Below are 115,343 nucleotides of genomic sequence, written 5' to 3'. Positions count from 1 at the left end.
ATATTCAAGGAACTAAGCATCTACGCTACGAGTTCCTCAATGCGATGCTGGCTGAACAGGGATTTCAAACCAATCCGATTTACGCCATCTTGCACGAGTCGATCTACTGCCAAGGCTTTGCCTCAAACTGGAGCGCGCATCGCGTACGAGATCAACATCCTCACTTTCATTACCAGAAAGGTCAGCCATTCCTGTTTACCGGCGAAATGGTCTTCCCTTGGATGTTTGAGCAATATAAGAACTTACAACCGCTTCAACAGGCGGCAGATATTTTGGCAAACAAAACCGATTGGCAAGCGCTCTACGACCCAATTCAACTTGCGAACAATAAAGTCCCTGTCAGTTGTGCCGTCTACGCGGATGATATGTTTGTCGAAATGGACTTCAGCCGTGAAACTTTAGCAACCATGCCTAATGCCAAAGCATGGATTACCAATGAATATGAGCACAATGGTTTGCGCGCTGATGGCGAGCGTATTCTCGATACCCTCATTGCAATGGGCAATCAAACGGCGGTGAACTTAGTCTAAAGCTCTGCAGAATCAACTCAGTTCGTGTACACTCAGCCACAGCCATGCTGTGGCTTTGTTTTATTATCGATGCAATCACGAGTTATGCTTAAAATATCCAACACTGTTAGCTTAAACGACTGGGAAATCCAGATGACGGCGATTCGCGCTCAAGGTTCGGGCGGACAAAACGTCAACAAAGTCTCCAGTGCGATTCATCTCCAGTTTGATATTAAGCACTCTACCCTCCCTGCGATTTACAAAGAGCGTTTGTTGGCAATCAGCGATTCACGTATTTCCAAAGACGGAGTCATTACCATCAAAGCGCAGCAATATCGAACTCAAGAGCAAAACAAAGAGGATGCGCTAGCGCGTTTAGCCGATATCATTCGCGCAGCGATGGTGGTGCAAAAAGCGCGTCGAGCAACGAAACCCACACGCGCATCAAAAGAGCGCCGTTTAAAAGCCAAAGGAATGAAAGCGCAGACGAAATCCTTACGCGGTCGAGTGCGCGACTAAGCCAAAATCAGCAGACTATTTAATTCCAAGCCGTTTCGCTAAGCGATGTAAGTTGCCGTTATCCAACTCTAGTTGGCGAGCTGTCGCCGCCCAGTTACCTTGATTCTGTTCCAAAACCTCTAGAATGAGGTTGGTTTGAAATAAATCTGTCGCCTCTTTTAGCCCATGCTCACTCAGTTGAAACGCTGAGCTGGGTGCAACCACTTGTTCGCCTTGGACACTGCTTGTCGGGTGCTTTATATCAAAGTCTTGCTCGACTAGTTCAATATCTAAGGCGTGCGTTCTCGCTTTAGCCAGCACTCCTGCACGTTTTATCACATGCTCCAACTCTCGAACGTTACCCGGCCATGCATATTCCCGCAAAGCGTGAATCAAACTCGGCGAAAAGCGGATACTGTTGAGCCCCAACTTACTTCTCAACTGCTCGGCAAAGAAACCCGCCAATAGCACCACATCGCCTTCACGTTCACGCAAAGGCGGGACATGAAGAGGGAAAACACTGAGACGATGGTACAAATCAGCCCGAAAACGCCCCGCGGTCACCTCTTGGTGCAGTATTCGATTCGTTGCAGCCACAATACGCGTGTTGACGCGAATATGTCGATCATCGCCGACACGTTGAATATCACCATACTGCAACGCTCTCAATAACTTAGCTTGAAGCTCTAACGAGAGCTCCCCGACTTCATCGAGAAACAGTGTTCCGCCATCGGCTTGCTCAAATTTGCCTTTTCGGTTACTGATTGCGCCAGTAAACGCCCCTTTGATATGACCAAATAACTCACTCTCTGCGACTGATTCCGGTAATGCTGCGCAATTAAGATAAACCAGGGTTTTGTTCGCACGGCTTGATCGATGATGAATAGCACTGGCAACCAGCTCTTTACCTACCCCTGTCTCCCCCATAACCAGTACTGAGAGCTCGGTATCCGCTACTGCATCAATTTGCTCTTGTAGCGCTTTCATACCACTCGAATTACCAATGATTTCGTTGCTTAGCGTTCGTTTTTCCGCGTAGCTTTCACGGGGCAAACTTGCCTGAGTTTCCAATTGTTCTAGTAGTAACGCCGTATGCAAGCCCCCAGCGGCTAACGCACTAATAAAACGTAACTCTTGATTGCGTAGGCTATCAAACTGGTTGGGATCAAATGCATCAATAGTGATCGCCCCGATTAATTGATCATCAATAAGCAGTGGCAACCCAATACAGGAATGAACGTGGAGTTTATCGTCATGATTTGGAATTAAACCGTCATAGGGATCAGGCAAATCACTATCCGATGGAAAACGAACAATATCACCAGCTCGCGCAATGGCCTCTAGGCGAGGATGTTGTTCTATCGAAAAGCGACGCCCAAGCACTTCTGTTGCCAACCCGTTAATCGCCAATGGCTTAAAGTGCTGATCTTCATATAACAGCAAAGCAGACGAATCGCAGTTAAGTACCTCTCGTATCGTCGTGAGTAATGTATCAAAACGCGCTTGTCGAGTGAGCGCTGAGTTCAAGTCTTGGGTGATATGCAGCCACTGGGCGATCAATGAAGTCATAACAAATACCATTTGTGTCAATACGACAATTGTAGTGTCTTTATAACAACAATCAAGAGTGTTAAATAGACACAACTCTCTCATTATAAATACATAAATTATTGATTTAATTTATAATTAAAACTTGGCACGCCCAGTGCAATAGAGAAGTAAATCACAATGTTTATTTTTCAAACCTTCGCCACTCGACGCTTTAGTAACAATGAGTCAGCAAGGTAAATTTAAGGTAGTAGTCATGACAGTTCACGTAAAAAACAACATTCACTGGGTAGGTCAACGCGATTGGGAGGTCCAAGACTTCCACGGTACAGAATACAAAATGACCAAAGGCACTAGCTACAATAGTTACCTAATTCGCGAAGAGAAAACGGTTCTAATCGATACCGTTGATCATCACTTCAGTCAGCAGTTTATCCAAAACCTTGCAATGGAAATCGACCTGAGCACCATTGACTTAATCGTGATTAACCATGCGGAAGAAGACCACTCAGGCGCACTATCTGCGTTAATGGAAAAGATCCCTAACACTCCCATCTACTGCACTGAAGCCGCGATTGATTCTATTGTGGGGCATCACCACCACCCCGAGTGGAACTTCAATACGGTAAAAACCGGTGACACAATTGATATTGGTAATGGCAAGCAATTAGTCTTCGTTGAAGCCCCAATGCTGCATTGGCCAGACAGCATGATGACTTACCTAACGGGTGATGCGGTACTCTTTAGTAATGATGCTTTTGGGCAGCACTATTGCGATGAAAGACTATTCAACGATGAAGTCGATCAAAATGAGTTAATGGAGCAGTGTTTACGTTATTACTCAAACATCCTTACACCATTTAGCAGCCTAGTGACGGCAAAAATTAAAGAGGTGTTAAGCTTTAACCTACCAGTAGATATGATTGCAACTTCTCATGGTATTGTATGGCGCGATAACCCAGCGCAAATTATTGAGCAATACTTGCAGTGGGCAGATAACTACCAAGAAGATCGTATCACTATTTTCTACGACTCTATGTCTAACAATACCCGTATGATGGCAGATGCGATCGCACAAGGTATTCATGATGTCGACCCTGGCGTGGCAGTCAAAGTATTCAATGTATCGAAGCAAGATAAAAATGAAATTCTAGCGAACGTGTTCCGCTCCAAAGGTATTCTGGTTGGCTCTTCAACCATGAACAATGTCATGATGCCTAAAATTGCAGGCATGCTCGAAGAGATAACGGGCCTAAGATTTAAAGGGAAAAAAGCAGCGGCGTTTGGTAGTTATGGCTGGAATGGCGGCGCCGTAGACCGTATTCATGCCCGCCTGACCGATGCAGGTTTTGAAACCGCACTAAGCCTTAAAACCAAATGGCGACCAGATGGCAAAGCGATGCGTGAATGTCGTGAGCATGGACGAAACATCGCCAAACTATGGGCCAATAAAGCCCTCACTCAACCACTCACCATGGCAACTGGCACAGCGCCGCAACCACAAGCGCAACTCTCTACAACACCCGAAGTTGTAGACACTGCGCAACCGAGCAATGACAACCATCCTGCAGATTGCCAATGCATGGTGTGTACTGTCTGTAACTGGGTGTATGACCCTGCACTCGGAGAACCAAATCAAGGTGTTGAACCGGGCACTCCTTGGACTGATGTACCCGATTATTTCCTCTGTCCTGAATGCCACTTAGGCAAAGACGTTTTCGTTGAATATCAAGCTTGAGGGGAGAGTATGATGCAAGCACCAATCGTAATTATTGGCAGTGGTTTTGCTGCCTATCAACTGGTGAAAACCTTACGTCGTATGGACGCAACCACGCCTATTCAAATCTTTACTGCTGATGATGGTGCGGAGTACAACAAGCCCGATCTCAGTCATGTATTTACCCGCAAACAAACGGCACAAGATTTAGTCGTAAAAACCGCGGCCGAGTTTGCCCAAGAGCATCAAGTCGAACTGTTTACGCACACTCCGGTAGAGAACATCGACATAGATACACAACAAATTACTGCAGGAGGTTGTCACTACTCTTACGCAAAACTGGTTTTCGCCACCGGCGCAAATGCTTTCGTGCCTCCGATGGGAGGCAATGCAACGCAACAAGTGATGACTCTCAACTCGTTGACTGAGTATCAAGACGCCGAGGTTCGGCTAAGCAATGCACAACGTATTCTGGTTATTGGTGGCGGCCTCATTGGCGTCGAAATTGCGATGGATCTCGCCAGTAGTGGCAAAACGGTTACGATCGTTGAGCCTAACTCGCGCTTACTAGCAAGTCTATTGCCTGAATTTATTGCCTTACCACTTGAAAAACAATTGCTAGAGCAAGGTGTTCAACTGGCGTTAGACACGACTATTACCGAAATAAATCACACCACTGATGGGGTAATGGCAAGCTTAAGTAATGGTCAATTCATTGGTGCAGATAGCGTTATCTCGGCAGCTGGGCTGCGAGCAAATACCAAACTGGCACAAGCGGGCGGCATCAAAGTAAACAGAGGTATTTCTGTCGATGGCACGTTGCAAACATCGGCCAACAATGTTTATGCGTTGGGCGATTGCGCTGAAATTCAAGGGCAAATGATGCCTTTTCTTCAACCTATCGTGCTAAGCGCTAATGCACTCGCCAAATCTTTGTTAGGAGAACCTGCAGAGCTTCGATTACCCGCTATGATGGTTAAAGTGAAAACACCAAGTTACCCAATTCAGCTTGCAGGTCAGGTAAACCAAGCGGTGAGTTGGAACGTGCAGTTTTCAACAAACGGAATCATAGCTAAAGCTGAGGATGAACATCAGCACTTGCTCGGTTTTGTTGTCACTGGTGAGCAAGTCACCCAAGCATTTCCGATGCTTCGAGAGCTTTCTTTAGCCTCCCAAGCATAGACCTGATTTACATTCATCATTGACTCAATAAGAGAGGATTATTATGTCACATCTACGTATTGCAAAAGATTGGACAATTCAACGCTCAACCCCTTTCTTCACTAAAGACAACGTGCCCCAAGCGTTACTGACGCATCACAACACAGCAGAGGGTGTATTTGGCCAACTGTGTGTTATGGAAGGACAGGTGACCTATTACGGTTTCCCTGATGAAAATGCCACAGAGCCAGAAATGGTTGTTGTGATTAATGCAGGGCAATTTGCGACCAGTCCACCACAATACTGGCACCGAATTGAAATTAGTGATGACGCTCAGTTCAACATTAACTTCTGGTCAAACCAAGATAAACGCGGTGAAGCGATGTTCCACGCGAAGAAATAGCGCTAATTTGTCGGGAATAAGCGTGAGACAAGAGCAGGCCATCACCTGCTCTTTTATCGATAGCGGTTAAAGATATAAACGACGGAGCTCTTTTTTATCCACTTTACCGACACTGGTTTTAGCAATCGATTCAACAAACTTCACTTTCAATAGCAAAGCTTCTCTTGCCAAGATACCTTTATTGATAAAGTCTTTAGCAAAGCCCAGCAGCTCTTTTTCACTCACTTGAGACTCTTCTTTGAGCGTGACAAGTGCGAGTGGGATTTCACCCCATTTATTATGAGGCATGCCGATCACCGCCACTTCAGACACCGCGCGATGTTGATGCAAAATATCCTCTAGTTCTAAAGAGCTTACCCACTCCCCGGATATTTTAATCATATCTTTGACGCGGTCAGTGATTTTGATAAAGCCCTCACTGTCAACGGTTGCCACATCCCCAGTGTGCAAATAGCCGCCACGCCAAAGGGCTTTGGAGTTCTTATTGTCTTTGTAGTAGTTCGGCGTCAACCATGGCGCACGTACCACTATTTCACCACTAGTTTCTCCATCATGTGGCAGTTTGTTCATTTCCTCATCCACAATATGCGTTTCAACCATGGCGACTTTTTTGCCCGTTTTGGAACGATACTCAGCCTGTTGCTCCGGCTCCATTGCCAAGTGTTCTGGGCTCAACTGCACAATAGAAAGAATTGGCCCAGTCTCGCTCATACCGTAGCCAGCGAAAACATCAATATCACGGTCCAACGCCGCCTGACACAAGGCTTTGGGCAATGCAGCCCCGCCAATAATCACTTTCCAACCAGAAAGGTCCATTGATTTGGATTTTGGCGAGCTCAATAGCAAGTGTAAGATTGTCGGCACGCAGTGAGAAAAAGTGACCTGCTCTTGCTCAATTAAGCCGAGCAGAACATCTGGAATATATTTCCCCGGATACACCTGTTTTACCCCTAACATCGTTGCCATATAAGGCAAACCCCAAGCATGGACGTGAAACATCGGGGTAATCGGCATATAAATATCACCTTGATGCAATCGCCCTTGCACTGCATTGGTACCCAGCGAACTGAGGATACTCAGGGTGTGCAATACCAATTGTCGATGAGTGAAGAAGACCCCTTTGGGCATCCCCGTTGTACCTGTGGTGTAAAATGTGGTCGCGACGGTATTTTCATCAAAATCAGGGAAATCAAACTCAGTTTTTTCTTGAGCCAGCAATTGCTCGTATTCACACCCCTCATCATCCCTTAGCACCACGTATTTTGTCACAGTATCAATACGGCCTTTGATCTGATCCAAAATAGGCTGAAATTCTTCGTGAATCAGTAAGATGTCATCTTCAGCATGATCGATGGTGTATAGAATCTGTTCTGGAGAAAGGCGGACATTGATCATGTGTAACTTGGCACCAATCATTGGTATCGCAAAGTAACATTCTAGGTAACGGTGTGAGTCGTAATCCATCACGGCTACCGTGTCGCCTTTTTTTACTCCCATTTTGGTCAATGCATTGGCGAACTGCTTCACTCGATTATGGAAAGTTTGATAACTGTGACGACGATGGTTGGCGTATACAATCTCTTGGTTAGGGTCAAAAGCAACTGGCGAAAAAAGCAGATTCTTGATCAGTAATTGATAGTTGGAAGGGTCATTCACATATTGGTTCATAATAGCTCTTCGTAGTTCATATTTATTGTTTTAGCCTGTTAGCATCATCATGCCATCATTAGCCCTTTAGAGTGTTCTATTCTACCTCGCGCAGCAACGAGCATCACTTCCAACTGTTAAGCTCGTAAGGTTTTTGTTGTGATAGATAGAAATAGGCCACTTGGACTAAAGGCTAACTGCAGATGCATATCAAAAATGGGAAACTTACCGACATTCAGTAAACGGCTCGCGATAAGCAAGGAACCAACGTGCCAAGCTCAACGCTCTCTTCCCAATCGAATAGTCTATTAAACCGTTTCTCGCTTGCAGGGTTTGCCGCCACTTTGGTTGGCAATGGCGTTGGTCGATTCGCTTACATCGCAATGATGCCTGCTCTTGTCTCCGCAGGATGGTTTACTCAAGCACAAGCCTCTTCTCTTGGCGCTGCAACTCTCATTGGCTATATCCTTGGAGCGCCACTTTGCCACTACCTTACAAAGCGTTTTAGTGTAGTCAGTCTAGTTCGCGTTGCGATGTTGCTCAGTAGCTTGAGTTTTCTTGGTTGTGCGCTGCAAGATATCGCCTTTGGTTACTACTTTTTACTTCGTGCAATAGCGGGACTAACCGGAGCGATGCTAATGATCCTTGCTCCGCCGCTAATCGTGCGTTTACATCCGCCAGAAACCAAAGCTCGCATCAGTGGCATTATTTTCTCTGGTATCGGTTTAGGAGTGATGCTGGCGGGATGCTTACTCCCTATCGTTCTGCAGCAGAGTATCTCCGCAGCGTGGTTGCTGCTTGCCGCCATCACTTTCATTACTACTGTTCTCTCTTGGTCGACATGGCAAAGGTGCGAAACTCCAACCAGTTTTGGCATTTCTTCAGCAAAACTCAACACCCTATCCTCGGCGCAAAAGAGAACTCTCGCTCTATTGGTGTTCGCTTACGGTTTTGATGCCATTGGCTACCTGCCCCATACCTTATTTTGGGTGGATTTTATGGTTAGAGATCTCGACAGATCACTAGCCTTTGGCGGAGCAATGTGGGCGATCTTTGGTGTTGGCGCAGCACTGGGACCAATTCTTGTCGGCTCAATTGGCGACAAACTCAATCTTCGGCGGGCCCTATGTAGCGCACTGTTTTTCAAAGCGGTTGGCGTGTTTTTGCCGACCGTCACCACACACTTTATCGGTCTAGCTTTGTCATCCGTACTGGTAGGCTTGTTCACCACGGGCGTCGTCACTCTTATCTCAGCTTATACACTCGAGTGTGTTGGCTACGAGCTGAATACCAAAGCGTGGGGGATGCTCACCATGGCATTCGCCTTATCACAAGGTGCTTTTGGTTACTTGTATGCTTATCTTGCACCACAGATGCCCCACTACCAACCCCTGTTTGTTGCCAGCGCACTTGCGTTACTTCTCGCTGCGGCTTTGGTTGTTTTCACTCATGCAAAATCTCATCGTATCAAGGAGGCTTAATGAAACTTTACTTAAATGACACATCCCCTTTTTCCCGTGTCGCACTTGCCACTGTATTGCTCAGCAATCAATCCAATGTTGAACTCGTTTGGGTTGACCCATGGGCATCGCCAACGGAGCTTTTACAGGTTAATCCATTTAGCATGATCCCAACTCTTCAATTAGAGAGTGGTACCAACATGATTGAAAGCTTAGCGATCTGCCAGTTTTTGGTCACTAAATATCAGCCGATTGATGTTCAAGCATTAAGGTTAGATGACGAGCATGAATGTGCTCTCATGGGACAGGCAAAAACACTAATGGAGATTAGCTTTAAATCCGTTGCTTTAGGCCGTTTTATTGAACTGCCTAATGAACTTCATCAACGTGCAATTGTGGCAGTGCAACGTGCTCTCATCGAACTTAATCGAGTACTCGAATCCAATCAAACTACAACACATATCAAATCAAGCCTCGCGACGCTCTATCTACACTGTGCTCTAGATTATATTGAGTTTCGACATGGCGAACTGTTTGAGCAATATGCCCAACAGCCTATTCTCGATTTTATGCGCCACTCGCCTTATCACAGCTTACTTAACCAAATTAGCGTCGCTAAGTTAGCCAACCAGCCAAGTTTCACCGAACTTAACAACACCAAAATCTGAGTAACCGGACAAGAGCCAATATTTGCCCACGATGACATCACTTTGTGGTGTCTGTCCTTATAAAAAACGCCATTTAATGGTGTGTGTCCTTATTACAACACTTATTACAGCAATGGTGTGTGTCCCGATAACGATTAGAGCAAACCTTGGCTGCGCATATATCGTCGAACTTTGGTTCGAGTGCTGCGTAGTGGTGAAGAAGTGTTGAACTGGATCATTCGTCCCAGCGTCCATTTTTGATACCAATCATCACCATAAAGCTCGTCATCACTCAGACTGCGGACCAACTGCAGTATCTGTTTGATCACATCAGCATACTCATCCAACAACTCTTGATACGACCAAGTTTGATATTGGTGATAAAAGTGCAGCGCCAGCATTCCTAACTGATTCCATTTAAAACCAGTTTCAGGCATATCGACGGACAAGCCTTGGCGACGGGCGTGATACCATTTTAGCACCAACTTTCCCCACCCAATTAGATAAGCCAAGGTATCGCACACTGAGATTTGAGTGTTTTTGATGTTGCCTTCCACACCGCATTGTCGGGCAAGATCATGTGGCACGAGTTGGTAATCGGTATAGAGTTTAGCGAAACTTTGCTTAATCGCGTGGTATAAATCGGTTTGGTTGGTTGCAATAGTACTCATGGGGCGGCTCTTATCATGTAACGCCGCCACCATAAATCATTGACTAAAAAAGAAAATTGATCGAGTTTGAAAAATTGAGATTACTTTTGTGCACGCTGCCACTGAACTAACCATTTGTCTAACTGGTTAGCAAACTGCTGACGATCCGCTTGATTGAGCGGTGCAGGTCCGCCCGTCTGAATCCCGCTACTGCGCATGGTCTCCATAAAATCACGAATGTTTAGACGAGACTTGATGTTTTCTTTAGTAAACAACTCACCACGAGAACTAAGCGCATGGCCTTCTTTACTAATCACTTCATCAGCCAACGGGATATCGCTGGTTATCACCAAGTCACCTGCTTCGCAGCGTCTTACAATTTCATTGTCAGCAACGTCAAATCCCGCTTGAACTTGCAACATAGTGATGTTTGTTGCCGCCGGTGTACGGATAAACTGATTAGCCACTAATGTCACTTCTACGCCCGTACGTTGTGCTGCACGAAAAAGAATGTCGCGAATCACTACAGGACAAGCATCGGCATCAACCCAAATCTTCATTTATTGTCTCTTATCTTAAACTACAATCTCAGCTTTGCAGATGGACGCCTTCCATACTCACTCCACTAAGATCTCTAATGGTGAATATTGTAGCGAGTTAATGGCTCGACATCTAAGACTATTGACCTTGTGATAATCTATCGATGTCAAACCACAAAATATGCAGCTAAAATCGTTTAATATACGCAAAAATCAGTCATTTTCGGCGAAATTAAAACAAACAAGACCAAGTAAGTAGTCTTCCGGTGCACTTACCGCTCAATGAAAAGTGATGTAGAGCTGATTTTTTTATTGATCCAGCATTAAAAATACACATTAAATATGAAATAAATCACACTTATTTGGTGATTTTGATCACATCTATAACCACAGAGAAACCTTTTTTCTTCTTTATTTACCATTTCCACTGCTAACCTCCTGCACCTCCCCATTGGAGGGGTAAAACAATAAGGAGTGTTCAAAATGAATACCAAGAAACCGATGTCGCTCACCGGCCGCGTAATTTTAGGCATGGTAGCGGGTATCTTGACGGGCTTTGCTATTCGAGCCCTGTTTGCTGACAATGGTTTTGTCGACGAGTACGTAGTAAATGGATTGTTTGAAGTTGGCGGAAAGATTTTTGTCGCTAGCTTAAAAATGTTGGTGGTACCACTAGTGTTCGTTTCTTTGGTCTGCGGCACCAGTTCGCTCAAAGATCTATCAACACTTGGCCGCATGGGCGGAAAAACGCTGGCTTTCTACATTGCCACCACCGCGATTGCAATCACGCTTGCGCTCACTATGGGGACGCTGTTCCAGCCAGGTGCAGGTGCTGATCTCACCGCTGCGAGTACGTTCCAATCGGCGCAGGCCCCATCACTTGGGCAAGTCATCATTGATATGTTCCCAACCAACCCAATTAGTGCGATGGCCGAAGGCAAAACGTTACAAGTGATCGTATTTGCGGTGTTATTTGGTATCGCGATTAGTGCAGCAGGCAAGCCTGGTGAACGCATTGCTGATTTTTTCTCAGATCTCAATGAAGTGATCATGAAGCTAGTAGCAATTTTGATGAATATCGCCCCATTTGGCGTGTTCTTCTTGATGGCTAAACTGTTTAGCGATATTGGTTTGGGCGCAATCATCAACCTTGCCGAGTATTTCTTAGTCCTCGCAGGCACGCTACTGCTGCATGGTCTGGTCACGTATAGTGTGATGCTAAAGAGCTTTACGGGTCTAAGCCCAATTACCTTCTTGCGTAAGATGGAAGATGCCATCATGTTCGCGTTTTCAACTGCATCATCAAACGCGACCATTCCTGTAACCATGGAAACGGCGCAACATCGCATGGGCGTTAAAAACCGCGTCTCATCATTTACCGTTCCGCTAGGTGCAACCGTAAATATGGATGGCACAGCAATCATGCAAGGCGTGGCAACCGCTTTTATTGCCCAAGCATTCAACATTGATCTTACGATGACAGATTACCTAATGGTGATCATGACTGCGACGCTCGCTTCTATTGGTACCGCAGGGGTGCCTGGAGTTGGCTTGGTGATGCTCGCCATGGTGCTCAACCAAGTCGGTCTACCGTTAGAGGGCATTGCCCTAATCATGGGTGTGGACCGCTTACTTGATATGATTCGTACGGCGGTGAACATTACTGGTGATAGTGCAGTCACCATCATTGTTGCTAAATCTGAAGGCGCATTGGACGAAGCACGCTTCAATGATCCTCAGGCCGGGGTCGCAGAAGAAGAAGTGCATTTAAAACGCGTCGAAGCATAAACTGCTGCGAATCTAAATGTAAAAAATCCACCAGAAATGGTGGATTTTTTATTAAAGTTTGCGTCGTTCAGGCAGTCGAGCAACCTCTACTGTTATTGGATCATGACGTGCCACTTATCTCGTGCTTGCTCTTCATGATCCTCAGTGATTGCGCTCCCCACCGAGTTAGCCGCCAGCGTTAACGCCGCCATATCATCGGTAAAGCCGACACCAGTCATCACATCGGGCACCATATCCGTTGGCAAAACAAAGTAAGCTAACGCCCCACCCAACACGGCTTTGTGTCGAACTGACGTATTGCTATCAACAACGGCTAACCATGACTTAATGCACATCACCGCTAACTCTTCGCCAACACGCTTAGCGGAATGACGCATTTTGCTCCAGAACGTTTTTTCATCTGGCGTAGTCGTTTGATCTAAGGGTAAAGCGACACCTTGGGTAAACTCTGTACCCACTGGTGTCACCACCTGGTTCACTATTGATGTCATCTTTTCCTCCGAGAAAATCTTATATAAGACTCGCACTATAGAAAAAGTATAGCGAAGCGAAGATGAACCTAAGATTAATCAAACACAACGCTTATCCGAACAAGAAAAAAACGGCGGTCATAATGATTTACTCTCAATCAATAGAGGCTCAGCAACATGATGGCTTCGATTACGACCCTGAGCTTTTGCTTGGTACAACGCTTTATCCGCTTGCTTAATTCGCTCATAAGTCTCACCGGCATTGTGGTGTAAATAAGTGACAATACCAATACTGAGCGATACTTGGTGGCTAACCTCAGAAGTCGCATGCTCAATCTCTAATACCTTAACGCCATGATGGATCGCTTCTGCGATCGCACAAGCCTCTTGGTCTTTGATATTATTGAGCAGTACAACAAACTCCTCTCCACCATAGCGGGCAACAAAGTCTGCCGAACGGCACTGTTGTCGAATCGCGTTAGCAACCAACTGCAACACTCTATCACCTGCCGCATGACCATAACTGTCGTTATAGTTTTTGAAACTGTCGATATCAATCATAAATATCGCCCGATGCAAAGGTGCGACTGACGGTGCATTCCATTCACTCAAATATTCATCCAAAGCACGTCGATTCGAAATCGATGTCAAACCATCAGTATGGCTCTGAACCTTCAATTGACGGTTCAGTTGAAGGATTTTTTTGTTCTTTGACTTAAGCATCCAAGCGAACAGAAGCACACTTAACAAGATTGCAGCTAATAGGGTTAGCATCCATTTTGAATTCTGTTTGCTGCGTTCTAGATCCGCGATTAGCCCCTCTTTCTTCTTATTTTCAAACAAGCTATAGATGTATTGAGAGTACTGTTCATTTTCATCCATTCGCATTTTTCGCTGCAAGCGGTTCTCAGCTTCTAAATAGCGCAATGCCAAAGGTAAGTTATCTTGCGCCAAGTAATCTTGATAGAGAACTTGGTAGATTCCCGCTTGCAAGTAGTAGAGGTCGCGCGCCACAATCTCTCGTTCAGCGCGAGTGTGGTACTCAATCGCTTGTTCAAAATCACCGCGCAAATAAAAAATATCACCAAAAATGGAGTCCAACGTGACATCAAAGTGATACACCCTAGCGTTAAATTCACCATTATGTCTCTGTTTGGCAATTTCAATCAGTGCTAATGCGCGGTCTGTTTGCCCCACACGACGCTGAAAATCAGCTTGCATGGCATAAAGATAGGTTCGGTAATGCTCGGTACGCTCTGGGGCATCCATCATATTTAACTGCTCTTCTGCCGCGACTAACGTTTCCCCAGCTTTTACGATATCGCCCGCTTCTGCATAGGCGGCGTACAGCTTAACCAAGATGTAATGCAACCGTTCAGGGTTAGCGACCCGACTCTTTTGGTTGAACTCAATTGCGCTTTGAAACTGTTCTATTGCTTGGTGACAGTTACCATTAAATAGATAATCAATGCCAACATCTGTCATCATAAACTGCACTTGGTCATTGTCTTCACGCGCTAAACTGGTCTCTATCGCTTTAACTTTTAGGTTAATCCCTTTAACAAACTGGCGGTCATTCCAGTAAGCCGTACCAAGGTAATAGTAAACATCATCAATACGAAGATAATCGACAGACAAGGCTTTTTGATGGACCTCCTCCCAAAACTGTACCAGTTCACTGCTGGTGCTCTGGTGGTGAGACAGTTCAAAAGCTCGCTTAATATAGTAGGTGACGAAGATTTCATTGTGCGCGCCATCATAATGCTCAAAAGCAGCGGAGACATGCTCAAACATCTCTGAAGACTCGGCAACCTTACCCTGCTTTAGCAAAGCTAAGCTCAAGTCAAAATAGAGTTTAGCTTTTAGTTCGGTGGGTTGCTCTGAACTAAGGAGCGTCAGTGCCTCTCTCGCATAGCGTTCCGCTTGCTCGTTATCACCTTTACGTAATGCCTCGTTTGCCAGTGCCCAGTAACTCACCATACGAACTTGCGCGTTCTCAGCATTCAACCAAGCTTGCAACTTAGCTTCGCTAATATCATCAGGCAGGGCGTCAATCGGTTCAGTCGCTCGCTGGTGTAGCAACTGCGAAGCATGCTGCGCAAGCGGATCAGGTAATACACTCTCTACCTGTGGGGAAAAAAATCGCTCATGATTAATAACAAGAATAGCCAGCAATAGCACAATCATTACAGCGAAAGAAAACCCAATGATTTTCTTGTTTGATTTTACCAATTCTGTCAAAGCTCAAAACACTATTTAGAGTATTACACCTACCCATATATACATGAAATTGCTTATAAAACATCATGAGTTAATGCGATTTGTGATTAAATCCAACCTTAATCATAAACCCTAAGTATTAATGCGAAAAAAATCCCCAAACCGCAGTCTGGGGACTTTGATTGCGTCAGGCAATTCTGACAACCTTATGTGAGTTTATCCCTACAATATCACTCACATTCGTCTTTTCCTTACTACCACAAACCAAGAAGCTTCCACCAAGCGCCACCAACCAAAATAAAGATTGGTATCACAATGAGTGAGAACACAAAACCAATCTTCCACCAGCTCTGCAAACTATGATATCCCGCACCAAACAGAATAGGAGCAGGGCCTGATGAATAGTGGGTCGTCGACATATACAAATTACTAAAGATGCCGAGTACAATCGCCGCCAACATTGGAGGAGCCCCAGCCGCAATAGCTATAGCAAGAAACGCTGAGTACATAGCACTAATGTGTGCCATTGCGCTCGCCATAAGATAGTGACTGTAGTAATACACCAACAGCAATATCACTACCGTCGTCACCCAGCCCATACCAGATAGAGACTCACCAATGCCGCTACTAAACCAACTGATAAAGCCCAGTTTGTTTAACTGTGCAGCCATCATCACCAATACCGCAAACCAAGTAATGGTATGCCATGCTTCTTTTTCACTCAGCACAGCATCCCATGTTATCGTGCGTGTAAACAGCAAGAATACCAGCCCTAACAACGCGGTAACCGTAGAGTGAATGCCCAGAGTTGGTCCCAAAACCCACAGCGTCACCATACCAATGAAGGTGATGCCCACCATGATCTCATCTCGCGTCATACCCCCCATTTCAACTAACTTTTGCTTAGCAATATCACGCATCTCTGGCGTCTTTTTTAGCTCTGGAGGAAAAAAGGTATACATCACCAGCGGAATCAAAAACAGACAAAGCAGCCCAGGTACAATTGCGGCAGTAGCCCAACCCGCCCACGTAATCTCGACACCTAACTCTTGGGCGAAATTTGCTGCCAAAGGGTTACCTGCCATGGAAGTCAAAAACATCGCACAAGTAATGGCATTACATTGGAAGATACACTGAACTAAAAAGGCACCAATGCGATTTTGCGTTCCCTTTTCAGGGTCTGAATCGTAGGCACTCGCCACAGAACGAAATAGCGGAGCAATGATGCCACCACAACGGGCGGTCGTACTCGGTGTTGCTGGTGCGAACAACAAATCGGTCAACACCAGTCCGTATGCTAACCCCAACGAGTTATGACCAAGTTTGGCGATAAACCAGTACCCTACACGCCGACCAAACCCAGTGGTAATAAAGCCACGTGAGATAAAGAACGCCGCTGCAATCATCCAAATCGTCGGATGGGCAAATCCTGTCAGTGCCGTTTTGATTGGCAACACATCAAGTAAGGTTGCGGCTGTCAATCCCAGCAGTGCCATTGCCCCTAAGGGTAAAGGAGCCAAAATTAAACTCAGTACCGTGGTCACAAAGACCACCATCATTTGCCATGCTTGTGGCTCTAATCCATCAGGGACCGGGCTGAACCAAAGTGCTGCACCTAGTATAAACAAGGCTAGCAATTTCAATTGAGTTGCAGACATAGTTTTTCCTCCAGCATTTTTGCTCATCATATGCCGAGGAAAAGTCATAAAAGTGAGTAGAATCAATTTAATAAAAACTCACCTCACTTAGATTTCTAGGATGTAAATCAGTGCAAAGTCCGTTTGAAACGGCATTGAGATTAAGTACGTTAAATCAATAAAAACAATAAAATTCATTCAAGAGATCTTGGTCAAAAATCCCACTCAGTTTCTCTTGGACAGAGTGAACATCGAGTATGCTAAACAAAAGCATCGACAGGAGTCATCGCGTGCAGTTCCCTGCATTTTCGTTCACAAAGCAGATTGCGCTACTGCTAAGTAGTGTATTGGTTCTCTGTATTGCTGGATGGTGGAGCTATAGTGCTCACCAACTTGAAAGTGTGTTAACCAATCAAATTCAACTGCGAGCGCAAGTCCAATCTCAACAACTTTCGCAACTGCCCAGCCTAGTTCAAGCCGTCGCAAACGGTGATAAAGCCGCAGTCAAAGAGATCATCACAACGGTTCAAGTAGGCAGTGATGCCGACTTTATTACGGTCAGCGATGCACAAGGCATCCGTCTCGCTCATCCTGTCGCCCAGCGTATTGGCTTACCTGTGATGGGAGGAGATATTGAGCGAGCTCTCACCAAAGGTGAGTCTTATCTCTCCTATGGCATCGGTTCACTAGGGCCATCTGTGCGATACATTTCGCCTATCCTTGCCAATGATGGTCGCGTTCTAGGCATGATAAAAGTTGGGTATCTGACAGACACATTAGCCGTTTGGTCAAGTGAACACTTACTGCCACTCTTGGTGATTGCACTGTGCGCGTTATCAATCAGCTTTGCACTTGCCGTATGGTTTTCGAACTATGTAAAAACGAAGATGCAGCACTTAGAACCTTGGCAACTGAAACAAGCCTTAGAAACTCACCAAGGGGTTTTGCAAGCGACTTACGAGGGTGTTATTGCGGTCAATACACAACAGAATATCTATCTAGCTAATCACAACGCCCAAGAAATGCTTGGTATTACTATCCAAGGTGAATGCGCCTTGCACGAGTGTATCGATCAGCCCCAAGTTTTTACCCTCGAAGGGGAAGATTTTATTAATCGCCTGATTCGAGTAAACGAACGCGACTTCGTGCTAAACCGTGTCACCTTGGTCGGCCGCAGCGGAAATCAGCATGGCGCAGTCTTTAGCTTACGTGCTCATCAAGAACTGCAAACCTTGTCAGAACGATTGAGCCAAATTGATCGCTATATTGAGCACATGCGAATCACTCGCCACGAGTATCAAAATAAACTGTCAACTATCTCTGGGCTATTGCAAGCTGGCGAAGTCACCAAAGCACTCGATGTGTGCCTTGCGCAAGCCAAGGTCAGCCAAGATCAGATCGATAGCCTTCAGTGTTTAACAAACTTACCACTCCTTTCTGGGCTGATTTTGGCAAAAATCGGCCAAGCAAGTGAAAAACGTGTTCCACTAAAATTCAACTGTGATGCCGATTTGTCGCAACTGGCTCGCACCATCAGTGAAGAGCAACTCTGTTCACTGCTGGGAAATTTAATCGACAACGCCACCGAATCAGTGACAACGTCACAAACTCCCTATATTCATGTTTGGATAAAGCAGTCACAATCCGAGTATATCTTCGTAGTGGCGAACAATGGCCCAATGATCAACTCGTCACTCAACACACTTTGTCAGTTGGGCTTCACCAGCAAAAATCACTCAGCCGATCATGGCCTTGGCCTCTATATTGTTCGCTCAATCATTGAGAGCGTTGATGGGCATATGGAAATGGACAGCGACGAGATAGAAACGGCCTTTACCGTCTATCTACCTAAGGAGTCGTTATGCTAACTGTCGTTATCGTCGAAGACGATCCAAATATCGCACAACTACATCATCACTTTATCAGCCAAGTCGCAGGATATTCAGTGGTGGGTATTGCCACCAATAAAGCGATTGCCCGGCAACTAGTTGAGCAAGCGCAACCAGATTTGGTTCTGGTTGACAATTATTTGCCTGACGGTTTAGGGGTAGAACTGGTTTATGAGTGGCTGAATGCGCATCATCAACCAGAGTGTATTCTGGTCACGGCGGCAAACGACGCCAATACAGTGCAAATGGCCCATCGTTTTGGTGCTTTTGATTATTTGGTCAAGCCAATTGACTATCAACGCTTAATTGAAAGCCTGGAACGTTTTGCGCAGATCAGACAACACCTTCACAAAGGTGAAGCATTTAGACAAACTCAGTTAGATGGGTTATTCCATCGCGCCGCTCAGCCTGAAGTCAGTAGCTCTGGTTCGGACCCCTTTACGCTAAAGCAAGTTGTTGATCTGTTTGGCCACAGCCATATCGAGCACACCGCGCACACCATCGCAACCCAGATTGGCGTGAGTAAGAGCACAGCTCGTCGCTATTTAGACAAAGCCGTCGAGTGTGGTGAACTGGAAGCGTTTCTCGCGCACGGAAAAGTAGGTAGACCGACCCGATTCTATCGACGCAAACAGATCGTCTGCACCTAGTCACCCGCCCAACAAGCAAAAAAATCCCCAAAACGACGTTTGGGGATTTTATATTACGGGGAACGTTGACTAAATTTTTTTGAGCTTACTGAGCGATTTTCTCTAACAGACGCATCAACATACGGATACGCGGTTCGATCGAATCTAACTGTAGGTACTCTTGATCGCTGTGGAAGCCGGCACCAATTGGGCCTAAACCATCTAAAGTTGGCACACCCAAAATCGCTGTGTTGTTGGCATCTGAGCCGCCGCCCACTTCTTGCCAACCAATTGCTATATCAAGCTCTTTGGCGGATTCCTCAACCAATGCCATTAGCGCATGAGTTTTCTCACTCGCCACCATCGATGGCTTGTAAGTTTCACGCTCTAAGGCGATGGTCACACCGTCAACGAACGGGGTTTCAATCATTGCTTTAAGCTTGGCATCGACATCCGCGTACTCTTCGTTGCTCCAGAAACGCACATCAACAAGTGCAGTAGCATGATCCGGCACAATGTTCACACCTGCGCCGCCATTCACTACCCCAACGTTTAACGTTGTGCCTGACTCAAAGTTAGTCATTGCGTTGATAGCTAGAATCCAGTTCGCCATTTCAGTAATCGCACTGCGACCACTTTGTGGATCATTACCCGCATGCGCCGCTTTACCACTAAAAGTTAGCTTATAACCAGCTAAACCCTTACGTGCTTTCACTAAGCTACCGTCAGCACGAGCGGCTTCTGCAACCAGCACATTGTGCGCATTTTTCGCTACAGATTGCAGCCAGTCTACCGAATCTGCCGAGCCCGTTTCTTCATCAGGGTTCATGCAGATGCAGATTGATAGCTTATCCAACACCGCTTGATCTAAGTGACGCATCGCATAAACGATGTTGAGTAGCCCCGATTTCATATCCGACACACCCGGACCATACGCTTTCTCAGCATCCGTTGTCATTGGGCGCGCAGCAGCAGTACCAACAGGGAATACCGTATCCATGTGACCAATTAGCATCACATCAATCTTATCTGCCTCTGGCTGGTTGCGAATTTCTAGGCCAACACCGGCTTTACCACAATCAACACGTTTGACACTCCAACCTGCCATATCAGCAAATTTCGCTTCAAACTGAGTGGCAATAAACTCAATGCCTTCCACCGTGTAAGTGCCGCAATCGACGTTAATCAGCGGACGCAACTCTTCTAAATAGTGTTCAAGAGAGAAATTCATTTGCCACCCTTACACAAATAGATTCATGACTAACATGGCACCAAATGCATTCAGCACTGAAATCGCGATCATAATTGGAATGTAACGACCTTCTGTACCGATTGGTCCCATAATTCGGCCCATGTACTGCACTTGAGAACCCATTAGGTAGATAGCTGGCGCAAGAATCGCAATGTGCGCACCATTTAGGATACCTTGGTCAAACAGTGTGATAACCACACCCACTGCGCCACCCATCGACATCCATGCACCAATCAGAACAGCGGCGGCTTCGCCTGGCAAACCAAATACCGCCATAATTGGCGAAAAGATGGTGCCCATAAGATCTAGCGCACCGGTGATTTGCAGTGCTTTAATGATCACGAATGCCATCAAAACGTTTGGTACCGTTGAGGTGGTGGCGATAACCCAGCCTTTTTTCGCACCTTCGACGAAGATGTCAGTCACCATAGGTTTCTTTGCTTTTACTTCGCTCATTTTGCCGCTTCCTCTTGTAGATCGTCTGCTTGGTTGTTGTCTTCTTTACCTTCGGTGATATTCAAGTAAACGCGGAATAGGTTTGCGCCAATAAACTTAAATAGGAACATCACACCAACAGCTAAACCAATCGAAGAGGATACCGCGAGAGAACCGTCCGCAAGTGTTAACGTAAACAGCACTGCACCTGACGAGAAGAAGTTTACAATCGCTGCACCTGCGGTGAACTGGAACATGGTAAATACGTCGGTTTCACGTTTGGTTAGGCGACCTTCGTCTTTAAGTTGGCGAGTCATTGCGGCACCAGCGTCAGTACTTTGCAGTGAGGCGATAAGCGCTAAGCCTGAGCTACCAGGAATACCCATTAGTGGGCGCAGTAGCGGAGAAAGCAGTTTACGAGCTGCATCAAGTGCGCCGTAATGTTCTAAAACATTAATAACACCTAGAGCGAACATCACTGTTGGGATTAGAGTTAACGCAAAGATAAAACCATCGCGCGCACCGCTACCACCTTTACCGCGGAAAGATGTTGTGGCGGCTTCTACCCCTTCCGCCGTCTCTTGTACGCCGTATGCCACTTTACCAAACGAACCATTTAGCGTTGTAAAATCAAAGACGCCGTACCATTCGTTGGATTGCATTAATCCCGAGAAAAACACGACTGCAAAAGCGAGTGCGACATAGCATCCCCATGTCACCTTTCGCTCAATTGGGTTGGGATTGGACATTTATACACCTTATAAAGTTAAACAGAACATCAGAGCGACAGATCATCCGTTGCAAAATTCGTTCGATAAAAAGCGTTTTACACGCAACGTGTGGTCTGTGGCTGAGGAAGATTTTGCGGAAATTATTGTGCTAGAAATCTGATCCGCATCAATACGGCATTAACTCTATTCACAATCTGCAATCTAGTGTCATATTTTGTGATAGGTAGCAGAAATAGCATTTAATGACACTCAGAGTTAATAACATTGCACATCATAAAGATTCATAAATTTCTTAAAATTTATTAAATACTAAGAGATTCAGTTGAATTCCACATGCCTCACAAACAATTGCGCAAAAGGTCTCTAGAATATGCGCTGTTTCTTAATCCGTGCCGAGTCAGTTAATGCCTGAATAACATAACAATTAAGCCTCCTCCTCTTCGTGCAAAAAACAATCACCTTACTGCGTGGGGTTGAAGTGGCAAACAATAATAAAATGCAGCAAGCTGTGAGACTGCATCAACAATCTTTGATTCGAGCACTGGTTTATAAAGTCAATTTTCAAGGAGTTGAAGTAATGAAGAGCTTGTGGCCATTATTGATTGGCCTAATATTTTTGCCCTACCAAGCATTTGCAGCAAACAGCGATGTCCCCTCTCTCGATCTTACCCAGTCTACCGTCGGCTACGCTGCACTAATCATCTTTGGTATTGCCTATACCCTCGTAATGCTCGAAGAGTATCTACAGTTACGTAAATCCAAACCCGTACTCCTTGCTGCGGGGATCATATGGGCGATGCTGGGCTATGTTTACTCACAGCAAGGGCATATTGATGTTGCCCATATCGCTTTGGAGCACAACCTGCTCGAATATGCTGAGCTGTTGTTGTTCTTGCTGGTTGCAATGACCTATATCAGCGCTATGGAGGAGCGGCGATTATTTGATGCTTTACAAGCTTGGATGGTCGGCAAAGGCTTTAACTTTAAAGCGTTGTTTTGGTTAACCGGTATATTGGCATTCTTCATCTCCCCAATCGCAGACAACTTGACCACAGCACTCTTAATGTGTGCGGTGGTGATGAAAGTCGGAGGCGACAACACTCGCTTTATTAATCTCGCCTGCATCAATATTGTTGTCGCAGCCAACGCTGGCGGTGCTTTCAGCCCATTTGGTGATATCACCACACTAATGGTTTGGCAGGCTGGTCACGTATCCTTTTCTGAGTTTATGCCACTGTTTACACCATCGGTGGTCAGCTATGTCGTGCCTGCGGTGATCATGTCGTGGTTTATTCCTAATGCAAAACCGAATGTCGCTCATGTTCATGTCGAACTTAAGCGCGGCGCTCGCCGCATCGTTGCTCTGTTTATCCTTACTATCGCAACTGCGGTAGCTTTCCATGCGGTGCTGCACTTCCCTCCTGTTATTGGGATGATGATGGGTTTGGCGTACTTACAATTTTTTGGTTTCTTTTTACGCCGCACACTCAAGCGCTCTTTAGCGAGAAAAGCCCAAGTGGCGATAGCCAATCGTGATGACTTAGCGCTTAAGCGATTAGGTTCTGTCGTTCCATTTGATGTTTTTCGTCGTGTCTCCCATGCAGAGTGGGACACACTGCTGTTTTTCTACGGCGTCGTGATGTGTGTTGGAGGCTTAAGCCTAATTGGCTATCTCAATATGGTCTCAGAAATTATGTACTACCAATGGGACCCCATTTGGGCCAACGTGATGGTGGGTATTTTGTCGGCGATCGTCGATAACATTCCGGTCATGTTTGCCGTACTGACAATGGAGCCTGAAATGTCGATGGGGAACTGGCTACTCGTGACACTCACTGCTGGTGTGGGCGGTAGCTTACTCTCAATTGGTTCAGCTGCCGGAGTTGCATTGATGGGCGCTGCACACGGTAAGTACACCTTCTTTGGGCATCTAAAATGGGCTCCGGTGATTGGCCTTGGCTATATTGCCAGTATTGCCACTCACCTGTGGCTCAATGGCGCCTTGTTCTAGCAATGCACACTAAAGCAAGCCAACTTGGCTTGCTTCATGCTAAACTCGCAGCAAATAAGGAGCCAGACTGTTGGCTCCTTCTCCTATCTTCATACAGAGTGAAAGCATGCCATTCTCAAAACTGGGCTTAAGCCAACCTATCACAGACGCAATTCAACAATTGGGTTATAGCAAGCCGACCAATATCCAAACCAAAGCCATTCCGGTAATTCTGCAAGGGCAAGACCTAATAGCTGCTGCGCAGACAGGTACGGGTAAAACCGCCAGCTTTGTGTTACCCATTCTTGAAAAGCTCAGCAAAGGTGAGACACAGCGTAAAAAACGAATTCGTGCGTTAATCTTAACCCCTACTCGAGAACTGGCAGTTCAGGTTGAAGAGAAAGTTCGCCAATATGGTCAACACCTAAATCTCACATCACTGGCGATGTATGGTGGCGTTGATGAGAAAACCCAAAAACAAGCACTGATTGAAGGTGTCGATATTCTCGTCGCAACGCCGGGACGCTTGCTGGATATGTATGCCAAACGTGCCGTCTACTTTGAAGAAGTCGAAATTCTGGTGCTCGATGAAGCAGACCGCATGCTTGATATGGGCTTTATCGACGATATCAATAAAGTGCTTGATCGCCTGCCAACCGATATCCAAAACCTACTGTTCTCAGCCACCCTGTCGAACAAAGTCCGCGATCTTGCCAAAACAGCGGTGCACAATCCGTACGAGATTTCGATTGCCGCTAATCAAGCGTCAAAGAAAAACATCGAACAATGGCTTATCACCGTTGATAAAGATATGAAATCTTCGTTACTGGCGCACCTGATCAAAGAGAACGATTGGGACCAAGCATTAATTTTCATCGAGACCAAACACGGTGCAGCCAAGCTTGCTCAGCAGCTTGAAAAACGCGGTATCATTGCCGAAGCCTTCCACAGTGGTCGCAGCCAAGCAGTACGCAGCCAGCTGTTGGCTGACTTTAAAGCAGGGAAAATTAAGTACATGATCGCAACAGGCGTTGGGGCCCGTGGTATTGATATTCATGGTTTGACTCGCGTAATTAACTACGACTTGCCATTCCCAGCTGACGAATATGTCCACCGTATTGGTCGTACTGGTCGTGCTGATGCGCAAGGGGAAGCGATCTCGTTCGTCTCTAAAGATAACTTCAAGAATCTATGTATGATTGAAAGTCGTCTGGGTCACCTGATTGAACGTCGCGAAGTTGAAGGCTTTGCACCACGCAAACCCGTGCCAATTTCGATTCTTAATTACGTACCAAAAAGCAAACGAGTACAGAAAGACGTCGAATGAGCCAAGAACACTTCAAAGGCAAGTATGAAGTCGAATTGAAGTTCCGAGTCAGAGACAAGGACGCGTTTTATCGCGTCCTTAATTCGATGAATCACCAAGTAATGGTGGATGAAAATCAAGAAACTGACTGGTATTTTGATACGCCCGAGCACAGCCTTAAGCAGCAGGGTAAAACGGTCTCTATCCGAGAAATGGAGCCGTCAGGCATCAAACTATGGATTGTTAAAGGGCCTGAATTTGACCGCTGCGAAGCCACTAATATCACCGATTCTTCCAATGCCCGTAGTATGCTAGAAAATATGGGCTATCAAATCAGAATGATCACGCGAAAGGTACGCAGTATCTACTTTGTTGGAGCGTTCCATATTACGTTTGACCAACTTGCCAATATTGGGCAGTTCGCCGAATTCGCCATCATGACAGATGATGAAAGCGCGCTGGACAACTATCGTAGAGAATTAGAAGCCTTAGCGGCACAGTTTGGCTTAACTGAGCATGATCGTGAACATCAATCCTATTTGACCATGTGGAGTGAACTCGACGAAAAAACGTCCATTTCAAGTGATAGATCAATTCACCCTTAGTTGATGCGCACTAGACTGTCTCTTTAATCACTCAGTTGAAAGGACTCAACGATGTTTAAATGTGGACAGTGCCGTCAGTTTACCCGCACACGCAACAACCAAAAAGACCTCTGTGGAGCTTGGCAACAACCCACCCTAGCCTCACGCGAAGCGTGCGGCTTCTTTATGCCCAAGAAGCCGCTGTTTAACCCTGACAATTCTCATCCAGCAAAAAGCGATTAGTCAGGCTTAAAATCGACGTTTTCTAACTGCAACAACGCCGCTTTGCGCTCAACACCACCCGCATAGCCCGTTAGCTTGCCACTTTTCCCGATCACTCGGTGGCACGGTACAATAATCGATATGGGATTTTTACCATTTGCCAAGCCGACTGCGCGGACGGCTTTTGGGTTGTTGATCGCATCAGCTAATTGTTGATAACTCCATGTTTCACCAAATGGAATCGTCGTTAGCGCCTGCCATACCTGATTTTGAAATGGTGTACCTTGTGCAGCCAATGGCAAGTCAAACTGATTACGGATTCCGGAAAAGTACTCATCTAGCTGAACTTTTGTCTTGCACAGCAAGGTGAAGTTATCATCACGAGTACCCAAATGTTCGGGTTGCGTTGTCTCTGTTTCAAACCAAGCCCCCAGTAATCCCATATCGTTAGCTTGAAGGGTCATCTTACCCAAAGGGGTGTCAATAATCGTAAAACGGTTCATCCTGCATGACTCCATAAATGAAAAGTAGCGTAACTGCCAAATGGCGAAACGGTCTCTTTGTTGACTTGAATAAACTCTTTAAGCGCTTTTTTCACCACCAAGTCACCGTCTAAAAAGCGATCTGGCTCCGAACGTCCTCGTAATGCGGCATAGTTGACCGTCCAAGGTCCAATACCTTTTAGCGCCAACCACTGAGAAAACTCAGCTTCAGGCTCGCAACTAATCAGTTGGGCAAACCGAGACAACGTCTCACGCCGGCTTTGCGGCATTCTCAAAAAACTAAGGTCTGCGTCCACAACCTCTTGAGGAGTCGGGAAATGAGTAACGCCATTTGGCTGCAAAGTGTTGACCAATAAATTGAGCTGACCGATCGCCGCTTTAATCGAGACTTGTTGCCCCAAAATTGCCCGCACGCCCGCTTCCCACGTATCCCACACTCCGGGCATACGAATACCCGAACGAATCACTAGTTCTGGCTCTACTTGCTGCAAATGTTGTTCGACGATGTTGATATCGACATCAAGATCAAACATACGTCGTACATTCGACACCAGCGACTTCAATTGAGTAATGTCTGCTAACTCAAACTCCAACACCACCTTGTTCGGTTTGCGATCAAAATAGATAGCAAACCATGCGTTATCGCCATTGATTCGTACCCACTTTTGATAGGAGTTGTCGCCGACTTTCTCCAAACCTTCAATTGCTCTTAAGCGGTAAAAATCGAGCGTATACTGCCAATCATAAGCGCCACGATAACTCAACTCCAACGACTTGACCGAACTGACATGTCCCGCTTCTCGTTTCAAATCACTTGGTGCAAGTTTGAGTGCTTTTTTAAAAGCATCGTTAAAACGCCGCGTACTATTAAAGCCACTGGCAAATCCAATTTCCGTCATGCTCATATTACTCGAATGGAGCAGTTGCTTGGCAAACATCAATTGATGATACAGCGCGTACTGCTTTGGCGACATACCAAGGTTTTTGGCAAATAGCTGGCGCAGGTAACGATCAGAAATACCCAAACGCTGAGCAAGTTGTTGTAAAGAGCCGTGCTGTAATGCTCCTTGCTCAATTAAATGGGCAGCTCGTTGGTAGGTCGTTTTACTGCCAAGCCACGCCCAAGAATTCGGCGCACTATCGGGTCGACAACGCAAACAAGGTCGATAACCCGCCTGCAAGGCCAGTGCAGCATTGGTAAAATACTCTACATTCTCTTCTTTAGGGAGATTTGCAGGACATATAGGCCGACAGAATATTTTCGTGGTTTTGACCGCGACAAAGAAGCGCCCGTCAAAACGCGCATCACGAGTTTGCCTTGCCCGTTGAAATTGCTCAGTATGATTTAGCATCGCTTACTTACCTCAGCAGATCTTATACCTAGATTGTACCGCGATTCTCGCTTGATACTCGCCATTTTCGGAACTGATACCAACTGCGGACTCATTTACTGATCGCGGCGTTGTGCTTTTCAGTTACAGAATGAGGTAATTAGAACAGATAGTTACAGCGGTTCACGGCTCATTCTAAGCGATTTTTATTGGCAATGTTCTGACCACATGCTCGTCCCAATTGGTATTAATACCAAAGCATGACACCAAGCTTACTTTTCTACATCAGATTGCTTATTGATAAATCATTGACTAATTTTATTTGGTGGAGAAGGAACCTCTACGATATCCCCCTACCACTTAAATTAATTAACGAGGGAGTTGGCTATGAATTTACATTCTTGCACTATCAGGCTTAACGACGATTCAACACTGATTTGTAAAACAGTGGAGCAGTCTCTTGGCGTCATTGAATATCATGGACAAGCAAATATCACGGATATCTGTATTAATGCGACAGATGGAGTTGGCGTGAATTCTTATAATTTGCCATTTGAGGAATCAATTGAAAGCTTGATGAACCTTTAAATCGCATCTATATACTCCAGACTTGAGTATATTCTTTTCTGGTCATATCCAAGTATTGTTGAGTTAGTTTGAGGGGCTACCTTCAAACCAACTCTTTTTGTTTTCTCGCTTACTTTTGCGCCGTCAGCCCAATCTACCTCAATGCAAACAACTCGCCTTCACAAGCTATCATTTAGCTTTAATCAATGGCATTGAACAGAAGTAAACACTCACATTCAACCTATATGGCAATGATTTTTTGAGCAAACTATGCGTTTTATGCATTTAAAAAATGAAATACATTCATTTTACTCATACACACTTCAAGCATAGTATCGAGTCATCGAGTTGAGGGGTGGGGTTTAAACCAAATCACGCCCAAATGAAATCAACCCAACTAGTTTTCATTCAAAGCTAAGTAATTAAATTTATTTAAGTAAGGCAAACATTCTTCACCTAAAAATGAACTCATGGTGCCTGACTGTTTTCACATAATAGCTTTGGATTTTATACAGCATCATAAATCAATAGGTATTACTCATGACTATTCCGACTACTGAAATGCTACAAGCATGGGAAGGCTTTACTTCTGGTCAATGGCAAACCGAAGTAAACACTCGTGATTTTATCCAAACTAACTACACACCGTATGAAGGCGACGAGTCATTCTTAGCGGAAGCGACTTCAGCCACCACCACATTGTGGAACAGTGTACTAGAGGGCATTAAAGAAGAGAGCCGTACTCACGCTCCAATAGATTTCGATACAGATTTGCCTTCTACCATTATCTCTCACGACGCTGGCTACATTAACCAAGAATTAGAGACCATCGTCGGCTTACAAACCGACAAGCCACTAAAGCGCTCAATTATCGCGAATGGCGGTATTCGCATGGTGAAAACCTCTTGTGAGGTGTACGGTCGTGAACTAGACCCAAGTGTAGAGAAAATCTTTACCGAGTATCGTAAAACCCACAACAAAGTCTGCTTTGATCTTTATACCAAAGACATCCTTGCTTGTCGTAAGTCAGGCATTATCACGGGCCTACCGGATGCTTATGGCCGAGGTCGTATCATTGGTGACTACCGCCGTTTGGCTCTATACGGCATTGACTTCCTGATTGCAGATAAGCAAGCGCAAGTAAAATCGACTCAAAGCTTCCTAGAGCAAGGACAAGATCTCGAAAAAACACTCCGTCTACGTGAAGAACTCGCCGATCAAATTCAAGCACTAAAAGACATTCGTACTATGGGTCTTAAATATGGTATCGATATGTCAGCACCAGCGCGCACTGCACAAGAAGCGATTCAGTTTACCTACTTTGGCTATCTAGCGGCGGTAAAATCACAGAACGGCGCAGCGATGTCGCTAGGCCGCACTTCGACTTTCCTCGACGTGTACATTGAGCGTGATATTGCCAATGGCACGCTTAACGAGTCACAAGCTCAAGAGCTGATCGACCACTTTATTATGAAGTTGCGCATGGTGCGTTTCTTACGTACACCTGATTACGACTCACTCTTCTCTGGCGACCCAATTTGGGCAACAGAAGCCATGGCGGGCATGGGTGTCGATGGTCGTACTCTCGTCACCAAAACGACCTTCCGTTACCTTCATACGTTATACAACATGGGGCCAGCTCCAGAGCCAAACATGACGGTACTTTGGTCTGAACAGCTACCTGACGGCTTCAAAAAATACGCGGCAAAAGTGTCAATCGACACCTCATCACTTCAGTATGAAAATGATGATCTGATGCGCCCTGACTTCAACAACGATGATTACGCGATCGCCTGTTGTGTCAGCCCACAAATTGTCGGTAAAGACATGCAATTCTTTGGTGCGCGTGCAAACTTAGCTAAAGCGCTGCTTTACACCATCAATGGTGGTATCGACGAAAAATCTAAAGCTCAAGTAGGCCCAAAACAAGCGCCTATCTCAGATGCTGTACTCGATTTTGACACACTTATGCCACGCTTCGATGCGATGTTGGATTGGCTAGCAACCCAGTATGTGACTGCACTAAACATCATTCACTACTCGCATGACCGTTATAGCTACGAAGCTTCACTAATGGCGCTGATGGACCGTGATGTACGCCGTACTATGGCGTGTGGTATCGCAGGGTTATCTGTCGTTGCCGACTCTCTTGCTGCGATCAAATTTGCCAAAGTTACGCCAATTCGTGATGAAGCGGGTATCGCTGTCGATTTTGAGATTGAAGGTGACTATCCAAAATTTGGTAACAATGACGCTCGCGTCGATGATATCGCTTGCGATTTGGTTGAGCGCTTCATGAAGAAAATTCAGAAGATGTCTATGTACCGCGAAGCGATTCCGACTCAGTCTATTCTGACCATCACCTCAAATGTGGTTTATGGTAAGAAAACCGGCAACACTCCAGATGGTCGTCGTGCAGGCATGCCATTCGGCCCTGGCGCTAACCCTATGCATGGTCGCGATCAAAACGGTGCCGTAGCATCGCTAACTTCCGTATCAAAACTGCCATTCGCGTTTGCTAAAGATGGGATTTCTTACACTTTTTCTATCGTACCGAATGCGCTAGGTAAAGATGCTGAGATGCAAAAACAAAACCTTGCAGCATTAATGGATGGTTATTTCCACCACGAATCGGGCGACAACGGTCAAATGATCGAAGGCGGTCAGCACCTGAATGTCAATGTTATGAATCGTGAGATGCTACTTGATGCCGTTGAGCATCCGGAGAAATACCCTCAACTGACTATTCGTGTTTCCGGTTATGCGGTTCGTTTTAACTCATTGACCAAAGAGCAACAACAAGACGTTATTACACGCACATTCACTGAGAAAATGTAGCGTTAATCAGTAACGGAAAATAACAAGCTTTATACCAAGCCACCTTAAGGTGCTTGGGGATATCAATAAAGCACTACCTGTTTTGGCCTGCCGTGGTACGCGGGCCTTTTTTCTTTTCATTCCACACCATGCTTCCAATCGACAATCTCTGCTTGTCCTCTCGACAACTCGTTCGATTTTTTTGAACAGCTTCATCTAACCGCATGGATTTTTAACGGAGTGCTGCTCACTTAAACTTATCGCTCTATCGAAAGTTATCTCAGCACAATGCTTGGTTTTATTGGGATGGCCGATAGGTCACATGTTTATGAAAAGCGCTAAACATGTGTGAGGAATCCGCTCAAACGAGCCGTGCGCAAGCGATAAAGGCGCTTGCAGATAGTATCTAATTTCGACTATAGACCGTTTTCAATTTCAAATCCTAAGTCCTTAGCCTTTGCGGAACACGACACTCTCGTGTTCCGTTTTTTTATTTCGCTAACCTTTTAACGAAAAAAAACCACCTCATGGTGAGGTGGTTTGCGTTGATTTATGCATCTGCAGCTTGCTTGATGCTGTATGCGGTCACTGGGTCGATACCTTTCACCAGCTCTTCTACTTGCTTAATCGCCTCAACCGCGCTGCTGGCCTTGCGATAACTTAAATAGATTGGACGGCACCAATCTTCAACATCTTCGACTTTGTGTAATTGACCAGAAGCAACAAAGGGTTCCACTAAAGAAGCAGGTAAATATGCGCTGCCACCTTTCTCTAAGATGAAATCCAGTGCGATACGTGCCGTGGATGTTCTGAGATAAGGTGCAGGAATTTTGGCATGACGATCAGCGTGCTCAGAGACAAACTTTGTGCCCCAATCCACGTATACATATTTATCGACAAACACATCTTCTGCGCTTCTTGGTTCAGTAGACACAAGCATCAACACTACATCCGCAACCTTCTTGCAATGCAACTCATCCGCTTTAATTTGGTCGAATGCAAATGCCATGTCGAGTGTGCGCTCTTGTAGGCTACGTATTAACGCTTCGCGTCCCATCACTTCGGCAATAAAACCATAGCCATCAAATGCTTCCGTAGTAGTACTCAAGCAGTTTTGCAGATAGGCATCCCACACATTCGGTGTACCGCCCATGGTCAACTGTAGTTTCTTACCACTCTCAAGTGACAACTCTAACTTCGCTTGTTGGAGTGTCGTCACCATCACTTCTGCATAACTGACTAATCGCTCTCCCGCCGAGGTGAGTTTGATATTGTTGCGATCACGGATAAATAACTGGGTATCAAAATAACCTTCCAGTTGTTTGATACGGGCACTTACCGCCGCTTGGGTTATATATAAATTTTCAGCAGCGCGACCAAAGTGACGCACTTTTGCCAACTCTAAAAATGTTCTAAAGACTTTTACGTCCATTGTTATACCTCAGAAAAAAGCGCTGCAAGATTAACAGGGAAATCTGTAAAAAATAAAGCAAGAATACGCAAAGTGTTACATGGATTTAACAATTTAATTTAATCACGACGATAGAAATATTTTGTTTTTCTTTTTCCAACTTTACGCCTAATTTTCGCCATATACCAATGCTGATTAGGGCGAAATGACATTTAGTGCTCAATAGCAGTGGTCTTTCGTCCAATAAATACCATTTGAGGTTAATCGAAATGTCTGACACTGAATTTCGTCATGGCAAAAAGCGTTTTTACGACAACACCAAATTCCCACGTGGTTTTGCCAAATCTGGTGACTTTACTCTAACTGAAGAAGAAATCCTGATCACTTTCGGCGATACTATGCTTGGTCTTGAGACTGGTGAGTTGTCGCCACAAAATGCTGAAGAGCAGCACTTTGTTAAAGTGATAGAAAACCCAGGCAAAGCAAAAACCAAGCTTGAGCGTGTATGGTTAAAGTACATTCAACTGGCGCGTGGACGTAAACGCTTCCATACCTTAAACGGTCGCAACAAGCCTGAAGCTACCGACGATTACTCTGAAGATACCAGTTTAGTTGAAGAAGATTAATCATGAAAAACGCCTCTTATCGCTAGAGGCGTTTTTTTTATCTCATTTTTCTGCTGACAGAAACGTAGATAGCTATTTCACGTTGCAGTTTTCCTTGCACTCGACCCAGTGACAACGCGCTAAATCCTGCTGCTTAAAATCACTGAAGTATACCGCTTGCATATCCAGCAATAAAACCCTGCGCTAAGCATTGAAATGCTTGATTTCTTTGTACAAGTTTTCAGCCAATTGCGCTCAGTTTTTAATCAATTATTTTTAATCGATACGATAATTTATATTTGTTTTACTCTGTTCGCTTTTTGTCCGTTAATGCGCGCGGACACGATAAATCTGCAATGCCGTGTCAGGTGTGATATCAGCCAAAACTGATTCATTTTCTTCTCTCTATTTTCGTGAGAATAGATGTGGAAAAAACATCCAAATTAGACCGCGTGCGTGCGGATTACAACGTTCATTACTGGAGCCAAGGTTTTTACGGTATCGACAACCAAGGTGAAGTGTACGTATCTCCAACTCAAGATAAAGCGCACCAAATCCCATTAAGTCATATTGTGACTCAGCTTGAACAGCAGCAACTTAACCTGCCTGTCCTTGTGCGCTTCCCGCAAATCTTGCACCAACGTGTGCATGGTATTTGTCATGCGTTCAACCAAGCGATTGAAGAGTACCAATACCCGAATAAATATCTGTTGGTTTACCCAATCAAAGTGAACCAGCAGAAAGAAGTGGTCGATGAAATCCTCGCAAGCCAAGCAAGCTTAGAAACCAAGCAACTTGGTTTAGAAGCTGGCAGTAAACCAGAGCTGCTTGCAGTGCTGGGCTTAGCGCAAAAAGCCAGTTCAGTGATTGTATGTAATGGCTACAAAGACCGTGAATACATTCGTCTAGCATTGATTGGCGAAAAACTCGGTCATAAAGTTTTTATCGTTCTAGAAAAGCTATCTGAACTTGATCTTGTCTTAAAAGAAGCGAAAAGTTTGGGCGTAAAACCACGCTTGGGTATCCGTATCCGTCTCGCTTCTCAAGGCGCAGGTAAATGGCAAGCCAGTGGCGGCGAGAAATCTAAGTTTGGTTTGTCCGCATCTCAAGTTCTAACCGTTATCGATCGCCTAAAGCGTGAAGATCAACTTGATGCGATGCAGTTGGTGCATTTCCACCTTGGCTCGCAAATGGCGAATATTCGCGATATCCGTAACGGGGTGAATGAATCGGCACGTTTCTACTGTGAACTGCGTGAAATGGGCGCGAAAATCGATTTCTTTGATATCGGCGGCGGTTTAGCGGTGGACTATGATGGCACTCGCAGCCAGTCATCTAACTCAATGAACTATGGATTGATTGAGTACGCCCGCAACATCGTCAGCACCGTAGGTGACGTATGTCAGGCGTATGGTCAGCCAATGCCTGTGATCATCTCAGAGTCTGGTCGCTCTCTGACAGCGCACCATGCCGTGTTGATCACCAACGTGATTGGTACTGAGACCTATAAACCTGAGCAAATTGAAGCTTTAGAAGATGATGCACCAACGCTGCTACAAAATATGTGGCGTAACTGGCACAACTTGCAAGATGGCAGCGATGCCCGTGCTCTGATTGAGATCTATAACGATACACAAGCAGACCTTGCAGAAGTGCATTCTCAGTTCGCAACTGGCGTATTGAACTTGCAGCAACGTGCGTGGGCAGAACAAATGTCTCTGCGCATTTACTTCGAGTTAAGCCGAGCAATGAGCAACAAGAACCGTTTCCACCGTCCAATTTTGGATGAGCTAAACGAACGTTTGGCGGATAAGTTCTTTGTTAACTTCTCACTGTTTCAATCACTGCCAGATGCATGGGGTATTGATCAAGTATTCCCAGTATTACCCATCTCTGGGCTGGATGAACTCGAAGATCGTCGCGCCGTTATGTTAGATATAACCTGCGACTCGGACGGTGCGATTGAGCAGTATGTCGAGGGTCAAGGTATTGAAACGACCTTGCCTGTCCCGGCATGGAATGACGACAAACCGTACTTGATGGCATTCTTCCTTGTTGGGGCATATCAAGAGATTTTAGGGGATATGCACAACCTATTTGGTGACACACACAGTGCTGTTGTTTCTGTAAACGATCAGGGTGAAGCAATCATTGATCGTATTGACGTTGGTGACTCCGTTGAAGACATGTTGCGCTACGTACACATTGACGTGAACGACATTCGGGAGCATTATCGCGAGCTCGTCAACAAACGCGTTGACCAAAAAGAACAACAACAAGTACTGCAAGAACTGGAACAAGGTCTCTGTGGATACACCTACTTAGAGGATTTCTAAATGAATGATTTGTTTAATAAAACTGATTATTCACTCTACTCAAACTCAATGAGTTTTATGCGTCGTCCATACCTACGTAACCCGATTGGTAGCGATGCAGATGTAGTCGTACTCGGTGTGCCATTAGATATGGCAACTTCAGGTCGCCCTGGTGCCCGTATGGGCCCAGACGCGATTCGTCGCGCTTCGGTAAACCTAGCTTGGGAAGGCAAAAAATTCCCTTGGGACTTCAACGTATTCGACCGCGCGAAAGTGATCGATGCGGGTGATTTAGTGTTTGACTGTGGTGATGCGGAAGACTTCACTTACCGTCTAGAAAAAGCCGCTGGCGAGATTCTAAAAAATGGTAAAACGCTGATGGCACTTGGCGGTGATCACTTCATCACATTGCCAATTCTACGCGCATACGCAAAACACCATGGCGAAATGGCATTAATTCATTTTGATGCACATACCGATACTTATGCTAACGGCAGCGCCTATGACCACGGCACCATGTTCTATCATGCGCCAAATGAAGGGCTAATTTCACCTAAGCATTCGGTGCAAATTGGTATTCGTACTGAGTACGAACAGCAAGATCACGGTTTTAACGTCATCAACGCGATGCAAGCGAACGATATGGCTGCGGATGAGATCGTCGAAAAAGTACGTGCCATCGTCGGCGATAAGCCCGTGTATGTCACGTTCGATATCGACTGTCTGGATCCGGCGTTTGCTCCAGGTACTGGTACTCCAGTATGTGGCGGTTTGAACTCAGACAAAGTGCTGAAGATTCTGCGCGGCTTCGCGGGCATGAACATTGTGGGCATGGATGTGGTGGAAGTTTCTCCAGCCTATGACCATGCAGACATGACAGCGCTTGCTGGTGCGACCATTGCTCTAGAATTGCTCTACGTTTGGGCATCGAAAAAGTCAGCTGAGTAATATAGCGACTGCAAGTAACGAGACTAAGCCCGTTGGTAACCGATGTTCCAGCGGGCTTTTTTAATTAAAGGCCGCGATAAAAGCATCCACACTGTTTGCGCATCTTGTCTCGCCCCTGTCAATGTCTTTTACCGATTAAGAGTCATTTACAACGCTGAGATCACCTCTTCACTATCTGACACTCGAACAACGGCTTCAAATTCACTAACCTACGCGCAACTATTACCGTAAAGAAGTAGAGTAATCATGATTGAACGCCAAGAAACCAACCAACGTATGAGCCGCATTGTCAAACACAACGGTACTATCTACTTGTGTGGTCAAGTGTGTGCCGACGCAACGAAAGGCATTACTGAGCAAACGCAAACTATGCTTGATAAAGTTGACGCACTGCTTGAACAAGCAGGTAGCTCACGTGAGCACATGCTATCAGCAACGGTATACATTAAAGATATGCAAGACTTCGCGGAAATGAACGCGGTGTGGGATGCATGGGTTCCAGCAGGTCACGCTCCTGCACGAGCGTGTGTACAAGCCAGCATGGCTCGTGAAGAGTTGTTGGTAGAAATTTCAGTGGTTGCCGCTGAAAAGTAAGCTTCTCGCCTACTTTAGTAGTGTCAGTCAAGGGCTGACGCTACTACCTTCTTTGACAGGTGGTACACCCACGACATGCTTGTCGCGTATGTTTATCCAATCGAGAACGCTGAATCTTACAATAGGCATTTTTTAATGCTCGCCGCGCAGCAAACCAATCCTCAGGTTTCTCCAAGATCAAATATCCATTAAAGCGCTTTACCAACTCAACGCGATTCTCATTGATAAACTGACTCGTGTAGCCAATGTCAAAGTAGTCCAACGCCTCTTCTATCGAGGTAAAACTGGCAATTTTGGCTTGAATATCGTTACTCATGGCGACTTTTGGTGGTAGATGCAAACATAAACAAAGCGCAAAGTTAACACACCCACTTCCTCTCTTCTTTGATTTTGCTATAGCCAACAAAACAAAACGCCTCACTCTCAGAGCAAGGCGTTACAATCGTGTTGAGCTAATTATTTATTATTGTTGTGCTTATGCCCAGAACGTCATTGCGATAAACGTGAGAGCCACGATACAAGCAACGTTTAGAATCAAACCTACTCGCATCATCTCACTCTGTTTGACGTGCCCCGAACCAAACACAATCGCGTTAGGCGGGGTCGCGACTGGCAACATAAACGCACATGACGCTGCTACCGCAATCAGTACTGATAGGATCACCGGTGACATACCAAACGCTTCGGCTACCGTAGCAAAAACAGGGATCAGTAGCGCTGCACTGGCGGTGTTACTGGCAAATTCCGTCAGGAATACCACAAACACCGCTATCACAGCGATGATAAAGAAGATGCCAAGGTGAGCAATCATCTCACTCAATGCATTGGCTAAGAACACACTGGTGCCGGTCGCTTTAAGCACATTACTTAAACAGATACCACCACCAAACAGCAGCAATACGCCCCAGTCAGCAGTTTTCTCAATGTCTTTCCAGTGCACCACGCGCGCAAAGTTCACCGCAACAATCGCACCTAACGCGACGATAGTATCGAATTTGGCATAGCCGCCTAACATCGCATTAATAGGCTTACTGAAAATCCAGAAAAATACCGTAGTGGCAAAAATGGCTAGTGTCACCACCTTACCTTTATCCCAATCAACTGGGTCATGGTTTAACTCAAACTCGCCACGCAAATCGGGCTTAAGCACACTGTAGAGCACCACAATTGAAAGAGGTAGTAAGATTGCCGCCGTTGGCAAACCAAACGCCATCCATTCGGTAAAGGTTAAGCCGACTTCCGCTGCGGCAATCGCATTCGGTGGACTGCCAACAATAGTAGCGATACCACCAAGGCTGGCGCTATACGCAATGCCTAGCAGCACAAACACGTAGGTTTTATGGCCACTCTCTTCGTTCACTTTACTCAAAACACCAAGGACCAACGGCAGCATCATTGCCGTTGTCGCCGTATTACTGATCCACATCGAGAGCAAAGCCGTCACACCGAACAGCATAAATACTGCGACGCTCATTTTTCCTTTCGCGACGATTAAGACTTTATCGGCAATGACCTTATCTAGCCCTTGTCTGTGCATTGCCGCGGCGAGGGCAAAGCCACCAAGGAAGAGAAAGATAATTGAGTTGGCGAAGTTGTTCAGTGCCGTCTGGGTGTTAAACACTCCAAATAACACCGCCATTATTGGGACTAATATTGCCGTTACGGTGACATGCAGCGCTTCTGTTAGCCACAAGATGGCAACAAAAATCAGCATGCTAAGTCCGAGAACGACTTGAGGTTCAAAAGGTAGGGTAAAGTAGAGAACCGCAAACAAGACAATATCTGCGAGGATGATGAGACTATTGCGGTTGATCAACCACTCCCGTGTGTTGTTGGGCAAAGGGACACTATCATTTCTATTCATTGTTATTTTCCTTATGAGGGCCAAGAGGCATTGCAAATGATCCCACATAACCCTCTAAGGAAATATTTTATTTTGCGAATTTGTTAACCACATCAACATAATGGTTATAGATGTTAAGGTTATGATTTATCTATTAACTTATCAAAACTCGCCAACACCTGCTCACACTTCATCACGCGACCATGTCCTTGACCTTGTGTCGCGACTAAGCTGACATTCTCCATCTCTTGCGCTGCACGCTGAGAAACCGAAAACTTGGTAAACTTATCGGCTTCGTCGTGAACGATAATGGTTGGGGAGCGACGAAGGTTCAACTTGCTGTAAGGGTCTATTGACTGAATAGGATAGCGGTATGACTCTTGTACCTCTTCCACCACAGCATGAAACAAACGCATCGAGTAGCCGGAACGCGCCACACTGCCAAATAAGTTGTCGAGATAATCAAGCACTGGCGCGATAAGCAACAAGGGTTTATCAACTAATTTTTGATGATGGCACTCAATGGCAGATGCGGTACCCATGCTGTGCCCCACTAATCCAGCTACATCATCAACACTATCTAAAATTGCCTCTAGTCCACCAACAAACGCCGGAATATGCCCATAGACACCGCCACTTTCACCATGACCGGGATGATCGTACGCTAACGCGGTGTAGCCTCTACTCGCAATATGCTCCATGAGCGGAAAGTACTGACTGGCTGTGCCAGACCAGCCATGGGTAAGCACCCAAACGGGGCCACTGCCTAATGAGTAGGTGATCAATGTCCCTTCTTTCGATTCCACCTTCCCTTTCACCATTCCCGCTGGCACCGCATTTTTAGGCTTAGTACGCACTGGGGTTAACAACAACTTGCGCGCTGTATTCTCTGCATGTCTCGGGGCAAGGCGGTGATGCAGCCGAGTCGACATATTGACTAGACTTCGTTTGAAGCTGAACTTACTTGAAGTATTAAAATAAATCTTCTCACTCATGTTACCTCTCCTTGAGGTATCGTATCGCGTAATCGAACCAAAAGAGAACGACCGTGCTTTTTATCAATGTAAAATAAGGCGAGTAGCTCGACACGCCTCCCGCCTATACTGTTTTTTGCTTTGACCAGTCAGCAATTAACCGATCAATGCCTTGCCAGAAATGGGCTTGACTTGCTTCTTCTCCTCGCAGGGAATAAAACAAATGCGCGCTCAGATAAAGCCCATAAAGCTCGAAAGTTGCCTGCTGACAATCCAGATCCTCTCTAAACTGGCCGTTATCTCGCCCTTTGCGCAGTTGGATGGTTAAGTAGTCAATCCATCTCAAAATGGTCGCTTTGAGCTGTTGCTGAATCGGTGTCTCTTTGCTTCCGGTCTCTTTCCATGCATCCAAAAACATGCAACTCCCTTGGAAGGAGTGGTTCCAACCTAACCAAAGATCCAATAAAGCTTTTAGCTTGTGAATAATGTCCTCGTCCCCCAAGCTACGCGCTGGCTCAATCACTCGAGCGGCAAACACGGAGTTGGCGTGCTCCAGCACAGACAGTTGCATGTTCTCTTTCGAGTTAAAATGAGCAAACAAGCCGCTTTTAGACATTCCACACTGCTTTGCCAACTCACCAACCGTCAGGCTTTCTAGGCCATTCTTACTCGCCAGTTCAAATGCCGTGGTTAATATTGCTTCACGAGTCAATCGACCTTTATTCATAGCATTACCAAATAGGTTCAATCCTTTATTTTTAGCACGAGTGTTCTATTTTGCAAGCTACTCAGGCAACATCAGACCAGTGAGCAAACTTGATTTGCGTCTCGAATTATAAATTTTCCCTATAGAATCACTGTCAGAGTTGACGTACATCCATTGAATATCAATCGCATCCTGATAGCTTGAGCCCACTTTACTTACTTTGAGTTGGCGTTATGGAAGCTAAAAAAATCACCAGCATTGAACTTGGGCGTTTAGTGGCAATTTTCGTTGTTGTCGCGATGCACTGTCAGATGTTCCTCAGTTACTTTCTTTATCAAGATACGCCTTGGTTTGGGTTTATTTTTAATCAATCGACTCGTTTTGCGGTGCCACTCTTTTTCCTAATTTCTGGCTTCTTAATTCAGCCAAAATTAACCGCTACGCCAATGACAACATTAAAACGTTATTGCACCCCATTGATGCGAGTGTTCATTGTTTGGAGCGTCATTTGTCTGTTGATGCCTTTTAACTTACAAACGGTTCTGACCGACGGTTATCTCGCCGAGCGTAGTGGGTACTGGGGCTACCTTATGCAAGCGCCCGTTAACACACTACTCGAAGGTGGTTTAGTGCATCTGTGGTTTATTCCAGCACTGATGATTGCCGCTCTAATCACCGCACTACTACTCAACGCAGGGAAAGGGGCTTGGTTACTTCCTATCGCGGTTGTACTTTATGTTTACGGCGTATTAGCCGGTAGTTATGTCAACCTAACCGAGCTTTGGTCACCCTTCTTTACCCGCAATGGCCCATTTTTCAGTACGCTAATGTTTGCGATTGGCTTTGTCATTCGCGAGAAAAACATCCGAACCTCTTCAGCACAAGCTATCATGTTAGCGCTTGTGGGCATGGCTTTGCATTTTAGCGAAGCTTACTGGCTCACCAGTTTTGACCAACCATTTAATGGCAATGATTTTCTGTTTGGCACCCTCTTATGGGGAACAGGTACCTTTTTGTTTTTACTGGCAAAACCTAATTTAGGTAATACTCCATGGGTACTGAGCTTATCCAAATCTGTACTCGCGATTTATGTATCGCACTTGCCAATCATCATTTTGATGATGAATGTTGCTGGCGGCTTGCAGCTTAATGGTCCACTCAAAGATGCCGTAGTCTTCTCTGGCACCATCATATTGACGCTGCTACTGGTCAAAGGCGTAGAGAAAACACCGCTTAACCAATGGTTATTTCGATAAGTTTTCAGCCATGAACCAGACTCGGCAAAACGCTATCATTATCATGCGATAACCATGCAATCTGCCCCTCATTACGCAATGTGGTCAGGGGCAGATTAACGCGCTAAATCTCTCGCTAAAATTAACGCCAAGCCAAATACCTGCAAAAATAAGCCAATACTCCGATACCAAGCGATGCGCTTATCTAGAGACACCAAGCCTTCATTGATGGTCAAGTTTTGCAGGTAAACTTCATCAATATATTCCCGCTGCTCTTTCTGTGCCTGTTCAATTAGCGACATGATCTGGTGAAGGTGAGTCACCTGCAGCTCAGGTAACTCATCGCCAACCCAGTCACTAAGCTGGCGGCTGAGCTCTCGCTCTAAAGCCTCAAATAATGGTGTCTGTCCTGATAACGGCGATGGTGTCTGTCCTGATAACGGCGAGTTAAGTTCTGGTGCCTGTCCTCGTAAGTCGTTGGAGAAATAGAGGGTAAGCAGCTCTTTTTTTCGCTCCAACGTTTCGACTCGATTCCATGCAAGCTGGATTGAGTAGCGGTTTTCTTGCTTTTGCTCATCCAAATCACTCATTTGGCTGCCCAGATCTTCAAGCACAATGCTCGACAATAAAATAGCCAATATATTGAGCACTAATCCTATCAGCACCAAAAGCCAAGCTGGCGGCCAGTGTATCTTCATCGCTACCAAAGCTTATCAAACGGTAAATAGACTAAGTTGAGCACCACCAGCGCGAACATCACGGCGAATGTCAGCTTCATACCATTAATGCGCCCTTTAAGCTCTTGGGCAAGAATCGCTCGAGCATGCAACACTCGGCCGACAAGAAATATAATCCCTAAGCCATGAATCAGTAAGACGTTGGCGCCGTTATACTCGATTAAAGCCAGCAGAATCACTGTGATTGGTATGTAGTCGACGGCATTGCCTTGCGCACTACGTGCGACTTGCAAGCCCTCGATACCGCCATCAGCATAAGCAATGCGATTTTTGCGTCGTTGTTTGATCACCTGAACCGCTAACCAGATCATCAGTAGTGCGAGTAAAGAGGCGTAAAGTGCTGTAATCATCGTATTTTCTCCTTTTCAACAGTGTAGGAGAAAATACGAAACTTGATAAAAAAAGCCCCACTTAAACAAGTAGGGCTCAATCGAGAGAGGGTTTACTTAACCAGTTTGTAAAACAGCGTTGAGAGTGGCGGTAAGCTCAACGCCAGTGACTGAGCCAAACCTTGGCAACTCTTACTCACCGTCTCTATCTGCTCCACAACCGGATAATCACTACCATGGTACTTAGCGCTGTCAGTATTGAGCAGCAGTTGGTAGCACCCAGCAACTGGTACACCCAGTAAAAACTCATTGTGTGGCACTGGAGTGAAGTTGGAGATCACCAAAATACGCTCGCCTGTTTCGCTCATCCGCTCATGGGCGAGAATACTGTCATCTGCTGCGTCTTGTAACCGCCACTCAAAACCACTCGGTTCACAGTCAAGCTGATGCAGAGCCGCCTCTTGACGGTATAGGGCATTGAGATCTCGGGTAAGATCTTGAACCCCTTTATGTCGTTCAAACTCCAGCAGGAACCATTGCAGTTGGTCATCATGGTTCCATTCGGCAGTTTGCCCAAGCTCAGCGCCCATAAAGTTGAGCTTCTTACCCGGCTGACCATACATATATCCGTAATAGGCTCTGAGGTTAGCGGTTTGCTGCCACTCATCGCCCGGCATTTTGTTATGAATCGAACCTTTGCCATACACAACTTCATCGTGAGACAACGACAATACATAATTTTCACTGTGGGCGTAAATCAATGGGAAAGTAATGGTGTTGTGATGATATTTACGATGGACAGGGTCTTCTTTTATGTAGGCAAGACTGTCGTGCATCCAGCCCATATTCCATTTAAAACCAAATCCTAAGCCACCAAGGTAGGTAGGCGCCGATACACCAGGGAATGCCGTCGATTCTTCTGCAATTGTCATCGCATTTGGGAAGTGTTTATACACTTCTTCGTTCATCCACTTTAATGTCGCAATTGCGTCGTAGTTTTCGTTACCACCGTCGATATTAGCCACCCACTGATCATGGCTACGGGAATAATCTAGATAGAGCATTGATGCCACTGCATCAACACGGATACCATCAATATGGAATTGCTCAAACCAATATAGCGCGTTGGATACCAAGAAGCGACGCACATGCTCGCGGCTCATATCGTAGATGTATGAGTTCCAGTCTTGGTGCCAGCCGCGACGTGGGTCAGGATCGTGGAATAACGGAGTGCCGTCAAAATTTGCTAAGCCATGATCGTCAGACGGGAAATGTGCAGGTACCCAATCAAGCACTACGCCTATGCCGGCTTGGTGACAAGTATCAACAAAGTATTTAAAGTCATCTGGGGTACCGAAACGACTCGTTGGGGCAAACAAACCGACCGGCTGATACCCCCAAGAGCCGTAAAACGGATGCTCAGAGACAGGCATTAACTCAACATGGGTATAACCTAAATCAAGCAAATACGGTACGAGCTGATCAGCCAACTGCCGATAGTTTAAAAATTGTCCGTTTTCGTCACGACGCCAAGAGCCTGCATGCAACTCATAAAATGCCAATGCTTGCTTACGCTTATCACTGACAGGGCGTTGCTGCCAAACACTGTCTTGCCATTGATAGCGCTGATGATCATAAGTGACCGAAGAGAACGAAGGGTACTGCTCTGCAAAACAACCCCAAGGATCCGCTTTATGAGCAACACGTTCACCATGCGGTCCTTTTAGTTCGAACTTGTAGCGAACACCTTCCGTGAGATTAGGTATAAAGATCCCCCAAATACCGTAATCTAAACGCTGCATCGGCGTACGACGCCCATCCCAATGGTTAAAGTCAGCAATCAAGCTACACGCACTGGCATGTGGCGCATAAACCAGAAAGCGAACCCCAGAAACCATTTGTCCATCACGTTCAAGCGTGATGAACTGCGCCCCCATATGATGATACATATTCTTTGGCGTATGCAGATCGTCATACTCGGCGTAAATTGCATGGTATTGGTATGGGTCATCAACAATTTGTTCAACGCCTGACCAATCAACCGCAAGTTGATAGTGAGTAAAGCGTAAATCGCGTTGCTGCGATAAAACAAAGCCACCCTCAGTTTCACGCGTAAGTGGGATACGCATACTATCATCAAGCACCACTTCCACCTTATCTGCGCCCGGCATCCACACCCGCAACGAAGTTTGCGAGGCATTTATATATGGGCCCAAAAAGGCAAATGGGTCAGAAAAAGAGGCATCAGAAAGCTGGTTATAAGCCTGCATCTTTTTTTCAACAGTGGTATTCAAGTTATTCTCTCCCTAACCTAACTTTCATTGCGCTAGCTACACTCTAGCAACAAGCAAAAGCCCGCTTATGTTGTTCCATTGCGGGCAAAGAATTATTTATACTCAAGTCGTTTGCAGCGGCTTGGAATTACATACTATACCCAAACGAGAGCCAGTTGCAGCCCCAACTTAAAAGGGGATAAAAATCTTTTGAACTCAAGCGTATCCCTCGCCTCAATCATTTCGCAACTGAATAAATACAAACACTTATACTCAAGTGACTTCAAAATGCAGGATTCAGAGCCTTGTCACTGGTTCGAAGACAAGGAAAACTGCGACGTGAAATAGCCATCTATTTTCAAGTAGTTTGACGCAGAAATCGGGCCAGTGACTGGCTCCCGAAGGGCGAGTTTCCTTGGTTCGTATGCATCGTTAACGATTTTTGGTTTAGAACCACTAGACCTGTAACTCGTTGCCTTGCCTACAAACCAAGTCATTCTCGCTGAACCAAGCATCTTGAGGTTACTTGAGTAGACTAACAAAAATATCAGGACGTGAGTTCAACAAGTCAGCCATCGAACTCACTCAACGATGGCTGACTACTCCGTTGCTCCCTCAACTGGCACTGCTGCGCACTTGCGAGAGCTTATCGGCAATTTGATTCACCGCATCGACACTAAACAGTTGCTCCAAATCCATCGACAACTTGCGTCGCCAGTTAGGATACTCGTTAACCGTGCCGGGGATATTGACGGGCTGATCCATTTCAAGCCAATCTTCTAGCTGCACGCTAAGCAGGGTTGAAGCCCCCGCTGCCACATGAAGCTGCAACGCTTCTGCTAAGTATCTATCCATTGGCACTAACGACGCATCGCGCCCTACGCCATCGGGTAGGTATCCGTGCCATGCGACGGAATCCAAAATACCTTGCTTACTCTTAAGCCGAGCATCAAATAGACCTTGCAACTGTTCTTCATCGGGGTACAGACCTAGCTCTTTACCCAGCTTCAAGTCATCGCAATGCCAGAAGCCACGTAAGGTGGGCATATCATGAGTACAAAGTGCCGACATTGATTGACCAGCGTAATGAGCAGGAGATAGGTAACCGCCATCTTCACTTGAGGTTTCGAAGAAAAAGACTTTGTATGAATGAACACCAGCTTCGCGCAACTTATCGACAATCTCTTCGGGGACAGTCCCTAAATCTTCACCAATTACGCTGCACTGATGGCGATGAGATTCCAACGCCAATATCGCCAACATCTCTTCCACAGGGTAATAAAGGTAAGCCCCTTTGGTCGCGTTCTCCCCCTTAGGAATCCACCACAAACGCAGTAGCCCTAACACATGGTCAATACGTAGCGAGCCACAATGCTTCATATTGGCGCGCAGTAAATCAATATAAGCTTGATAGCCTGTCGCTTGTAAGCGCTCAGGATTCAGAGGTGGCAATCCCCAGTTTTGCCCCAGCGGGCCCAGTATATCGGGTGGGGCGCCAATGCTAACATCTTGTACTAAGTTGCCTTCATCAGCCCAAGTTTCCGCTCCTGAGTCAGCCACACCGACAGCCAAGTCACGATACAAGCCAACTGACATACCTTTGCTTTGCGCCAGTTGTTGTGCTTCTTGCACCTGACAATCCGCAATCCACTGTAGATACATATACAGATGGACTTGGTCACGATTATTTTCGATATAATCCTGAACCGCTTGGTTACTAAAACGCTGGTATTGCGCTGGAAAAACCGGCCAGCCCCAAATCGAACTGTCTTGCTGGTGAAGTTCGGCATGCAATGCATCAAAGGCCGCCTGATGCAACAAGCTCTCCCCACCTAACTCGACAAACTCAAGAAACTGGCTCGCTCGCTCACTATCAGTGTCGATATGGCGAGTTTTGAACTCAGCGAATAGCATAGGCAAAACGCTGAGTTTCAACGCCGCGACTTCACTGTAATTCACCCAATGCGTATCTCGAACACTCTGTAAACGTTGTTGAAACTCAGCGCTGCCGACCATTTGCTGAGCTTGACTGCTCAAAGCAAACTCTGGGACGGCACTCACATCAATATAGAGAATGTTCAGCCAACGGCGTGATGAGGGGCTATACGGACTTGCCGCTTCTGGGTTTGCTGGAAACAGTGAATGAATGGGGTTTAGCCCAACAAAGTCGCCACCTCGGGATGCAATCTCTGCCACCAGTTGTTTGAGGTCACCAAAATCTCCCATGCCCCAGTTATGGCTACTTTTTAACGTGTAGAGCTGAATGCTGGGCCCCCACATTTTTTTGCCTTGATCCATAGAAGGCTGTTTAAAGCACGCTTGCGGTGTGACAATCAAACGAGCTTGATAAGGGGTCTTACGTCTTTTTTTCTCAACGATTAATTGGTGATAACCCCACGGCAACTCGGTTGGCAGTGCCACGACAAGTGCGCCGCCAGTGGCTCGGTCATCGCGCACAATATTCGCGCTCACTTCCCCTTCCAGTCTTTCGCCCAGTTCAGTTTGGATTGACCACTTAAAATCACTCTCACGAGCTGTTTTTCCGATATTGAGAGCAAATTCAAATGCTTGATTTTGCTTAAGCACAACAACGGGCGCTAACACATCAAGCTGGGCTTTTTGGGCACAGCTTGCCAGTAACGCTTGGTCATCTTTGGTGTCGTAACCCAATGCGGCAAGTAAACGTAAAATACTCTCTTGCTCTACATTGGCTTCACTTCCCCAAGCACTGATGTATGAGTCGGCGATATTGGCAGCATCAGCCGCCTGTTTAAGTACGGTATTACTGATCATAAACTTCTCCGAAAGCCATAAGACAAAGGCCACCTTTCAGCGGCCTTGCTGCACTTAACGTTTAACGCTTTCTAGCTGCCAAATGTTATTAACGTAGTCTCTAATGCTGCGATCTGAGCTAAATTTGCCAACTAACGCGGTGTTGAGAATGGCTTTCTTCGCCCAACCGGATTGGTCTCGATATTGGCTATCAATCGCTTCATGAGCTGCGACGTAAGAAGCAAAATCTGCCAGCACTAGATACGGATCACCACCATCAAGCACGCTATCGTAGGTTGCGCCAAGCTTACCAGGCTCTCCTGGGGTAAACTCATCACCAATCAGCAGATCCAACGATGCTTTTAAAAGCGGGTCAGCATTATAGTAAGCATATGGGTTATAACCAGAGGCATGCAGACGCTCGACCTCATCCACCTCTAAACCAAAGATGTAGATATTGTCGTCTCCCACTTCTTCACGGATCTCAACGTTCGCCCCATCCATAGTACCTATGGTTAATGCACCATTTAGTGCCATTTTCATATTACCGGTACCGGAGGCTTCTTTACCTGCAGTAGAGATCTGCTCAGACACATCAGCGGCGGGAATAATAATCTCCGCCATGCTGACGCGATAATCGGGCATAAACACCACTTTAAGCTTGTTATTAATGCGTGGGTCGTTGTTCACCTTCTCTGCAATCTTATTGATCGCATAGATGATCTGTTTGGCAAGGTGGTAACCCGGTGCAGCTTTAGCGGCAAAGATAAAGACGCGTGGCACCATGTCAAAATCAGCATCGTTTAGTAAACGGTGATATAGCGATAAGATGTGCAGCATATTCAAATGCTGACGCTTGTACTCATGCAAACGCTTGATCTGAACATCAAAAATAGCGTTGGTATCCAGCTCAATATCCATATTCGCTTTCACCCAATCGGCTAGGCGTTGTTTATTGGCTTTTTTGACCGCCATAAACTGCTGCTGAAACGCTTTGTCATCGGCAAACTGAGAAATCGCCTCAAGCCGGTCAAGATCGGCAGCCCAATCATCCCCAATTTTCTCGCTAATCAGTTGGCTTAACCCTGGGTTACAGAATTTGAGCCAACGGCGCGGTGTAATACCATTGGTGACATTTTGTAGACGGTTCGGGTATAGCTCGTGAAACTCAGGGAACAAGTCGCGTTTTACTAGCTCAGAGTGCAAAGCTGCCACCCCGTTCACCGCGTAAGAGCCAACCACACACAAGTTCGCCATTCGCACCATTCGGTGGAAACCTTCTTGAATAATCGACAATTTACGTTGCTTAGCAACATCGCCTGGCCACTTCTCTCGCACTTCTTTCAAGAACAAGTGGTTAATGTGGTAGATGATCTCCATATGGCGCGGCAATAAACGCTGAATCAGAGATTCGCTCCACGTTTCAAGTGCTTCCGGTAGTAACGTGTGGTTGGTGTAGGCAAAAGTTTTTGAGCAAATGGCCCATGACTCATCCCAGCCCATACCTTTTTCATCGACCAAAATACGCATCAACTCAGGAATGGCGATGGTTGGGTGAGTATCATTAAGTTGAATGGTTTCAAACTTCGGCAAAGACGCTAAGGTGTGCCCCGCTTCTTCATGACGACGTAAAATATCACGCACTGATGAAGCACTGTGGAAGTATTGCTGCATCAAGCGCAGCGTTTTACCTTTCTCGTGGTTGTCATTGGGGTACAACACTTTAGTGATGTTGCCAGCATCAATTAGCGCGTGTTGAGCTTCAAAATAGTTACCATTATTAAAGCTCTCTAACGAGAACGGAGCAATTGCTCGACATTCCCAAAGCCTTAGAGGGTATACGGTTTCACTCTGATAACCGACAATAGGAATATCCCATGGCATCGCCTGCACTGTCATCCCCGGCACCCAACGACGGACCTCACGCCCATTGACCTGCTCCACCTCAACGTGCCCATAGAAGCCAATTTCTTGCGCCAACTCTGGGCGAGCAATTTCCCACGGGTATCCCTCAACACCACACCATGCATCTGGCGCTTCTTGCTGATGTCCTTGTACAAAAGATTGTTTAAAAAGCCCGTATTCATAGTGTAAGCCGTAGCCCACCGTCGGAAACTCTTGTGCTGCGAGCGAGTCCATAAAACATGCAGCCAGTCGTCCTAACCCCCCGTTGCCTAAAGAAGGATCGCGTTCTTCTTCTAAGAGATCGGTCAGATTCTGCCCCAACTCCGCCATGGCTTGTGCAACATGCTCATACAGACCCATACTAATTAGATTGTTGCCCGTTAAGCGACCAATCAAAAATTCAAGGGAGAGATAGTTGACGCTCTTTGCATTGCGGATTTTTTCGTCTTGCTCGGTCTCTAACAAATCAAATGTGGTTAACTCTGCCAACGCTCGCCCCATTGCTAGGTACCATGCGCGGCTAGACGCCTTCTCTACTGTTGTTGCGTAAGTTGAACTCAGGTGTTTCTTAACACTATTTTGGAATGAAGCTTTGTCGAATTGATTCTGCTGTATTGGTTTCATCGCTAAAGTCTCTGCTAGTTTCCCGGTCATTGCCAAGCAACAAAAAAATACTTGGTTGATCTCATCGTGCTTAGCTAGCGACAACGATACATCCCCCTATGAATACGCAGCTAAAGGAGGAGAAGGAGGGGCGTAGAAGGATAAACAGCAGCAAAAACAAGATTAAAATCACACTTTCACTATCCATCGTCAGATTTAACGTGAAACTCATCACATCAAAACAGAAACCAAGCTAAAAACGCCCTATAAAGAGCGTCGCGAGAATAGGCGTCTAAACCATCATTATGCCGTTCAGTTCACATTTTTAGGGATATAAACAAGATGATAGGTGCTGTCCAAAGCAAAATTTCGCTGATAAAGCGGTCAAAATCGACCTAGAGACGATCAATGTCACATTTTAAAGGCGTAGCAGACAATAAAGCGTGAGTTAGGCATTGTTATCCTCAATCTTCATTAACTAGCCATACTCAACGACGATTTTTATCCCTAACATAAGCAAAAGAATGCCATAACCTGACAAAGGTCGATGGTTTGATTGGTTAGATAAGGATAACAACAGGATGTGGATTCCTTCCAAACTCAGTCGCCCAAGCTATATGATTGAGCTCATTCAGCGTAATCAGGTTCTGGAATGCCTTCAACAGGCTGAGAAAAAGAAACTTGTGCTTATGCGTGCGCCTGCCGGATATGGAAAAACCACCGCTGCATCACAATGGCTCTCCTCAAAGCAAGGCGTTGGTTGGTTCAATATTGACGCTAACGACAATGACCCCTATCGCTTTGCTTGCTACTTTGTAGCCGCGCTCAACGAGGCAAGCAACCAAGCCTGTAAAAGCATCCTTAAGTGCGTTGAGCAAGCACAATCGCTTGATGTGATGGTCATTGTCACTGAAGCTCTCAAGCAAATCAGTAAATACAGCAAAACATGTTATCTCGTGATGGATGATTATCATCACATCCACGATGATAAGATCCATCAAGCAATGAGCTACTTTATTAAGCTAATGCCTGAGAACATTACGCTGATCATCACAAGCCGTTCGAATCCGCCGCTTGGTATTGCGGGTTTACGTGTTCATGGCTTAGTCAGCGAAATCGATCAATCTCTATTGGCGTTCAATATGGATGAGACACTTGCTTTCCTCCAACAACGACTGACGACGCCACCAAGTCTTGAACAAGCTCAGCAGCTGTATGAGTATGTTGAGGGCTGGCCCTCAGCACTTGAGTTGATCACATGGCAAAGCCATGATCAAACATTGCCCCCCCTTGACCCGAGCCAAGTTCAAGTCAATCAAACCCATCTATGGGAGTACCTTGTCGAAGAAGTCTTTGCCAATGTCGATAGCGAAACCCAAGAGTTTCTTTTGTATTGCTCCATTTTAGATAAGTTTAATCACACACTGGCGGCAATGTTAACCCAGCGCAACGATGCTCAATCAGTTATCGAAAACCTGCAACAATTTGGCGTTTTTATTGAGCCAATACGCGGTCAACACAACTGGTTTCGGTTTCATAGTCTGTTTCAGGCATTTCTCTCTGATGAACGTAAAAACCGCTTTATTGGTTTAGAACCCCAACTGCAGCAACGTGCAGCTCAAGCTTGGCTCGCACATGCAAATCCTGAGCAAGCGCTCTATCACGCCGAGCAAACAAACGACTCAAACATGACTATCGAGATTTTGCAGCGTTCTGGCTGGGAACTGTTTAACCGAGGCAGCACGGAGCGGCTAAAGAATGCTCTAAGCAGTTTAAATTCAACGCAGATTTATCAAAATGCCACACTTTGCCTCCTCCATGCTTGGCTAGCACAAAGCCAACAGCGTAATGAGGATGTCGGCTTAATATTACTCCAAGCAGACTCACTTAAAACCGCCACCACCAGTAGTGAGAAAGGCGAGTTTAATGCGCTCAAAGCTCAAATAGCGATCAGCAACAATCAGCCGCAGCAAGCGCTCGAACTCGCAGAGCTCGCTTTGAGTCAAATTGATGGACAGGCGTTTCATAGTCGTATTGTTGCCACCTCAGTGATTGGTGAAGTTAACCATGTCCTCGGTTACTTAGACCGTGCTCTACCTCTAATGCAACAAACGGAGAAGCTAGCGCGTCAATATCAAGTTCATCACCAAGCCCTATGGGCGATTTTGCAGCAGAGCGAAGTCTTGTTTGCTAAGGGCTACTTACAGGCAGCGTTTGATGTGCAAGAAAGTGGTTTTCAATTAATCCAGGATCAGCAGTTAGAGCAGAACTTACTTCATGAATTTCTTTTGCGCTCCCGTGCCCAGCTGCTGTTTAGTTGGAACCGACTGGATGATGCCGAGCAGTGTGTAAAGCAAGCGCTCAGCGTACTTCACTCACAACCAGATAAGTTATCCCTACACAGCTATGCGCTGTTAGCACGCATCGCACTTTGTCGTGGAGACATGGATAAAGCAGCCCGATATATTGCGGAAGTTGAACTGAGGATGAGTCATGAGTTTTATCATCTCGATGGCAGCGCACATGCCGACCTCGCTATGCTTCTGTTTTGGCAGGCCAAACAAGATCATGATGCAATCAAACTCTGGCTTGATAACGCCCAACTGATAAACCCAGCCAGCAATCACTTTTCCCAACTACAGGGACGAAACATTGCTCGTGCTCAACTTGCTTTAGGTTTATACCCACAAGCCAGCGAGACTATCAAAACATTGGATAACGTCGCGGTCCAACATCATCTTCTTGCCGACCACAGCCGAAATGCGATTATCGACGTATTGCTCAGTTTAGCGACAGGTCATAAAGCCGAGGCGAGGCATGAGTTGCAACAGGCATTATCACTCGCTAGCCAAACAGCAATTATGGGGGACTTTCTCTATAACATTGAAGAGCTGAAACCCCTACTGCAACACAGTGGCTTTCAAGCAGAACTGGATGAACTGACCTGTTATCGCGTCAACTTACTGCTAAAATCTGTCAGCGCGGCACAACGCAGCCGCTCTGCACACTTTGACGAAAGTTTGGTCGCACAAATAGTCCATCACCCCGAAGTGCCGGAACTGGTACGCAATAGTCCATTGACCCAGCGTGAATGGCAGGTGCTAGGATTGATCTATTCAGGCTTAAGCAACGAGCAGATCGCCCAACAGTTAGATGTTGCTGGCACGACGATAAAAACGCATATCCGTAACCTGTATCAAAAGCTCAATATTGCCAACCGCAAACAAGCAATTGAAACCGCAGAACGTTTAATCAAACTGGTTGGCAGCTAATGCTAGGGACGTTGACCAACCTATTCCGCCAAGACTCCACGCTCACGTTTACGATCGGCTATTATCAATTTTTTTTTGATAATGTTTCAATTGCAAGATAGTTTTTCTCCCGTCGCAATCCTCTTAGAATGCTCCTCGTAAACACGGCATCCGCCAGAAGAATTCAAAAGGTACGACTATGACACATCCAATTATTGCTGACTTACAATCTCGTTATACTGCAAAACGCTACGATGCAGAAAAGCGTATCCCGCAAGCGGATCTTGACGTGATTTACCAAGCAATTCGTCTATCAGCTTCTTCAATCAACTCACAGCCTTGGAAATTTATTGTGATTGAAAGTGAAGAAGCGAAACAGCGCTTTCATGACACTTTCGCTAATAAGCATCAATTTAACCAGCCGCACGCGAAAGAAGCGTCACATGTTATTTTGTTTGCCTACAACCCAAACTACACCAAAGACAACTATAAAAAAGTGGTTGATGCAGAAGTGACTTCTGGTCACCTACCTGCTGACATGTACAACAACATGCTTGATGGTGCATACACTTTTGCCGAAGCAAATACAGATGCCACTGGCTTCAATGGTAACTGGACTCGTGCACAAACTTACTTAGCACTGGGTAACACGCTGCATGTATTGGCTCGCTTGGGTATTGATTCAACAACAATGGAAGGCGTCGATCCAGAACTGATCGGCGAACTGTTCAAAGAAGAGCTTGACGGCTATGTGTGTGAAGTAGCACTTGCGATGGGCTACCACAAAGATGGTGAAGACTATAACCACGGTAAACCTAAAGCGCGTCTACCAATCGAAGATATTCTACAAGTTCTATAATTTAATGCCTCATACAACGAAGAGAGACGGGTACTGATAGCGTCATTATTTCAAGTTGTACACGGCATCAAATTCAGCCTAAAGACCTCGCCTCTGCGGGGTCTTTATCTATATAAAGCAACTCAATCTTCGAGAAAATAAAGGCTTACGCTTTGCGTTACCATACGCCGATCTGCTACTGTGAAAAAGAACGATAAATATCTACAACTTTTTTACAGTAAGGAAGCCAAATGCGCTCTATCATTTCACTTCTCTTGATCCTCCTTACCTTTTCCAGTTTTTCGAGCCTTGCCGAAGAAAAGTATTCCGAGTCAGACTTACTGGATCGCCCGCTGATGGAACGATACATTTTGGATGAGCTCAAATCCCTACGTGAGTCTCAACAAGATCTAGAACGAAGACTGGTTATTGATATCACCAACCGAGAACTTTCGGTTGCCGATAAATCACTAAACTACGCCAACGTGACCGTTACCTATTTCTTCTACATTATTGCTGGTGTGGCATCCTTGATCGCCTTTGTGGGTTGGCAGTCACTGCGTGAGTTGAAGGTCAACACCAAAGAGATGGCAGACAAGCGACTGGAAGCGATAGCACAAGAGTATGAGAAGAAGTTTATCGCTTTAGAGCGCGACTTAAAGCGAAAGACCCGAATCATCAGTGAGAACAACAAAGAGATTGAGATCATCAATGAGGTACATAACCTCTGGCTGCGTGCGCAGAGCATGCAAACGCCAGAGCAAAAAATCGCCGTGTATGATGAAATCCTGCATATTCGTCCGGGCGATCTCGAAGCGCTCACCTATAAAGCGGATGCTGCGATGGAAGCCAATGAGTACAACTGGGCTCTCAGTATTTGTAACCGCGTATTGGACTTGGATGAAGCAAACGCACCGGCGCTTTATCAACGCGCTTGCGCTTTTGCAAGGCTCGGGGTCGAAGAACAAGCCATTGATGATCTTACGCGAGCAATAGAAGTCAGCCCTTCAACCCGCGATTTGATTGCCCATGAAAGAGATTTTGAATCACTGCATGGCAATAAGCGCTTTGAAGCGTTACTGGAGCTATACGCTGAAGAGTAACACTGCTATCTCATCAACGAGTCCATCAATAAGATGGACTCTAAACGGAGGCAGGCAAAATCTATTGCGAATCAAAAATCGTTTTTCCCTCCCATTTTGTTTGTATTGAGACACCCACTCTAGCCCCGCATTTTCTATGATTCCCCGCCAAGCAGAATCATCTACGCAGCAGAAGACAAGCAACATCCCCAGCACAAACAGTTAACCAAATCATCGTTCAAACTGTTAAATCATAGTAAAACAAACGGAATAAAATACCGTATAAATTCACGATAACTCTATAATTTCATTAAAGTTAATAACCATATCTTTGTTGTATTAAAACATAGACACCAGCAACACTTTAGATACAAATAATGCCATTTTTTCTAAACTTTTGAGTTACATCAAGCTGACATCCGAGCATTTTTCAAACACTCGTTTATATTAGACAAGCTTAATTAATAAATGAGGTGAACATGAATAACAACATTACACCCACCCACTCTTCAAGCTTGCTCTCTAAGCTCGAAAGCGTCAGTAATAGGCTGAAAATCTGTGTGCTATTAATGGCAGTTGGGTTTGCATTCTTGGGTTATAAAGGCATCTCCGGGATGCAACAGAGCTCGGCGTACATTGAACAGCTCTATACTCAAGGGATACAACATACAGAACGCACTGGCAGAATTCTCGACGAACTCGGTAATGCGCGAAGTTCATTGCTTTTGGCTTTTCAGCATGATCCGACGTCAAAATTTGCCCAGATGCACAACCACCCAATCCAGTTGCATATCTCACAAATAAAAACATCTCTTGATTCCCTACATAAGATTGTCGACAACGAACTGCTTGCATCCCCTTTAGATCAAGATGAAAAAAGTGTGATTGAGCAACTGGCTAAAACGCTTGATGGGATCACTCAACAAGGTTTCAACCCCGCGATTGCAAAGTTGGAATTGCAAGATTTTGACCAAGCAAATAGCATTCTTCTCACCAAGATCAATCCGCCATTTACCCAAGCCAAACAACTCGCTGAAGAATTTCTTCATTTACAAAGCCAAGAAGGCAAACTCACTTTTGAACGCGCAGAGCAGAACAAACAACACTTTATTTTGGTGTTCAGTGCGATTGCCGCTTTTGCACTATTGGTTATCACCACTGTGACGGTGCTAATTGTGCGCCGCGTTAACTTTGCCGTAGAAACGCTTGAGACCACGTCGAGTCAAATAGCGCAAGGGGATCTGACTCAGCGAATCAACATAAAAGGCAACGACGAGTTTGCCCATATCGCGCAGTCAGTAAACCAGATAGTGGCCGACTTTCAGCATGTCATCAAAACTAACCGTGATTCCATCAGCCAATTGGCAAGAACATCAGAAGAAAACTCTGTGGTGGCCAATCAAGCCAAGCAAACTATCCTCAATCAGCAAGAACAAACCACGCAGGTTGCCGCTGCTATCAACGAGTTCACCGCAACCGTACATGAGGTAGCGCAAAGTGCCACATCAGCAGCTGAAGCTTCAGAGCAAGCAGATCTGGCAGCCGCTAGTGGGCAAGTGGTGGTTGAAGAGAGCATTCAAATGATTGAAAACCTCTCCACTGATTTACAGCAATCCGTTGACGCGATGCACACGCTGGCGAAACATTCTGAAGAAATAGGTACGGTTGTTGATGTGATCCAAGACATCTCAGAGCAAACTAACTTGTTAGCGCTTAACGCCGCGATTGAAGCCGCTCGCGCAGGTGAGCAAGGACGAGGTTTTGCGGTTGTAGCCGATGAAGTGCGCACGCTAGCGAGTCGCACGCAAACCTCAACCAAAGAGATCATGGCAACCATCCAACGTTTACAAGAGGGCAGCCGAGACTCAACGCAAAGGCTGGAGAAAGGGGCAGAAAATGCGGCAACAACCGTAGAAAAAGCGATGGAAGCGGGACAAGCATTAGAACAAATCAAGTCCAGTGTCGACCAAATCACCGCAATGAATACTCAAATTGCCACTGCGGCAGAGGAGCAAAGTCTCGTCACGGAAGATATCAACTCAAACATATCTTCTATCAGTGAGTTGGCCAATCAAACTGCGACTGGGGCGGAACAGAGCAGCGAAGCAACCTTAGAGCTAGCGAACTTGGCAGAAACGCTCAAAGAGGAAATCGATCGCTATCGAGTTTGATTTATTGCCAAGAACCCAATAATAAAAACCTCGCTTTTGCGAGGTTTTTATCTATAACTATTAATGATTTATCTGTAAGAAACGTCTTAAAACTTCCCCAACAACTTCTGGGTACTCTTTATGGGCTTCATGCTCGGTAAACGGTACATTGAAAAACTCTGACTCTTCTATTCGTTCACACAACTCCTCTGCCTCTGTAAGAGAAAACAAGAAGTCTTTATCACCACGCATAATTAAGGTCGCACAAGTGATCTCTTCGACTAACTCGTCTGGGTAGCCGCTATCAAATGTGTCTAACCAAAGCTTTTTAACCTGAGCAACCAAGTGATTAAAATCTGGTTGGGGATTAATTTCCTCATAACGCGCGATCTCTTCAGCGAACTCTTGTTGCCAAAAATCTGCCGTCAAACCTTGATAGAGCTCGATAGATGGATCATCCGGCTCTAAACGCCACTGTGACCCCAGAGTCGAAAGACTAAGCACTCGACGTTCATCACACGCCGCAATGCGATAGCCAACAGTACCGCCATCACTAAAACCAAATAGATGGAATTTATCCACCTGCAACGTATCCAACACCGCTTCGACATCTTGCTGATAACGAGTGTAAGTAAGTGGATGCTCGCCCAATGTCGAACGTCCGTGACCGCGTAAATCAATCCGAATCACTTTAAACAGATCCGGTATAAACTTCATTAGCCCTTCAAGATCTTCACTACTGCCTAAACCGCCGTGCAACATTACAAGCGATTGGCCATCAGGATTGCCTGAAACTTGGTAGTAGATCTCAGCGCCATCAATTAACAAATGCTGACCAAAACCAGACATAATCCTTTCCCTTGTTCGTGTAAATCAAGGGCATTCTAACCAGCGCAAATTTTTAACAACGCCCCACCCTTCACAGAATAGCGGCGAAATATATACCGAGATCGCACTATTTAACCAAAGTCCCCTTCTACTAAGGACACACACCTCATGATTGAGTTCGATCTTCAATCTCATCATAGGTTTCAACAGCGACACGCTCAGCAATCTCCCTCATCTGCTGCATTTTCTCTGGGTTGCTATTGCCCCAAAACGCTTGCCAATCAGTCTTAGATCGCCATTTAGCGACCGTAAGTACTTTTTCTGGCACATCTGACGATTGAAGCATAAAACTTCCTAATGCTCCTTCAACCGACTGATGAATATCATCAGTAACGGAGGACCATATTTTTTGAAATTCGTCTTTTCTCTCTAGCGATACGCGCCATTCATAGATAACTCTAAACATGTTTGCCCTTTTGTTTTTCAATAGTCACTTAACAATGCAGTAAACTCATCGATTTGATGATGTTAACAAAACATAAAATGTTTATTTTAGACTAACAATTGGAATAATCATTAATGAGGACACACACCATAAAGACATAAGCGACATACGAAACCAAGCTGAGCCTGAAATCAGGTAGTATCGCTAATAACTTTGAAGTAATAAGACGAATATTTCACACCCGTCTGAGAAGGTGGTGCGAGATAACGAGATCAGGTGAAAGGCGCTACTATCAGCGACCTTTTTGGATTCAAATCTAGACGGGAAAACTATCCATTTAAGCGAAGTAAGTGTACCCGCTTCTTATGCAAACAACTCTTGATTAAGCCTATATCACAAGCACACCCTATCGCAGTGCTGCGATGTTGTTCTAATTGTTTACACACATCGAGCCATTGACTTTGAGGAAGATTTAACCTCTGCAGTAAAGCAGGCTCACTTACCTTCATACACGCTTTATTTTGGCAAAACTGCCGCGCAGTCCAATCAACTAGTTCAAGATATTCTATTAACAAAAATGGAATACCCTCACGTTTTTCGCCACGCCTACTTCCGATGAAAGGATGAAGGCAAGGTGCGGTATCTTGATAACGGTTTAACGCCACTAGTCGAGCCTGAAAAGATGTATATTCGGAGGATTCTGGCGTATCTGCGGTGCCAGCTCTGAGAGGATTTAAATCTACATAGGCCATTGCGGCGACCAACGCTTGTTCATCCAATAATGCCTGGCTCTTAAAGCGACTTTCCCAAAAGTGCCCACTGCAATCATCTTCTTGGTTTGCTTGACAAGCAATATCGTAGTTGAGCTCTTTCATAAACCAACTGAGATTCCACAATCGAGCACGCCACGACTCGATGATTGATAGACAAGCATCAATATCGCCCTCACTCGTTAGCTCACCTGATAGCCAGCGCGATACCAACATGGGCAACTTATGGTGTTCTCGCCAGCGTTGAACGACCTCAAGGTGAGAGAGTGCCAATGCTTTTTCTCGATTAATGTGCAGAACTAAATGGTAGTGATTACTCATGATTGCGTAAGCACAAACATCGATACAGTACACTCGAGAGAGCGCATAGATTTTCTGCCTTATCCACTCCCGGCGATGTTCGTAACTTCGCTTCGTAAGTGGATCTTTACCGCATAAGAAACTCCGCCTCACACAACGAGATACGCAGTGATAGTATGGTGTCGCCTCGACAGAAACGAGCTGCTTTCTAGCTGTTGTCATAAAACAACCTCAAGATGAGTGATAGACGGAAGATAAAAGCAGATAGCGCAGACTTCCATTTCACCCATGTGGATTTACGGCAGGGTTATCATCACTTCATACTCTATAAACACCGATAAGTGTGTGTCCGTTTTAAGTAAGAGAAAGTCCCCTCTGAAACAAAGTACCGCCACTGCTTGTTAGCAATATTGGTGTGTGTCCTTAATGGAGAGCTCCTAATGAAGTAGTAAAAATAATGGTGTGTGTCCCTAATAAAAATGCATAATTCAGCACATATACGTTGGACTGAGAGTTGAAAATATTGTGAAAATTGTTGAGCTACGTGAGTACCGGATAAAACCGGGAAAGACTGCAGAATGGCTTAATTGGATGCGTGAGGAACTTTTGCCTTATCAGCGTTCAAAAGGGATGATTATCATTGATACTTATGTCCGCCAAAATGAAGATGGCTCAGACTCCTTTATTTGGTTGCGAGAATTTGCAAGCGAGTCGGCAAGACAACAAGTGTACGCAAATACCTATGACCAATGGTGGGTAACGAATATTCGTCCCAGAGTCTTCACCCTAATTGAAGAAGATTCCATCAGTGTAAAACTACTTCAACCAGTTGAGTTGTAGGTAAAGTATGAGAAACTGCAATCGCTAGTTGAAGCGCCAAGCCCCTTAAATATCAGGGCTTGGCAGATAATGATCATCTCAGGATTTAAAACGTCAGTGCATCACCTTGTGCTGGGAAGTGGAAGTTCACCCCCAGTTTATTGCCCGCTTCCAACTCCCGTTGAATAACAACTTGAGGATCTTCTCCTTTCTTCAAGCTGTACTTAATGTGACTAACCACAACATCAAGGTCTTCTAAGCTACCTTTCCCTGCCAAGGACTCAAGCGCAGTCAGCTCTTTGAGCAGCCAATTCGGGGTTAAGTGACCAAATAGCATTTTGTCTGGTGTTTTGTTGGTAAACGACACTTCTATCACAATGCCTTTCAACTGCCCCTCTTTAACAAACGGAGCAAGCGTGGTCCAAACTTGGTTCAAAGCATCACTTTTTTCTACAGCATCAGGGCCAGTATCGCCGAAATAAACAAACAAGTCGCCATCACTGTCTTTCAGCGCGAACGCTGTTGATACACCGCCAGAGTGAGCCAATGGCATCGCCATCACCTGCATGCTCGTGCCTGTCACTGTTTGCCATTGGTATTGAGGCAAATCAGTATAAGTATATTTACTTAGCTTAAAGCCTTTGCCTTCATTGCCAAAGTTTGGCCATGCAGACCAGTTAAAGTAATTGTTCATCAATGCTTCGTTGGTGGCAGATAAACCATAAATCGGTTTGTTACTGTCATCTGGTGAACTGATAATCATACCGGCAACATGATCAAGATGAGCGTGGCTGATTAAGTAACCTTTTACTTTCTCTTTGAGCAAGTAACCCACTTTGGTTAACTTTGACTCCTCAGGCACTTTAACATCATCAAACGCGCCGTTTTGCTCGGAAACAATCAGTCCATTCACCACTGAACCTGCATCCAGCAGTACATAGTTATCATCTTGTTCACTCTTGAGCATAAATGCCGTCAAGTTACCGTCTTGAATACCACCTTTGCTACCTAAAGTTACCGCTTCAAAACTGGCCGCATTAACGCCAAAAGATAAACAACCAATCAATAACGCGAGTTTCGTTTTTAACATATCTACCCTTTTCACGGCATAGTGCCTTTATTCTTCGAGATCATGCACAAGGCAAACGATATCGTCATTTTAATACAGATGGTCGCTGGAAATCTGAGGAGTTCGACTCAAACATTTTATTGAAGCTATAAGCAGAATTAATCCAACCAGCAGGGTGATGAAATATTACTCAAGCAATCATAGAATTCTCATCCTAGTTCACTTTCTGACAATTTCTCGCTACCTCTAATCGATAGATTCCGCATAATCATTTGTTCGCCGTAAAGATAATTGAGAGATAGAAACGTGTTTAGTTTATTACGCCGTTTTTTTGCTGTACTCACGCGTGTTAACCCAGATCTAGATCATGAGGTTGATACCATCATTAGCGCATTGGGGGGACTCGATAATATTTTGGATTGTGGAGCATGCGCTACTCGATTGAGACTCGAACTTAAGGAGCTTTCTCTCTTAGATGAAAAAGCCCTTAAGCAAGCAGGAGCCATTGGTGTGGTTCGTATCGATCAACACCACGTTCAAATTATCTACGGTTTGAAAGCAAACAGCTATGCTCAATGTATCGAACAGAGACGTAGCTAATTCATTCGCTTGCGAACAATCGGGATTTCCCAATGACAAATACTACATTTCCAAATGATTTTTTATGGGGCGGCGCGATTGCTGCCAACCAAGTAGAAGGGTCTCACACTGCTGACGGTAAAGGTCTTTCGACTTCCGACATGCTGCCTAACGGCATCTTAAGCCCACATCAAACCCGTCAAGAACGTACCCCTGGCATCAAAGATCTGGCGATCGACTTCTATAATCGTTACCCAGAAGATATCGCATTGTTTAAGGAGATGGGCTTTACCTGCCTACGCTTGTCTATTGCTTGGACTCGCATCTTCCCAAATGGTGATGAACTCGAACCAAACCAAGCGGGGTTAGAGTACTACGATAAAATCTTTGCTGAACTCGCAGCACACAACATCACGCCCTTTGTGACGTTATCGCACTATGAAATGCCTTACGCACTGGTGGAAAACTACAATGGTTGGGGCAGCCGTAAACTGATTGAGTTTTTCACTCGCTATGCGCGCACGGTGTTTGAGCGTTATAAAGACAGCGTAAAACTGTGGCTAACTTTTAACGAGATCAACATGTCACTGCATGCCCCTTTTACAGGGGTTGGCTTACAAGAAGATGCGTCAGAACAAGAGATTTTCCAAGCGATTCACCATCAGCTAGTAGCAAGCGCACAAACGGTTCAGCTTTGCCATCAGATTATCCCTGATGCAAAAATCGGTAACATGCTACTGGGTGCGATTGCTTACCCACACACCTGCCTTCCAGATGACGTAATTGCCACAATGCACGAAAACAACCAATGGCTATTCTTTGGTGACGTGCAGACTCGTGGGCGCTACCCTGGTTATATGCTGCGTTACTTCCGCGATCATGGTATCGCTATTGAGATGGAAGAAGGCGATCTAGAAACACTGGCAGCGGCAAGCGTGGATTTTATTTCATTTAGCTATTACGCATCTGGATGTGCAAGCGCGAAAGAGCAAGAAAAAGAGGTCGGCAATATCGTCGCTGGCGTACCAAACCCATACCTTGAAAAAAGCCAATGGGGTTGGTTAATTGATCCGAAAGGACTGCGTATTCTGCTGAACTTCCTTTACGACCGTTACCAAAAACCGCTGTTCATTGTAGAAAATGGCTTAGGCGCTCGTGATGAAGTTACCGCAGACGGTGAAATCATCGATGACTACCGTATCTCTTACCTCAATGACCACTTAGTCCAAGCGCGTGAAGCGATTGAAGATAGCGTTGAGCTAATGGGTTACACCACTTGGGGGCCGATTGATCTGGTCGCGAACTCAACCGCCGAAATGAGCAAACGCTACGGCTTTATCTACGTAGACCGCGATAACCAAGGCACAGGCGATCTCACCCGCACGCGGAAAAAGAGCTTCTACTGGTACCAAGAAGTGATTAGGACGCAAGGCGCATCACTAAAAAGTAACTAAGTAAACATAGAAAGGGTTAGCAATTGCTAACCCTTTCTAGTTTATCCACTTGTTAAATAGTCAATCTGACTCAACCATTGACTCGCCAACTCGTCATAACTCGTGCCTGCTAAACGCTGAAAAGATGCTCTCGCACTCGCCCAATGTTTTAACTCAAACTCACTGATCGCGGCCAACAGTAACCAGTAGTGATTGCTTTTCTTACTGCCATCAAGACGCTTGAAAAGCTCAGCAGCCTCGCGCCAATTCCCTTGCTGGTAAGCAAGCAATCCCCGCGTTGCATAGCTGTCTTTTTTATCCGATTTTGCTAGCCACTCTGCCGCCTTACGTCTGTCTCGAGCCAGCAAATAGCTTTGCGTTAGCAAAGGTTGATAGCTAGGATTTTCGCTGAGTTGACGGTTCTGCTCTAGCACCTTTACTGCCTGAGCGGGTGCATGAAAACGCAACAATAACTGCGCATATAGTATAATGCTACGTTGTGGCAAGCGGTCAGCTTTGTAAGCACTGCCTAGAGCATTAACCGCCTGTTGCTCTCTCTCTAATTTAAGAAAAGAGTAGGCATATTTTTCCCAGTAATCGGCATTTTGTGCATACTGCGAAACCAACGACCGCAATACTCGGTTAACATTATGCCAATCTGTTAGTTGCTGATACAAACCAAGCAAAAACACCTCCCTTTGCTCAGTTCTTTGATAACCCACTGCAAGCTCCATCGCATCAGCGGCCTTACGATAAGCGTGTTGATGAAACAATCCATATGCCTTTAACGAATAGAGCTCAGCATACTGCGTTGCCAGCGGTTTCTGTTCCATCGCTTGAGTGGTGACCAGCCAGCTATTAACCCGTTCAATAACCGTTTGATAGCTCTCTGTTTGATAATGAAGCTGAGCGGACAGCTTGAGTAAATCAGGTTGCCGTGCTTTATCTTGATTCAGAGCCAGCAAAGACTCCACTGCCGTCGCCGCACAGGGGTATCGATTCAATGCAATACATGCTTGCAACTGTAAGTAAGCAGCCATCTGTTGTGACTGCTTATCTGCCGACTGCACCTGTTTAACGAACAACTCAATGGCACTCAACGTCGCTAGAGGATTTTGTTGCAACTGCATTTGCAACCGCTGATAGGTTTGGTAATGACGAGCCTCAGAACTGGCAAAAGACAACGACGAGACCAAACACAAAACAAGTAAACTATTTTTCCAATTCATAACGAATCGTGATCCTTTGCCATTGATTTTCTTCCGGCGCCACAAACCGCCAGCGAATAACGGCTCTTTTGGCTGAACGCGCAAAAACGCCCGGTGGTTCTTCGGCAACAACTTTAATTTCTTGCGCTCTACCGTCTTGGTCAATATGCAGATTCAGTGTAACAAACCCTTCGATCCCATCTCGCTTAGCCTTCGCGGGATAACGAGGCGGGATTTGAAATACAGGTTTGGCTTGTGCCATCGCACTACTCATCACACTACCTAACCCATTTCCTTTGGGACTAAAAGTTAGGCTAACCATTTGCATGTTTGGCTTGTTGGTATCAATTGGCACTTTAATATTTGGCAAAGATACTGAAGAATCAAACTCTAGCATCGACAAATTCAATGCAGTTGGTGGCGGTGGCATTGAAGCACTTTGCGGTGCTTGGCTAACCTCAAACAATTGCTCAACCTCAGGTTCAACACTATCGGGTTGCCGAGCATGGAACACCGTCGATAAGTTAATTGAATGAACGCGATGAATACCTTGATTGCCAAGAGTGAGCCAATACATAAGCCACACTAAGGCGAAGTTGATCACAAGTGCGACCACCAGCGGTTGCTGGAACCATCGACGTGGTAGCAGCTGACAGCCGTTAGGACTCTGTAGCAACAGCGACATTGTTCACCCCAGCAATTCTTACCTTATCAATAACCTGAATAAGTCGCCCGCTATCAACCGACTTATCGACGTCAATCACCACAGAAACATTGTTCGCCTGAGCGACTTTTTGTTTGACTCGGCTAGTCAACATCGCGACCTCGACCGCTTGGTTATCTAGCCAAATTTGTCCTTGTTGATCGACAGACACTGTCACTGAGACACTCGAGATAGTGTCTGTGACCTGACTATTTGGCCGCTCAACCTTGATCTGATTTTGTTGCTGAAATGAAGCAGACAAAATAAAGAAAATCAGCAAGATAAACACCACATCAATTAAAGGGGTCATATCAACATTGGCTTGATCGCTTGAATCCTCACTATGACGAAAACGCATCTTGCACCTCTAATTGACTGCGAAAACCTGCGACATAACGACGCTTACGCTGATTTAAGTGATGAACAAAGTACAAACCCGACAACGAGGTCACCAAACCGGACAGCGTAGTCAGAAGTGCTTGCGATATTCCTCCGGAAAGTTGACGCTGTATATCCAGTTGATCAAGCTGCTGAAAACTGTCAATCATTCCATCCACCGTGCCGAGCAAACCGAGCAAGGGCAGCACTTTGACCAAAACTGAAATCCAAGCTAACCCTCTATTTAGTTGTTGCTCTGCTTGATTTAGCCAAGCGCGGCACACATGTTGGTAATCGTGATTCGATAACGTCATTTGCAGGTTACGCTGAGTGGTTATCGCTGGCGCAAAGCTGGCTTGGCAGCGGCTTTGATGACTGTATGCTTGTGCAATCAACCACCACATCACAATCGACAAAACAATAATTCCCCAAACCAAAGGACCAGCAGTGTGAATAAAATTCAGCATCTACGACTCCTGAGCATCTGCTTGCTGGCGCAACACAATCAGCCCTGCGCTCTGCTGCTCCAACACTTCAATCAACTGAGAACTTTGTGCCTTTAGACCGCAGTGAAGCAGCAACAATGGCACAGCGACCATTAAGCCCATCTCAGTGGTCAGCAATGCTTGGGAGATACCACCTGAAAGCAATTGACTATCTGCACTACCATGCTCGGTAATAATGCGAAATGTCTCAATCATGCCGCCAACGGTACCCAAAAGACCCAGAAGTGGTGGAATACTAGCAAGTACAGCTAAGCTACCCACGCCCGTTTTAAAATTCGGTACTTCTTTTAACACCGCTTCATCAATTACGGCTTCAAGTTGAGCGCCGTGACACTGTTCACTCGCCAACATAACGCGACCTAATGCATTACCTTCACTGGCTTCACGCTCTGACATTTGTGCGTAGATCTCTCGCTTCGCCTTTCTCAGGGCAACACTACGAACCACAGCAATCCCGACACCAATTAAACCGATCAATCCGATAAGTACACCGACCACACCAGCAGGTTCCATGCGTTCTAACCAAGTTGGCGCATTTGCCTGCTTATCAAGCAGAGCACCGAAACTCGGGTCAATAACCATCTGCTGTGGGTCTACATCGATTGCGGGTTGAGGTGCCATTTCCATCCATACTTGTTCACCTGCCAAGTAATGTAACCAACTGGAACCCTCTCCCGACGCGTACGCATTGAAAGGACCATACTGAGTCACTTGAGCGATCTGCTGCTGACCATTTGCCAGCAGAATGGTTTGCTCACTGCGAAGTGTTTTACTAGACAAAACCGACTGCTCTAACAGTGCAAGCCACAAGCTTTTGATATGAGCAATATCAACAGACTCTTCTTTTTGCTGCACAAATCCAGATTGATCGAACTGCCATAAACCATGCGGTGATACTCGTTGCAGCATCAAATCACCATGCTCAACAACATGTTTAAACACACTGTTCATCGACTCGCGCTGGGCTTGATACTGAGATCTTCTTTGCTTTAAAGACTCTTGTAATTGCAAGATACGGTCTTCCAACGCAATATTGCTCGCATTAGTTTGTTTGAGTTTATCTTGTGCCTCGGCAAGTGTTGCACGAGCATCACTTAACTCGCCTAAAGCCTGCTGCACGCGCTGTTCCGCATGTTTTTTCTCAATTGATGACCCTTGCTTGACTTGCTGCAACACTCGGTCCAACTCAGAGGCAGAGACACTGCTTTGCCAGCCAACCGCCAGCGCTATCATTAGCCATACTGATTTCATTACATTGTCTCGATTTTCGTTGCTGGAAGGGTGAGAAGTGTCGGTAACTGTCGACCTTGTGCGACCTGCGCGGCCTGTTTGATTTGTGCAACCCATTCAGAAGACAAAGGCTGCCAACCTTGATTCCAAACACCCGCTTTCGTCTCATCAGGCGTAAAGTAATAAAAACCTAAACGTCCGACACGGACAAAATTAACCAAACGGTCATCGATCTTTCCTTGCCAACTTTCCGTGGTATAGCCATAGCTCAGCTCAACTTGATAGGCATCAAGTACCGAAAGAGTTTTCTCTCCTTCAGATAGGCTGGCATCTAGCAGTTGGCGGCGTAGATTTTCAACTCTGCTTCGACGCTCCGAAATTAAGAAAGGGGCATCAGCTGCGACAAATTGATCCAGAGATAGCACCATTTCTTCGAGTAGCGGCCCCAACATCATGCGTGTAGAGCGCAGCTCTGCTTGACTCGCTTCAATCGCCACTAAAGCAGTTTCAAGTTGAGAGACTTGTTTGACTAGCAATTGGTTATATTTATCTGCCAACTGTTGCTCACGCATCACCTGACGGTACTGCTCGATAATCTCAAGATTTTTATCGTCGAGATTTTCAACCTTGATTTGCGCTTGTTGGCTGGCTTTTAAACCTACCAAATCTTGTTGTAAGACTTTATCTATTTTTCCAGCAAAAACATTTCCTGAAATAAAAACAGTGTTCGCTATTGAAATTAATAGTACGAAATACCGTTTTTTTCTATTTGTTATAAATAACAACCTAAGTTCTCCGACATCACTCTTATTTAACGACAGTCCGTTCTCTATAAATCAATAAAATCGCCATGCTGACAAAGAACGGTGTTGGTTTAAAAAATTTCTGCGAAGATTATCATTAAATACAAATGATAACAATTGCCATTTAGTTTTACATTGTGATATCTTGCCGCCAAAATGAGATATCAATCTACACATTTTAATAAATACAGAACATTCGAAAGAATTTAACAATACGGACAGAATGAATGAAACCGGCAGCCGCTCTCCTCTTTGGGCTATTCACCGCGTCTAGCAGCTATGCAAATGGCGAAGTTTCTGAACAAGAAATCGTCGTCAAAGACAAAGTTGAAGCGCCTTTAACCAGTAAACAAACGCTAACTTCTGAAGATATTAATAAGCGACCAACAGGTGATGGAAATATCACCGACTTATTAAAAACCAACCCAGCCGTGCAGTTTTCAAATAGTGGGAATAATAGTTTAAGTCAGGGGGAAATTAAGCCTTCAGATATTTCTATTCATGGTTCAACCGCGTATCAGAACTCATTTACACTAGATGGTATGAGTATCAACAACGATATTGACCCTGCTGACAATGGCTTGGGCGTGACGAACTCGAACCTTTCTTCTGATGAGCAAGGCTTCTATCTTGATAGCCGCCTAATTGAGAGTGTCACTGTCTATGATGCCAACGTACCTGTCGAGTTTGGCGGGTTCTCTGGAGGGGTTGTTGAGACCAAGAGCCGCAGTTGGCAAGGCGAAACATCGGCCAACGTTTACTACCGACAAACCGATTCCTCTTGGAACAAAACCATTGTTGATGAGAAGCTCGATTTCAACTCTAGCAACAATGACGTAAGTAACCCTGCCCGTTTTCAACCTGACTACAAGAAAAGCAGCTATGGGGTTTCTGTCACCACCGGAATTACCGATAACTTAGGCTTTGTCGCATCAATTTCTCGACGAACCTCTTCGATTCCAATGGTAAACGCCGGAGGGCGCAGCATCGCTTTGGAAGGCAATAAGTTGTCTGGCTTTGAGTACCAAGATAGCATCAAAGACCAAACTCGAGTTTCTGACAATATGTTTACCAAGTTTACTTGGTATTCCTCACCTCGTACGACGATCAATTTGAGCTTTGCCCTTTCAAAGTACGAGTCTGAGCTATTTATGAATGGGGTTGCTAACTCCGATTACACGGAAGAGCACAACGGACTCTCTACCAATTTGCAATTTGAGCATATGATGGATGGTGGGGTATTTGATCTGTCTCTTGGTAAGCAAAAGATGGAAGATGTTCGCACCAGCGAGCAGAACTATTTTGTTCAGCTAGAAGACTTTACCGATTGGCGCAACCCAGTGACCTACGCATCTGGAGGCCCGGGCGATCTCAATACCGAGCAAGACAACACCACCATCAAAGGGAAGTTTACCTACAATCCCAAACGCTTTGGCAATACGACTCACCAGTTTGTAGTCGGGGGTGAGCAAACACTCACTAAAGCAAAATATATACGTGATAAAACCTACTTCCGTAATGGCTATCGTGGCACGTGGGATAGTATGGAGTGGTTAGGCTTTGCGAACCAAGTTGACGCATTTTTCGCCGGCACTTACACCACACGATATGTTAATCGCGCTATTTTTGCCGAAGATACTATCGAGATTAACAACGTCACCTTACGCACCGGCTTACGCTTTGAACGCGATGACTTTGTACAAAACAACAACCTAGCACCGCGAATCACCGCAAGCTGGGATCTGTTTGGTAGTGGCGATACAGTAGTAACCGCAGGGGCAAACCGCTACTACGGGCGTTCAATGCTGACCTATGCACTATATGAAGGTCAAAACGCAGGCCTCAAACACTGCTACATGATGTGTAATCCTAATAGTGAACAGCAAGACAGTTGGACCACCACTTCTGACTACGAAGGGATGTCTGACCTTAAAACCCCATATAACGATGAGCTGTCACTCGGCTTACAACAAACATGGCGCAACAGCATTTGGTCACTCAACTATGTCCATCGCTTGGGTAAAGATGAAGTTCGTAGCCGTCCAAAATATCCAGGCACCACGGATCCGAATAAAGCTCGAATCCGCACCTTTGATAATGGCGGCGAAACCACGCACGACTCGGTATCACTCACGGTTCGCAATCGCCTACCTATTGTTATCGAAACCGTTCGCAACCAACTTAGTGCTTCTCTAGTGTGGCAGCAAACACAAAGCAATACGCCAAAAGATATGGGGTACTCATTCTTTGATCCCAATACCAATCTTGATTACGACAAAGTGTGGTACGACGGCAAAATTATCAATGCCGCAGACTTACCAAGTACGGACTTTAATGCGCCATTACGTGCCAATATCGAATGGATAGCGGAACTGCCTCAATATGGCACAACCGTCTACAACCTGTGGCAATGGCAGCAAGGCCGAGATCAAGCAACACGTCATGAGAATGACTATGCCGTGGACCCATCTACTGGCAAGCAAGTCTTGAAGTATCAACGTGTCGACTTTGAAGACACCTTCCGTTGGGACATTAAAGCGGAATGGAAGCCGAGATTTGCCTATGGTGCCGCGATTTCAGCCGAAGTGACCAACCTGCTTAACAACGAAAATGCGACAGACTCATTTGTACACCAAGGTGAAGTCTACCGCGTCTACGAAGCGGGTCGCCAATTCTGGCTGCAAGCAAGTTACGACTACTAAGCGCCCCACTCTTCCCATAATTGGGCAGGCCATTTCGCCTGCCCTTTGGACGTAAAGCAAAAATAATTATGAATTTTCTCTCTCAATACTGGCAGCTAATCAAACCATTTTGGCTCTCTAAACAACGTTTACCTTCACTGGGTTTACTGTTAGTCATTATCAGCATGACCTTCGGCTCCGTGTGGCTAAGTGTTCAATTTAACCAATGGAATGGTGACTTCTACAACGCGCTACAACAACTGGATGGTTCGAGCATTTATCGCTTGCTTGGTCAATTTGTACTGCTCATTGGTTCACTTATTCTCGTCGCGGTTTATAGCAGCTACTTACAGAAAAAGCTGTTGATTGATTGGCGCACATGGATGACCGAACAACTGACCGCACAGTGGCTATCTGACCAGCATCATCACTATCATATGAAGCTGGCGCAGACTGAACCCGATAACCCAGATCAACGCATTGCAGAAGACATCTACTTGCTGATTGATCTTTCGCTCGATCTACTACTGTCATTCTTGCGTTCCGTACTCACGCTCGGATCTTTTGTCACGATTTTATGGAATCTCTCCGGTGAAATGAGCTTTAATCTTGCTGGTCAAGAGTGGCATATTCCCGGGTACATGGTTTGGATGTGTATCGCCTATACCCTCGTTGGTACAGCGATTACCCATTGGATCGGTAAGCCACTGCAGCGCCTTAATTTCAATCAACAAAAACGCGAAGCGGATTTTCGTGCCGCTCTTATTGAGCGACGAGAGAACAGTGAAATGATTGGTGCACAGCGCGGCGAAGCGATTGAGCGAGAAGCGCTAGGCACTAAGTTTACCTTTGTGGCACAAAACTGGTACAAGTTGATGGTTAAAGAGCGCAACCTCGGCTTCTTTACCGTTGGTTATGCGCAAGTTTCAAGCCTTGCCCCTATCTTCTTTGCACTACCTCAGTTTCTCGCGGGTATCATCCAGCTTGGTGGACTGATGCAAATCAAGATGGCCTTTATGCAAGTCTCTGGCTCACTGAGTTGGTTTATTTACTCCTATCGCGATCTTGCCAAACTTAGTGCAACGGTAGAACGTTTAACCACGTTCAATCTCAAACTGCATGATATTGAACTGCCAAGCACTGCTAAGCATCCCATCGCCCCTAAAGCGCTGCGCGCCACACTGCGTGTTCATGTTGATCACGAACGATCACTGCTTGAGGTCAACAATCTTGTGGTTGAGCAAGGACAAATCGTTATGTTGAAAGGGCGTTCTGGCTTAGGGAAATCCAGCCTATTAAGAACACTCAGCGGATTTTGGCCAAACTTTATTGGTGAGTATCAACGTACTGACTCGATTTGGGTTCCTCAGAAACTCTATCTTACCACCACCAGCCTTAAGGCTTTGGTTTGTTACCCACAAAGTGCAAACAATATTGACGATCAAACCTGCATTGATGCTTTGCAACAAGTCGGCCTTAACGCGCTGACTACGTCACTCGACAGCGTTGAAACATGGTCGAGCAAACTCTCAGGCGGCGAACAGCAACGTCTAATGTTTGCCCGCTTGCTCGTGAACAAGCCACCATTAATTCTATTGGATGAAACCACATCGTCACTGGATCAAAGCGCCGCTACGTTGATGATTAAAACCCTCAAACATGCGCTGCCAAATAGCGCGGTATTGATGGTCTCTCACCAACCTGAACTCTGGGCAATGGCTGACCGCCTGATCGACTTAGATAACCAATCACCTGTCGCACTAGGAGCATAAGACAATGATCAAACCTACTTTACTCTCATTCGCTCTAGCGATGGCACTTGGCATTACCGGTTGCCAAACCACGACAAGTACAGAACCGAATATCGCAGCGAGCAACCAATATCAACCCCTGCCCGTTCGCGCTGATATTTTCCAGTACTGGCTAGACAATGGCATGCAAGTCATTTTGCAACCAAGAAAAACACCCGGTGTAGAGATGCGCTTGGCGGTACATTCAGGCTCATTGCAGGAAGAAGACCAGCAACGCGGACTGGCACACTTTGTCGAACATATGGCATTCAAAGGCACAACGAATTTTCCCGATAGCCAAAGCTTTAAAGCCTTGGAAGCGCAAGGGATCAATCTTGGCTCACATGTGAATGCCGTCACCAGTTATAACAGCACTGTCTACAAACTTTCGCTGCCTAATTCAGCACGCCAAACCACAGAACTAGGGCTGCAAATTTTATCTGATTGGGCGAGCGAAATTAGCTTTGATCCACAAGCATTTGACAAAGAGCGTGAAGTCATTGTTGAAGAATGGCGCCTTCGTCAAGGGGTCGGTTCACGAATTAATGACCAACTCGAAGCGCTGCGTTATCAAGGCAGTCGTCTTGCTCAGAGAAATGCCATCGGGACTATTGATGTGATTCGTAACGCCCCCGTTGAAGAGGCCATCGCATACTACCAAAAATGGTATCAGCCTCAGCGTATGACCTTAATTGTCAGCGGCACATTCGATAATTTTGCCGTAAGAAGCCAGATTGAAAGCCTATTTGCAACCAAAGCGAAGGGCGACACACCGACCGATCCGATTGCATGGCAGCAATTCCCTTCACAACCAACACTCCAAGTGGCAACGGTTTTTGACAGAGAGAATAGCCGCCGATTTATGCAGTTGCTGCTGCAAAATGACATTGAAGTCCCCCTCAATACCGTTGAAGGACAATGGCAGGAAACATTGGATTCATTATGGTTATCAATTCTTAACCAACGCCTAGCGATTCTCGTTGCGAACGGTAAGTTAAAAGCGGCAACCGTTGCACCTCAAAGCCATTTGCTGAGCACCACACGCGTTCAGTACTTAATGATTGCCCATCCATTTAGTGACCACTACGATCAGGCCTTTGCTCAGTTAGCCACCGAGTTGCAACGCCTTGCGAGCCAACCTGTAAGTAAAAAAGAGCTTGAGAGCGCCAAACAAACGCTGCTCAACAAAGTAGAGCAACAGGCAAAATACCGCGCCGGTTACTCGAACCAGTACCTTGCTGATCAATTAGTTCAAGCTGACAGTTACCGTCTCCCTATGATGGACAAAGCGCAGCAGTTGCAACTGACTGAAGCATTCCTGAGTTCTTTAACCGCCGAAGATATTCAGCAACATGTCGCGTCGCTGCTGCAAGCCACTTCGCCGAAACTGGCGTTAATTGGCCCCGACAACGACCAAGCCAGCGTCGATGTGAAGCAAATGCCTGACCAATGGAAGAGCATTCGTGTCAGTAAACCTGCGCCATTTAGCTTAACGAAACCAGAAATCAACTTGAACGTCACACCCCAAGCAAGCGGAGAGATTGCAAATAAGACATCTCAGCTCAACTTTGGGCCGAGACCTGTTTACCAATACCAGCTAACCAATGGCATGAAAGTAGTGGTGGTGAGTAAGTCCGATCTTAAAGGTGGCACGCAAGTGAATCTGCGTATTCCCGGAGGTCGCTCGCTAGAAGCAAACCATCAACTCGGTATCGTTGATTGGGCTGGTAAATTGGCTGAGCAGTGCGGCTATGGTCAGTACACGGCTCATCAGTTAACTCAATGGAGCAAACAGCATCAAGTGAGCGTAACACCATACAGTGAGCTGCTCTACCATGGATTTTCGGTAACCACTGATACCGATGCGCTCGATGACGCACTCGCTCTGCTACACCTCAAGCTCACGCAAGCCAACCATTGTGAAGACAAGCTTAGCGAGATGAAGCAAGTGACTGCGCAAAACCTAAGTAAAGTTCCGGCTGAACGCATTTTTATGGACAACATTAGCCGTGAAGCCTTTGAGCATGGTGAGCGCTTGGTTGCCACTGCGGATGGCGATTGGAACCACTTTACCAGCGAGCAATTAGTGGAATGGCGCGAGAAGCTCTATGGTGATCCTGCGCAAATGATTGTCACGATAGTCACCAACACTGCAACAGAAAACGTTGAGCCTACCATCACGAAATGGTTGGCTTCATTAGCCGTTGATCCACAACTGCCACTTAAGCCAGTTGATCGTGGTATTGAACCAAAATCGATCGAACAAGAGTACAGTTATGCGATTGGCAGCAGCAATAAAGCCATGGTGCAAATCCAATACAGTGCTGATCATTCATGGTCTTTAGAGCAACAAATGCAACTGCAACTGCTCGAACAGATCACCAACAACCGCCTGCGCGAAACCGTACGTGTGAAAGCATCGGGGGTTTACGTGATCAATATGTCTCAGATGCTGGCTCGAGATCCAAAACCTTATTATTTAGCGAGGCTTAACTTCACTACCGCGCCAAATCGTGCACGATCGTTAGCCAAGCTTGCCAGTCAGGTTGTCACTAACATTCAACAACATGGCATCACTCAAGCCGAGCTAGACCAAGCGAAAAATGCCTGGGCAGTGAACCAAGGGCAACAGGAGCAATACAGCGACTATTGGGTAGCGGCATTCAGTCAAGATGCCTTCTCTACCAAGCCCTATCAAGCAGTGACCCACAGCGTGAGTATGATTAACGAGGCGACCGTTGAGAGCATTAATCAGTTAGCGAAAACTGTGATGGATAAAAACCAGAAAACCTTCTATCTGCTACCGCGTCAAAAATAAGCCAAAAAAAGGCCTCACTAGAGGCCTTTACTTTCGCTATTAGTCGAGTCGCTTAAAACTCACTCATCATACGCTTATACTCAACATCATCTTGATACATCTTGTGGAAGATGGCGTATTTCGCGTCATAAAAGTGCTTAATCTTTTCCGTTTGAGGCATCACGCTCTTGCTGATGCGACTCATCGCATTCATCGCATCAGGAATATCACTGTAGAAACCGGCAGCAACAGAGCCGAGCATCGCAGAGCCGAGAATCACCGCTTCGCTCTCTTCCGGCAGCAGAATCATACAGCCCGTGGCGTTAGCATGTTCTTGTAAAAAGACGGTGTTCTTCGTGCCGCCACCACATGCCATGATGGTATCAATCTCATAGCCAGCATCGTTCATAACTTCGATAATATGACGAGTACCAAGGGCAATGCCTTGAATGGTGGCTAAATATTGCAGCGCCATATCATCCAGCGTCTTCGACATTTTAAGCCCAGTAATTGTCCCTGTTAAATGCGCATTCGCCCGTGGTGAGCGGTTACCATGGAAGTAAGGCAATACATGGATATCTTTGGTTAAGAAGGCAATATCCTCTTTGCTGCCGGCAAGCGTCAGTAACCGTTCATTCAACAATTGATACACGGTTTGTCCTTGCTTGCCCGCTTGCTCTTTAGCGCTCTCATACAAAGGATGAGAAGTAATGATGTGGTCAATCAATGCCCCTGTGGCAGATTGTCCCCCTTCATTTAACCAGTATCCAGGTATCATCGCACTGTAGTAAGCCCCCCACACACCATCGATAAAGCGCGCGGTTTTTGCTGCCGCCATATGACAAGACGAAGTACCACCAATCAAGGCTAAGCGCTTATTAAAGTCCGCCTTTTCACCCGTCATACCCGCAGCGCCTAACACTCCAATACCACCAGCATGCGCATCAATAATTGAGGTGCCTACCGCAGTACCCGGGATTAAACCAAGATCATCCGCCGCATGCACGGTCAAACCGTCCCCTACCGGTTGTCCCATAGGTAGAATTCGGTCGCCAATGGTTTGGGCATCATTTTCGAGCAAATCTTCCAAACCAATCAGTTCAAAGAAGCTTTTATCCCACTTGTTCTCATGGCCTAGATAGGTCCACTTACACACCGTAGAGCAGAGTGAGCGGCTCGCATCAAAAGTCGCTTTCCAAGTCAAAAAGTCAGGCAAGTCAAAGAAGTAGCCTGCTTTAGACCAAGTATTTGGCATGTTTTGCTTCAGCCACAATAACTTCGGAGTCTGCATCTCTGGGGAAATACGATTGCCGACGTAAGCCAGTACTGGATGTTCCGTTTTATTAATGCGATCCGCTTGAGCAATCGCACGATGGTCCATCCACATTACGATGTTTTGCTCACTGCGCCCCGTCGGGCTAACCGTCAAAGGTTGACCATTCTTGTCGAGCACAACCAATGAACACGTCGCGTCAAACCCAATACCTTTCACTTGTATTGGCTCGATGTTCGCCTGAGAAACGGCATCTTTTACCGCCAAACACACCGACTGCCAAATATTGTCTGAAGACTGCTCAACGAAATCAGCTTGAGGTTTAAACATCAATGTGTCGCGCTTGGCCTCACCAACTTTACGACCGTGGGCATCAAACACCCCCGCTCGTGCGCTGCCACTGCCTACATCAACGCCGATAAAATAAATACTCATAAACTACCCCGTTAAGCCTTATTTTTTTGTAAGAAGATAAATAGGATCAAGATACCGCCCCAAAGTGCCATCGTGAGATAGCTACTCACTCCCAGCAAGTTAAGACCACTTTCCAGTGTTTGCAGTACGATCAAAGCAAGGCCGATACCCACAATGCGACCAAAACCACCATCAGGGTTGATGCCACCTAACACCGAAGCCAAGATAGCAATCAGCAAATATGACTCACCGTAGCCCGCTTTGGCCGAGTTAAATTTGGCCATCATCACGATAGCAGCCACCCAACACAGGATTGATGAAATAATGTAGACATACAGCGTTGCTTTTTGGGTATTGATTCCCGAAAAACGAGTCGCTTTCTCATTGGATCCCATCATATAGATGGTGCGTCCTAAACTGGTGTGTTCAAGCAGCGCCCACAATGCAATAGCAAACAGCACAAATAGGATCAACGGCATTGGAATACCGAGCAAAGAACCGTTACCAAGAACCAACAGCGCTTGAGGGAAACCCGAGATAACACTACCGCCAGAAATCAACACGTTAAGACCATTGATCAATGTCATCATACCCAGCGTTGCAAGAATCGGAGATACTCCAACATAGGCAATTAACGCACCATTAAGCAGCCCGATAACGACCGCAGTAATCAAACCACCCGCTAACGCTAGCACCAACATCGCAGAACTGTCTGGCGCAAGGGTGATAATACTTGCCATCACTAAGCCACACGCGTTGGTCGTTGCAATGATCGACAGGTTGATACCACCAGTGAGCATGCAGACCGCCATACCTAGCGCCAACAAACCAAGCAAAGGCATTTGCGAAGACATGGATTGCAGGTTATCCAGTGAGAAAAACGCTTGCCCACTTGAGAAACCCATCACCACGAGGATGCCAACTAAAATCACTAACAAGTAGCGAATATTTCTATCGGTTGGCATTTTTAAACTATTAAGTACTTGTTCCATTATGCCCCCTGCACCGCTTGTTTTTTCTCGTTAAGCGCAGTCATACTGATGCTGCACACGATGATCAAACCCGTCACGACCGTATGCCAGTATGAAGGAACGCCAAGTAGCGTCAGACCATTTTTTACCACCGCCAGCAAAATCACACCAAGCACCACACCAAACAGCGTACCTTTGCCGCCCGTCATACTCGTACCACCTAGCACAACAGCCGCTAATACGGTTAGCTCAAAACCCATCAATGAGTTAGGAGCAACAGATTGGGTGATCTGGGTTTGTACCACCGAAGCGATACCCGCAAGCGCGCCCATATAACCATACACAAACAAGTTGATACCAAAGATATTGATACCGATACGGCTCGCCGCATCTGCGTTACCGCCAACCGCATAAATCTGACGCCCTAAGCGAGTTTTCGACATCAAGAAAGAAGTCAGAGCAATCATTGCAATCAAGGTAATAATCGGTAAAGACAGGCCATAGTCGTAACCATCACTACCAGTGAAGGTAAAGAGCTCAATGCCATACATAAACCAATCAGGGAAACCGTATAACCACTCGCCGTTGCTGAAATAGATCAGCAAACCAAAAAAGACATTCAGGGTTGAGATCGTAATAATGATGGCGGGCACTTTTAGCTTGTACACTAAAGTAGCGTTAATCATCCCCAGCAACACACCAACAACCGCGGCAATGCCAAAGGCAATCAAAAAATTACCACCGATGGAAAGAATGTAGGTGGCGGCTATGTACTGAGCGATAGCCGCTGTCGCTGGAAACGAAATATCGATCCCACCCGCGATCAGAACAACGAACAACCCACAAGCCATAATCCCGAGAATGGCCGAGCTCACCGACATATCGAAAATATTACCAAGGGTCAAAAAGTCTGCTGTCGTGAATGACAACACGGCAACAATCAGCACAATCATTAGCGAAAGGTAAAACTCATGGCGTTTGGCAAAGGCAGCCAATGAGCAACTGAATTTATTAAGCATTGACTGCCTCCATAATTTCTTGCTCTGAAGAGTGAGTAGGTTGGAAGTCATGAGTAAAACGTCCTTCTTTCATCACAATCACGCGGTGACTGTTATAAAACACTTCTGGGATCTCATCGCTGACCATGATGATAGCAATGCCTTGCGCAGCAAGGTCTTTGGCAATGTTGTATATGGCTTCCTTATTAGCCACATCCACGCCCACAGTCGGAGAGTCTAAGATCAATACTTCAGGCTCCGCTGCTATCCACTTAGCGATCGAAATCCGTTGTGCGTTACCGCCAGAGAGGCTGGTCACTGGCAGTTTAGGGTCCGCCACTTTAATCGATAGAGACGAAATTAAGGTCGAAACCAACTTGTTCGCTTTAAGATGATCCAAAAAGCCTGAAGGTTTACGTAAACGATTTAAAACGGATGCTGTAATGTTATCTTGAATCGCTTGCTCCATGACCAAGCCCGTCGACATACGGTCTTCGGATACATAGCCAATACCTTGAGCAATCGCATCTCGGTTAGAGGCAAATGACATGACTTGGTTATTCACCAAGATTTCACCACTATCGGGCTGAGTCATGCCAAACAGCGCCATGCATAGTTCCGTCCGCCCCGCACCTAACAGACCAGTGATTGATACGATCTCTCCCTTGCGAACCGCAAATGATATATCGCTAAACTGCCCCTGTTTGGTTAGGTTCTTCACTTCCAGTTTCACTTCCCCTTGCTGCTGATAAGGTGCAAGAGGCGTAAATTCAAAACGTTGGCCTGTCATTAAAAATGCCAACTCATCACTGTCTACTTCATCGGCTTGGTAAGTCCCCACTGTGCGGCCATCACGAATCACCGTAATTCGGTCTGAGATCTCCATAACCTCATCGAGTTTGTGGCTAACAAAAACCACCGTGACCCCTTTGGCTTTAAGATCTGCAACCACTTCGATTAAGTGATTCACCTCAGTTCGAGTCAATGATGCCGTAGGCTCATCCATGATCATTAATTTGGCGTCGGAAGCCATTGCGCGGCAAATTGCAACCAGTTGACACTCTGCGATGGAGAGTTGCTCCACACGTCTCTCAAGCGGCAGCTTCACGCCCACTTTAGCCATCGCCTTTAGGGCAATTTCTTGAATTCGTTTTTGTTGCACCAGACCCTTGGTCCACTCAACATGATCTTGGATTGCGATGTTTTCTGCCACGGTGAGATTAGGAAACAAGGAGAGATCTTGATAAATAACCTGAATGCCGTGTTCGATTGATTGCTGTGGATTTAGACGGGCGTATGTTTTTCCGCCAAGTATGATTTCTGCACCTTTCTCAGGAGCATGAACACCAGAGATAACTTTAAACAACGTACTTTTACCGCAGCCATTTTTGCCCGCTAAGCAATGTACTTCGCCTTGGTTAAAAGTGAGGTTAATGCCATCTAGTGCTTTCACAGAGCCAAAGTGTTTTGACACCTGTTTGAGAGTAATAAAAGGAGTACCAGACATGAGAATTTCCAGAAGTCAGGGGGCGGCGTTGCACCGCCCCAGTATTACTATTAGGTTTGGATTAGAAACCTAGCGCTTTTGCATTGGTTTTATCTACTTCTAGGATCTTATTGAACTTGATAACACGGTTTTGAGTGTCGATCTCTGCATCGCCAAGACCTGCTACTTTCACACCTTGCGCCACATCTTTGCCTTCCAGCATCTGCTTAGCAACCGCGACCATTGCATAACCTGCATCTGCAGGGTTCCATAGGAAGCCTTTGTCAATTTCACCACGCATTAGGTAAGGTGCAGCTTGGCTTGGCATCATGATGCCGACCACACTGATCTTATCTTTGGCGCGTTTTTTCTTAATCGCTTCACCAGCACCAATACCACCTAGTGAACCATAAGAGACGATACCGGCCATATCAGCATGAGCTTTCATTAGATCGTTGGTTGCTGCGTAAGACTGGTCAATACTCTCTGCGACAGGCATACGGCTAGTAACTTCGTACATCTCTGGGTACGTTTTCTTTTGGTAATCGATAGCTAGGTTCGCCCAGTTGTTGTGCAGCGGAACCGTAAGAGAACCAACGTATACTGCGTATCCGCCTTTCTCGCCCATATTTTTCGCCAGCTCATCCATGGTTGCTTTAGCATAAGCTTGGTTATCGATGGTCTCGATATCCCAATCTGCACCATGACCGTCTGGTGATTCGTGGGTCAATACGATGATGCCTTTCTCGCGAGCTTTCTTAAACACAGGCTCAAGAACCGTTACATCGTTTGGTACTACTGTTATCGCATCCACACCTTTAGCGATTAAGTCTTCAATAATTTTAACTTGCTGCGCAGGGTCTGGCGTTGAAGGACCAAGCTGACGCGCATTAACACCGAAATCTGTCGCGGCTTGCTCAATACCTTTATTCATTTGGTTGAACCATGGAATACCAGATACTTTAACTACGTTGACGATCTCGTAATCTTTGGCGTGGACACCGGCAGCGCTTAACGCTAATGTCAGTGCTGCAGCTTTCAGTAAGACCTTTTTCATCTTCATCAATCCTTTTAGCTATGGTTTTGTTATGTGTAGGGGTAAGGTGAATCGATGAAGAAATGGTAAGGCTGAAATTAAAATCCGATTGGAGAATCAGCTCATAAGCGTGATCTACGCACATTAATGATAAATTCAATAATAAATAAAGTTAACGCAACGTTAACTTGAAAGTGTTACGTAATTTAACCACCATCACCCGACACTTTTAGACTCATTTCATTCACATTAAATTAACCATCAATTAACGCAATCATATGCCACCATGGCATGCAATCGTTTTCCTCAGTAAAATCTGACTTATCTCGCGCTCAAAATTAAGCGCAATAAGATTTTGATCACCTTTTTTCCATAGCGACCCACTTTTGGAGCCTTTTTGGCAACCACTAATCAGCAACGAAGATCAAAACAGCCGAGCGATTTGTCATTTAATTTCAGAAATAAATCACACGCTCACCCTAAGCTTTACGTTGCTTTACATCCCTTGACTGCACCTTACATTCATCCAGATATAGTTTAAGCTCACTGGGAGCGCATGCTATGAACAAACTCTATCTATATACCGCAGCACTGATTGCGGCTTGCACACTTATCTGGCTTCAGGCCGAACCAAACCTTTTTAGCTACACCACGTTTATGCACTGGCGCAGTGCCTTAATCCAAGGTACTGGCATTATTTCATTACTCTTACTCACGCTCACTATGTTACTGGCTTTGCGCCTTCCCTTAATTGACAAGATGACTGCGGGGCTAGATAAGTCGTATCGGCTGCATAAGTGGCTTGCGATCTACGGGGTAATCATTGGGGCGATTCACTGGTTACTCGCCATCGTGCCCAAAAAATTGGTGCAATATGGTGTATTGGAACGCGGCAGCCATGCGCGTCCCCAACTCGATCCTGAGTCACTGCAAGCAATGATTATGAGCCTAAGGGGCGGTGCAAAGTCGATCGGTGAACTGGCTCTATACGCCTTTGTTGCGCTCACTCTTATCGCACTGTTTGCGCCTATCCAATACAAACGCTTCAAGCTAACCCATAAAGCCATGGCGATTGCTTTCGTCGTCATTGCTTACCATTCAGTGGTATTGATAAAACCAGCGTATTGGTCCAACTTAATCACGCCGATTACCATTTTACTTGCGTTGGTAGGGGTTGCTTGTGCGCTATGGAGCTTGCTGGGTAAAGTGGGGAAAACTCGCCGCTATCAAGGGAGTGTAACAACACTCGAATACGATCAAGTTAACCAAACCTATAAAATGCGCCTCGCCGTACCTCAATGGCCTGGGCATAATGCCGGACAATTTGCTTTTTTAACCATCAAAGGCGAAGAACCGCATCCATTTACCATCAGCTCCAACAGTAGTGAACCGTTTGTTGAGTTTACTATCAAAGCTCTAGGGGATTTTACCACTCATCTGCACCAACATGTCGCCACAGGTGATAACGTTGAAATTGAAGGGCCTTATGGTCACTTTGAATTTGCGGATAACCAACAGCAAGTATGGGTAGCAGGTGGAATTGGTATTGCGGCATTTAAAGCTCGACTGCAGCAACTCAAACAGCAAGATCATACTCAAACTGTCGATCTTTATTACTGTACACAAGCGCCTTCACCGCAGTTGGTCGCCGAGTTAGAGCGACTGGCAAAGCAAGCTAAGGTGCGTTTTCATCTGATAGATAATCGAACCATGCACTTTTTAACTATCGACAAAATCAAAAGCCAAATTGGAAGCCTAGATAATGTTAGCGTATGGTTTTGTGGCCCAACTGGATTTGGTCAAGCGCTAAAGCAGCAGTTGAAACAGCACCGATTCAATTTGAACCATTTTCATCACGAGTTGTTCAATTTTAGATAGAAAAAGGAGCTCATTGAGCTCCTTTACCAGTCGTTAAATGTTTGGTCGAGCAGTCTCATTACTCGATGGCGGTAAATGCGGTAGCGTCACTTGTGGTAAGTCACCCGTAAGTGAACGCAAGAATTCCGTGATCTTCTCAGACTCTTCTTGGGTCAATTTCTGACCCAGTTGCAAGTCTGCCATCATGGAAACCGCTTCTTGAAGATCCCATACAGAACCATCGTGGAAGTAGGGATAGGTCAACTCAATGTTACGCAGCGTTGGCACTTTAAACACGAACTTATCAAACTCATTGCCAGTAATCGCTTTACGACCAATATCAGGGTTATCTGTCGCAAACGGCTTCACTAACCCCATCTTCTGGTACATTTGACCACCCGCTAATGGTCCTGCATGACACGCTGTACACCCTTTTTCTTTAAACAGTTGATAACCTTCAACTTGAGCAACGGTTAACGCGCTGTCATCCCCTTTAAGCCATTGATCAAATGGCGCGTTGGGGGTGCGTAAGGTTTGCTCAAATACTGCTATCGCATCCGTGACTTCATCAATAGTAATGGTATCGACGCCATAAGTCTCTTTGAACCACTGACGGTATTGAGGGATAGACTGTAAGGTATCAATCGCTAATTGGTGGGTAAATGCCATTTCAAGCGGGTTAGCAATTGGACCTGCTGCTTGCTCTTGCAAATCCTTTGCTCGGCCATTCCAGAATTGGACAAAGTTTAAATCCGAGTTAAACACGGTGGGCGAGTTAATCGGACCAATTGCCCATTTATGACCAATGGATGTGGGTAAGTTATCTACCCCGCCTTTGGCGATGTTATGGCAAGAGTTACATGAAATGGTATTCGATGCCGATAAACGCGGTTCAAACCATAGGGTCTTACCGAGCTCAACTTTCTTAGCATCTAAACCCGTGATAGGTTCAATAATCTTAATGGGCTCTTGGGATTGACGCTCAGCATAAGCGCCAAACGAGAGAACCGACATTACACAAACTGCTATGATTGTTTTCATTGAGACTTCCTCTCTCAGAGATTTAACAAACCTCACTAACACGGCGTTTTTCTTAGTTGAAACGCTCTGGAACTCAAATTAAAGCAATCATTTAGGTGGTTAAAATGTAAAAAATCGATAAGGTTTATGGCAATAATCGATGTTAAAATTGATTAATATTTACACACCTCGCCATACCTAACGTGCCACTGCTTTGTTTACTTTTTATTTACAAAATTCACTAAAAATCAATCGAGCATTTGCTTGATTTATATCAATTCGACAATTTTAGAAATTAAAAAGGCGAGAGTGCTCTCCCGCCCTATCAAGTTCAGATTGTGAGTCTGTGATTACCAATATTTTTGCTCATTTAGAGCTGGCGCACATGCGGTTTCACTGTCGATAGCCGGTACCGCGCTGCCATCAAGCATTTGCGCCAACCACCCATGCGGATAGCTAAGCACTAATGGGGCTTTAACAAGTGCTTCTGAAATTTGTGTAAAGCCAACTTTTGAGTAAAAACTTGGATCACCATAGGTCAACACCAACTCGACGCCTTGCGCCTTAAGTGTATCTAAACCAAATTGAATTAGTTTTTGACCAACACCTTGGCCTTGTGTCGCAGTGGCGACGGCGGCTGGTGATAGCAAGTACGCATTGGTGTGATTGTCTTTAAAGTGGAACTTGGTGAAGATAACACAACCAAGCAAAACATCATCTTGGCTCGCACCCACGATCACCATTTCGTCACTGTCTGTTGTCACAACAAGTTGATTGGCTAACTCCCCGATCATCTCCCCTTCTTGCGCGCCTTCAGAATCACCGAAAGTCGCACGGAACAAATCTTGAATTTCGTCTTGTTGCGTTAAATCTAAAATAGAGTATTTCATTGTTTCTCTGTCTCACTATGAAAGCGGCTTAAGCTTTCACTAAAATAAACATTTGATAATCAAATTGCTGATTACGTTGCGCATAGTTCTCTAGCTCACGTTCAATAGCTTTTACTGCTTGAGAGTTAGGCATTTCGGCTTTAACGGCCGCCACCTGCTGAGCCAATGGTCGATAGTATTCATCCCATGCAGCATCGCTAATAGGGAAAGTATCAACCACTTGATAGCCTGCAGATTTGGCTTGAGCAATGCGCTCACTCACCGTGGTCATATCTGGGTACTCACTAGACCAAAACAGTTGACTGGCTTCGCTGGGTCTATCAGTCGCCCAAACCAAGTCGCTGACGACCAACACGCCACCATCCTTTAGCAAGTTTCGCCACTGCTTAAAGGCGTTGTTTACCCCCATGATGTATGCGCTACCCTCTGACCAGATCAAATCAAATGATTGCTCGGTAAAGGGTAAATCCGTCATGCTGGCACATTCAAATCTCACCTTATCAGCATAGTCATCAAACTTGGTTTGCAACTCATTAATCGCCTCTTGATCATTGTCGATAGCAGTAATTTGAGCTGAGGATTGCTCTGCCAATAACCGAGTGGCAATGCCCAATCCACAACCAATCTCTAGAATCGTTTTAGCGTCAATTGGCACTTTACCCAATGCGGTCAACGTATCGGCTTTCGAGCCGGGACCTCGTCTTTCAAGTACATCAAAAATGCGATAAAAGTCTGCCATATAGGTATCATGTGTATTCATATCTTTGGATAACCATCGTAAACGTTGCGCATCGGTCTCGCTGAACCCTTGCTTGATCAACCAATCAATGTGAGCATCCGGCGCAACTTTATCTAACATCTCATGCCAATCGGTTAATGGCTTTTCACCCAATAGCGCCGCCAGCAGATCGCGAGATTGTTGTTTCTGCGCAATCTCTTGATCGAGCTGTTTTAACCTTTCAGCCAATATCTGACGCTCAACTTTCGCTTCAAGGCAAGCTTTACACTCTTTGAGCGTCAAACCGCCACTTTGCAGTTGCTGAATCAAACGTAAACGTTGTAAGTCCATATCACTATAAGCGCGATAACCGTTGTCCATTCGCTTACCATTAATTAGCCCTAGTTTTTCGTAGTAGAGCAATGTGGTGCGAGATAAACCAACTAACTCACCAAGTTGGGAAATTCGATACATGCAAAGACCTTAAAGCAATGATTGTGCTGTCAGTATAGGCGCATCCTAAACTGTAGAGCTATAGACAGGTCAACGATTATTTTCTTCACCCACAAAAAAGCCGAGCTTAGCTCGGCTTCAATGACCACAATTCGGCAAAGTCGCTTAATCCACCAGCATGAGTGAATCCAAAATCCCTTTCCCGCTATGAATACCCCCTTCGTTTTCACTCGCGGGTTTACTGCGAATCAAATACCCCGCATAGCCCGAAAAATCAGTTACCGGTTTCCCTTGGTAATGAGCTGTAAATAGCCCAATCTCACTGATCAAATCAGTCACAATGGTTTGCTTGGCATCTCGTATCGCAATCGTTGGTGTTTCACGCTCATGGGGATAGAGACGTTGCATCAATGCCCATGCGTCATATTCATTTTGTTCTAACTGGGCAAGTTTAGGGCTAATTTCATCGCCAAAGATACAATGCCCACCACCTTCTCCTTGGTTTTTTAGCACCCACTGATGCTTATCAGCATGGCGGTTAAACCATTCGATATTCGCCAAATTCACCGGTTTCATTTCAGCTAAAACACTTTTTATCTGTTGTGCTTCTTCAAAGGTTAACCCCCAACGTAGATATTGCTCAGCAGGCATCATCGTCAACACCATTTGCATTGATTTGCTGGTTGCCAGTTGCTGGCTAATCGTGGCGTTCATCGCAACATAATGCTGTTCAATAAACACTCGGGTTTGGCTTAATGTATGACAGCACTGAGGTTCAACAATCTCAGCGTCACAATAATCCGAATGCTGATAGCCAGCACGCAAATAAACCGCATCAATGGCACCTACATCCTCAAGGACTAGCCGTTGGTTGTCACCACTTGATAACTGTCGGCTTAATTGAGCAAAGGTGCGGCGCACGGTTCTGATGCCAATGTTCTGCAAAGCCACTTCCAGCAAATGTTGATCGTAGACGTTGTCTTCATTCGGTTGCACCACCATCAAAAATGTCGGTTTGCCTTGATCACCAAACTGCTGTTTCACCTGCTTTGCCGCAGTTGCAATGCCCAAGGCAAGCTGCTCCATACCAAAGTTATCAGCGGGTGTGGCAGAAGATGTTACTGACCATTGTTGATACTGCGTAGGCCACTGCTGTTCAATATAACGATGCAATTGTGTCGCACGCTGGCCAAAAGGGGCCATTCCAGCCGCAATACCATTAAACTCAATCACTTTGGCACCCAGTTCTCTGTCATCCATAAAATCCGTACGCATCAACAGCAACGGCTGTCGCACTGACGGTAGGCGGGCGTTTTTATCGCCATGTAACTGGTGATGCATCGACATCAATAAGCTGAAAAATGGGTCGGCTTGCGACATTTTCTGCAAACTATCTTGCAAAAAATCATGATCTTCTGACACCGCACTAATCAACTTAGCAATTAACGGGGTGACCTTTAGCAAATGTTGATACATATGGCGCTCTAATGTGGTTGGCGCAATACTGAATGGACAGTGTCTGGCCGTATTATCTGACTGTTTAAACGCGACGCCATGCATCATTGCCCATTCAGAGACATCTTCAATCAACTGTTGAGAAAGCAAAGGTTTAATCTGTTGCAAAGTATCAGGGGTATTTTTCATCGGTTTAACTTACACAAAATTTGTTATCTACCAAATAAGACGAACAAAGCGCAAAAAAGACGACGGGAGTTTAAAAATTTTTTCTCACGCTGAATAGCAAATTCGTACCTATCTAATCTGTGATGAAAGAGGAAATGATCAATTCGATAATTGACCTCTTTTTTGGTTGAGAATACCTTGCAAGCTTGTGAGTTAAATCGCAGAATAATTGCACATTTTAAGTGGTTATACTCCGAGCTCACGGAGACGCTCGAGTATATTCTTTGCAATTGCTCGCAGATGTCTGCCACAGACCCATCGTCATTGCGAGTCGTTGCCTTGCAAATTTCGGGAGGTAAGAATGAACATTGTGGTCGATACTCACACCCACACACTCGCGAGTGGTCACGCCTATAGCACTATTATGGAAAACGCTGCGGCTGCGCAACGCAAAGGGCTGCAACTCCTCTGCAACACCGACCACGCTCCGAAGATGCCAGGCGCGCCACACTATTGGTTCTTCCATAATCAAATTGTTTTGCCTCGTTTTCTGCACGAGGTGGGGATCATTCGCGGCGTTGAAGCCAATACGCTCAACACCCAAGGTGAAATCGATCTATTTGATGACTCATTTAAGTACTTAGATTGGATCATGGCGAGTTTCCATGAGCCAGTATTTCGCCCTGCAAGCGAAAAAGAGCATACCGAAGCGCTGCTTAACGTTATTAAAAACGGCAAAGTCGATGCTCTCGGTCATTTAGGCAACCCTAATTTCAAGTTCGATATCGAAACTGTGCTGCAATGCGCCAAAGAGCATAACGTAGCGATTGAGGTCAATAACTCCTCTTTAACAGGTCGAAGCCGCATCGGTAGTGATGTTCGTTGTGACGAAATTGTCCGAATCGGCAAAGAGATCGGTGTCTATTTCACCACCGGCTCGGATGCTCACTTCTGTGAAGACATTGCCAACCTTGACCATGCAATCACTCTGCTCGATAAATACCAAGTCGAACCAGAGAAGGTGATCACATCCACCACAAGCCGTTTCTTAAATTTCTTACTCTTACGCGGCAAACCACGCATTGTAGAGTTTGAGCACTTATATTCCTAAACCTTGTGATGCGAATTTCAGCGAGACGCTAAGGGCAGTAATTCCACTTCTATCGATGTGGATGTGTTTCTCGGTCGCTCTCGCGAGCAAAATCGGCCATGGTTTGAAACTGATCTGCACGCCAAATGGGCATTTGTGTTAAGTGCTCTGGCAATTGAGAAAATGCACGCTCTTGTTTGTCGGCGTGCAGTTCCAACTCAACCCAATCTTCTATCGCATCGTTATTGGCAAAATTTGGCGCCAGACTAAGCACATGGCTTGATGTTGGATAGTTAGGTTTTAGTGCCAACCCTAAATGATAATCTCGATATAGCACCACCCACTTATCTGGTAGGCGACGACTGCTATCCCACCAAACACCATCAAGTTGCGACATTTTTTCTCTTGTTACCGATTTAGGCTGGACCTTTAACGCTTGCAGAGCTTGGTGAAAAGCATGGTCCATCGCTTGCTCAAAACCCTCTTCACACACTTCTGGTTGCTCAAGCAATATGTCGCGAGCAAGTTGAGCACCCAGCATATTGGAGTAGAGATCTTCAGAGGAAAATGCTGAGGCGTACTCTTTAAAGCCACTCACCGAAACCATGCCAAACCACTGAGCAATCTCATGCCACTGAGCCAAGCGATAAGCGGTAAGCGCCGCCGCCTTGGCACTATATTCAATTTGCTCTTGCGGGGTGAGTGCCGCCGGTTGTGAATGCCAACGAATGGTGCGAATGCGAAGTTCTGCTGGCAAGTCAACTTGAGCAGACTGCCCCAGGTGTTGCTGATTAAGATGGAACAAATAGTAAGTATAATCGGCCGTATCACGTACATGCGCGGTATCGATAAAGCCACCCAATTGAGTGAAGATTATGCCGTTTACCTCATCGTTAAAACCAAGCAAACTGCCAGAGACTGACTCACTACCATCATTGTATTTGTGCTCGCCAATTTCATCCGCGGCTAAGATGTTTTCGAGAGAGAAAAAGGGAACAGGAACTCGTCCAAGCTGGGCTTTAAGATCCATGCCAAACGCACAACATGGCCTCACACCAACAGGTGCTTGTAGCTCTTCAGCATAAACACCAAAACTGGCTAAACTGAGTAAGATAACTGCTAACTTTTTCATCCTCTCCCCTTAGAATGCTTCGTTTATTTGAAAATAAAACCCCGTGCTATCTTGGCCTACTGCCAAATCTACGCGCACATTAATGCGCGCTTTAAATGCAAAACGATACCCGACGCCCACTGAAGGCAACCAGTCCGTTTCAAATAATTGGCTATAAGATGGCGCCACATTACCCATGCCGAGCCAAGCGACCATACCGTGACGACCAGAAAAGGTATGTCTCACTTCTACTTGAGTAGAGAGTTGATGTTTGTCGCGATACTGGCCTTGGTAATAGCCTCGCATCCGCTGGTCATCCCCCAATTGGGCGTAGTCAAACCACGGCGCATCGCCAATAATCGATTGCGAGTAAACTTCCATTGCGATGATGGTTGAGTCAGACCAAGGTTGGTAATGACGTAGATTGGCAATCACGTTGTCGTAATCACTATCGCTGCCAAAACTGTCTCGATTCGCAATCCACTCAAAATCAATAAACTGCCCATGCATAGGGTTAGGTTCGAAATCTCGTGTATCGTATTCAAAACCCAAAACACTACCACTGGCTGTTGCGTCTACCAGCTCGACAGGAAGCACATCACCATCAACACCCTTAACCTCGCTGTATGACTGCCATTGCCAACCGGCTTTAAGGTAAGTGTTTGGCAAGACTTCAAAAGCAATCTTGGGATTGACCTGTAAACGGCGTGCTTCATATTGCACTTTGTACTGATCGTTTTCTGCCGATGCGCTGCCAATACCCCAGTAATAACCGGGTGTATGACTAATCCACGCTTCACCAAGTAGACGAACTTTGTCATTATCTAAATAAGTACGGTTATTGACACCCAAGCCATACGAGCCTGAAGTTGAGGCGTATGACGTCACAGTTAGCGTCGAATATGGGTCGCCTTTTTGCCAATCGTACGGAGTGTAAAGACCGACAGCAGCCACACCGATGCCAAACCCTTGTTCAGGGTTAACAAATGGACCTGGCAATACCCCCCAATCGATCAGTTTGGACTCATCTACCGTCTCGCTTGAACCGAGCTGGGTTAATAGCTTATCCACCCAGCCAGATTCTTCGCTCTCTTGAGCAAATACGTTTGGTGATACAAGTAGGGCCGAATAAGCGACAATAGACAAACGTTTCAATATCATCGCTCCTTAGAAACGATAATCGAGCGAGAAGAACAAACTTTGGCGGTCACCAAAGCCCATCTCGCCGAGCAAATACCAACTCTCGTTCACTTGGTATTGCATACCAGCAATCGTATTCCATTCCGAAGCAAGACGCTGCTTAACATCAAACCTAGCATCGTCAGGAATGATGTTTGCTAATGCTGGTGGTAGAGGTAAATCAGACAACGAGCCAGACAGTTGTTGCTCTACATCTTGATACATAGCACCGACCCAAAGCCTTAGCGGCACACCATTGCGATGGAAGTCATAACCAATTCGAGGAGAAACCACATAAGCATCAATAGCACCGTCAATCACGGTTAGATTCGTTTGGGTATAGCTCGCATCAACCAAAGCGAACCATTGTTCATAGCCACCAGCCAACACAAAGCCAGCCCCTTTGATGTCACCATCGAGATCCAGACGAAAGCTATCAATTCTGCGGTTAATCGACCCCAAAAAACCAAGGTCTACTTCAACATTAACGGCAGTCTCTGAGTAACCTTCCAGTTTACCAACCAAACCGTAGACATTAAGAAAAGGAAACAACCAAACATCCGCACGTAAAGTCACAACGTCGGTAACCTGTTTTCCCGGCTCAGCCTTCATTTCAATTGGCAGCCAATCCAATCCTTTTAACGCGATTGAATCAACATTGATTCCTTGCTCCATGCTCATATAGCTCAAGTTAAGCCCAAATGCTTTTGGCAACTCATAGCCAAGCGCTTCCGCCTCATCTTTCCAAATAGGCAAAGTAAAAGAGTCAGCACTTACCGCACTGGCAAAAAAGCAAGACGTAGCAAGCAGCAAAGAAGGTAATTTCATTCGTTAATGTCGTTATATAAGGTGCTCAGTGCTCAGCCATCTGAGCTTGATCTGAAGTCACACCCAGAGTTTTATACAAGCTTTATCACGACGATAAAGCACCACTGCATTGTGTGAGAGACGGTGTGAACTGTTGATATTTTAATCCGTCTCACTTGAGAGATCGGAATAATATCTTGCGATTAACAAAAAGTAAACTAGTGAGTTTACCAAAAGAAATCAAACCTTATAATTGGTGCTTTTCATACTTGACAGGTTTAGATTAAATAAAATTAAAATCAGCAACTTAAGTTAAAATAAACGCGATAAAATCGGATATAACTTAACACCCTGTTTTAGCCAATTTTTGCTAATTTTACCTTTTGAAGAATGATGTACGGTTCTGTAAAAAATGACCTAAGAAAAAACAATCCGTCACCATGAGTAAAAGCAAAAAAAAAGCCTGCAAGCTTTCACCTGCAGGCCTATCTTTTTGTTATTTTTATGCGCTTACATCACACACTCTTGAGCCGCTTTGGCTTTCTCTATGCCTTTCTCGATCACCGACTGTGTTTCTTGGCTACCAATTGCGCTTAACACTTTATCCAGTAACTTTTCTGCCGTGGACTCAGACGTGGCATCTATCAAGCAGTTATAAGTGTTGGCGATCTTATCTTGAACCTTGTTCAACGCCTCAGGGTTAGCAAAATCGGCATGCATTGCGTCTTCAACAGACTCGGCAAACTCTTTGGCTGAATCTGTCGCATCACCAAACTGCTCTAGGTTGAGTTTGCTCGTATCAAACGATTCCATTTTCTCTTGGAGGCTATCAACGGCACTATTGGCCGCTTCTTGCGCTTGATCAATCGCCTTGGTGGCATCTTCGCAGCCAGAAAGCGCAGCGACCAATGCTAACGCTGTAACTAATTTTTTCATTACTTAACCTTAAAGCTGATTCTCTTTGTTCTCGATGTATCATAAAGCAAGACTCTCACACAGAAAACATTCGTCCCACATAATCAAAACTGTTCTTGGCGAACACGACTTTGACTCCTGTATCTAAAAGTGAATCAAATTCTCAATAATGAGACCACTCTCAGATTTAAATTTATAAATTACAACAACTTACACTCCCTCGTATAAAAATCACTCACAAACCATTGATTAAAAAGCGATAAATCTGCTCTGAGAATTTAATTTTTCCGTTTCGATCAAAATTTTTAATTAAGAGTTTCGATCGTCTCGATCAATCTATTCGATCGATAAATGGAGTTGCCGCACTAATAAAAAATTTTAATCATCACAATTGTATTTATAATAGAACGGTGATTATTTATGCGTATAATTTGTCTTTCTAAAAATACAGCGAAAAACCCAAAGACGAATTCTAAAGAGAAATACATCATCAACATGGATCGTTGTAATAAGGTAGGGATAAAAGAGATTACAAAATTAGCTGGGGAACAAGCAATTGACCAGAACAATAAAAATAATAACAGTTATATCAATAATAACTATTACTGAGTTGCTTGCTATAAAACTGAACGCCCTAGAACACGAAGAACGCGCAACTCGTATTGTCCACAAACTCAATAAAGAGATAAAAGCCACCTTTGATGACGCTCTCATTACTTCAGAAGTGCTTAAAGAGATGGTTTTACTGTCAACAGACCGCACCTTCAGTCAGCAACAGTTTGATCAGTTAAGTAAAAAGTTATTATCCACTTACACAAATGTCGATGCGTTACTTTACTTACCTAAAGGTATCGTTAAGTACGCATCCCCCTATGTAGAACACAAGCTTGCGATTGGGCATAACGTTTTACTCGACATTAGACGAAAACGTGGTGCTGACGAATCAATTCACCATAAAAAAACGACAATTATTGGCCCTGTTACATTGGTCCAAAATGAACGCCAAGCATTTATCTTACGTAAAGGTATTACAGATGACTCAGAGTTTATCGGCTTCTCTTCATCAATCGTTTATTTAGACACGATTTTGGACATTGTGGAAAAGTCATTAGACGAAAGCGATATAAACCAATACTCAATAGTCGGCTATAACCCAGACAGCGATACCCAAGAAGATAAGGTAATTGCTAACAAAGGAAATGCAACTAAGTATTCTCACCATGGTGTGATAAACCTATATAACACAAAATGGGACATTTATATCTTCACCAATAATGGTAACTTTGCGTCTCGGCTGGTGATATTTGCCGCCTTGTCATTGTTAGCAATGCTTGTTTGGGCTGCAATCACGTACTTTCGCAGGTTCCAAGCTGCAGAAAGACAGCGTCACGACTTACAACATGAAGCCCACTGTGACTTTCTCACAGGCTTACTTAATCGACGTGGGTTTGAGTATAGGTTTAACTTACTAAAAGAGAAGAACACCTCAGGATCAATTGCCATTTTTGATATCGATTTTTTCAAAAATATCAATGATTCTTATGGTCACGACATCGGCGATGCGGTGCTAGTACAATTTACCAAGTTGTGTGCAGCCCACACCACAAGTGAATTCATTCTATCTAGAACTGGTGGTGAAGAATTTATGTTGCTCATGCCAGATCTAAACCAATATCAAGCAAAGGAAATCTGTGAAAAACTTCGAATTGCAGTAGAAAAAGCCCCTTTCTTCATCAAACACCTTAATATCAATATTACGGTGAGTATTGGTATATCCAATTTTGCCAGCAATGACAAAATGGAGACGGCATTGAGCTATGCTGATGACGCACTCTACCAAGCAAAGAAAAACGGCCGTAATCAAGTGTGTATCTATGCATAATTGAAGATGCTCCTAGTTGTGGACTCTCTCAGGCGTCAGACGACCTCTCTAACCTGTCAGAGTCTCAACAGCAAATGCTCAACTTCTTTAACGTTAAATAAAACCAAATAGAGAGAAGCGCCTGACGATGGCGCTTTTCTCTCGTGATATCGAGCCACCATCGCAGTCATATTTTTGTTAAAAACTTGTAATTAATTCGTCATATTCCACTCGCATCATACGCCTCTGATAACAATAACCTCTACCCTATTGGGTAACAGCCAAAAGGATGTCAATGCGATGCGCGCGAAGCCAACCCCAGATCAACGCCCTCTTGAACACGAACCTGAATTTAACCAATTTGTTGAGGCGGCAATGTCAAGACGCCGCTTCTTACAAGTCACGGGAGCAGCGGGCACCGTTGGCTTTTTTGCCTCCAGTTCAATCAGTCAAGCAATAGCAAAGAGTCTTCCGAGTCAATCCAACTTACTGGGTTTTGAAGGTATCGCGATTTCTACCGCTGACAACATTGAAGTGCCATCAGGCTATCAAGCTGATGTACTTATCTCATGGGGAGATGCGGTTGTTAAAGGCGCTCCCGAGTTTGCGCAAAACAACAACGCCGCGGCTCAAGCCATGCAGTTCGGCGATAATAACGATGGCATGAGTTTCTTCCCAATATCCGAGCAACGTGCGGTGCTCGTGGTTAATAACGAATACACCAACAATGAGTACCTTTATCCTCATCAAGGAGAGCAAATTACCGCTGATGATGCTCTTAAAGCGCAAGCTGCACATGGCGTATCCATTGTTGAGCTGAGCAAACTCGACGGTAAATGGCAGGTCAATGTAGAGGGGCGTCTCAATCGTCGCATCACCGCCAATACAGAAATGGATATATCAGGTGTGGCTGCTGGCCATCCTCAACTTAAAACCAAAGCCGATCCTTCTGGCAAGCGAGTACTCGGCACTTTTAACAACTGCGCCAACGGGCAAACCCCATGGGGCACCTATCTTACCTGTGAAGAGAATTTCAACGGATACTTTGCCAATACCGCTGAAACAGAACTGGGTGACACCTACGCTCGCTACGGTTTGAATAACACCGATCGCGGCTATGATTGGTATAAACATCAAGCGCGATTTGATATTGCCAAAGAACCCAACGAGCCGCACCGCCATGGGTGGGTAGTTGAAATTGACCCAATGAACCCCAACTCGACACCTAAAAAACGCACCGCTCTTGGGCGCTTTAAACACGAGAATGCAGCACTGACGATTAACTCAGACGGGCATGTTGTCGTTTATCTCGGTGATGATGAACGTGGCGAACACTTATATAAGTTTGTCTCAAAGAACCAATACCGACCGGGAGCCGATTCTAATCGTGATCTACTCGAAGAGGGCACGCTGTATGTGGCTCAGTTTACTGGTACAGAGGGAGAGTTAAAGGGCCAAGGTCAGTGGCTAGAACTTACTTGGGGGAAAAATGGTCTAACACCTGAAAACGGCTTTCCAGATCAAGCATCGGTACTGATTTTTGCTCGTCTTGCAGCAACACAAGTTGGCGCAACCACCATGGACCGACCTGAATGGGTAGCGGTTCACCCAGACAATCAATCGGTGTTTTGCACCCTTACCAACAACAAGCACCGAGGCGTTAAAGAGTCACAACCACTCAATGTGGTCAATCCTCGTGAAACGAACCCTTATGGTCATATTGTTCGTTGGCGTCCTAGCCAAGGCAATCACCGCTCAGACTCTTTCGAGTGGGATATCTATGTATTGGCTGGCAACCCAGAAGTTCATCCAACGAGCCTAATGGCAGGCAGTCACAACATCCATAAAGACAATATGTTTAATAGCCCTGATGGCATCGGCTTCGATAAAGCGGGTCGTTTGTGGATCCAAACGGATGGCAAATACTCCAATGAGGGTGACTTTGCAGGTATGGGGAACAACCAGATGCTCTGTAGCGACCCAAAGACTGGCGAAATCCGTCGATTCTTAACCGGCCCCATTGCTTGCGAAATTACCGGTTTGACCTTCTCACCAGATTACAAAACCATGTTCGTCGGCGTCCAGCACCCAGGGGAAGACCTTGCACCTTCTCACTTTCCTCAAGGGGGAAATGCCATTCCACGCTCCTCGGTTATTATGATCACCCGTAAAGATGGCGGTATTATTGGCGCATAACAATCACGCACTCACCCCAAAAGAAGAGAGCCCAGCGAACACGCTGGGCTCATGCATCTGATTAAACGGCAAAAGAATACGTAGAGAAATAGCAGTCCACTGACACCAAATGCTCGTCCGAGACTTGGTTTAGTGCATCTAACACCCGTTCAAAAGTCTCTTGCTGACCAAACTTCTCCAGCAAATACTGATATCGTGTCGATGATGAAAACAAAACATGAGCAAGTTGCTGACTACTTAAAGTCAGCTCAACCCGCAGTTGCTCGCATCGCCACTGCTTCATCTGTTGGCAATCACTGAAGTTAATCTCGTGGTCATAACCTGAAGAACTCGAAGGCAGTTCAATACCCAATTGTTGCATAAACCCTGACAACTGCACCTCAAAATCATACACCACAATCAAGGCACCATCTGTTGTGACTCGGCGTAACTCTTCAACCAAGGCAGCAGACTTCGCATAATAGAGTGAGCCAGCAAACGTAACGAGATCAGCACAAGATGCTGCGAGCGGAATGGTTTCACCATCGCCTTGCAAATAACGCCCGTTTGACACCTGCTGGGCTTGACTAAGCATTGCTTCACTAGGTTCGACACCCAAAACCTCAGCACAATATGGGCTAAGTGCCTGAGTAGACACACCTGTACCGCAACCAATATCCAAACCCAAAACGGATGTTTCTCGATCTTTCAATATCAGCTCAAGAATACGTTGATGGATAGGCGGACGATAAGCCGCATAATGCTTTGAGACCTCATTGTTGTATTGATCACTCATTCAATCACTCCAACTCAATAAACCTAATGACTTACTAACGATTTTAGAAACAGTAGTTTAAGTCCAAAGCCGACAAAAACCACACCGGTAATCGATTTTAGCCAGTGATTTGCTCTTCCTTGTCGCATTTTCTGCCCAACTTTAGACAGCAAAGTGATCACACCAGCAAACCACAAGAAGTTAACACACGCATGTAATGTAACCAGCACATAAGCATTCTGAGGGCTTTGACTTAATGAAATAAACTGAGGGAAAACAGCGAGATAAAACATCGAAACCTTAGGGTTAAGCGCATTGGTAATAAACCCTTGCAGCCATGCATCTTTGAAACAAAGCTCGCGTTTGACCTCTTTGAGATCCGTATCGATACTTATCGGCTTTTTCCTTGCGGAGAGAATTGACTGAACGCCCATCCAACAAAGATAAGCAGCCCCCAGCACCTTAAACACCAAGAAAGCTTGCGCCGACTGCACTAGCAATAAAGAGATTCCTAGGATGGAGAGTGTGCCGTGAATATAGAACGCGCCCAGAAAACCCAAAATATTAAAATAAGCAGCCTTCGAGCCATACAATGTGGCAGTACGGACAATCAATACGCCATTAGGGCCTGGAGAAATCACTAGCAGTGCCGCCAGAAAAACGAAACTTGATATCGCAATAAGATCCATAGCCTTTTCCTTTAATCGGCACTTGGGTAATCACACTGAATATTCCATTGAAGAGCCTATCTTCAAACGCGCTCATGGTTACACAAGGATCGCAATGATTCGAGGTGGCAGTTTCAGTAAATGAGAATCTTATTGGCTAATTTGTAAATATCGGAGGTGGATCATTTATCTCTCTATTGTCATTTTCATCACCTTTGTCATTTTCATCAACTTTGCCATTTGCACAACCTTTGTCATTTCCACGAAGGTGGAAATCTCGCTTTTAGTCTAAATGTATTCTTAGCTTAGCGATGCTGTATGTCCCTTCTAGTAAGCTAATAGGGATCGATTTCTTTACCATTTCAGTAAGCGGGACATACCTACCTAACGAATCATGACTGGTTATTTATTGAGCTTAGCTAAACGCTTTTCCACTTCTTTCTTCTCCCAGTCATAACCTAAGAAGTTAAACGGCTCAAATGCCTTAATCGCATGTGAAACAATAAAGATCCCCCAACCCAAGGCTGGATAAATCGCCCAAATATCCTCAGTGCCAGTCACAAAATTAATAACAAACAATAGGCATACAACCGACAAGTAGTTAGTTAAATGCGAGTAAAACTGTTTGATTTTTTTTACTTGAGCGACGACATGTTTTTGCTGCTCGGTTGTGTGCATTGCTTGATCCATTTTATAACCCTTTATATTAACGTCGTTGTTTAGTGAAGAAATAGTAAATGAAGTTATCAGGTCAAAAGTGTCTTTGCGACGAAGTGCCGTAAATGGGAAGTGAAGTGCATATAACTAGGATAAAGCGGCGACTGCTGAATAATACTAGCAAAACTAAAAGCGCCTTTCTGAGGACTCTTTGGCAAGACAAAGAGTCATTGGATCGCTTACAGCAAGAAGAAAGACAACGGCAGACTAGTGAGCGGGACATACCTACTCACTAAGTCACCGAATCAAAAAAACCAAAACCAAGATTCCCCGCCTTCGCGTGGAATGACAAAGTTTGAGTCTTGTGCGCGAAAGCAAGAGAATGACAAAATTTAAGTCCAACATAAAAAAATGGCTATTCACCAACGTGGATAGCCATTTTTTCAATATAAGAGAAACGCTTAATCAGGCGTTAAGAATAAAATCTTCAATCACAACCGCGACGCCATCCTCATCATTACTTAAGGTAATATGATCGGCTAGCGCTTTGGTGTCGTCTGTCGCATTACCCATTGCAACACCAAGCCCCGCGTACTTAATCATATGGTGATCATTACCAGCATCACCGACGCAGATAACTTCACTGGCATCAATACCAAGATGCTCAGCCAACATCGCCACACCAGTGCCCTTGTTGCTGTTTGGATTCATCAGTTCAAGAAAGAATGGCGCACTTTGCACCACAGTGTATTGCTGGTGCAACTCTTGCGGTAATTGAGCAATAGCATTTGTAAGGACAGACGCTTCAGCGACCATCATCACTTTGATGATCTCTTCATCATCGGCAAGCTCTGCAAAATCACAAACATGGCTAGTCACCCCGTTAATATCAGCCTCATGTTTGGTGTACGGGTTATCTTCTTCGGTGATCAACCCACGCTGAGGAGAGAACGCATGCACATAAGTGCCCAACTCACGAGCAAGTGCTGCGATATTTTTCGCATCTAAGCCAGTAAGAATTTGCTTACGAATAACGCTTTTGCTCGCCACACGTTGAACCAATGACGCGTTGTAACTCAACACGTAGTCTTGTTCTAAGTTCATCTCTAACTCAGTTAATGAGTTCAGCATACCTTCCAGCGGACGACCAGAGGCAAGCACAACAACAACGCCCTTCTCACGCGCAGCTTGAATGGCTTGCTTGGTGCGAGGGCTGATGGCTTTTTTCGATGTGAGCAGTGTGCCATCCATATCTAAGGCAACCAATTTATACATGTGAAATTCCATGGCTAACGAATCAATAGAGAGCACAATCTTAAAGAATTTCTGTGACTAACTCGACAACAATTGATGGCAAAACTGCAAATTTCCACTTCAAATTGATACCTATCAACAATATCAAAACGATGGGCGGTGTTGTTTAAATCGCATACGGTGATAGTCGTAAAGCATAAAACTGCTTACCACTGGTCTCTTGCTGCAATTGCTGCAATGACTCAAGCAGAATTTGCATGGATACCAGTAACTGATAACTCAAATCCGCTTGTTGCTGGCTAAAGGTAATCTGCAGTGGCGAGTGATGATCTAACCCATAACGGTATAACTTGAGGCGTAACTGTAGGTGGCGCAGTGCGACGGCATGCTGCCAATTATCTTCACAAATCATGCTCTTATTCAGCAGCCTTATCATCTCCTCAATCGAACTCTGCACCAAGCTATCAATGCCAGAATGAAAGCTACAACTTTGCCACTGAGCGTAGCTGTCACTGAAAGCTCGATAATGTAAACAAAGGCTGTATGCACGCGCGATCAGCTGTTCTGCTTCACCCTTTTCCAGTTCAGGGTACATCGACCAATCAATCATACTAATTGCCGCTTCTGCGCTCGCGATATGCGCAACCGGAACTGGGCTGACAATCCCGATATGTAGACGTTTATGCCGACTCAACAGACCGTCTAAGTTCGCTTGTAGACTGCGGCGAAAATGACTCAATTGACGCAGAAAAACACGTTCTGGGTTGGCAGAGAAAACACCGTGATTAATAAAAAAAATCACCAGCATACCCACCGAAAACAGCAGAAGAATTTGCAGTGAGTATTGAATATCGTAGCTGGGGGTTAACTTCATCGCACTGTTGGTCATCAATACCAAGTTCATTGTTCCAAGTAGGCGGTGGAAAATCTGTTGAGGCTGATAGAACACAAACCAAATGACAAAACTATTGATGAAATAGAAACCCGCTAATTGCCACACTTCATTCAGATGAGGTAAAACGAATACGTACTGCAACAGCACCACACCTGCCCATCCAAGCATGTAGAACAGCAAAGAGCGTGTGCTCGCAAATGGCATCGAAAGAATAACCGCGCCAAATGCGCCACCAAACAGCACAATCATCGGTCCACCTGGCATAGGTACATAAAGCCACAAGGCAATGGTAATCCAAAGCATCAACAAGAACTTCAGCACATGAATCACCCTCTCTGGATCCAGTGCTACCCAATGGCATACTCTTGTCGGGACAGGCACTTTTCTTACAGGGACAGACACCGTAAGATCCGGCTGCGTTGTGGGGACAGACACCGCAAGGTCCGAGAGGTTATCGCTTGTACAACATGACTCTAAACCCAGTGCCGCAAACAGCGTCGCTTGCATTTGCTGATGCTGTTCGTCCATTTGGCTGAGGATCTTCGCCAGTGCGCCCAATGCACCATGCGACTGGTTTTCTTGCTCTCCATCATGGGGCAAGTCTATCGATTGAGCGACTGGGTTGACCCGCTTATCGAGCCAATATGCACTCTCCTCCCAAGAAGCCTGTTCAAGTAGATGGCTCAGCAATTCAGAAGCACTTTGCGCGCGCTGTTGCAAATGCTGCAACACCCCACTCACTGCGTTTTTTTGCTTTGCACTAAGCGGCGCATTGAGCAGGCGAGTCGCCTCATACAAATGCCCACAAAGCAATATCCATTGGTTTTGCTGCTTTAGCAATTGTTGCCACCTCAGCGAATTACTGCTCAACTCGTAGCTATCGGCCATCGCCGCTTGGATCAAATCCTGTAATCGACTTAAGCGCTTGATACTGTTCCCTAATGAGTAATCACGTTGCAGTGAACTCGTCTCTTCCAAATCAGACAAAATCTGCCCGACAATCGTCGCTTGTTGCTGATAGTAACTACGCAGGGTTTCCAACAAGAGCGTACGGCTTGAAACCGGCCACAATAAGCTAAACACCAACGAAAAGCATAAAACGCCCAGCAGAGTTTCTTGGATACGTAGCACGGCAATAGTAAATGTCTGCTCACCAGACAAGCCCCCCATCACCATCACAATAGTCGCAACCATCATGCCAATCGACCATGCGTATCCATTACGCACATTCGTTTGCTGGTAAACACACACCGCAGAAAATAGGCTATAGCAAGCAATCAGCTCAACGGGCTGCTGGGCAAATAAGCCGATAAATACAAACGCAGCGAGTACGCCAAACAGCGTTCCGATAATCCGCTGACGCCCTTTTTTGAGCGAATGCCCCGTCGATTCAGTCACCGCCATCACAACCACTGAAAATGCCGCCCAATAAGGTTTTTCCCAGCCTAGCCACAATGCTGAAACAATCGCTAAAGTCAGTGCGAGCGCCACTTTTAATGGCAGGCGATAACGAATGCCTATCATGGACATGCTCCTAAAGACTATCCAACAGATAATCTAAGTCGATCTGCGGAGTTTTATGAATAATCACTGATGCACTTGAGCCGACTCTCAACTGCATATTGGCAGGCAAAGAGGTGAGACGAATGCGCACCGGGATACGTTGTGCAAGTCGAATCCATTGAAAGGTTGGGTTGACGTTAGGGAGTAAAGAGACACCCGTGCTGCCATCTTTGTGGGCAATCCCATAACCAATACTATCAACTTTGGCAGAGAGTGGTTGTCCGTGATAGGACATCAAATTGACGGTCGCCGATGCTCCCGCGACCACATCGTTAATATCAGTCTCTTTAAAAAAGCCTTCTATCCAGTAACTATTTTTATCCACTAACGCCACTACTGGTTGGTTAGCAACGACTTGGCTGCCAATGCGTAGATTTAAATTGGTGATATAACCATCCACCGGTGCCGTTACTTGGGTAAAACTCAAATTGAGCTTCGCCTCTTCCAGAGCCGCTTTTGCCACCATCACGCCCGCTTTGGCTGATTCCACCGCATTCGCTTGTTGAGTCAGCATCAGTTGTGAAATTGACCCCGGCTGCTTGCGCGCCAATGAGTGACCGCGATGAGATTCATCGGTTGCACGCTTAAGCAAGGTTTCTGCCTGAACAAGACTGGCTTGGGCTTTCGCGAGCGCAGCCTGATAGGTACGAGGGTCCACTTCGAACAGTTGTTGTCCGGCCTTCACTTCACTGTTGTCACTGACGTGAATGGCAATGATGGGACCAGTAATTCTTGGGGTCACCTGAACAATTTGCGCCCGTACTTGCCCATCACGTGTCCAAGGGTTCGTCAGATACTGCTGATACTTCCAGCCTATCGCCACTAAAGCCGAAATCACGATCAAACTGGTAGCAAAAACTCGCTTTTTCACTTTTCTACTCTCTAACCTTAACTAGGGAAAACAAATGTACCAATCAGTACGGTGTAAATTATCGCCAGTGATAACTCGACCAGTGGCGGACTCACAACATATCGATGCCAACGCAGGCGGTTAAATAAACGAGTTGTTAATGAGGTACAAATGACACCGAGAACACTGGCAACCAAAAGCGGTGGCAGATAGATATCTCCGATGGCAATTTCTTGGGGAATAGCAGTATGCAATGCACGCCTCTTGCAGATTGATAGGGTGATATGAGGTCATAGGGGACAATTCAATGTGATGTTAGTCGCAATTATTATTGAGATAAATATCCATAAAGTGATTACACTAACAACTAACAGTTTCTAATTAGTACAAAGAAACACTCTTTTTAGTTGTTAATGTGGAGGCGGTATGGATCGAATTACTAGCATGGAAATTTTCGTTCGCGCGGTTCAACTCGGCTCATTCGCCGCCGTCGCCGAAGAGCGTGGCATAAGTGCACAAATGGTCGGTAAACACGTTCGAGGACTGGAAGAGAGCCTTGGAACTAAACTACTGGCTAAATCAACGAGATTTCAAAGCGTCACAGCGGCGGGCGAGCGCTACTACCAACGTTGTCTCACCATTCTTGCCGAGCTCAAAGCCGCAGAAGAAGACATCTACCGCAATATGAATGAACCTAGCGGTACATTGAAGATTTGTACCGGTGTGAATGTCGGCATCAAAGTCCTTGCGCCCAGCCTTGCGCGTTTTATGCAGCGCTACCCAAAGTTGGAAATTGATTTAGTGGTCGACAACCGCCTCCCCGACATCAAAAGAGATGGGTTTGAAGTCATTTTCCGCGACAAACTTGATGGTTATGAAAATCTTATTGCACATAAACTGCGTAGTTTCGAGATGATCGTTTGTGCCTCGCCTGAATATTTACAACGCAGTGGCACCCCAACTCATCCCGATCAACTCAGCCAGCATCAATGTTTGCAATCCGGCCTTCATTACCTAAACCATAACTGGAGTTTTTATGATGGAAAACAGTATTTTAAACCGGAAGTTTCATCTAAACTGACCATCAATAGCGGGCAAGCAATGATGAGTGCAGCCATTGAAGGGGCGGGCATTACCATGCAGCCCATATTTCAGGTAAACGATGCGCTCAATGACGGTCGACTGGTCCAAGTGCTGACGGATTACCAATTGCCAGAAGTTGATCTTTATATGATTTATCTGCCTTCGCTACGCAATACCGCGAGGCTGACGTTACTTAAAGAACACCTTCAGCAAACGCTAGAACAATATACCGAATACCACCCAAGCTAACTGATGTTGCCACTTAGCAACCTCAGAAGCATAAGGACTTAGAAAATGGCCTATACAGTGCTGGATGTCGCCCAATGGGCGCGCGCTGAACACTTCAAGTTTTATCAACAGTTTAGTCATCCTTGGTATAACATTTGTAGCAATATTGATGTCACAGAGCTTTATCAATATTGTCAGCAACACCAACATCGCTTTTTCCATGCATACCTTTACCTGACACAGCAAGCCCTCAATCAGTGTCAGCCGATGGCAACTCGTTTAGTCGATGGCGAAGTTCGCATCTATTCTCCAATGTGTGTCAGCGTCGCTATTCTTGCACAAGACGACACCGTGCGTTTTTGCGATCTGCCTTATCAAGCCAACTTTGCAGACTTTTGTCACCACGCGACTCAGACCGAGCAGCGTGTAAAAAATACCCCATTTATTTTGGAACAGTTTATTGGTCAGGAGATGCGACAAAACACCATTCACTTAACGGTGTTACCTTGGGTTGATTTTACGAGTATGAGCCACGCTCGTGATACCCAGTTCCCAGATAGCGTACCTAAAATGGCGTTTGGCAAACTGACTAAGCACAGCGATGGTTGGCGCATGCCCCTTTCCCTAGAAGTCCACCACGGTCTGATGGATGGATTGCATGTCGGCCAGTTTATTCAAACCTTACAGGCGCTCTTCAATACACCACATTTACTCGAAGCAGCCAGCCATTGTGATTAATTAAGTTGGGGTCTTTGCATAGATTTTGTGACACCGTCACTTAAGGGTGTTCTTTTGCATAATTTCCAGATCCCACGCTTTCCCTTGGTAGTGGCGAATACCCTGTTTAATAGCAGTCGTGCGAAACCCCAATGATTGGTAGCAACACTTAGCCACATGGTTGTGCGAAAACACCGCCAAAGAAAGCGAAGTGGCATGGAACTCAGATTGCGCTTTTTCAATTAATTGATTGAGCAGCACCGCTGACAGTTTTTGCCCACGAAAGTCTGTGGCAACAAAAACTCGGCAAATACGAAAACTGTTCAAAGACTCTTGATAAAGCTCGATATAACCGGCATTGACTTGATCGACAACGAACATAAATGCATGGATATCAGGGTTGTCATAGTGCGCCCTCAACTGTGCGGAGGTAAGGGGGAACGAGAAAGCCGGTCCACCCCATAAGTAGTTGAGCTCATCGCTATCAATCCAAGTGATTAATTGATGATAGTCTGCTGGCAAAAATGCTCTCAGTTTGGTATCCATGGTTAACGCATGCGTCCTTCTTAAGAAAGATAGACTCATACTGTACTAGGGGCTGATGCGTCATTTCAACAGATTCGGCATACCCTACGCCCCTTTAACCAGCTAGTGTTTTTGGCTGAGGTAGTGACTCAAGAAATCTTGCGCATCGTTGAGAGAGGACGACAAGTCTTGACGGTTTTGGGTATTGCTTCGCGCAACGCAATGATGATGCACTTCTCTTAAAGCGGGCAACAGATAAGTTTTCTCATCACTCGTCGCATTGGCAGTACATTGCAGATCGTTCAGTCTCATTTTGACTTGCGCTTTTAACTGCGCGTATTCAGCTGATATGACCGACACATCCGCATCAGTGAGTGACAGTTTGTCCATCACCTTATCAAACTTCGATTTGAGTTCCATTATCTCGTCGAATACAGCATTATCTTCAAACATTTATTGCAACTCCTAAATTACGCAAAACTTATTGGAGCATGGAAAAACAAAACCAACAAGGCAATAGCTTCAATTATTCAACAGCTTACACAAACATTTTGCTATCTAGCGATCTCTATCAATATCCACCCACTGAGTGGTTCAAATCCCCCACTGATACTTATCGATCACCAGCACCACAACCAACCACTAGACGACTGGTCTAATGGCATGTATGGTAATAGTATGAATGCTAAAACGAATGACACACGCCAACATATTTTAGAGGTTGGCTATCAGCTTATCGTCAACAAAGGCTTTACTGCAGTTGGTCTATCCGAACTGCTCAAAGCTGCTGATGTTCCAAAAGGCTCCTTCTATCACTACTTCAAATCCAAAGAACAGTTTGGTGAAGCATTGATCGAGGAGTATTTCCGCAACTATTTGCAACGAATCGACCACTTGTTTAACAACCAAGAGCTCACTGCCTATCAATGCCTAGTGAACTATTTCTCAATGTGGTTGGAAGTCAACGACGGTATCTGCAACGCAAATAAATGCTTAGTGGTTAAACTGAGTGCTGAAGTCTCAGACCTCTCAGAGGCGATGCGCATGTCGTTAGCAAAAGGGGCATCGCAAATCATTAATGCTTTAGATAATTGCATTAAGCGAGGGATCCAAGATGGCTCCATCAACGTACAACACAGTAATCAGATTGCTTCCCAACTGTACCAGCAGTGGTTAGGTGCGAGCCTACTTAACAAACTGATGCCTGACCAAACACACCTTGAGCTAAGTTTGGTCAGTACCAAGCAGTTGCTTCAAGCATAAACTCTCCCGTCAGACATTCGGGATGTCTGACGGTTTTTTTTGCCTCAACACTAGACGACTGGTCTATTTTATATTGATAGATAAATATACAAGGAGTAACACTCGATGACAGATTCAGCAAATCGCCGTATCGTACTTGCCTCTCGCCCAATAGGCGCTCCAACACCTGACAACTTCCGCTTAGAAGACGCCCCTATTCCCAGCCCACAAGCAGGCGAGATCTTACTGCGAAGTGTTTACTTATCACTTGACCCTTATATGCGTGGGCGCATGAATGATGCGAAGTCTTACGCAGACCCTGTAGCTCTAGATGAAGTCATGGTGGGTGGCACAGTATGCCAAGTGATTGAGTCAAACCACGCTAACTTTGACAAGGGTGAATGGGTGCTAGCCTACACGGGGTGGCAAGATTACGGCATCTCTAACGGGGAAGGATTGATCAAAATGGGGATGGCGCCATCCCATCCTTCCTACGCACTCGGTGTGATGGGAATGCCAGGATTTACCGCCTATATGGGTCTGTTAGATATCGGCCAACCCAAACCGGGCGATACATTGGTCGTCGCAGCAGCAACCGGTGCAGTGGGCTCTATGGTTGGGCAAATCGGAAAACTCAAAGGCTGTCGAGTAATTGGCGTCGCCGGCGGTGAAGAAAAATGTCGCTATGCGGTTGAGCAACTTGGTTTTGACCACTGCATTGATCACAAAGAAGCCGATTTTGCCGAGAAGCTGGCGAGGGTATGTGCTGACGGTATTGATATTTATTATGAGAACGTCGGCGGAAAAGTGTTTGATGCGGTACTTCCCTTGCTTAACACAGGCGCTCGCATCCCGCTATGTGGCCTTATTTCTCAATACAATGCGACAGCTCTACCAGACGGCCCAGACCGCATGTCGCTGCTAATGGGACAGCTGCTGATTAAACGTATCAAGATGCAGGGCTTTATCATTTTTGATGATTATGCCCACCGCTATGGTGAGTTTGCTGCTGATATGTCGACGTGGTTAGCAGAGGGCAAAATTCACTACCGTGAACACCTTGTTGATGGCTTAGAAAATGCGCCACAAGCCTTTATGGGTCTGCTTGAGGGCAAGAACTTTGGCAAGTTAGTCGTTCAAACCAACCACCCAATTTAGGAGCGCATTATGATCACCCTACACCACCTAAACCAATCTCGCTCAAAGCGTATTATCTGGTTGCTCGAAGAGCTAGGCATCGATTACCAAATCACACCCTATTTAAGGGACAGTCAGACATTTCTTGCTCCACCCGAGCTAAAAGCCGTTCACCCACTCGGGAAATCTCCAGTTATCGAAGAGGATGGAATGGTCATTGCTGAGTCAGGGGCAATTACCGAGTATCTGATCAGCAAGTATGCACAAGATGAACTGGAGCCTAAACGAGGCACAGATGAACACACGGATTATCTCCAATGGCTGCACTTTGCCGAAAGCTCAGCCGCCTTGCCTTTACTCCTTAAGGTATTTCTTGCCAAAGACGGCGCGCCCACTAACTTCCTTGCCGAGTACGCTGAATCTGAGCTAGACAAAGTAATGAGCTATGTTGATGAACGGTTGGCGGGGAAACGTTATTTGGTTGCTGATAAGCTCACTGGCGCCGATATTATGATGTCATTTATCGTCGATATCTTGGCTAAATTTAATGCCTTAGAGCGCTATCCAAATATCAGTCGCTATGGCAAACAACTGGCTAGCCATCCGGCTTATCAAAAAGCTGAACAGCTCGAAACACACTATGACGCTTGATGCGGTTTAGACTCAGCTAACCGGCAAAAAACAAAAAGGGTCGACATTGTCGACCCTTTTACTGTACTGCTCGCTAAAGATTATTTCGCTTCAGCTTTTTCCAATTTGCTTTGGCGGTACTCTTCACGCTCACGCTTACTAAACAAGCGCTCTACTACCACGAAGAATAGCGGTACGAAGAAGATACCCAGGAAGGTAGAACCCACCATGCCACCTAGTACGCCAGTACCGATAGCGTTTTGTGCACCAGAACCTACACCCGAGCTGATCGCTAGCGGCACAACACCTAGGCCAAATGCGAGTGAAGTCATCAAGATTGGACGCAGACGAACACGTACCGCATGCAATGTTGCATCACGCAGGCTTGCACCTTTCTCATAGTATTCTTTGGCAAATTCGACGATAAGGATCGCGTTCTTCGTTGCTAGACCAACGGTGGTTAGAAGACCTACTTGGAAGAACACATCGTTTGGCAAGCCACGAGCGTTCATCGCTACGATTGCACCGATAACACCCAGAGGTACGACCAGAATTACCGCGATAGGCACTGACCAACTCTCATATAGCGCCGCCAATACTAGGAATACCACTAGGATTGATAGAGCGTAAAGCGCTGGAGCTTGGTTACCTGATAGACGTTCTTCATACGATAGACCGTTCCATTCAATACCAAAGCCAGTAGGCAGTTTGGCCGCCATGTTTTCAATGTCAGTCATTGCCGCACCAGTACTGTAACCTGGAACTGGCGCACCTTGGATGTTCACCGCAGGCAGACCGTTGAAACGCTCTAGACGTGGTGGGCCATATTGCCATGAACCTGATGCGAATGCTGAGAATGGAACCATCTCACCCATGCTGTTACGCACAAACCACTTATCAAGGTCTTCTGGCTGCATGCGGTATTGATCTTCACCTTGCACCATAACTTTCTTGATACGACCACGATCGATAAAGTCGTTAACGTAAGAGCCACCCCACGCAGAAGCCAACACAGAGTTCACTTCAGCAATGTTTAGGTTAAGCGCACGCAGTTTAGAATGGTCGATGTGCAATTGATAAATTGGCGCATCTTCTTGACCATTAGGACGTACACCCACAAGGTTTGGATCTTGCCCAGCCATACCTAGCATTTGGTTACGAGCCGCGATTAGCGCTTCGTGACCATGACCACTACGGTCTTGTAGGTAGAAGTCAAAACCACCTGCCGTACCGAGCTCCATTACCGCAGGCGGAACGAACGCAAACACCATCGCTTCTTTGATTTGCATGAATGCGCCCATCGCACGATTGGCAACAGACTCAACGTCAGTTCCTGGCGCAGTACGCTCATCCCATGGTTTGAGGTTGATAAACGCCATACCCATGTTTTGACCCATACCAGCAAAGCTGAAGCCCGCAACAGTAAACACAGATTCAACTGAGTCTGCTTCTTGGGTATTTAGGTAGTTTTCCATCTTATCGAGCACTTTTAGCGTGCTCTCTTGCGATGCGTTTGCCGGCAGAATAGCTTGAGCAAACATTACGCCTTGGTCTTCATCAGGAAGGAAGGCTGTTGGCATACGCAAGAATAGGTAACCCGTACCGATAGTGATGGCGATAAATACCAAGAACATACGACCGGTACGCTTGATGATGCTCGCTACACCTGATTCGTAACGGTTAGTACAGCTATCGAACCAACGGTTAAAGGCACCGAAGAAACCTTTATCTGTATAGGCGTGACCTTTCTCAACTTGCTTAAGCATGGTGGCACAAAGTGCTGGCGTCAGAATCATCGCAACCAGTACCGATAGTGCCATCGCAGATACGATAGTGATCGAGAACTGACGGTAGATAACACCGGTCGAGCCAGACATAAATGCCATTGGAACGAATACAGCAGACAGCGTTAAACCGATACCGATTAGAGCGCCCGTGATCTGATCCATCGACTTACGCGTCGCTTCAAGCGGCGTACAGCCTTCTTCAGACATGATACGTTCAACGTTCTCTACTACAACGATGGCATCGTCCACCAGAAGACCGATGGCGAGTACCATCGCGAACATCGTCAGCATGTTTACTGAGAAGCCCGCGGCCGCCAAGATACCAAATGTACCCAGCAGTACGACTGGCACCGCGATCATTGGGATCAGCGTTGCACGGAAGTTCTGCAAGAATAGGTACATGATAACGAATACCAGTACAATCGCTTCAAGCAGCGTTTTTACCACACCTTCAATCGAGCTGCTTACAAACGGGGTCGTATCAAACGGAATCACCATTTCTAAGCCTTGCGGGAAGAACTCTTCCAGCTCAGACATACGTTCAAGTACTGCGTCTTTTGTATCTAGGGCGTTCGCACCACTGGCTAGCTGAATCGCGATACCTGATGCCTGCTTACCATTGTAGAAGCCAGCCGTCATGTAGCTCTCTGCGCCAATTTCAACCTTAGCGACATCACTTAGTAAGACTTTTGCACCTGTAGTATCAGACTTCAGCACGATGTTTCTGAACTCTTCAGGCGTTTGCAGTAGCGATGACGATGAGATAGTTGCGTTTAGCTGTTGACCTTGAACCGAAGGCACCGCACCTAACTGACCCGCAGAAACCTGAGCGTTTTGCTCACGAATCGCGTTCATGATGTCGTTGGTAGTCAGGTTGTACTGGTTTAGTTTCAGTGGATCTAGCCAAATACGCATCGCGTATTGAGCACCAAACAACTGAATATCACCTACGCCAGCCACACGGCTGATAGGGTCTTGAATGTTAGATGCAACATAGTCACCAATATCAGCAGAGTCCATTGAACCATCTTCTGATACGAAACCTAACACCATCAAGAAACCACTACCGGCCTTGTTTACGCTTACACCTTGAGCCTGTACCACTTGTGGCAGCAACGGCATTGCCAACTGCAGTTTGTTCTGCACTTGAACTTGAGCGATATCGATATCGGCTTCAGCGTTAAACGTCAGCGTGATTGTTGCGTTACCAAAACTATCACTTTGACCAGCAATATAACGCAGGTGGTCAAGACCGGTCATACGTTGCTCAATAACCTGAGTAACAGAGTCTTCAACCGTCTTAGCCGACGCACCCGGGTAGTTAGCACTTACTACAACAGTAGGTGGTGCAATTGTTGGGTATTGTGATACCGGTAGAGAAAAAATCGACAACAAACCTGCAAGCATGATGATGATGGCAATCACCCATGCAAAGATTGGTCGATCAATAAAATAACGAGCCATTATAAATCCCTATTAGCTTGCTTTAGCATCGCTGATCACTGAAGGGGCAACAGTTACACCTGGACGGATTTTCTGTAGTCCTTCTACAACAATCTTGTCGCCTTCTTTCAAGCCCGACGTCACTAGCCACTGATTATCAATCGCTTCAGCTGTTGTTACCACGCGAGACTCAACCTTGTTATCGGCATCCACGACCATTGCAATCGCCTGACCACGAGGGTTACGCGTAATTGCTTTTTGCGGTACTAGAATCGCTTTAGGATCGGTGCCCACGGTGATGATAGTGCGTACAAACATACCTGGCAGTAGTAAACCGTCTGGGTTCGGGAACTCAGCACGCAGTGATACCGCGCCCGTTGTTTCATTTACCGTTACTTCAGCAAACTTCATTGAACCTAGGTGTTGGTATACGCTGCCATCTTCGAGAATTAAACGAACTTGTGCAGATTCAGGCTGCTGTAGCTGACCACTGGCAATACGCTGTTTTAGGCGCAACATCTGGGTGCTTGATTGCGAGATATCGACATTGATCGGATCCAACTGAGAAATCTTCGCCAATGCTTGACCTTGGTTAGCTGTCACTAACGCACCTGGTGTCACACTCGACATACTGATTTGGCCCGAAATCGGCGCTTCAACTTTGGTGTAGGCTAAGTTGATTTCTGCGTTGTTGATCGCCGCTTTTGCCACTGCAACACTTGCTTTAGCTTCAAGGTATGCCGCTTCAGCTTGATCAAAATCTTGTTGGCTAATTGCTTTCGTTTTTAGTAGCTCTTTGAAGCGTTTTGCGGTTGCACTCGTCGATGCCAACGCTGCTTCTGCACGTTTTAGCTCAGCCTTAGTACTGATTAGTGCTGCTGCATAAGTTGCGTCATCAATTTGGTACAGAGATTGACCTTGTTCAACATGACCACCTTCGGTAAAGCTGCGAGCAAGCACAATACCGTTAACCTGTGGACGAACTTCGGCTTCCATATACGCGCGACTGCGACCAGGCAATTCCATCGTGATTGCTTGTGGCTGGCTTGTTAGTTCGATGATGTTCACCGGAACTGCCGGAGGTGTTTGGTTTTGAGATGCTGCATGTGATGACATATCACAACCAGACAACCACAATGCAAGTGAAATTGCAGATGCAATCCTAAGTTTACTGTTCATTTAATCTCCATTGAAAAAATTCAACTGAACGCAGATTCTTACCGCCTAATGACCGCTAGCTAAATACCGTGTAGGCAACAGCCCGCTACAAAAGAACGTAAATATTGATATAAATTTGAAAACCATTTGACTAGTGAAAAGGCGTTTACTATCCAGATGGTTAATATGACATGTAAATATGCCACAAATAGCGGCATCAATGTAGACAAAAATGCAGATTTAAGGAATAAATTTCATTCACTAGGAAATCAAATATTACGATTAGTCGATTTGACCATGTCGATAAAAATAATTTATTTATCTCAACATGGGAATCTATCCAAAATATTAACACAAAGATCCAGCTAGCCTTTTTGGTAATTTGAGCGTGCAATCGCTATAAACTCATACATTAAATATAAATTTAACTTTATAAATCAACACTTTAAAATCAATCTCTAAATTTATATCAATCAACCAAAGCTCAACTTGCCAGCGTAGAATCTGGTAAAAACCGCTTCATAAATCGAGATAAAAAGTAGATGCCAGATGACTTAGCAAAAAATTAAAGATTGCAATTTGAAGATTTTCGTGAGCAATTGAAACACGTTTTTCATGCATATCTAATTTAGAAGAATAGATAAAATACCAACGAGTAAAGCCAGCTAATTTAAGTTACAACGCCGTAGCATAGCGCTATTTTTTGTCTGGCATTCATACGAGTAAAAGTCGACTTATTTACTTGGATTTTCATTAGTGATTCCCTATTTCGCTATTTAAGCTCAAAAAAGAAA

Annotated in this window: 96 protein-coding genes (1 of these 96 only partly in view); 40 read left to right on the top strand and 56 right to left on the bottom strand. The window is 45.5% G+C overall.

Annotated features, from left to right (window positions below; genetic code table 11):
* Both GZK95_RS15665 and arfB read left to right on the top strand, forming a co-directional pair.
* Positions 1-530, top strand: the 3' end of a protein-coding gene (locus GZK95_RS15665; RefSeq protein ID WP_075705905.1) for an alpha/beta fold hydrolase. Its footprint begins 769 nt before the window's first position; only the last 530 of its 1,299 coding nucleotides appear in the window; its start codon lies off the left edge, out of view; its stop codon occupies positions 528-530.
* Positions 531-614: 84 nt separating this feature from the next.
* Positions 615-1,028 (top strand): alternative ribosome rescue aminoacyl-tRNA hydrolase ArfB, encoded by a 414-nt coding sequence (gene arfB / locus GZK95_RS15660; protein WP_075705904.1) that lies wholly within the window; start codon positions 615-617, stop codon positions 1,026-1,028.
* A gap of 15 nt (positions 1,029-1,043) precedes the next feature.
* Here the strand turns inward: arfB and norR are convergent, their stop codons facing one another.
* Positions 1,044-2,576: a nitric oxide reductase transcriptional regulator NorR gene (gene norR, locus GZK95_RS15655; RefSeq protein ID WP_075705903.1), complete on the bottom strand. Its 1,533-nt coding sequence runs from the start codon at positions 2,574-2,576 to the stop codon at positions 1,044-1,046.
* 235 nt (positions 2,577-2,811) lie between these two features.
* Between norR and norV the strand changes: the two genes are divergently transcribed.
* From norV to GZK95_RS15640, 3 genes are read left to right on the top strand one after another with little or no spacing between them, the layout of a single operon-like run.
* Positions 2,812-4,293, top strand: coding sequence for an anaerobic nitric oxide reductase flavorubredoxin (gene norV, locus GZK95_RS15650; protein ID WP_075715502.1), 1,482 nt, complete (start codon positions 2,812-2,814; stop codon positions 4,291-4,293).
* A gap of 12 nt (positions 4,294-4,305) precedes the next feature.
* A complete protein-coding gene (gene norW, locus GZK95_RS15645; protein ID WP_075715503.1) occupies positions 4,306-5,454 on the top strand; it encodes an NADH:flavorubredoxin reductase NorW in 1,149 nt (382 codons plus the stop codon).
* Between the two features lie 43 nt (positions 5,455-5,497).
* The gene (locus GZK95_RS15640) at positions 5,498-5,836 is read left to right on the top strand and encodes a DUF1971 domain-containing protein (RefSeq protein WP_075715504.1); all 339 of its coding nucleotides are present in this window, start codon (positions 5,498-5,500) and stop codon (positions 5,834-5,836) included.
* Positions 5,837-5,902: 66 nt separating this feature from the next.
* Here GZK95_RS15640 and GZK95_RS15635 read toward each other — a convergent pair whose 3' ends face one another.
* Positions 5,903-7,504, bottom strand: a complete 1,602-nt coding sequence (locus GZK95_RS15635; RefSeq protein WP_075705899.1) for a long-chain fatty acid--CoA ligase — start codon at positions 7,502-7,504, stop codon at positions 5,903-5,905.
* A 248-nt stretch (positions 7,505-7,752) separates the two neighbouring features.
* On the opposite strand from GZK95_RS15635, the gene GZK95_RS15630 reads away from it, so the two are divergent.
* Complete coding sequence (locus tag GZK95_RS15630; RefSeq protein WP_075715505.1) at positions 7,753-8,964, top strand: YbfB/YjiJ family MFS transporter; 1,212 nt, start codon at positions 7,753-7,755, stop codon at positions 8,962-8,964.
* Entirely contained in the window at positions 8,964-9,611 is a 648-nt protein-coding gene (locus GZK95_RS15625; RefSeq protein WP_075715506.1) for a glutathione S-transferase N-terminal domain-containing protein, read from the top strand. The genes GZK95_RS15630 and GZK95_RS15625 overlap by 1 nt, the downstream gene beginning before the upstream one ends.
* A gap of 134 nt (positions 9,612-9,745) precedes the next feature.
* Here GZK95_RS15625 and GZK95_RS15620 read toward each other — a convergent pair whose 3' ends face one another.
* Together GZK95_RS15620 and GZK95_RS15615 are read right to left on the bottom strand one after the other, a co-directional pair.
* On the bottom strand, positions 9,746-10,261 hold the full coding sequence (locus GZK95_RS15620) for a ClbS/DfsB family four-helix bundle protein (RefSeq protein WP_075715507.1): 516 nt from the start codon (positions 10,259-10,261) through the stop codon (positions 9,746-9,748).
* Between the two features lie 80 nt (positions 10,262-10,341).
* Positions 10,342-10,800 carry a YaiI/YqxD family protein gene (locus tag GZK95_RS15615; protein WP_075715508.1) on the bottom strand — a complete coding sequence of 153 codons (459 nt, stop codon included), beginning with the start codon at positions 10,798-10,800 and terminating at the stop codon, positions 10,342-10,344.
* 462 nt (positions 10,801-11,262) lie between these two features.
* Between GZK95_RS15615 and GZK95_RS15610 the strand changes: the two genes are divergently transcribed.
* Positions 11,263-12,567, top strand: a complete 1,305-nt coding sequence (locus GZK95_RS15610) for a dicarboxylate/amino acid:cation symporter (protein ID WP_075705895.1) — start codon at positions 11,263-11,265, stop codon at positions 12,565-12,567.
* A 92-nt stretch (positions 12,568-12,659) separates the two neighbouring features.
* Here the strand turns inward: GZK95_RS15610 and GZK95_RS15605 are convergent, their stop codons facing one another.
* From GZK95_RS15605 to GZK95_RS15595, 3 genes are all read right to left on the bottom strand, one after another.
* Entirely contained in the window at positions 12,660-13,058 is a 399-nt protein-coding gene (locus GZK95_RS15605) for a YkvA family protein (RefSeq protein ID WP_083626260.1), read from the bottom strand.
* 117 nt (positions 13,059-13,175) lie between these two features.
* Positions 13,176-15,278 (bottom strand): GGDEF domain-containing protein, encoded by a 2,103-nt coding sequence (locus GZK95_RS15600; protein ID WP_075715509.1) that lies wholly within the window; start codon positions 15,276-15,278, stop codon positions 13,176-13,178.
* Positions 15,279-15,511: 233 nt separating this feature from the next.
* Complete coding sequence (locus GZK95_RS15595) at positions 15,512-16,915, bottom strand: DASS family sodium-coupled anion symporter (RefSeq protein ID WP_075715510.1); 1,404 nt, start codon at positions 16,913-16,915, stop codon at positions 15,512-15,514.
* A gap of 269 nt (positions 16,916-17,184) precedes the next feature.
* Between GZK95_RS15595 and GZK95_RS15590 the strand changes: the two genes are divergently transcribed.
* Complete coding sequence (locus GZK95_RS15590) at positions 17,185-18,762, top strand: GHKL domain-containing protein (RefSeq protein ID WP_139315075.1); 1,578 nt, start codon at positions 17,185-17,187, stop codon at positions 18,760-18,762.
* Positions 18,756-19,433: a response regulator gene (locus tag GZK95_RS15585; RefSeq protein WP_075715512.1), complete on the top strand. Its 678-nt coding sequence runs from the start codon at positions 18,756-18,758 to the stop codon at positions 19,431-19,433. Before GZK95_RS15590 ends, GZK95_RS15585 begins: the two co-directional genes overlap by 7 nt.
* An 85-nt stretch (positions 19,434-19,518) precedes the next feature.
* On the opposite strand, the gene GZK95_RS15580 is transcribed toward GZK95_RS15585, so the two are convergent.
* From GZK95_RS15580 to GZK95_RS15570, 3 genes are read right to left on the bottom strand one after another with little or no spacing between them, the layout of a single operon-like run.
* Positions 19,519-20,643 carry a M20 family metallopeptidase gene (locus tag GZK95_RS15580; protein WP_075715513.1) on the bottom strand — a complete coding sequence of 375 codons (1,125 nt, stop codon included), beginning with the start codon at positions 20,641-20,643 and terminating at the stop codon, positions 19,519-19,521.
* 9 nt (positions 20,644-20,652) lie between these two features.
* Positions 20,653-21,120, bottom strand: coding sequence for a YjiG family protein (locus GZK95_RS15575; protein WP_075705892.1), 468 nt, complete (start codon positions 21,118-21,120; stop codon positions 20,653-20,655).
* Complete coding sequence (locus GZK95_RS15570) at positions 21,117-21,848, bottom strand: nucleoside recognition domain-containing protein (protein ID WP_075705891.1); 732 nt, start codon at positions 21,846-21,848, stop codon at positions 21,117-21,119. Before GZK95_RS15570 ends, GZK95_RS15575 begins: the two co-directional genes overlap by 4 nt.
* Before the next feature lie 559 nt (positions 21,849-22,407).
* Between GZK95_RS15570 and nhaD the strand changes: the two genes are divergently transcribed.
* From nhaD to GZK95_RS22105, 4 genes are all read left to right on the top strand, one after another.
* Complete coding sequence (gene nhaD, locus GZK95_RS15565; protein WP_075715538.1) at positions 22,408-23,841, top strand: sodium:proton antiporter NhaD; 1,434 nt, start codon at positions 22,408-22,410, stop codon at positions 23,839-23,841.
* A gap of 106 nt (positions 23,842-23,947) precedes the next feature.
* Positions 23,948-25,147 (top strand): DEAD/DEAH box helicase, encoded by a 1,200-nt coding sequence (locus GZK95_RS15560; RefSeq protein ID WP_075715514.1) that lies wholly within the window; start codon positions 23,948-23,950, stop codon positions 25,145-25,147.
* Positions 25,144-25,731 (top strand): class IV adenylate cyclase, encoded by a 588-nt coding sequence (gene cyaB, locus GZK95_RS15555; protein ID WP_075715515.1) that lies wholly within the window; start codon positions 25,144-25,146, stop codon positions 25,729-25,731. The genes GZK95_RS15560 and cyaB overlap by 4 nt, the downstream gene beginning before the upstream one ends.
* Positions 25,732-25,782: 51 nt before the next feature.
* The gene (locus tag GZK95_RS22105) at positions 25,783-25,953 is read left to right on the top strand and encodes a hypothetical protein (protein WP_167369907.1); all 171 of its coding nucleotides are present in this window, start codon (positions 25,783-25,785) and stop codon (positions 25,951-25,953) included.
* On the opposite strand, the gene GZK95_RS15550 is transcribed toward GZK95_RS22105, so the two are convergent.
* Together GZK95_RS15550 and GZK95_RS15545 are read right to left on the bottom strand one after the other, a co-directional pair.
* Positions 25,950-26,435: a methylated-DNA--[protein]-cysteine S-methyltransferase gene (locus GZK95_RS15550; RefSeq protein WP_075715516.1), complete on the bottom strand. Its 486-nt coding sequence runs from the start codon at positions 26,433-26,435 to the stop codon at positions 25,950-25,952. The genes GZK95_RS22105 and GZK95_RS15550 overlap by 4 nt on opposite strands.
* Positions 26,432-27,787 (bottom strand): DNA-3-methyladenine glycosylase 2 family protein, encoded by a 1,356-nt coding sequence (locus tag GZK95_RS15545; RefSeq protein ID WP_075715517.1) that lies wholly within the window; start codon positions 27,785-27,787, stop codon positions 26,432-26,434. The genes GZK95_RS15550 and GZK95_RS15545 overlap by 4 nt, the downstream gene beginning before the upstream one ends.
* A gap of 366 nt (positions 27,788-28,153) precedes the next feature.
* Between GZK95_RS15545 and GZK95_RS15540 the strand changes: the two genes are divergently transcribed.
* Both GZK95_RS15540 and pflB read left to right on the top strand, forming a co-directional pair.
* Entirely contained in the window at positions 28,154-28,354 is a 201-nt protein-coding gene (locus GZK95_RS15540; protein WP_075715518.1) for a hypothetical protein, read from the top strand.
* Between the two features lie 519 nt (positions 28,355-28,873).
* The gene (gene pflB / locus GZK95_RS15535) at positions 28,874-31,171 is read left to right on the top strand and encodes a formate C-acetyltransferase (protein ID WP_075715519.1); all 2,298 of its coding nucleotides are present in this window, start codon (positions 28,874-28,876) and stop codon (positions 31,169-31,171) included.
* Between the two features lie 529 nt (positions 31,172-31,700).
* On the opposite strand, the gene GZK95_RS15530 is transcribed toward pflB, so the two are convergent.
* Entirely contained in the window at positions 31,701-32,582 is an 882-nt protein-coding gene (locus tag GZK95_RS15530) for a LysR family transcriptional regulator (protein ID WP_075705884.1), read from the bottom strand.
* Positions 32,583-32,830: 248 nt separating this feature from the next.
* Between GZK95_RS15530 and GZK95_RS15525 the strand changes: the two genes are divergently transcribed.
* From GZK95_RS15525 to GZK95_RS15510, 4 genes are all read left to right on the top strand, one after another.
* A complete protein-coding gene (locus tag GZK95_RS15525) occupies positions 32,831-33,187 on the top strand; it encodes a DUF413 domain-containing protein (protein ID WP_075705883.1) in 357 nt (118 codons plus the stop codon).
* Positions 33,188-33,591: 404 nt separating this feature from the next.
* Entirely contained in the window at positions 33,592-35,502 is a 1,911-nt protein-coding gene (gene speA, locus GZK95_RS15520) for an arginine decarboxylase (protein ID WP_075705882.1), read from the top strand.
* Positions 35,503-36,429, top strand: coding sequence for an agmatinase (gene speB, locus GZK95_RS15515; RefSeq protein ID WP_075705881.1), 927 nt, complete (start codon positions 35,503-35,505; stop codon positions 36,427-36,429).
* 246 nt (positions 36,430-36,675) lie between these two features.
* Positions 36,676-37,023 carry a RidA family protein gene (locus tag GZK95_RS15510; protein ID WP_075705880.1) on the top strand — a complete coding sequence of 116 codons (348 nt, stop codon included), beginning with the start codon at positions 36,676-36,678 and terminating at the stop codon, positions 37,021-37,023.
* 43 nt (positions 37,024-37,066) lie between these two features.
* Here GZK95_RS15510 and GZK95_RS15505 read toward each other — a convergent pair whose 3' ends face one another.
* The 4 genes from GZK95_RS15505 to GZK95_RS15490 form a co-directional block, all read right to left on the bottom strand.
* Positions 37,067-37,339 (bottom strand): nitrogenase-stabilizing/protective protein NifW, encoded by a 273-nt coding sequence (locus tag GZK95_RS15505; RefSeq protein ID WP_075706232.1) that lies wholly within the window; start codon positions 37,337-37,339, stop codon positions 37,067-37,069.
* Positions 37,340-37,498: 159 nt separating this feature from the next.
* Positions 37,499-38,887, bottom strand: a complete 1,389-nt coding sequence (locus tag GZK95_RS15500; protein ID WP_075715520.1) for an SLC13 family permease — start codon at positions 38,885-38,887, stop codon at positions 37,499-37,501.
* 119 nt (positions 38,888-39,006) lie between these two features.
* Positions 39,007-39,861 (bottom strand): alpha/beta fold hydrolase, encoded by an 855-nt coding sequence (locus GZK95_RS15495; RefSeq protein WP_075705878.1) that lies wholly within the window; start codon positions 39,859-39,861, stop codon positions 39,007-39,009.
* A 103-nt stretch (positions 39,862-39,964) separates the two neighbouring features.
* Positions 39,965-40,567 carry a TetR/AcrR family transcriptional regulator gene (locus GZK95_RS15490; RefSeq protein WP_075705877.1) on the bottom strand — a complete coding sequence of 201 codons (603 nt, stop codon included), beginning with the start codon at positions 40,565-40,567 and terminating at the stop codon, positions 39,965-39,967.
* Between the two features lie 212 nt (positions 40,568-40,779).
* Here GZK95_RS15490 and GZK95_RS15485 point away from each other — a divergent pair, with 212 nt between their 5' ends.
* A complete protein-coding gene (locus tag GZK95_RS15485; RefSeq protein WP_075715521.1) occupies positions 40,780-41,802 on the top strand; it encodes an acyltransferase in 1,023 nt (340 codons plus the stop codon).
* Between the two features lie 95 nt (positions 41,803-41,897).
* Here GZK95_RS15485 and GZK95_RS15480 read toward each other — a convergent pair whose 3' ends face one another.
* The 5 genes from GZK95_RS15480 to GZK95_RS15460 all read right to left on the bottom strand — a co-directional run bounded on the left by GZK95_RS15480 (position 41,898) and on the right by GZK95_RS15460 (position 50,421).
* Positions 41,898-42,488 carry a DNA mismatch repair protein gene (locus GZK95_RS15480; RefSeq protein WP_404817655.1) on the bottom strand — a complete coding sequence of 197 codons (591 nt, stop codon included), beginning with the start codon at positions 42,486-42,488 and terminating at the stop codon, positions 41,898-41,900.
* Positions 42,482-42,868 (bottom strand): MAPEG family protein, encoded by a 387-nt coding sequence (locus tag GZK95_RS15475; protein ID WP_075705874.1) that lies wholly within the window; start codon positions 42,866-42,868, stop codon positions 42,482-42,484. Before GZK95_RS15475 ends, GZK95_RS15480 begins: the two co-directional genes overlap by 7 nt.
* Positions 42,869-42,960: 92 nt before the next feature.
* On the bottom strand, positions 42,961-45,117 hold the full coding sequence (gene glgB / locus GZK95_RS15470) for a 1,4-alpha-glucan branching protein GlgB (protein ID WP_139315078.1): 2,157 nt from the start codon (positions 45,115-45,117) through the stop codon (positions 42,961-42,963).
* A gap of 618 nt (positions 45,118-45,735) precedes the next feature.
* A complete protein-coding gene (gene malQ, locus GZK95_RS15465; RefSeq protein ID WP_075715524.1) occupies positions 45,736-47,913 on the bottom strand; it encodes a 4-alpha-glucanotransferase in 2,178 nt (725 codons plus the stop codon).
* Between the two features lie 54 nt (positions 47,914-47,967).
* A complete protein-coding gene (locus tag GZK95_RS15460; RefSeq protein ID WP_075715539.1) occupies positions 47,968-50,421 on the bottom strand; it encodes a glycogen/starch/alpha-glucan phosphorylase in 2,454 nt (817 codons plus the stop codon).
* 560 nt (positions 50,422-50,981) lie between these two features.
* Here GZK95_RS15460 and malT point away from each other — a divergent pair.
* The 4 genes from malT (at position 50,982) to GZK95_RS15440 (ending at position 57,742) form a co-directional block, all read left to right on the top strand.
* The gene (malT, locus tag GZK95_RS15455) at positions 50,982-53,672 is read left to right on the top strand and encodes an HTH-type transcriptional regulator MalT (RefSeq protein ID WP_075715525.1); all 2,691 of its coding nucleotides are present in this window, start codon (positions 50,982-50,984) and stop codon (positions 53,670-53,672) included.
* Between the two features lie 178 nt (positions 53,673-53,850).
* Positions 53,851-54,510 carry an NAD(P)H-dependent oxidoreductase gene (locus GZK95_RS15450; protein ID WP_075705870.1) on the top strand — a complete coding sequence of 220 codons (660 nt, stop codon included), beginning with the start codon at positions 53,851-53,853 and terminating at the stop codon, positions 54,508-54,510.
* 230 nt (positions 54,511-54,740) lie between these two features.
* Positions 54,741-55,592 (top strand): tetratricopeptide repeat protein, encoded by an 852-nt coding sequence (locus tag GZK95_RS15445; protein ID WP_075715526.1) that lies wholly within the window; start codon positions 54,741-54,743, stop codon positions 55,590-55,592.
* 458 nt (positions 55,593-56,050) lie between these two features.
* Positions 56,051-57,742, top strand: coding sequence for a methyl-accepting chemotaxis protein (locus GZK95_RS15440; RefSeq protein ID WP_075715527.1), 1,692 nt, complete (start codon positions 56,051-56,053; stop codon positions 57,740-57,742).
* A gap of 60 nt (positions 57,743-57,802) precedes the next feature.
* On the opposite strand, the gene GZK95_RS15435 is transcribed toward GZK95_RS15440, so the two are convergent.
* The 3 genes from GZK95_RS15435 to GZK95_RS15425 all read right to left on the bottom strand — a co-directional run bounded on the left by GZK95_RS15435 (position 57,803) and on the right by GZK95_RS15425 (position 60,286).
* Positions 57,803-58,570 carry an alpha/beta fold hydrolase gene (locus tag GZK95_RS15435; protein WP_075715528.1) on the bottom strand — a complete coding sequence of 256 codons (768 nt, stop codon included), beginning with the start codon at positions 58,568-58,570 and terminating at the stop codon, positions 57,803-57,805.
* A 145-nt stretch (positions 58,571-58,715) separates the two neighbouring features.
* Positions 58,716-59,015 (bottom strand): antibiotic biosynthesis monooxygenase family protein, encoded by a 300-nt coding sequence (locus GZK95_RS15430; RefSeq protein ID WP_075705866.1) that lies wholly within the window; start codon positions 59,013-59,015, stop codon positions 58,716-58,718.
* A gap of 308 nt (positions 59,016-59,323) precedes the next feature.
* On the bottom strand, positions 59,324-60,286 hold the full coding sequence (locus GZK95_RS15425; protein ID WP_179954411.1) for a transposase: 963 nt from the start codon (positions 60,284-60,286) through the stop codon (positions 59,324-59,326).
* Positions 60,287-60,589: 303 nt separating this feature from the next.
* Between GZK95_RS15425 and GZK95_RS15420 the strand changes: the two genes are divergently transcribed.
* Positions 60,590-60,904, top strand: coding sequence for an NIPSNAP family protein (locus GZK95_RS15420; protein WP_075715529.1), 315 nt, complete (start codon positions 60,590-60,592; stop codon positions 60,902-60,904).
* 85 nt (positions 60,905-60,989) lie between these two features.
* Here the strand turns inward: GZK95_RS15420 and GZK95_RS15415 are convergent, their stop codons facing one another.
* Entirely contained in the window at positions 60,990-61,973 is a 984-nt protein-coding gene (locus GZK95_RS15415) for a 3',5'-cyclic-nucleotide phosphodiesterase (protein WP_075715530.1), read from the bottom strand.
* A gap of 285 nt (positions 61,974-62,258) precedes the next feature.
* Between GZK95_RS15415 and GZK95_RS15410 the strand changes: the two genes are divergently transcribed.
* Positions 62,259-62,552, top strand: coding sequence for a glucose PTS transporter subunit EIIB (locus GZK95_RS15410; RefSeq protein WP_075705863.1), 294 nt, complete (start codon positions 62,259-62,261; stop codon positions 62,550-62,552).
* A 32-nt stretch (positions 62,553-62,584) separates the two neighbouring features.
* Positions 62,585-63,985 (top strand): glycoside hydrolase family 1 protein, encoded by a 1,401-nt coding sequence (locus GZK95_RS15405; protein WP_075715531.1) that lies wholly within the window; start codon positions 62,585-62,587, stop codon positions 63,983-63,985.
* Positions 63,986-64,026: 41 nt separating this feature from the next.
* On the opposite strand, the gene GZK95_RS15400 is transcribed toward GZK95_RS15405, so the two are convergent.
* Genes GZK95_RS15400 through GZK95_RS15375 form a run of 6 tightly spaced genes read right to left on the bottom strand, consistent with a single transcriptional unit; the run spans position 64,027 to position 68,774 of the window.
* Positions 64,027-65,193: a tetratricopeptide repeat protein gene (locus GZK95_RS15400; RefSeq protein WP_075715532.1), complete on the bottom strand. Its 1,167-nt coding sequence runs from the start codon at positions 65,191-65,193 to the stop codon at positions 64,027-64,029.
* Complete coding sequence (locus tag GZK95_RS15395) at positions 65,177-65,857, bottom strand: energy transducer TonB (protein ID WP_083626262.1); 681 nt, start codon at positions 65,855-65,857, stop codon at positions 65,177-65,179. Before GZK95_RS15395 ends, GZK95_RS15400 begins: the two co-directional genes overlap by 17 nt.
* Positions 65,832-66,233 carry an ExbD/TolR family protein gene (locus GZK95_RS15390; RefSeq protein WP_075705860.1) on the bottom strand — a complete coding sequence of 134 codons (402 nt, stop codon included), beginning with the start codon at positions 66,231-66,233 and terminating at the stop codon, positions 65,832-65,834. Before GZK95_RS15390 ends, GZK95_RS15395 begins: the two co-directional genes overlap by 26 nt.
* Positions 66,217-66,720: a MotA/TolQ/ExbB proton channel family protein gene (locus GZK95_RS15385; protein WP_075715533.1), complete on the bottom strand. Its 504-nt coding sequence runs from the start codon at positions 66,718-66,720 to the stop codon at positions 66,217-66,219. Before GZK95_RS15385 ends, GZK95_RS15390 begins: the two co-directional genes overlap by 17 nt.
* Positions 66,721-68,010, bottom strand: a complete 1,290-nt coding sequence (locus tag GZK95_RS15380; RefSeq protein ID WP_075715534.1) for a MotA/TolQ/ExbB proton channel family protein — start codon at positions 68,008-68,010, stop codon at positions 66,721-66,723.
* On the bottom strand, positions 68,010-68,774 hold the full coding sequence (locus tag GZK95_RS15375) for a DUF3450 domain-containing protein (protein ID WP_075715535.1): 765 nt from the start codon (positions 68,772-68,774) through the stop codon (positions 68,010-68,012). Before GZK95_RS15375 ends, GZK95_RS15380 begins: the two co-directional genes overlap by 1 nt.
* A 245-nt stretch (positions 68,775-69,019) precedes the next feature.
* Here GZK95_RS15375 and GZK95_RS15370 point away from each other — a divergent pair, with 245 nt between their 5' ends.
* The 3 genes from GZK95_RS15370 (at position 69,020) to GZK95_RS15360 (ending at position 76,081) form a co-directional block, all read left to right on the top strand.
* Positions 69,020-71,494 carry a TonB-dependent receptor plug domain-containing protein gene (locus tag GZK95_RS15370; protein WP_075716353.1) on the top strand — a complete coding sequence of 825 codons (2,475 nt, stop codon included), beginning with the start codon at positions 69,020-69,022 and terminating at the stop codon, positions 71,492-71,494.
* A 68-nt stretch (positions 71,495-71,562) separates the two neighbouring features.
* Positions 71,563-73,245: an ABC transporter ATP-binding protein/permease gene (locus tag GZK95_RS15365; RefSeq protein WP_075716354.1), complete on the top strand. Its 1,683-nt coding sequence runs from the start codon at positions 71,563-71,565 to the stop codon at positions 73,243-73,245.
* A 4-nt stretch (positions 73,246-73,249) separates the two neighbouring features.
* Positions 73,250-76,081 carry a M16 family metallopeptidase gene (locus GZK95_RS15360; RefSeq protein ID WP_075716355.1) on the top strand — a complete coding sequence of 944 codons (2,832 nt, stop codon included), beginning with the start codon at positions 73,250-73,252 and terminating at the stop codon, positions 76,079-76,081.
* Positions 76,082-76,133: 52 nt separating this feature from the next.
* Here the strand turns inward: GZK95_RS15360 and GZK95_RS15355 are convergent, their stop codons facing one another.
* From GZK95_RS15355 to GZK95_RS15335, 5 genes are all read right to left on the bottom strand, one after another.
* Positions 76,134-77,768, bottom strand: a complete 1,635-nt coding sequence (locus GZK95_RS15355; protein WP_075705853.1) for an FGGY-family carbohydrate kinase — start codon at positions 77,766-77,768, stop codon at positions 76,134-76,136.
* A gap of 11 nt (positions 77,769-77,779) precedes the next feature.
* A complete protein-coding gene (locus tag GZK95_RS15350; RefSeq protein ID WP_075705852.1) occupies positions 77,780-78,739 on the bottom strand; it encodes an ABC transporter permease in 960 nt (319 codons plus the stop codon).
* Complete coding sequence (locus GZK95_RS15345) at positions 78,739-79,737, bottom strand: ABC transporter permease (protein WP_075705851.1); 999 nt, start codon at positions 79,735-79,737, stop codon at positions 78,739-78,741. Before GZK95_RS15345 ends, GZK95_RS15350 begins: the two co-directional genes overlap by 1 nt.
* Positions 79,730-81,223, bottom strand: coding sequence for a sugar ABC transporter ATP-binding protein (locus GZK95_RS15340; RefSeq protein WP_075716356.1), 1,494 nt, complete (start codon positions 81,221-81,223; stop codon positions 79,730-79,732). The genes GZK95_RS15345 and GZK95_RS15340 overlap by 8 nt, the downstream gene beginning before the upstream one ends.
* Before the next feature lie 61 nt (positions 81,224-81,284).
* Positions 81,285-82,259, bottom strand: a complete 975-nt coding sequence (locus tag GZK95_RS15335) for an autoinducer 2 ABC transporter substrate-binding protein (protein ID WP_075716357.1) — start codon at positions 82,257-82,259, stop codon at positions 81,285-81,287.
* Positions 82,260-82,799: 540 nt separating this feature from the next.
* Here GZK95_RS15335 and GZK95_RS15330 point away from each other — a divergent pair.
* On the top strand, positions 82,800-84,116 hold the full coding sequence (locus tag GZK95_RS15330; RefSeq protein WP_151148837.1) for a ferredoxin reductase family protein: 1,317 nt from the start codon (positions 82,800-82,802) through the stop codon (positions 84,114-84,116).
* Positions 84,117-84,149: 33 nt separating this feature from the next.
* Here the strand turns inward: GZK95_RS15330 and GZK95_RS15325 are convergent, their stop codons facing one another.
* From GZK95_RS15325 to GZK95_RS15310, 4 genes are all read right to left on the bottom strand, one after another.
* Complete coding sequence (locus GZK95_RS15325; RefSeq protein WP_075705847.1) at positions 84,150-85,136, bottom strand: cytochrome-c peroxidase; 987 nt, start codon at positions 85,134-85,136, stop codon at positions 84,150-84,152.
* 329 nt (positions 85,137-85,465) lie between these two features.
* Positions 85,466-86,005, bottom strand: a complete 540-nt coding sequence (locus GZK95_RS15320; RefSeq protein WP_075716359.1) for a GNAT family N-acetyltransferase — start codon at positions 86,003-86,005, stop codon at positions 85,466-85,468.
* A gap of 28 nt (positions 86,006-86,033) precedes the next feature.
* Positions 86,034-87,197: a methyltransferase domain-containing protein gene (locus tag GZK95_RS15315; protein WP_075716360.1), complete on the bottom strand. Its 1,164-nt coding sequence runs from the start codon at positions 87,195-87,197 to the stop codon at positions 86,034-86,036.
* A gap of 144 nt (positions 87,198-87,341) precedes the next feature.
* Complete coding sequence (locus tag GZK95_RS15310) at positions 87,342-88,820, bottom strand: glutathione synthase (RefSeq protein WP_075716361.1); 1,479 nt, start codon at positions 88,818-88,820, stop codon at positions 87,342-87,344.
* A 340-nt stretch (positions 88,821-89,160) separates the two neighbouring features.
* On the opposite strand from GZK95_RS15310, the gene GZK95_RS15305 reads away from it, so the two are divergent.
* Complete coding sequence (locus GZK95_RS15305; protein ID WP_075714184.1) at positions 89,161-89,910, top strand: phosphatase; 750 nt, start codon at positions 89,161-89,163, stop codon at positions 89,908-89,910.
* Between the two features lie 49 nt (positions 89,911-89,959).
* Here the strand turns inward: GZK95_RS15305 and GZK95_RS15300 are convergent, their stop codons facing one another.
* The 4 genes from GZK95_RS15300 to GZK95_RS15285 form a co-directional block, all read right to left on the bottom strand.
* A complete protein-coding gene (locus tag GZK95_RS15300; protein ID WP_075714182.1) occupies positions 89,960-91,021 on the bottom strand; it encodes a DUF4056 domain-containing protein in 1,062 nt (353 codons plus the stop codon).
* A 9-nt stretch (positions 91,022-91,030) separates the two neighbouring features.
* Positions 91,031-92,161 carry a BamA/TamA family outer membrane protein gene (locus GZK95_RS15295; protein WP_075714180.1) on the bottom strand — a complete coding sequence of 377 codons (1,131 nt, stop codon included), beginning with the start codon at positions 92,159-92,161 and terminating at the stop codon, positions 91,031-91,033.
* Positions 92,162-92,167: 6 nt separating this feature from the next.
* Positions 92,168-93,007: a hypothetical protein gene (locus GZK95_RS15290; protein WP_075714178.1), complete on the bottom strand. Its 840-nt coding sequence runs from the start codon at positions 93,005-93,007 to the stop codon at positions 92,168-92,170.
* A gap of 489 nt (positions 93,008-93,496) precedes the next feature.
* Positions 93,497-93,922, bottom strand: coding sequence for a hypothetical protein (locus tag GZK95_RS15285; RefSeq protein WP_075714176.1), 426 nt, complete (start codon positions 93,920-93,922; stop codon positions 93,497-93,499).
* Positions 93,923-94,457: 535 nt separating this feature from the next.
* Here GZK95_RS15285 and GZK95_RS15280 point away from each other — a divergent pair.
* Positions 94,458-95,783: a sensor domain-containing diguanylate cyclase gene (locus GZK95_RS15280; RefSeq protein WP_075714174.1), complete on the top strand. Its 1,326-nt coding sequence runs from the start codon at positions 94,458-94,460 to the stop codon at positions 95,781-95,783.
* Positions 95,784-96,062: 279 nt separating this feature from the next.
* On the top strand, positions 96,063-97,958 hold the full coding sequence (locus GZK95_RS15275) for a PhoX family protein (RefSeq protein ID WP_075714172.1): 1,896 nt from the start codon (positions 96,063-96,065) through the stop codon (positions 97,956-97,958).
* A 61-nt stretch (positions 97,959-98,019) separates the two neighbouring features.
* On the opposite strand, the gene GZK95_RS15270 is transcribed toward GZK95_RS15275, so the two are convergent.
* The 7 genes from GZK95_RS15270 to GZK95_RS15240 form a co-directional block, all read right to left on the bottom strand.
* Positions 98,020-98,733: a class I SAM-dependent methyltransferase gene (locus GZK95_RS15270; protein ID WP_075714170.1), complete on the bottom strand. Its 714-nt coding sequence runs from the start codon at positions 98,731-98,733 to the stop codon at positions 98,020-98,022.
* A 23-nt stretch (positions 98,734-98,756) separates the two neighbouring features.
* Positions 98,757-99,401, bottom strand: coding sequence for a LysE family translocator (locus GZK95_RS15265; protein WP_075705835.1), 645 nt, complete (start codon positions 99,399-99,401; stop codon positions 98,757-98,759).
* Positions 99,402-99,782: 381 nt separating this feature from the next.
* Positions 99,783-100,070, bottom strand: coding sequence for a 2TM domain-containing protein (locus tag GZK95_RS15260; protein ID WP_225623967.1), 288 nt, complete (start codon positions 100,068-100,070; stop codon positions 99,783-99,785).
* 432 nt (positions 100,071-100,502) lie between these two features.
* Positions 100,503-101,312 carry a sugar-phosphatase gene (gene yidA, locus GZK95_RS15255; protein ID WP_075714168.1) on the bottom strand — a complete coding sequence of 270 codons (810 nt, stop codon included), beginning with the start codon at positions 101,310-101,312 and terminating at the stop codon, positions 100,503-100,505.
* 145 nt (positions 101,313-101,457) lie between these two features.
* Complete coding sequence (locus GZK95_RS15250; protein WP_075714166.1) at positions 101,458-103,710, bottom strand: FUSC family protein; 2,253 nt, start codon at positions 103,708-103,710, stop codon at positions 101,458-101,460.
* A gap of 10 nt (positions 103,711-103,720) precedes the next feature.
* Complete coding sequence (locus tag GZK95_RS15245; protein WP_075705832.1) at positions 103,721-104,620, bottom strand: HlyD family secretion protein; 900 nt, start codon at positions 104,618-104,620, stop codon at positions 103,721-103,723.
* Positions 104,621-104,637: 17 nt separating this feature from the next.
* On the bottom strand, positions 104,638-104,853 hold the full coding sequence (locus GZK95_RS15240) for a DUF1656 domain-containing protein (RefSeq protein ID WP_197740185.1): 216 nt from the start codon (positions 104,851-104,853) through the stop codon (positions 104,638-104,640).
* A gap of 172 nt (positions 104,854-105,025) precedes the next feature.
* Between GZK95_RS15240 and GZK95_RS15235 the strand changes: the two genes are divergently transcribed.
* Both GZK95_RS15235 and GZK95_RS15230 read left to right on the top strand, forming a co-directional pair.
* Positions 105,026-105,931: a LysR family transcriptional regulator gene (locus GZK95_RS15235; RefSeq protein WP_075705831.1), complete on the top strand. Its 906-nt coding sequence runs from the start codon at positions 105,026-105,028 to the stop codon at positions 105,929-105,931.
* A gap of 45 nt (positions 105,932-105,976) precedes the next feature.
* Positions 105,977-106,648: a CatA-like O-acetyltransferase gene (locus GZK95_RS15230; RefSeq protein ID WP_075714164.1), complete on the top strand. Its 672-nt coding sequence runs from the start codon at positions 105,977-105,979 to the stop codon at positions 106,646-106,648.
* A 36-nt stretch (positions 106,649-106,684) separates the two neighbouring features.
* Here the strand turns inward: GZK95_RS15230 and GZK95_RS15225 are convergent, their stop codons facing one another.
* Together GZK95_RS15225 and GZK95_RS15220 are read right to left on the bottom strand one after the other, a co-directional pair.
* A complete protein-coding gene (locus GZK95_RS15225; RefSeq protein WP_075714162.1) occupies positions 106,685-107,173 on the bottom strand; it encodes a GNAT family N-acetyltransferase in 489 nt (162 codons plus the stop codon).
* 102 nt (positions 107,174-107,275) lie between these two features.
* On the bottom strand, positions 107,276-107,605 hold the full coding sequence (locus tag GZK95_RS15220; RefSeq protein ID WP_075705828.1) for a hypothetical protein: 330 nt from the start codon (positions 107,603-107,605) through the stop codon (positions 107,276-107,278).
* 225 nt (positions 107,606-107,830) lie between these two features.
* Here GZK95_RS15220 and GZK95_RS15215 point away from each other — a divergent pair, with 225 nt between their 5' ends.
* The 3 genes from GZK95_RS15215 to GZK95_RS15205 all read left to right on the top strand — a co-directional run bounded on the left by GZK95_RS15215 (position 107,831) and on the right by GZK95_RS15205 (position 110,182).
* Entirely contained in the window at positions 107,831-108,415 is a 585-nt protein-coding gene (locus GZK95_RS15215; protein ID WP_075714186.1) for a TetR/AcrR family transcriptional regulator, read from the top strand.
* A 105-nt stretch (positions 108,416-108,520) separates the two neighbouring features.
* Positions 108,521-109,552 carry an NADP-dependent oxidoreductase gene (locus tag GZK95_RS15210; protein ID WP_075714160.1) on the top strand — a complete coding sequence of 344 codons (1,032 nt, stop codon included), beginning with the start codon at positions 108,521-108,523 and terminating at the stop codon, positions 109,550-109,552.
* A gap of 9 nt (positions 109,553-109,561) precedes the next feature.
* Positions 109,562-110,182, top strand: a complete 621-nt coding sequence (locus GZK95_RS15205) for a glutathione S-transferase family protein (protein WP_075714159.1) — start codon at positions 109,562-109,564, stop codon at positions 110,180-110,182.
* Between the two features lie 80 nt (positions 110,183-110,262).
* Here GZK95_RS15205 and GZK95_RS15200 read toward each other — a convergent pair whose 3' ends face one another.
* Both GZK95_RS15200 and GZK95_RS15195 read right to left on the bottom strand, forming a co-directional pair.
* Entirely contained in the window at positions 110,263-113,412 is a 3,150-nt protein-coding gene (locus GZK95_RS15200; protein WP_075705824.1) for an efflux RND transporter permease subunit, read from the bottom strand.
* Positions 113,413-113,424: 12 nt separating this feature from the next.
* The gene (locus tag GZK95_RS15195; RefSeq protein ID WP_075714157.1) at positions 113,425-114,570 is read right to left on the bottom strand and encodes an efflux RND transporter periplasmic adaptor subunit; all 1,146 of its coding nucleotides are present in this window, start codon (positions 114,568-114,570) and stop codon (positions 113,425-113,427) included.
* Between the last annotated feature and the right edge of the window lie 773 nt (positions 114,571-115,343).

The organism is Vibrio panuliri (assembly GCF_009938205.1).
Lineage (GTDB): Bacteria > Pseudomonadota > Gammaproteobacteria > Enterobacterales > Vibrionaceae > Vibrio > Vibrio panuliri.
Note: the sequence above shows the minus strand (reverse complement) of the source record. Positions and strands in the feature narration are given on the sequence as shown.

What these genes read in the sequence shown, in the direction of transcription:
- GZK95_RS15570 (WP_075705891.1), bottom strand. Translation starts at nt 21,848, where the DNA reads ATGTCCAATCCCAACCCAATTGAGCGAAAGGTGACATGGGGATGCTAT.
- GZK95_RS15495 (WP_075705878.1), bottom strand. Translation starts at nt 39,861, where the DNA reads ATGAGTGAGAAGATTTATTTTAATACTTCAAGTAAGTTCAGCTTCAAA.
- GZK95_RS15450 (WP_075705870.1), top strand. Translation starts at nt 53,851, where the DNA reads ATGACACATCCAATTATTGCTGACTTACAATCTCGTTATACTGCAAAA.
- GZK95_RS15340 (WP_075716356.1), bottom strand. Translation starts at nt 81,223, where the DNA reads ATGTCTGGTACTCCTTTTATTACTCTCAAACAGGTGTCAAAACACTTT.
- GZK95_RS15345 (WP_075705851.1), bottom strand. Translation starts at nt 79,737, where the DNA reads ATGCTTAATAAATTCAGTTGCTCATTGGCTGCCTTTGCCAAACGCCAT.
- GZK95_RS15620 (WP_075715507.1), bottom strand. Translation starts at nt 10,261, where the DNA reads ATGAGTACTATTGCAACCAACCAAACCGATTTATACCACGCGATTAAG.
- GZK95_RS15490 (WP_075705877.1), bottom strand. Translation starts at nt 40,567, where the DNA reads ATGAATAAAGGTCGATTGACTCGTGAAGCAATATTAACCACGGCATTT.
- GZK95_RS15210 (WP_075714160.1), top strand. Translation starts at nt 108,521, where the DNA reads ATGACAGATTCAGCAAATCGCCGTATCGTACTTGCCTCTCGCCCAATA.
- GZK95_RS15615 (WP_075715508.1), bottom strand. Translation starts at nt 10,800, where the DNA reads ATGAAGATTTGGGTTGATGCCGATGCTTGTCCTGTAGTGATTCGCGAC.
- GZK95_RS15540 (WP_075715518.1), top strand. Translation starts at nt 28,154, where the DNA reads ATGAATTTACATTCTTGCACTATCAGGCTTAACGACGATTCAACACTG.
- yidA (WP_075714168.1), bottom strand. Translation starts at nt 101,312, where the DNA reads ATGTATAAATTGGTTGCCTTAGATATGGATGGCACACTGCTCACATCG.
- GZK95_RS15200 (WP_075705824.1), bottom strand. Translation starts at nt 113,412, where the DNA reads ATGGCTCGTTATTTTATTGATCGACCAATCTTTGCATGGGTGATTGCC.
- GZK95_RS15440 (WP_075715527.1), top strand. Translation starts at nt 56,051, where the DNA reads ATGAATAACAACATTACACCCACCCACTCTTCAAGCTTGCTCTCTAAG.
- GZK95_RS15265 (WP_075705835.1), bottom strand. Translation starts at nt 99,401, where the DNA reads ATGGATCTTATTGCGATATCAAGTTTCGTTTTTCTGGCGGCACTGCTA.
- GZK95_RS15220 (WP_075705828.1), bottom strand. Translation starts at nt 107,605, where the DNA reads ATGTTTGAAGATAATGCTGTATTCGACGAGATAATGGAACTCAAATCG.
- GZK95_RS15530 (WP_075705884.1), bottom strand. Translation starts at nt 32,582, where the DNA reads ATGGACGTAAAAGTCTTTAGAACATTTTTAGAGTTGGCAAAAGTGCGT.
- GZK95_RS15560 (WP_075715514.1), top strand. Translation starts at nt 23,948, where the DNA reads ATGCCATTCTCAAAACTGGGCTTAAGCCAACCTATCACAGACGCAATT.
- GZK95_RS15275 (WP_075714172.1), top strand. Translation starts at nt 96,063, where the DNA reads ATGCGCGCGAAGCCAACCCCAGATCAACGCCCTCTTGAACACGAACCT.
- GZK95_RS15230 (WP_075714164.1), top strand. Translation starts at nt 105,977, where the DNA reads ATGGCCTATACAGTGCTGGATGTCGCCCAATGGGCGCGCGCTGAACAC.
- norW (WP_075715503.1), top strand. Translation starts at nt 4,306, where the DNA reads ATGCAAGCACCAATCGTAATTATTGGCAGTGGTTTTGCTGCCTATCAA.
- nhaD (WP_075715538.1), top strand. Translation starts at nt 22,408, where the DNA reads ATGAAGAGCTTGTGGCCATTATTGATTGGCCTAATATTTTTGCCCTAC.
- GZK95_RS15550 (WP_075715516.1), bottom strand. Translation starts at nt 26,435, where the DNA reads ATGAACCGTTTTACGATTATTGACACCCCTTTGGGTAAGATGACCCTT.
- glgB (WP_139315078.1), bottom strand. Translation starts at nt 45,117, where the DNA reads ATGCAGGCTTATAACCAGCTTTCTGATGCCTCTTTTTCTGACCCATTT.
- GZK95_RS15320 (WP_075716359.1), bottom strand. Translation starts at nt 86,005, where the DNA reads ATGAAATACTCTATTTTAGATTTAACGCAACAAGACGAAATTCAAGAT.
- GZK95_RS15300 (WP_075714182.1), bottom strand. Translation starts at nt 91,021, where the DNA reads ATGAAAAAGTTAGCAGTTATCTTACTCAGTTTAGCCAGTTTTGGTGTT.
- GZK95_RS15625 (WP_075715506.1), top strand. Translation starts at nt 8,964, where the DNA reads ATGAAACTTTACTTAAATGACACATCCCCTTTTTCCCGTGTCGCACTT.
- GZK95_RS15580 (WP_075715513.1), bottom strand. Translation starts at nt 20,643, where the DNA reads ATGAATTTCTCTCTTGAACACTATTTAGAAGAGTTGCGTCCGCTGATT.
- norV (WP_075715502.1), top strand. Translation starts at nt 2,812, where the DNA reads ATGACAGTTCACGTAAAAAACAACATTCACTGGGTAGGTCAACGCGAT.
- GZK95_RS22105 (WP_167369907.1), top strand. Translation starts at nt 25,783, where the DNA reads ATGTTTAAATGTGGACAGTGCCGTCAGTTTACCCGCACACGCAACAAC.
- GZK95_RS15335 (WP_075716357.1), bottom strand. Translation starts at nt 82,259, where the DNA reads ATGAAAAAGGTCTTACTGAAAGCTGCAGCACTGACATTAGCGTTAAGC.
- GZK95_RS15305 (WP_075714184.1), top strand. Translation starts at nt 89,161, where the DNA reads ATGAACATTGTGGTCGATACTCACACCCACACACTCGCGAGTGGTCAC.
- GZK95_RS15315 (WP_075716360.1), bottom strand. Translation starts at nt 87,197, where the DNA reads ATGTATCGAATTTCCCAACTTGGTGAGTTAGTTGGTTTATCTCGCACC.
- GZK95_RS15350 (WP_075705852.1), bottom strand. Translation starts at nt 78,739, where the DNA reads ATGGAACAAGTACTTAATAGTTTAAAAATGCCAACCGATAGAAATATT.
- GZK95_RS15485 (WP_075715521.1), top strand. Translation starts at nt 40,780, where the DNA reads ATGGAAGCTAAAAAAATCACCAGCATTGAACTTGGGCGTTTAGTGGCA.
- GZK95_RS15445 (WP_075715526.1), top strand. Translation starts at nt 54,741, where the DNA reads ATGCGCTCTATCATTTCACTTCTCTTGATCCTCCTTACCTTTTCCAGT.
- GZK95_RS15270 (WP_075714170.1), bottom strand. Translation starts at nt 98,733, where the DNA reads ATGAGTGATCAATACAACAATGAGGTCTCAAAGCATTATGCGGCTTAT.
- malT (WP_075715525.1), top strand. Translation starts at nt 50,982, where the DNA reads ATGTGGATTCCTTCCAAACTCAGTCGCCCAAGCTATATGATTGAGCTC.
- GZK95_RS15575 (WP_075705892.1), bottom strand. Translation starts at nt 21,120, where the DNA reads ATGAGCGAAGTAAAAGCAAAGAAACCTATGGTGACTGACATCTTCGTC.
- GZK95_RS15505 (WP_075706232.1), bottom strand. Translation starts at nt 37,339, where the DNA reads ATGAGTAACGATATTCAAGCCAAAATTGCCAGTTTTACCTCGATAGAA.
- GZK95_RS15260 (WP_225623967.1), bottom strand. Translation starts at nt 100,070, where the DNA reads ATGGATCAAGCAATGCACACAACCGAGCAGCAAAAACATGTCGTCGCT.
- GZK95_RS15330 (WP_151148837.1), top strand. Translation starts at nt 82,800, where the DNA reads ATGAACAAACTCTATCTATATACCGCAGCACTGATTGCGGCTTGCACA.
- GZK95_RS15605 (WP_083626260.1), bottom strand. Translation starts at nt 13,058, where the DNA reads ATGACATCAATAGTGAACCAGGTGGTGACACCAGTGGGTACAGAGTTT.
- speB (WP_075705881.1), top strand. Translation starts at nt 35,503, where the DNA reads ATGAATGATTTGTTTAATAAAACTGATTATTCACTCTACTCAAACTCA.
- GZK95_RS15390 (WP_075705860.1), bottom strand. Translation starts at nt 66,233, where the DNA reads ATGCGTTTTCGTCATAGTGAGGATTCAAGCGATCAAGCCAATGTTGAT.
- GZK95_RS15235 (WP_075705831.1), top strand. Translation starts at nt 105,026, where the DNA reads ATGGATCGAATTACTAGCATGGAAATTTTCGTTCGCGCGGTTCAACTC.
- GZK95_RS15310 (WP_075716361.1), bottom strand. Translation starts at nt 88,820, where the DNA reads ATGAAAAATACCCCTGATACTTTGCAACAGATTAAACCTTTGCTTTCT.
- GZK95_RS15205 (WP_075714159.1), top strand. Translation starts at nt 109,562, where the DNA reads ATGATCACCCTACACCACCTAAACCAATCTCGCTCAAAGCGTATTATC.
- GZK95_RS15290 (WP_075714178.1), bottom strand. Translation starts at nt 93,007, where the DNA reads ATGAAATTACCTTCTTTGCTGCTTGCTACGTCTTGCTTTTTTGCCAGT.
- GZK95_RS15595 (WP_075715510.1), bottom strand. Translation starts at nt 16,915, where the DNA reads ATGTCTGCAACTCAATTGAAATTGCTAGCCTTGTTTATACTAGGTGCA.
- GZK95_RS15500 (WP_075715520.1), bottom strand. Translation starts at nt 38,887, where the DNA reads ATGAATAGAAATGATAGTGTCCCTTTGCCCAACAACACACGGGAGTGG.
- GZK95_RS15370 (WP_075716353.1), top strand. Translation starts at nt 69,020, where the DNA reads ATGAAACCGGCAGCCGCTCTCCTCTTTGGGCTATTCACCGCGTCTAGC.
- GZK95_RS15250 (WP_075714166.1), bottom strand. Translation starts at nt 103,710, where the DNA reads ATGATAGGCATTCGTTATCGCCTGCCATTAAAAGTGGCGCTCGCACTG.
- GZK95_RS15545 (WP_075715517.1), bottom strand. Translation starts at nt 27,787, where the DNA reads ATGCTAAATCATACTGAGCAATTTCAACGGGCAAGGCAAACTCGTGAT.
- GZK95_RS15415 (WP_075715530.1), bottom strand. Translation starts at nt 61,973, where the DNA reads ATGTTAAAAACGAAACTCGCGTTATTGATTGGTTGTTTATCTTTTGGC.
- GZK95_RS15355 (WP_075705853.1), bottom strand. Translation starts at nt 77,768, where the DNA reads ATGAGTATTTATTTTATCGGCGTTGATGTAGGCAGTGGCAGCGCACGA.
- GZK95_RS15585 (WP_075715512.1), top strand. Translation starts at nt 18,756, where the DNA reads ATGCTAACTGTCGTTATCGTCGAAGACGATCCAAATATCGCACAACTA.
- GZK95_RS15385 (WP_075715533.1), bottom strand. Translation starts at nt 66,720, where the DNA reads ATGCTGAATTTTATTCACACTGCTGGTCCTTTGGTTTGGGGAATTATT.
- malQ (WP_075715524.1), bottom strand. Translation starts at nt 47,913, where the DNA reads ATGATCAGTAATACCGTACTTAAACAGGCGGCTGATGCTGCCAATATC.
- GZK95_RS15610 (WP_075705895.1), top strand. Translation starts at nt 11,263, where the DNA reads ATGAATACCAAGAAACCGATGTCGCTCACCGGCCGCGTAATTTTAGGC.
- GZK95_RS15285 (WP_075714176.1), bottom strand. Translation starts at nt 93,922, where the DNA reads ATGAAAAAATTAGTTACAGCGTTAGCATTGGTCGCTGCGCTTTCTGGC.
- GZK95_RS15360 (WP_075716355.1), top strand. Translation starts at nt 73,250, where the DNA reads ATGATCAAACCTACTTTACTCTCATTCGCTCTAGCGATGGCACTTGGC.
- GZK95_RS15215 (WP_075714186.1), top strand. Translation starts at nt 107,831, where the DNA reads ATGAATGCTAAAACGAATGACACACGCCAACATATTTTAGAGGTTGGC.
- GZK95_RS15425 (WP_179954411.1), bottom strand. Translation starts at nt 60,286, where the DNA reads ATGACAACAGCTAGAAAGCAGCTCGTTTCTGTCGAGGCGACACCATAC.
- GZK95_RS15435 (WP_075715528.1), bottom strand. Translation starts at nt 58,570, where the DNA reads ATGTCTGGTTTTGGTCAGCATTTGTTAATTGATGGCGCTGAGATCTAC.
- GZK95_RS15635 (WP_075705899.1), bottom strand. Translation starts at nt 7,504, where the DNA reads ATGAACCAATATGTGAATGACCCTTCCAACTATCAATTACTGATCAAG.
- GZK95_RS15475 (WP_075705874.1), bottom strand. Translation starts at nt 42,868, where the DNA reads ATGATTACAGCACTTTACGCCTCTTTACTCGCACTACTGATGATCTGG.
- GZK95_RS15295 (WP_075714180.1), bottom strand. Translation starts at nt 92,161, where the DNA reads ATGATATTGAAACGTTTGTCTATTGTCGCTTATTCGGCCCTACTTGTA.
- cyaB (WP_075715515.1), top strand. Translation starts at nt 25,144, where the DNA reads ATGAGCCAAGAACACTTCAAAGGCAAGTATGAAGTCGAATTGAAGTTC.
- arfB (WP_075705904.1), top strand. Translation starts at nt 615, where the DNA reads ATGCTTAAAATATCCAACACTGTTAGCTTAAACGACTGGGAAATCCAG.
- GZK95_RS15400 (WP_075715532.1), bottom strand. Translation starts at nt 65,193, where the DNA reads ATGAATTGGAAAAATAGTTTACTTGTTTTGTGTTTGGTCTCGTCGTTG.
- GZK95_RS15380 (WP_075715534.1), bottom strand. Translation starts at nt 68,010, where the DNA reads ATGAAATCAGTATGGCTAATGATAGCGCTGGCGGTTGGCTGGCAAAGC.
- GZK95_RS15510 (WP_075705880.1), top strand. Translation starts at nt 36,676, where the DNA reads ATGATTGAACGCCAAGAAACCAACCAACGTATGAGCCGCATTGTCAAA.
- GZK95_RS15325 (WP_075705847.1), bottom strand. Translation starts at nt 85,136, where the DNA reads ATGAAAACAATCATAGCAGTTTGTGTAATGTCGGTTCTCTCGTTTGGC.
- GZK95_RS15430 (WP_075705866.1), bottom strand. Translation starts at nt 59,015, where the DNA reads ATGTTTAGAGTTATCTATGAATGGCGCGTATCGCTAGAGAGAAAAGAC.
- GZK95_RS15460 (WP_075715539.1), bottom strand. Translation starts at nt 50,421, where the DNA reads ATGAAACCAATACAGCAGAATCAATTCGACAAAGCTTCATTCCAAAAT.
- GZK95_RS15225 (WP_075714162.1), bottom strand. Translation starts at nt 107,173, where the DNA reads ATGGATACCAAACTGAGAGCATTTTTGCCAGCAGACTATCATCAATTA.
- GZK95_RS15640 (WP_075715504.1), top strand. Translation starts at nt 5,498, where the DNA reads ATGTCACATCTACGTATTGCAAAAGATTGGACAATTCAACGCTCAACC.
- GZK95_RS15195 (WP_075714157.1), bottom strand. Translation starts at nt 114,570, where the DNA reads ATGAACAGTAAACTTAGGATTGCATCTGCAATTTCACTTGCATTGTGG.
- pflB (WP_075715519.1), top strand. Translation starts at nt 28,874, where the DNA reads ATGACTATTCCGACTACTGAAATGCTACAAGCATGGGAAGGCTTTACT.
- GZK95_RS15365 (WP_075716354.1), top strand. Translation starts at nt 71,563, where the DNA reads ATGAATTTTCTCTCTCAATACTGGCAGCTAATCAAACCATTTTGGCTC.
- norR (WP_075705903.1), bottom strand. Translation starts at nt 2,576, where the DNA reads ATGACTTCATTGATCGCCCAGTGGCTGCATATCACCCAAGACTTGAAC.
- GZK95_RS15525 (WP_075705883.1), top strand. Translation starts at nt 32,831, where the DNA reads ATGTCTGACACTGAATTTCGTCATGGCAAAAAGCGTTTTTACGACAAC.
- GZK95_RS15405 (WP_075715531.1), top strand. Translation starts at nt 62,585, where the DNA reads ATGACAAATACTACATTTCCAAATGATTTTTTATGGGGCGGCGCGATT.
- GZK95_RS15395 (WP_083626262.1), bottom strand. Translation starts at nt 65,857, where the DNA reads ATGTCGCTGTTGCTACAGAGTCCTAACGGCTGTCAGCTGCTACCACGT.